Source organism: Marinovum algicola, assembly GCF_900109145.1.
GTDB classification, from domain to species: domain Bacteria; phylum Pseudomonadota; class Alphaproteobacteria; order Rhodobacterales; family Rhodobacteraceae; genus Marinovum; species Marinovum algicola.
This window is the reverse complement of the sequence record NZ_FNYY01000009.1, coordinates 1-112,041: the sequence shown is the minus strand read 5'-3', so window position 1 is coordinate 112,041 and position 112,041 is coordinate 1. Positions and strand designations below refer to the sequence as shown.

Below are 112,041 nucleotides of genomic sequence, written 5' to 3'. Positions count from 1 at the left end.
GACACATGCGAGATCAGGGGTCATTGCGGGGTCCGGTCTTGTGGCGGCACCCGAGGACCGGGTGCCGCCGGTTTCAATTCAATTGGCGGCCTGAACCCGGTCCAGCACTTCGCCCTCGATGGATTCCAGCCCGGCGGGAACTGGCGGATACCACTTGATGTTGTCGATCGCCTCCTGCGGGAAGCTGGCCTGATACTTGGCCTTCAACGCATCCTCGGCAAATTCGTCGGCGCCAGCCGAAGCGGTGAAGTTGCCCGCCGCCGCGGTGATCCTGGCCGCGATCTCGGGCTGCATGACAAAGTTGATCCAGGCATAGGCGGCCTCGTCAGCCTGCCCCTTCGCCGGCAGAACGAAGGTGTCGATCCAGCCCAGGGCACCGGAGGCAGGCGCCACGAAGGTGATGTCGGCATTGTCGTCGTTCAGTTTCCAGCCGCCGGTGTCCCAAGCCATCGAGGCGGTCACCTCGCCCGAGCGCACAAGGTTCATCAGCTCGTCGCCGCCACCCCAATAGGTTTTCACATTGGCCTTGCACTCGATCAGCTTGGCTTCGACCTTTTCCATGATCTCGGTGTACTTGGCCTCGTCGCCATAGGCGGCAAAGGGATCCTCGCCCATGGCGAAGGCAAAGCCGATCAGCGTCGGGCGCTTGAGCCGGTAAGACACCTTGCCCGCGACCGCCGGATCGCAGAGATCGGTGTAATCCTTGACCACCTCGCCGGCTTCGGCGGTGTTCATTACCAGGCCGGAGGTGCCCCAGACATGCGGCACGCCATAAACCTCATCGCCGACGGTGGTATTGGCCATGGTGGCCATCAGCATCGACTCGATGAACTGCGACTGATCGATCTTGGACATGTCGATCGGCTTGTAGATGCCGAACTCCATCTGCGGGCCCATCACCCGGTCCTGGCTGGGCTGGGCCAGGTCAAAGCCGCCGCCGCCGGTGGCGCGCAGCTTGGCGATCATTTCCTCGTTGTTGGATTTGGTCACCTCGACGGTGTGGCCGGTCTGTTCCTCGAACATCTGCACCACGTCATCGGGCGCATAGCCGCCCCAGGTCAAGAGCCGCAGGGTTTCGGCCTGGGCCGCGCCGGCCAGCCCGGCAATCAGGATGGAAGTCAGAAGGATGGTTCTGGTCATGGGTCGTCTCCTCTGTCGATTGGGCCCCGGACAGCACCGGGGCGGGATGCGGGCCTTATGGGCCTCTTTGGTATCAGTCTTGTGAAACCTTTTTGGTTTCAGAGGGTTGTGCCCGGCTTTTTGTCGCCGGGCACCGCATGTCAGAGCGCTGCCTTGAACAGCGCCGTCAGGTTTTCTTCGGTCAGCGCGATCGGGTTGCCGCCGCAGGAGGGGTCGGTGACCGCGCCCTTGACCAGCGCCGGGATCGCCTCTTCGGTGACGCCCAGATCGGAGAGCTTGCGCGGGATGTTCAGGCTGTCGTTCAGATCCTGCACGAATTCGCGGAAGCCGTCAAAGCCGCCGTCGATCCCGAGGTAGGCCGCCGCCGCGTCAAAGCGGGCGCGGATCACCTCGGCGTTGAAATCGAGCACCGCTGGCATGCAGACCGCGTTGGTGGTGCCGTGGTGGGTGTTGAACCGCGCGCCCACGGGGTGGCTCATGGCGTGGATCGCGCCCAGCCCCTTCTGGAAGGCCGTCGCCCCCATCATCGCCGCCGACATCATCTGCGCCCGTGCCTCGAGATCCTGACCATTCTGGAAGGCGCGCGGCAAGTAGTCCTTGACCAGCCGCATGCCCTCGAGCGCGATACCCTGAGACATCGGATGGTAATGCGGGCTGCTGTAGGCCTCGACGCAATGGGCAAAGGCATCGAGCCCGGTGCCGGCAGTGATGAAGCCGGGCATGCCGATTGTCAGCTCCGGGTCGCAGATCACCACCGAGGGCAGCACCTTGGGGTGAAAGATGATCTTCTTTTCGTGGGTCTCCGAATTGGTGATGACGCTGGCGCGCCCCACCTCGGAGCCGGTGCCGGCGGTGGTCGGTACCGCCACGATGGGCGCGATGGCATCGGCGTCGGCGCGGGTCCACCAGTCGCCGATATCCTCGAAATCCCACACCGGCCGGGTCTGGCCGGCCATGAAGGCCGCCATCTTGCCCAGATCCAGCCCCGAACCACCGCCAAAGGCGATCACCCCGTCGTGGCCGCCGTCGTTATAGGCCGCCACCCCGGCGGCGAGGTTTTTCTCGTTCGGGTTCGGATCGACCTCGGCAAAAAGCGCGCGGCCAAGCCCCGCCTGCTCCAGCACGTCGAGCGTGGCCGAGGTGATCGGCAGATCAGCCAGACCCCGGTCGGTGACCAGCAGGGGCCGTGTCATGCCCGCCTGCGCGCAGGCGCCGGGCAATTCCGAGATGCGGCCGGCGCCGAACTTGATGGCGGTGGGGTAAGACCAGTTTCCCGTCAGGCTCATTGGGTGACTTTCTTCAGATGGTAGGATTTCGGACGTGTAAGGTTGTGATAGCCGATCACCGACAGCCCGCCGCCGCGCCCGGTCTGCTTGCAGCCGGTCCAGCACAATCCGGGGTCGAGATAATCGGCGCGGTTCATGAACACGGTGCCGGTCGCGATCCGGTCGCCGATGGCCATTGCGCGGTCGACATCGGCCGTCCAGAGCGAGGCGGTCAGGCCGAAATGGCTGTCGTTCATCAGCGCGATGGCCTCTTCGTCGTCCTTCACGCTCATGATGCCCACCACCGGGCCAAAGCTCTCGTCCCGCATCACCCGCATGTCATGGGTGACTCCGGTCAGGATTTGCGGTGTCAGATAGGCGGCGCCGTCATCCTCGGGGAAGGTATCGATATGCGCGGTTGCACCCATCTCCACTGCCTCGGCGATCTGCGCGCGCACCTCCTTGGCAAAGCGGACATGCGCCATCGGGCCGATGGTGGTTTCCGCCTCCAGCGGGTTGCCCAGCTTGTAGCCCTTCACGATGGCCACCGCCTTTTCGACGAAGGCGTCGAAAAGGCTTTCATGCACATAGATCCGCTCGATCCCGCAGCAGCATTGGCCCGAGTTGAACATCGCCCCGTCAATCAACGTGTCCAGCGCCGCATCGAGGTCGGCGTCCTCCATGACATAGCCCGGATCCTTGCCGCCCAGTTCCAGCCCGACGCCGGTGAAGGTCCCCGCCGCGGCCTGTTCCATCGCCTGGCCGCCGCCGACCGAACCGGTGAAATTCACGAAATCGAAAGCTTTGCCGGCGATCAGCGCCGAGGTGGTGTCATGGTCGACAAAGATGTTCTGGAACACCTCTTCCGGCACGCCCGCCTCGTGGAAGGCGCGCGCCATGCGTTCGCCCACCAGCAGCGTCTGGGTGGCATGTTTCAGCATCACCGCATTGCCTGCAATCAGCGCGGGCGCGACGGTGTTGATTGCGGTCATGTAGGGATAGTTCCACGGCGCCACCACCAGCACGAGACCCAGGGGCACCCGCTTGATGTAGCGCTTGAAAGTTGCATCTTCGCCGACCTCGATGGGCGCCAGCCCCTGCTCCGCGATCTCGGCCATATGCGAGGCGCGTTCGTTGAAACCGCCGAATTCACCGCCATAGCGCACCGGGCGGCCCATCATCCGCGCCAGTTCCGGCACGATCTCGTCATTCATCTCGCCGACGCGGGCGACGCCCGCCATCACCAGGCGGGTGCGTTCCGCCAACGGGCGCGCCGCCCAGGCCGCCTGCGCGGCGCGGCCCTTGGCGGCCGCGTCCCGCGCCGCGTCAAGCGTCTGCACCGGGCGTTCGGCAAAGACCTCTCCGTCGATGGGCGAGACGCATTTCAATGTGTTGGTCATGGTATCCTCTGTCTGTCGGCCCGTTCAGGCCATCTCGAATCCGCGGGCGATCTCGTAATCGGTCACCGCGCGGTTGAAATCCTCGATCTCCACTTCGGCGGCGCGGGCGTAATGGGTCACCACGCCATCGCCAAAGGCCGCCCGCAGCATGTCGGAGGCGAGCAGCGCCTCGCGTGCGTCGCGCAGCGTGGTCGGCAATTGCGCGGCATCGGTGGCATAGGCGTCGCCGGTGAACGCCGGCTGCAACTCCAGCTTCTCCTCGATGCCCTTGAGGCCCGCGGCCAGCATCGCCGCCATGGCGGTATAGGGGTTGATGTCGGAGCCGCCGACCCGGCATTCGATCCGCACCCCCTTGGTGCCCGCGCCGCAAAGCCGGAACCCGGCAGTGCGATTGTCGATCGACCAGATGATCCGCGTGGGGGCAAAGCTGCCGACCTGGAACCGCTTGTAGCTGTTGATGTAGGGCGCAAGGAAGTACATGTAATCCTTGGCGTATTTCAGCATTCCGGCGGTGTAGCTCTTCATCAGCGGTGACATGCCGAGCCTGTCGTCAGCGTCGTAGAACGCCGGGCTGCCGTCCTGCCACAGCGACTGATGCACATGGCTGGACGAGCCCACCTTGTCAGGGGCCCATTTCGGCAGAAAGCTGACCGCGTGGCCCTGCTGGTGAGCGATCTCCTTGACCGCATGTTTGGCGATGGTGTGGTATTCGGCCGTGTCCAGCGCCGGGGCATATTTGATGTTGAGCTCTTCCTGCCCGGTCTCGGCCTCGCCCTTGGAATTCTCGATCGGCAGACCGGCGGCGTAGAGGTGATTGCGCACCGGGCGCATCACATGTTCCTCGCGGCTGGTCATCTGGATGTTGTAATCCTCATTGTAGCCCGAAAGCGTGGCGAGATCGCGGAAACCGGAGCGGCGGATCTCGTCAAAGCTCTTTTCGAACAGGAAGAATTCCAGCTCGGTCGCCATCATCGGTGTGAAACCCAGAGCCTCGGCACGGGCCACCTGTTTCTTGAGCATGGCGCGGGGAGAATGCGGCACTTCGTCGTGGCTGTGATGATCGAGCACGTCGCAGATCACCATGACCGTGGCCTCGAGCCAGGGCATCACCCGCAGCGTCGACAGGTCGGGCTTCATCACATAGTCGCCATAACCCATTTCCCAGGAGGTCGCGGCATAGCCGTCGGGTGTGGCCATCATCAGGTCGGTGGCCAGCAGATAGTTGCAGCAATGGGTCTCTTCCCAGGCGCTGTCGATGAAATGCGCGGCGTGGAACCGTTTGCCCATCAGCCGGCCCTGCATGTCGATGGTGCAGGCCAGAACGGTGTCGATCTCTCCGGCCGCGAATTTCGATTTCAGCTCTTCGAATGTCATGGGCATTCCGGTTCTTGTGTCCTGCGCGCGCCCCGGGCAAGACCCGGGGCCTCTTGGTTGAGGGGGAGGTCCCGGCGCGGGGGCCGGGACGGGGGTTGCCCGGACAGCGCCCGGGCAATGGCTCAGGTGTTGTAGCGATACGGCCGGCCGGCCTTGGCCATGTCGGCATTGTACTGCTTGAAGATCTCCACGACCTTGGCCTTGGTCTCGCTCTCCGCCGCGATCTCGTCCCAGAAGGTCTGCGCCGCGGCCTCGACCTGATCCCATTCCGCATCCGGGATGGTGGTGAGCTGCATCTTTTCGCCATGCACTCGAAGGCGCGCCTCGCCTCCCCAGTACCACCACTGGCGGTAATAATGCGACTGTTCCATGCAGGTCGCCAACAAGAGCTTCAGGTCCTCGGGCAGCTCCTCATAGCGGCCCATGTTGGCAAAGAAATGCCCGATCCAGGCGCCCGAGATATTGTTGGTCAGGAAATAGTTGGTCACATCCGCCCAGCCGACGGTGTAATCCTCGGTAATGCCCGACCAGGCGATGCCGTCAAGCTCGCCGGTCTGTACCGCGACCTCGATGTCCTCCCAGGGAAGGGTCACCGGCACCACGCCGAACTGGCTCAGGAAGCGGCCGGCGGTGGGGAAGGTGAAGACCCGCTTGCCTTGCAGGTCGGCCAGCGAATTGATCGGATCCTTGGTGGCGAAATGGCAGGGATCCCAAGAGCCGGCCGAGATGTGCTTGACGCCGACCTTGGCGTATTCTTCGGCCCAGATCTCGTTCAGCCCGTACTGGTTGAACAACACCGGCACATCCAGCGAATAGCGCGAGGCAAAGGGGAAATAGCCGCCGAAAACCGTCACTTCGGTGGGCGAGGCCATCGAGTCGTCATCCGATTGCACCGCGTCGATGGTGCCGCGCTGCATCGCGCGGAACAGCTCGCCGGTGGGCACCAGCTGATCGGCATAGAACAGCTCGATCTGCATCCGGTCGCCGGCAATGGCGTTGAAGCGGTCGATGGCGGGTTTCACCACATGCTCGGCCAGCGCGGCGCCGGCATAGGTCTGCATCCGCCAGGTGATGGTGGATTGCGCCAGCGCGGGTGCGGCCAGCGGCGCGGCGGCGACACCCACCCCGGCAGTTTGCAGGAACTTTCTTCTCGAAGTCGTCATGTCCGTTCTCCTTGTTGCAATATGTCCCCTGTCCGGGGCTTCTGGGGTTATTGTCCGTATACGAGGCCCGGCAGCCAGAGCGCGATCTGCGGAAAGATCATCACCAGCGACAACGCCAGCACCATCACCAGAGCAAAAGGGATGATCGAGCGGTAGATGTCGGTCAGGCCGATCTCGGGCGGCGCCATGGCGCGCATGAGAAAGAGGTTATAGCCAAAGGGCGGCGTCATATAGGCGATCTGGGTGGTGATCGTGTACAGCACGCCGTACCAGATCAGATCAAAGCCCAGCGCCCCCACCAGAGGCACGTAAAGCGGCGCGACGATCACCAGCATGGCGGTGTCGTCGAGGAAGGTGCCCATGACGATGAACGACAGCTGCATCAGGATCAGGATCATCCAGGGCGAGAGGCCGAGGCGTTCGGTAAACAGCGTCTCGATGGCGCGCACCGCGCCCAGCCCGTCGAAGATCGCGCCAAAGCCCAGGGCGGCCAGGATGATCCACATGAACATGCAGGAAATCGCCAGCGTCTGGCGCACCGAAGTCTCGAAGACCTCGCGGGTCATCCGCCGCTTGAGCACCGCCGCGACAAAGGCCGCCAGCGCGCCGATGGCCGAACTTTCCACCAGCGAGGTCCAGCCCCTGACAAAAGGCACCATCATCACCGCAAAGATCACCAGCGGCAGGATGCCGGCGCGCAGCAGGCGCAGCTTCTCGGCCCGGCTCACATCGCGTTCGTCCTCTGCCAGCGGCGGGCCGAGCTCGGGCTGCACCCGGCAGCGGATGTAGATGTAGACGATGAAGAGCGCAGCCATCAGCAGTCCGGGCATCACACCCGCCAGCCAGAGCTGCCCCACCGGTTGACGCGCGATCATCGCATAGAGCACCAGCACCACCGAGGGCGGCACCAGGATGCCCAGCGACGATCCGGCCTGGATCACCCCGGTCACCATGATCTTGTCGTACCCCCGGCGGAGCAGCTCCGGCAGGGCGATGGTGGCGCCGATGGCCATGCCCGCCACTGACAGCCCGTTCATCGCCGAGATCAGCACCATCAGCCCGATGGTGCCGATCGCCAGCCCGCCCCGCACCGGCCCCATCCAGACGTGGAACATCTTGTAGAGATCGTCGGCGATCTTGGATTCCGACAGGACGTAGCCCATGAAGATGAACATCGGCAGGGTCAGCAGCGGATACCATTTCATCAGCTTCATGGCCGCGGCAAAGGGCACGTCGACGCCGCCGGTCCCCCAGAGCAGGAGCCCCGCCGCCGCACCGACAAAGCCGATGGCGCCGAACACCCGCTGACCGGTCAGCAGCATCAGCATCATGCCGGAAAACATCAGGATGGCGATCATTTCATGAGACATCAGATCTCCACCCCGCGAATGCGGCCAATATCGCGGAAAAACTCGGCAAGGGTTTGCAGCAGCATCAGAAAGATACCGACGGCCAGCAAAAGCTTGACCGGCCAGAGGAACGGTCGCCAGGCGGTCGAGGAACGTTCGAGGTAGCCCAGCGTCTCGCCTGCCTGGGCAAAGCCGCCGGTAAAGAGTGCGCCAAGGAACTCGGAGAAATACTCCAGCGGCGCCATGCCGAAATAGCCCATGGCATAGGCCAGAGAACCGAGTGCGCCGTAAAGCAGGACCCCGAGGTAGAACATCAGGAACAGCACGGTAAAGGCATCGACCCAGGCCTTGGTCTTGACCGACCAGCCGCCATAGAACAGGTCCATCCGCACGTTCGATCCGAGCTGGATCGAATAGGGCCCGCCCAGGATGTAATAGCCGACCATGACAAATTGCGCCGTCTCCAGCGTCCAGAGCGACGGCAGGAAGGCGACCTTGGAGACCGACGACCAGAGCAGCACGCCGATCAGCACAAAGATCAGATACATCGCGATCCGCCCGATGAAGCGGTTCATCGCATCGACGCCGTGCACGAAAGCGGTGATCACCCTAGGCATCGGCGGCCTCCACCGGTACGGCGGCCAGCGCCGGGCGCAACATCGCCAGCAGCTCTTGGGCGATGCCTGAGATATCTCCGGGTGTGGTCAGAAGATCGTTGCGCACCTCGAGCATCACATTGGGCAGACCGCGCGCGATGCCGTGCAATTGCAGCGAATGGGTGACGCCATCCTCGGGGCCGTAGGGCATGTTGCGGTCGACCCGTCGCGTGGCGGGGGCATGGGCCAGCATCGCCTCGGCCAGCCGCGCATCGCTGTCATGCAGGATGCCGATCTCGGTCGGGCGGGCGGCGCCGAAATAGACCGGGGTGAAACTGTGCACCGTCACGATGGCGCGGGCCTCGGCATCCAGCAGCCCGGACACCGCCTCGCAGAAGGGCCGATAGACCGTTGCAATGCGCTCGGCGCGTTGCGCCGGGGTCAGATCGGCGTTACCGGGAATTTCCACCAGCTCCGAACGCGCCGGCATGGCGGCCGCGGCCTCGGGCGGGCGGTTGATGTCGTAGACCAGCCGCGACACGCGGCCAGACACCAGCGGTGCATCCAGCGCCTCGGACAAGAGCTGCGACAGCGCCAGCGCCCCCGGATCCCAGGCCGCATGGCTGTCGCGCCACTCGGGCCGCAGCCCGAGATCGCCGTACCGCGACGGGATATGCGCCGAGGCATGCTCGCAGAGCAGCAGCACAGCCCCGGCGCCTGCGGCATTTGTCACGCAAACCGTCGCTTCACAGCCGTCCTGCTGGCGCTCCGACATTGAATTCCCCCTGTTCTGAAAAAAACTTTCCACATGGCAGCGGGTTGTGTCAATATTTCTTCACAACACGCGCAGCAGATTGTTTGATTGACAGGCATCTGCCAAAGACCTGCGCAAAGCGATGCAAGGAAAGGGCCCCCCGTGAGCCAGCCCACCGCCACCGTCCGGGAATTGATCCGCGAGCATTACACCGACCTCACGCAATCCGAACGCAAGTTCGCCAATGCGCTGCTCGAGAATTACCCGGCCGCCGGGCTGGCCTCGATCACCATCGTCGCGGCACAGACCGGGGTCTCGACACCGACCATCGCGCGGATGGTCCAGAAGCTGGGGTTCAAGGGCTTTCCACAGTTTCACCAGGCGTTGCTCAAGGAATTGCAGGCCAAGGTCTCGGGCCCGACCGAGCGCCGTGCCAACTGGGCCACCGAGGCGCCGGAGTCGCATCTGCTCAACCGCTTCGCCAAGGCGGTGACCCAGAACATCCAGACCACCTTCAGCAATGTGCCCTCCGAGGCCTTCGATGCCGCCGCACAGCTGTTGGCCAATACCGATCAGACCTTGTTCATCGTCGGCGGCCGGATCACCCATGCGCTGGCCGATTACGCCTTTACCCATCTTCAGGCGGTGCGGCCCCGGGTGATTCATCTCACCTCATCCTCCGCCACCTGGCCGCACTACCTGCTCGACATGGCGCGCGGCGACACCCTCCTGATGTTCGACATCCGGCGCTATGAATCGAACCTGCTGCGGCTGGCGGAACTGGCGCGCGAACGCGGGGTCGACGTGGTGCTGATCACCGATCAATGGGCCAGTCCGGTGGCCGAGATCGCCTCGCACAGCTTCACCTGCTGGGTCGAGATCCCGTCGGCCTGGGACAGCAACGTCTCGACCCTGATGCTGCTCGAGGCGCTGATCGCCGCCGCACAGGAAGAGGCCTGGCCGCAAACCAAGGCGCGGTACGAACGGCTTGACGGGTTGTTCGAACAGACCCGCCTGTTTCGCAAGCCGGGCAGCCAGTAACCCGCCGGCCCTCGCCCGCCCCGAAGGACGGCCGGAATTCTGTCATCCGGCCGGTCTGGCAAACATTCGCTTCTGGACCCAACGATGAGCGATTCGGATATTGCCAGGCCCGGGGTCAGGGATCGCCCGCCGGGACGGCGGGCGAACGTCAGCCGGCCGCGGTGGTCCGCGACGGCAGCTCGATATTGATCTCGAGGCTCGAGACCTCCTGCCCGTTTTCCATCCGGATATCGACGCCATCATCCTCGACCGTGACATATTTCCGGATCACCGCGATGATATCGCTCTGGAGCTGCGGCAGGTAATCCGGCGAAGGCGAGCCGCCCCGGCGTTCATGCGCCAGCAGCACCTGCAAGCGGTCCTTGGCGGTCTGCGCCGAGGAGGGACGGCGGGATTTCAGGGAAAATCCGAAAAAGCTCATGCCGTGCGCCCCAGCAAGCGATGGAACAGGTTGGGCCGGCGCTCGGCCAGAACCCGCATCTCGACCTCTTCGCCGATCAGCCGCGCCACCGCATCCTCATAGGCGGCGGCGGCGTTGGACGGACCGTCAAGGATCACCGGCGTGCCGACGTTCGAGGCCCGCAGCACCGCCTTGCTTTCCGGCACGATCCCGAGCAGCGGCACGGCGAGGATTTCGAGCACATCCTCCACCGTCATCATCTCGCCGGTGTCGATGCGGGCGCTGTCATGACGGGTCAGCAGAACCTGCGCCTTGATCGGATCGGCGCCTTCGGTCTCGGCGCGCCGGGTCTGGCTGCTGAGCAGGCCCAGCACGCGGTCGCTGTCGCGCACCGAAGAGACCTCGGGGTTGGTCACCACCACCGCCTCGTCGGCGAAATACATCGCCATCTGCGCGCCGCGTTCGATGCCCGCAGGGCTGTCGCAGATGATGTAATCGAACTCGGTCTTGAGCTCGTCGAGAACCTTTTCCACGCCTTCCTTGGTCAGCGCGTCCTTGTCGCGGGTCTGCGAGGTCGGCAGGATCGACAGGGTATCGATCCGCTTGTCGCGGATCAGCGCCTGTTTCAGCCGCGCGTCGCCCTGGATGACGTTGATGAAATCGAACACCACCCGCCGCTCGCAGCCCATCGTCATGTCCAGGTTGCGCAGGCCGACGTCGAAATCGATCACCACCGTCTTGTGACCGCGCTTGGCCAGCCCGGCCGAGATCGCCGCAGCCGAGGTGGTCTTGCCCACGCCCCCCTTGCCCGAGGTGATCACGATCACCTTTCCCTTGGGCGGCTCTTCCGTGAGTTGCGTCGTCATCCGAGCGCCTCCTTCTGCAATCTGTCGTCTTTGAGGAAAATCTGAACGCCACCTTCGCCGGGCGCCGGCCCCAGGGTTTCGCTGGTCTGGTAGAGACCCGCGATGGCCACCAGCTCGGCGTCGAGGCGTTGGCAGAAGATGCGCGCCCCCGTATCGCCCTGGACACCCGCCAGGGCCCGTCCGCGCAAGGTGCCGTAGATGTGGATATTGCCACCGGCGATGACCTCGGCCCCCGAACCGACCGATCCGATGATCGTCAGGTCGCCGCGCTCGGTGATCACCATCTGCCCGGAGCGGACCGACCCGGTGATGACCTTGTTGTCAGGTGGCAACAGCCGGTCCTTGCGCCGTCCGCGGCCTGACTGTTCCGTCGGCGCCGGCGCGTCGCGGCCGTTGCTGACCGCGATCAGCGCCAGCCGTTGCAACAGCTCGGGTGCGATCCTGCCGGCATTCTGCACCCCGAACACCTTGAGATCCCGCTGTCGCAGGGCCTCCACCAGATCGCTCAGGCGGGCGGCCTCGCTCAGCCCGCGGGCCCGGTCGAGGTCGAGCACCACCGGCGCATCGGCAAAGAACTGCGGCGTGGTTTGCAGATGTTCGTCCAGCGCGTCGAAAAAGCCCTGATCGGTGACATCGGTCTCCATCCGCAGCGCCAGCGCGGTGAGAAAATGGCCCCGAACCTGGAATGGCCTGACGGTGACCGGCGCCTGGGCACGCCGATCCTGCGCGTATCCTGCTGACACGGTGGGACTGCTCCTGCTCAATTGTCGCGCGACTCGTGTCGCGCCTTTGTTCTTGGGCCGCAGTGTACCTGCCCCGGATCCGGGCAGAAAGACAGCTTTTGCCGGCAATCAGCAGAATTCCGCCCGCCGCTCGGCCAAACCCCGCCTGCGCGGGGAAACCGCCTTGTCCCGGTCGCCTGCGCCCTGGGCTGGCCGAGGCCCGACACCGGGCCCCGGCCATGTGGTCAGAGGCTGATGCCCTTGATGACGACGAAGATGCCCGCCGAAAGCAGCGCCGCCGCCGGCACGGTGATGATCCAGGCGGCCACGATCGTCATGAAATGCGACCGCCGCACCAGCTTGCGGCGGCGGCGTTCTTCCGGCGCCAGATCGGGCAGGCCGGATACCGCCTTCTTGGCCTTGCGCATTCGCCGCTCGGTGTCCCATTCGCGGAAGAACCCGACGCCAAATACGCCGCCCACCGCGATATGGGTCGAGCTGACCGGCAGCCCCAGCCAGCTTGCCACGATCACCGTGATCGCCGCCGAAAGCGCCACGCAATAGGCCCGCATCGGGTTGAGCTTGGTGATCTGGTTGCCGACCATGCGGATCAGCTTGGGCCCGAAGAGGAACAGCCCAAAGGAAATCCCCAGCGCGCCGATGACCATGACCCAGAGCGGGATTTCCACCGCCTGGGTGAAATCGCCGGTCGACGAGGCCTGCACGATGGCCGCCAGCGGGCCGACCGCATTGGCCACGTCGTTGGCGCCATGCGCAAAGCTCAACAGCGCCGCCGAGACGATCAGCGGAATGCCGAACAGCACCTTGAGCGATTTGTTGCGGTTCTCGAGATTGGCCGATTGCCGCCGGATCACCGGGATCATGATCATCCAGGCGGCGATGGCAACGCCCAGGCCGATCAGCAGCGCGCTGCCCAGCTCGATCTTGACGATTTTCTTGAGCCCCTTGACCGCCAGGTAAGAGGCAAAGGCGCCGGCCATGATGCCGACAAGCACCGGCACCCATTTTCGCGCCGCCGCGATTTTGTCGTCGCGGTAGATGATGTTGGCCTTGATGAACCACAGGAACCCGGCCGCGATCAGGCCGCCCAGCAACGGAGAGATCACCCAGCTGGCCGCGATGGCGCTCATCTGGCCCCAGCTGACCGCGCCAAAGCCCGCCGCCGCGATCCCCGCGCCCATGACGCCGCCGACCACCGAATGCGTCGTCGAGACCGGCGCGCCGATCCATGTCGCCAGGTTGACCCAGAGCGCCGAAGCCAGAAGCGCCGCCATCATCGCCGAGATGAAGGCCCCCGAGGTCGCCATGCTTTCGGGCGCGATGATGCCCTTGGCGATGGTCGATACCACGTCGCCCCCCGCCAGGAGCGCCCCGGCGCTTTCGAAGATCGCCGCGATGACGATGGCAAGCCCCATCGACATGGCATTGGCCCCGACCGCCGGCCCCATGTTGTTGGCCACGTCATTGGCGCCGATATTGAGCGCCATGTAGGCCCCGAACGCCGCCGCGATCACGACGATAAAGGTGTTGTCCGCCTGCCCAAAGATCAGCGCCGCGATCAGCGCCGCAAAGACCACGAAGATCAGCGCAAGCCCGGTGCCCATCATGGGACGGCTTACATAGGCGGTGGCCTGTTCAAGCGTCGACAGCCGGCCGAGGTCGCGGTCCAGCGTCTCCAGATGGCTCGGATCAAGATTGCTGTTGTCCGAAGTGCTGTTGTCCGACATGTGTCCTCCCGATGATTCCGGCGCAGCTACATCAAGTGATCGCCATGGGCAACAGATCACCTAGCGCGGCGGGTATCGGCCTCAAATTCGAGCAGGATTTGTCGCAGGCCCGGTTCTCTGACCCGTTCGGCGGCCTCTGCCGGATCGAGCCAGCGGCGCTCGCGCTGCCCGGCTTCGGGAAAGCTGTCCTCGAGGGCGCGGACCTCGACGGCAAAGACCAGGGTCTCGACGGTGACGGGCAGCCCGCTCGACTTGATCTTGTCATAGACATAAGAGCCGACCGGCTGCCGCGAGATCCGGCCCGGGCGCACCCCGGCTTCTTCCCAGGCCTCCACCACCGCGGCCTCGCTGGCGTTCTTGTCGCGCATCAGCCAGCCTTTGGGGATGATCCATCGGCCGGAATCGAGGCTGGTGATCAGCAGGACCTGCCGACCCTCATCCGTCGCGCGATAGCACAGCGCAGCAGTTTGCAACTGCCTGGGCCGCTGCACCATAGGGAGGGCAACGTCGGCGTAGAATTTCTTGATCAGCGCCCAAAGCCTGGTGATCAAGCCGTTGGAAATGCTCTTGTCTGGTGTCACGTCTCGCTGCTCCGCCCCTTTTTTCTTGGGCCTTTGAACCAAGCAATATAGGCGATGGCCGCCACGCTGGCAAATCCGCCGGCCCCGGCAAGGCGTTTAGAGGTGCGGCCCTCGGGCCCGGGCCGCGCCGGACCTCGCGCAATCAGAGATTGCGGCCGAGGTGTTTCGGCGCAACGCGCGCCGGCGATCAGCCCTCGGCCAGCCAGTCCGCTACCTCTTCGGCAATCGAAAGGGCGCTGGTCAGACCGGGCGATTCGATCCCGTAAAGAAGCGCATGCGGGCCGGCGAGTTGACCCGGCCCGAGCATCACGAAATCGCCATAGGCGGCCCCCGCGATCTTGGGCCGCAATCCGGCGTAATCGGGGCTGAGATCCCGCGCCTCGATCGCTGGCCAATAGCGCGCGATCGCCTCGGCAAAACCCGCTCGCCGCTCCGGGTTCACGGTGTAGTCGATGCGCGCCGGATCGGTGTCGTCTAACCATTCGGTATCGGGGCCGAACTTGCCGCGCCCGGCCAGATCGAGCGTGAAGTGAACACCCAGCCCGCCGTCGCGCGGCACCGGGTAGATCAGCCGCGAAAACGGCGCCGGCCGGCTGAGCGCAAAGTAATTGCCCTTGACCAGCGCCAGACCGGGCGGCGGCGGCAGGCCGTCGATCCGCGCGCTGAGCGCCGGGGCCCAGAGCCCGGCGCAATTCACCAGCGACCGACAGCGCAGCAGCATCGGCTCGTCGCCGCCCACCGCAAGCTCGACCGAGCCGTCGCCGCACAGCTGCCCGCCCAAGACCGGTGCCCGGGTGACAAGCTGCGCCCCATGTGCCTCTGCCTCGCCCAGCAGTGCCAACATCAGCGCGTGGCTGTCGACGATGCCGGTCGAGGGCGAAAACAACGCCGCAGACGCCCGGAGCGCTGGCTCGAGCGCTTGCAGCTCTGCCGCTCCGATCAGCCGCAGGTCGGTGACGCCGTTGCCTTGGGCATGGGCCGCGATCTGTGGCAGGCGGGCCGCCTCGTCGGTGTCGCCGGCAACAATCAGCTTGCCACAACGACGGTGGCCGACACCGCGCGCCTCGCAATAGCGATAAAGCAGGTCGCGGCCGCGCCGACAGTGCCGCGCCTTGAGCGTGCCCGGCGGGTAATAGATGCCGGCATGGATCACCTCGGAATTGCGGGCGCTGGTTTCCTCGCCCATCACCGGATTCTTTTCGAGGATCAGCACCTCGCGCCCGGCCAGCGCCAGGGCCCGCGCCACCGCGAGCCCGACGACGCCGGCCCCGACCACCACAACATCGGTATCGAAACTTTCCATGCGGTCTCAGTATCTTGCCACGATCATCCTGATCCCGGCGGGGGTGCGGCCGGCAGCCGGCTGGCCCCAGGCGATATAGATCTCCTCGCCGCTCCCGGCCATGCGCGGGAAATTGATCGACCCGGCGGCGGTGTTCAGGGCAACCGCCTGCGGCGCCGGGCATCCGTCCTCGGGGGTGACGCGGCAAAGCCGGAGGATCTCGCCCAGCCTGGTCCATTCGACCCAGGAAACCACGGCCGATCCGTCTTGCAGAAGCAGCGTATCCACCCGGCCGGCCGCCTCGCCGCCGTCGATGCGGAATGGCGCATCAAAGCTGGCGCCGCTGTCACGGGAAAAGGCCACCTTGACCGCCGGATCGCTCTGCGCCGCGGTGAACCAGGCCACGACTGCATCGCTGCCTTCCGCGTCGATCGCCGGGCCGTTCACCGGGCAACCCGAAATCTCCCAGCCGTCGGCGTGAACCAGGCGGGGTTCGCTCCAGGCCCCCGCCACCTTGCGCACCACCGAGATATCGCGCACTTCTTCGACCGTGCGGTCCCGGTATGCCACCAGAATGCTGCCGTCGCCCGCCACCGCGGCTGATGTCTGGCAGCAAGAGCAGGCGCGGGAATCGAGCAGGCTTTCCGGAGACAGGGTTCCGTCGGCATCAAGCGAGGCCGACCGCAGCTGCATCGCGCCGGTGTCCTCGGTGCCATACTCCCGGCCGTCCAGCCAGAACACCTCGAACCGGCTGTCCGAGACCGGCAGGAGCGTGACGAAGCCATGCTGGCTTTGGGTGCCATCGCGGTGCGGAACAACCGGGGCGCTCCAGGTTTCACCCTTGTCGGATGACAACGCGATGTTCACATCATAAGAAAAGGACGTCACATCGGTCTCTTTCAGCCAATGCGCGGCCATCGTGCCGTCGGGCAGCACCGCGACCGAGGCGAAATCCGACCAGTTGACGATCAGATCGCCGGCGGCGACCACCGTGGACGGCGCACTCCACCCGGCCTCATTGCCGAGCGCAACCTTCACCGCATGGCCCGCCTCGGTAGGTTCCGTCCAGCTGACAGCGACGCGCCCATCCGCAAGCGCAAAAAGCGATGGCTCGCTCGATCCCGGGCCCGCCGGCACCGGGATTTCGGCGACCGTGGCCCCAACCTGCTCCTGAGCCTGAGCGGTGAAGGCGGCGCAGAAAACCCCCAGCGCGAGCCCGGACATGCGGGTTGCGCCGCCAAATTTAAACGCGATTTTGCCCATTTCAGCCATGATCATGCAGTCCTCACATCAAGTTGGGTCGTCGTTGCGGGCGCGGGATTGCCCAAGTTGGCGGCACCGCGCGGCAGAGGTCAATTGATTTCCGGCCCTCGACGCCCCGTTCCACATCACGATATCGTCGGCCGGAGCGCGCGGTCCTCGGCCCGTATTCGAATGGCGAGGACGGCGGCATTCAGAGCCGAGAACACCAGAGCGACCCAGCCGAGCCCCAAGACCAGGGGCGCAACCGCGATCTCGGCGACCACCAGCAGGTAATTCGGATGGTTGATCCAGCGGTAGGGGCCGCGCGCCACAAGCGGCGTGTCGGTGACGATGATCCGGGTCGTCCAGCGCCCGCCCAGCGACACGAGGATCCAGAGGCGGATCGCTTGCAGCACGACGAAGACGACAAGCCAGACGGGGCGGATCGCCGCGTCATATCCGAAGGCCACCAGGCAGAGCAGCCAGCCCGTGTGCAGCGCGACGATGAGCGGGTAATGCTCCGGCGCGACCTCGCGTGCGCCCTGCGCCAGAAGCCTGGCGGTATTGCGCCGGGCCAGCGCCAGTTCGGCCAGCCTCTGGACAACGAGAAAACTCAGAAAGAGCGCCGCGCCCGGGGTCATGCCGCGTCTGCTCCGACGTGAAATGGCAGAAAGGCGGCGGTGAAGCCCGGCCCCAGCGCCGTAGCCATCATCTGTCCCTGCACCTCTTGCTTCAACACCTGCTCCAAAACGAAGAGCACGGTCGGCGCCGACATGTTGCCCGCTGCCCGCAGCACGTCCCGCTCGGCCTGCAAGGTGCCCTTTTCAAGCTGAAGCGCGCCTTCCAAGGCGTCGACGACCTTGGCCCCGCCGGGGTGGCACACAAAACGCGCGATGTCGCCGCGTTCCAATCCCGATCGGTCCAGCGCGCCCTCCATCGCCGCCTCCAGGTTTTTCTCGACAAAGCCGGGGATTTCCTGGCCGAAGACCACGCCGAGGCCGGTGTCGTCAACATCCCAACCCATGATGCCCAAGGTATCGGCCCAGGTCGTCTGTGTGCCGGCCCCGAGCGAAACCTGCCGGCCATCGGCCTTCTGCCCCGACAGGCAGGCCGCTGCCGCGCCATCTCCGAAGAGTACGGTCGCGATGATATCCGCCTTTTGCAGCCGGTCGGTCCGAAACGACAGGGTGCAGGTTTCGACCACGACCAGCAGCACCTTGTCATCGGGGCGTGCCGCGGCCAGCGACTGCGCCAGAGACAGCCCCGAAACACCGCCCGCACAGCCGAGGCCAAAGACCGGCACCCGGCGCACATCGGCGCGAAACCCCAGCCGGTCCATGGCACGTGCTTCCAGCGTCGGGGTCGCGATGCCAGTGGAAGAGACGGTCACGATGCAATCGACCTCCTCCGCCGCCCATCCGGCACGCGCCAGCGCCAGTTCCGTGCTCACGCCAAACAACGCCAATGCGCCGTCGATATAGGCGTCGTTGCGGTCCTGCCAGCCGTGATCGGCCTCGAACCAATCGATCGGAACCACCGAGTAGCGCCGATCGATGCCGGCCGTCACAAAGGTTTTCAGAAGCCGTTCGAATTGCGGATACTTGTGGCCGAGGATCTCTTGCGCCTTGGCCTGCACCAAATCCTGCGGGAGAAGATACGGCGGAAGGGCAGTGGCAAGACCGTGCAGAAAGACCGACAATAGGAAAGACCTTTGCTCAATTGAATGAAATCCATCGTTTTCAGAGAGGCTGGCGCGTTCTCCAGATCGTGGACCTAGCCCAGAGCATACGCACGGCAAGAAAATGCGGATCACAGACAATTGCGATGAGGTGAGCCGGCACAGGGCCGGCGGCCATTGATACGACCGGGCCACCGCCTGTACCGTTCGGCGGGATAGGACCGGATCGGCTGCCGCCGCCTGCTCGGATACGCAACCGGGGGAATGGGCGGAGATCGCCGTCCAAATCCGGTTTCGACAAAGGGTGCACACAATGAACCTTCACCGACGTGCTTTTTCGACCGGGTTGCTCTGTCTTCCCTTGGCCCAGGCCCTGCCGGCGCAGGCACAGTCGGCGGATGTCTGGCCGGCACAGCGCGCCTGGGACGCCTTGAATGCCGATGATATCCGCATGATCGACGTACGCGCGCGGGCGGAATGGGCCGCCACGGGTGTGGCCGCGCAGGCCTGGCCGATCAGCATGCACGAGAACCGGTTTTCCGACCGGCTCTTTGCGGCCCGCGATCTGGCCGGAGAGCGGCAGATCGCCCTGATCTGCGCGACCGGCGGGCGTTCGGGCTATATCCAGCGCAGCCTTCGCAAGGCGGGCTATACTGGCTTCATCGATGTGTCGGAAGGCATGCTCGGCTCGGATCTGGGCGCCGGCTGGATCGCCGCCGGGCTGCCGGTGGTGCCGCTGGACGACGCCCTGGCAGCCTTGCCGCCTGCCCTGCTCTGATCGGCGCGGGCTCAGGCCGTTTCCTGTTTGGGATGTAGCGTGACCTTCACGCCGACCTCGACCCGGTCGTACAGTTCCTTGATGTATTCGTTGGTCAGACGGGCGCACCCATTGGACACCGCGGTGCCGATGGTGCCTGGCTTGTTGGTGCCGTGGATGCGCAGATAGGTGTCCCGCCCCTTGTCGTCGTAGAGGTAGAGCGCGCGGGCGCCCAGCGGATTGTCGGGGCCGCCTTTCATGCCATCGCTGTACTTGGCGTATTTCTCCGGCTCCCTGCGGATCATCGCCTGCGTCGGCCTCCAGAACGGCCACTTCGCCTTGCGTGCCACGGTAAAGGTTCCGGGCGTATAAAGCCGGTCACGCCCGACGCCGACACCATAGCGGATGGCCAGACCGTCGTTCAGCATGAAGTAGAGAAAAAATTCGTCGGGCACGACATGCAGATTGCCGGCGCGCCAATCCTTGCGCCGGGTATTCACCAGCTGCGGCAGGAACTTCTCGGCCAAGGTGGGCTTGTGCGCCAGCGCCAGTCGCGGCGCGGCCAGGACGGCGAGGCTCGATATCAGGAAAATGCGTCGGTTGGAAACGGTCACGTGGGCAACTCCTTTTATTCAAGGGAATATCGGCCGGGCGCCGGAACGAATAAAATTCCCCGTGAGCGTGAGAGACAGGCCGCAGGTGTGGCGGTGCGGCCACGTTCTTTGCGCTTTCGGGGGGGTCGATCCCCGGGCCCGCGGTGCCGCTCAGCGCACCCGGACCCAGGTTGCCATGCCATCGGTCTGATGGCTCAGCATGTGGCAATGCAGCATCCATGATCCGGGGTTGTCGAGCACGCAGAGAATGTCGCGCGCGGCCCCTGCCCCCACCAGCGTCGAATCGCGGTAGGCGCCGGATGCGCCCCTGGCATCGAGTTCGTGAAAGTGATGCCCGTGCAGGTGCATGACATGCGGAAACGCCGTCGCATTGCGCAGGGTCATCCTGACCGTGGCACCGCGCCGGACATCCACCAGCGGCCGGCGCGGCAGGCCCGAGACGTCGTTCAACGCCCAGGTGCCGAAACCGTCGTGATCTCCGCCTCCGGCGCCACCCTGCATGACCAGATCGACATGGGCATCCACCGGGCCGGGGGCCGGCATGGCATTCGCGGGCAGGCCCGGGATGGCGGAACGGCGCGGCGTCCGGCTGCCTTCCATGGCGATCTCGCCCAGGGTCACGGACGTGCCGCCATAGGTATCGGTCAGCCTGACCGGGCCGGTCACATCGGCGATCACGTCGCAGCGCTGGCCGGGGGCCAGAATGATTGGTGCCAGCGGTCGCGGCGCCGGCAGCGGCATTCCGTCAAGCGCGACAATGTTCCCCGCGACGCCCGAAAGCCGAAGCTCGTAGATCCGGTCGATCGACGGATTGATGCAGCGCAGCCGCAGCCTGTCGCCCTGGCGGATGCCGTCACGCGACACAAAGGCAGTGGCGACATTGCCGATCTTGCCGGCGGTGGCGAATTGCGCCGGGTCGAAGCTGTCATCATACCGGCCCTCTTCGTCGATCATCATGTCGAAGAGCTGAACCGTGATGTCGTGATCGACCTCCGGCGGATCGCGCTCTTCGACGACGAAGGCGCCGAACAAGCCGCGGCTTACCTGATCATAGGACAGGTAATGCGAATGATACCAATAGGTTCCGGCATCCGGCAGGGCAAAGTGATAATCGTGCGACCGGCCCGGAATGACCACGTCCTGGGTCAGAACGTTCACCCCGTCCATCCGGTTGGGCACGCGCAGCCCGTGCCAATGCACAAGCGCCCCGTCATCGAGCCCGTTCTCGAGGCGGATATCAACCTGATCGCCCTGCCGCACCCTGATCTCGGGGCCGGGAATCGTTCCGTTGAAGCCCAGCATGTCGAGCCTGCGGCCCGCGATGCGCGTCGAGAGCGCGGCGGGGCGAAGCACGACCGATTGCCGCGCGGCGAGCGCAGGCCAAGGCAGGCAGGCCGCACCGAGGCCCGCCAGCAGGTTGCGACGGGTCAGCCGGGGCGCACGTCCCAGTGTCTGCACGGCGTCACTGCTGCGCGTCGCGCGCCGTCTGGACGTGCTCGGCCAGCACCTCGGCCTCTACCAGCCCGCCGACCAGCGTATCGCCGATCACGAAAGACGGGGTGCCGGTGAACCCGAGCGCCCGGGTCAGCTCCATCGAGGTCTCGATATGTTCGCTCACCTCCGGCGCCTGCATGTCCCGGCGCAACTGCTCGATATCAAGGCCGACCTCGCCGGCGATGCGGAGCACGCTGGCCTCTTCGGCCCGTCCGTTCATGCCCATCATCGCCTCGTGGAATTCCTCGTATTTGCCCTGCTCGCGCGCGGCCAGTGCGGCGCGGGCGGCAAAGACACTGCCGTCGCCGAGGATCGGCCATTCGCGATAGACCAGCCGGACGTTTTTGTCCTGTTCGATCAACGCATCCACCTGCGGCATCGCGCGGCGGCAATAGGGGCAGTTGTAATCGAAGAACTCCACCACCGTCACATCGCCGTCGGGATTGCCCAGAACCGGCGCGTTCGGATCCTGCTCGAGCTCATCCCGGATGCCCGACAGGGCCGCGGCCGCCGCCGCCGACTGGTCGCGCTGTTGCTGTTCTTCCAGAAGCCGCACCGCCTCCATGACGATGCCGGGGTTTTCGCGGATCGCCTCATAGACCAGCGCCTTGATCCGGTCCTCGTCCATCTCCTCGGCACCGGCGGCCAGGGGGGCGAGCAATGTGAGCGCGATCAAAGGCGCGAGTATATGTTTCTTCATGGCGGATCGTCTCTCCTTGCAGGACATTGGGGGCGCTCCTTCGGAGCACCCCGTTCAGGACGCGAAGGTCCGTTTCAGTGCCGGAACTGTCAGATCAGTTTGACCTGGGTTCCGATCGGCGTGCGTTCGTAGACCTCTTCGATCTGACGGTTGTAAAGGCCGATGCATCCGTTCGAAGACCGCCGGCCGATCTTGCGCGTGTCCTGGGTGCCGTGGATGCGGTAATAAGTCCAGGACAGATAGAGCGCGCGGGTGCCCAGCGGGTTGAGCGGATCGCCGCCTTCGACGACCGCCGGCCATTCCGGGTTCCGCTTGAGCATCGACGGCGTCGGCCGCCAGGTCGGGTTTTCGCGTTTCTCGACCACCGAGGTATAGCCCCGCCGCGTCAGCTCGTCGGTCAGCGGCACCGAGGTCGGATAGATCCGCATCTCGCCGTCAGCGGTCCAATGCTGGAGCACCTTGGTGTTGGTGTCGGAGAGGATGATACCCTTGCCCAGCGTATCGAAGTGATCCCGCCAGTCGTGCAATTTGAAAGACGAGATATTGCGCCGCGTCGGTGCGCTTTCGGCTTGCGCCAGAGCGAGAGAGGGCATTGCCAGCGTGGCAGTCGCACAGGCCAAAACATGGCGGCGCGACCATTTCTTTTGGGTCATGGACTTGGTGCCTCGGCTTTAGAGTTTCACGACAGGCTTATCATTCCGCAGCCGGATTGTGATGTATCATTTTGTAACCAAGGCCCGTCTTGGGCTGTTCTCCGCCGCTATCGTGCTAGGAAGCCCCATGCACCGGTATTTCTCGCTCAGCCTGCCGATCGCGATCTTTGCGCGCAACGTGGCCCTGGTGAGCCTTCTCACCCTGCTGCCGCTTCTGGCGATCTACGTCGCCTTGCAGCCCGGGTTCGCCGCCATGCTCTCGAGCGGCGGCCCTGCCCTGTCGCGTTTTCTCAGGCAGGTTGCGACAAACGGATTTCCGGTGGTCTTCATCGTCAATTTCCTGGGCTTCGTCCTCTACGCCCGGCACATCAGCCTGACGCCGCGCAAGACCGGCGGCCTTGGGTTGATCTTCACCGACATGGTGATGCGGGTGGCCGTGTTCATCCTGCTGCATGCCGTGATCTATGTCGCCTCAGCCGATTGGTTCGGCTCTTTCGGCGGCAGCAAGGGCACGGCGCTGCGGGTGGTGGCGCCGACCTTGGCGCGGTCGGCGCTTTTTGACAATATTTCCGGGGTTTACCTCTATGCCGTTCTGTTGGGCGCGCTGCCGATCTATGCCGCGGCCCTCAGCTGGGGGCAGACATCTGCCCCCAGGGCGCGGGCCTGGCTCGCCGCCGCTATCTGCTGCGGGCTTCTGGCGCTGGCGCTCACCCTCGTTGCCCGCGGATTGGTGCAGATGCAATCCGGGTGAGGCGCCCGCCACGGCCAGGCCGGTCAGCCGACGCGCAGCCGTGTCGTCATGCCGGCCACCGCATGCGACAGCATGTGGCAATGCAACAGCCAGTCGCCCGGATTGTCGGCGACAAAGGCCACTTCGCGGGTCTCGCCCCGCAAGAGCAGCGTGGTGTCGCGCAGATCGCCAAGCTGGCCGTCCTTCGTGACCTCGCGGAAATGCATGCCGTGCAGGTGCATGGCATGCGGAAAGGCGGTGTCGTTGACGATCTTCAGACGCACCGTCTCGCCGCGCGACAGCTCGGCCAGCGGCGGGCCTTCCATGGTGCCGATCGCGCCGTTGAAGGCCCAGAACTTGTTCTCTGCGACCAGGGCGTTCATCGATTGCATCTCGCCATCCAGCCGCGCCCCGCGCAGGCCGCCCATGGCGCCGCCTTCCATCCGCAAATCAAGTACCGTCGCGGCGGCGAGATCGGGCCGGGCCACCGTGTTGGGCGGCAGCGGCGCGACGGCGCCCCGTCGGGTGGCAGAGGCCTCCGAAGTAACCGGGAAGGAGGCCAGGGCAAACCCCTCGCCGCGTTCGACACTGACCAGACCCGCCGTCTCGCCCGCCTCGGCGGTCACGTCGACGATCAGGTCCGCGCGCTGTGCCGGTGCCAGCAAGAGCGCCTCTGACAGCGGGCGCGGCGTGGGCAGCGGCATGCCGTCGAGCGCGACGATCCAGCTGTCCAACCCGCTCATCTGCAACTGGAACACCCGCGCATTGGCGGCATTGATCAGCCGCAGACGCAGGCGTTCATGCCGCTTGACCGGCATGGCAAGATCATGCGCACCATTGGCGGTGACGAGATTTCCGACCTGACCGGCGTGGCTCAGATCGTGCATGTTGCCGAAACTGGCGGCAAGCTGGCCGCTGTCGGGATCGATCAGCCAGTCATCAAGCACCAGCACCTCGTCCCGGTCGATGTCCAGCGGTTCGGGCTCCTCGACGATCAGCGCACCGTAAAGCCCGCGGCCAACCTGTTCGAAAGAGCGGTCATGCGCGTGATACCAGAAGGTTCCGGCATCCGGCACCGTGAAGTCATAATCGAAGCGTTCCCCCGGAGCCACCGCACCCTGGGTCAGCCCGGCGACACCGTCCATCGCATTGTCGATGCGAATGCCGTGCCAATGGATCGAGGTGGGCTGATCGAGCCCGTTGACAAGGGTCCGCCGCACCCGCGCGCCCTGGGCGACGCGGATCTCGGTGCCGGGCGAGGCCGGTCCATAGCCCCAGAGCGTGGTCGGGCCATAGGGGTCGGGCAGCAGCTGGTGATCAAAGGCTGCGGCCCACAATTCCTCGGCCCCGGCCTGGGCAAAGGCCAGGCCCGGAAGGGCGGCACAGGCCGCACCTCCCAGCAGAATGTTCCGCCGTGTCACGTTCAACGCGGTGTCCTTTCGTGGTTCGGCAATCGTCCGATCATCCGTGATCGTCCATCAGATAGGTTGCCATTGCTTCAAGATCTTCATCGGACAGGTACTGAGTTCCATATAGGACGACTTCACCCATCGCACCGCCAAAAGCGTCACCCGACGGCGTGATCCCGGAGCGCAAGGCATATGAGAGGCTGTCGACATCCCAGCCCCGCGCCATCAGCGTTTCGGCATCGATCGCCGGCGCCTTGCCGCCGCCCGGCAGCATGTTGCTGCCCTTGAAATGCTGGCTTTCGTGATCGCGGCCGCCCAGCAGCGTCCGGCCGGTGTGACAGGCGCCGCAATGCGCCGCGCCCTCGACCAGCTCCTTGCCGCGATTCCACAGCGGATCGGCCCCCGGCACCGGCTCGGCGCGCGGCGGATCCAGATAGAGCGCGCGCCAGAACTTCATCAGTGCACGCTGATTGAAGGGGAACGGCATCTCCGGCTCGCGCGAAGGCTCGGCCACGGCGGGCACGGTCTGAAACGCGGCCCAGAGATCGGCAATGTCCTGATCGGTGAACTGCTGATAGAACGGATAGGTGAAGGCCGGGTAATAGGGGGCACCCTCCGGCGACACCCCCTGCCGAACCGCCGCCGCGAACTGCTCTATCGTCCAGTCGCCGATCCCGTGTTCCGGGTCGGTGGTGAGGTTTGGCGAGTAGATACTGCCGAAGGGAGTTTCCAGCTCGACACCGCCGGCCAGCGGTGCGCCGCCATTCTCGAAATCGGTGTGGCAGGCGATACAGCCGGACGCCCGCGCCAGATAGGCACCTCGATTGGCATCGCCTTGCAGCGCGATATCCTCGGGTGCCCGGCCGACGGGCCAGGCGGCCACCGCTGCCAGCCCCGCCGCGCCCAATGCTGCGGCGGCGACCAGCCCTCTTGTCACTTTGCGCATCTTATTTTTCCGCGCGGAACTTGGTGTGGCAGGCAGCGCAGGTCTGGCTCACCATTCGAAAGACCGCATCCGCCGGCATCTCTGCCAGCTGCGCGGGGTCAAGCTCGGCCGTCATCGGCCCGCTGCCCCCCATCATGCCGCCGCCGCCCATCATGTTGTCGCCACCCATCATGGACTGGCCGCCCATCATGGTGTCGCCGCCCATCATGCTGGCCGATGCTCCGCCCGCGGCCTTCAGCCCATTGTCCGCCGCCCGGTCCAGTCCTTCGGCGAGGGTCCCCAGCCGCACGGCCAGCGCCTCGAACTCGCTCCAGTCTTCCCAGATCCGGGGCTTGGCGACCGAGGGTGCCTCTTCGCTGCCTTCGGGGAACAGCTTGGTCATCGTCTCGCCCGAATGCTCTTTGATCGTGGCGGCAAAGTCCCGCACCCGCGCGGCATCATAGTCGACCTTGCCGCGCATGACCGGTGTGACCGCCTTGATCGCCTTGCTCATGGCCATCATGCCATCCATGCGTTCCTTCACGACGCCTGTCGCACCCGAATGGGCCAGAACGCCGCCTGCAAGTGTCACCGAAAGGACGATGCCGGTAATTCCTGTATATTTCATCTCTTGTCTCCGTTGAGTTCCAATGCGGCACTTGGGCCGCGGATGCATCAAGAGAGAGCGATAGGGACCGGTGGCTCGCGCCCGAGGGTGGCGTCGTTGAAATTCGTCGGGGCGCGATCCAGCGCCGGCAGCGGCGGCCGCTCGGGCGGTATTGTACGAAGACCAAAGACGATGTGCAGCCCGCTGGAACAGGAGGCCTCGCCATGACAATGGCCTATGCCGGTGCTGTGCGATTCGTCGGAATGGGTGTCATGCGCCAACTGCTCCGCAACCGGCGGCTGGTCGGAATGGGCGAAGTCCAGGTCAGGCAGGCTCAGCAGCGCCACGACACAGGCCGCGACAGCGAGCAGGATCAGCCGGCCGGGAATCATGCCGCGCATCGTTCAGTCGATCCCGTTCGCTTGTTGCAGTTCCCGGACATAGGCGACAATCATCATCGCGTCGCCCTGGGTCAGCCCCTCGACCGGCGGCATGTCTCCGAATCTCCAGTGATGCGCGCGCACGCCGTTCTTGGCGGCGAGAACGAAGGCCATGTCGCCGTGATGGCTGGGCTCGTAGATCTTGTGAACCAGGGGCGGTGCCACCCCGTTTTGTCCGGCGGCGTTCGTGCCGTGGCACGCGGCGCATTTCGCTTCGAAAGCCCGCTGGCCGATTTTGGCATTGTCAGAGAATTCGGCGGGCACCGTGACATCCACGATCGCCGCCCCCTCGGAGAGCTGCGCCAGATCGGGTTGGTCCATGGAATGGCCGGTCGGGCGTGCGGCATACCAAGCCAAGGCACCGAGGCCGAGAAGAGCCGCCGCCACGATCGATATCGTCAATTTCGACATGCCCGTCCTTGTTCCTGCCTGCCCTTGGTCCGGTCGTCATCGGTCTGCCACGCGCCGCCGATTGCAGCTTCCGCGTTCTCCTCCCGATCCCTGACCCAGGAACCTAGGTGAATTCGCCGGACTTGCAAACGCCCGACCGGCGTATCTTTTGTATCCGAATGTATCGTTGCCGATCTACCCCGAATACGTCGGCGAACCTTTGCCGACGCACCCGGGGTTGCGGAGACCTTGATCGCAGCTGATCCGTCCGAACGCAGCACCGATCAACTCGTCATCAGGTGGGTTCCGCGGCCTAGATCCGCGCCGCCCGGAGACGCAGCGAATTGAGCACCACCGAGATCGAGGATGCGCTCATCGCAAAGGCGGCGAACATCGGGCTGATCAGGATGCCGAAGACCGGGAAGAGCACCCCCGCGGCCACCGGCACGCCGGAGGCGTTGTAGATCAGCGCGAAGAACAGGTTCTGGCGGATGTTGCGCATCGTGGCATGGGCCAGCCGCCGGGCGCGGACGATGCCGTCCAGGTCGCCCTTGACCAGCGTGATCCCCGCGCTTTCGATGGCCACGTCCGCGCCGGTGCCCATGGCGATGCCGACATCGGCCTGCGCCAGCGCCGGGGCGTCGTTGACGCCATCCCCGGCCATCGCAACCTTGCGGCCGTCCTGTTGCAGCTCCTTGATGATCCGCGCCTTGTCTTCGGGCAAGACGTCGGCCCGGATCTCGTCGATGCCGAGACGGGCGCCGATGGCCCTGGCCGTGCGCTCGTTGTCGCCGGTGGCCATGATGACGCGAAAGCCCAGCGCGTGCAGGTCCTTGATCGCGGCGGGCGTGCTGTCCTTGACCGGATCGGCAACGCCGACAAGCCCGGCGATCTCGCCATCCAGCACCACGAACATCACGGTCTCGCCCTCGTCACGCCGGGTATTGGCCTTGGCGGTCAGCTCGCCCGCGTGGAGACCCAGATCGCGGATCATTGCCAGGTTGCCAAGCGCGACGGCCTTGCCATCCACCACGCCCCGGACCCCCTTGCCGGTAATCGCCTCGAAATCCGCGGCATCGGCCATTTTCACGTCGCGCTCTTCCGCGCCCCGGACGATGGCCTCGGCAAGCGGATGCTCTGACCCGCGTTCCAGCGACGCGGCAAGCCGCAGCACTTCGGCCTCGTCATGACCGCGTTCGGGCAAAACGGCGACAAGGCGCGGCTTGCCCTCGGTCAACGTGCCGGTCTTGTCGACGATCAGGGTATCGACCTTCTCGAAGCGCTCCAGCGCCTCGGCATTCTTGATCAGCACCCCGGCCTGGGCCCCGCGACCGGTTGCCGTCATGATCGACATCGGGGTCGCGAGACCGAGCGCACAGGGACAAGCGATGATCAGGACCGCAACCGCCGAGATCAGCGCATAGGACAGAGCCGGCGCCGGCCCCAGAACCGCCCAGGCGATGAACGACAGAACCGCGATGGCGATCACCGCCGGCACGAAATAGCCCGCCACCCGGTCGGCATATTTCTGGATCGGCGCGCGCGAACGTTGCGCGTTCGACACCATCTCGACGATCTGCGCCAGCATCGTGTCCGCGCCGACCCGCGTTGCCTCCATCACCAGGCTGCCGGTGCCATTGATCGTCGCCCCGGTCACCGCATCGCCTTCGACCTTTTCGACCGGGACCGGCTCGCCGGAAATCATGCTCTCGTCGATCGAGGAGCGGCCTTCCACGACCACGCCATCAACCGGCACCTTGTCACCGGGCCGCACCCGCAGACGGTCGCCCACAAGCACCTCCTCGAGCGGAATTTCCTCTTCTGTGCCATCCGGCCTGATCACCCGCGCGGTCTTGGCCGCCATGTCCAGCAGGGCGCGGATGGCCTTGCCGGTGCCTTCGCGGGCCCGCAACTCCATCAGCTGCCCGAGCAGCACAAGCGTCACGATCACCGCCGCCGCTTCGAAATAGACCCCGACGTGCCCTTCGGCATCGCGGAACCCCGCCGGGAAGATGTCCGGCACCAGAACCGCCACGACGCTGAAGAGCCAGGCCGCCGAAACGCCCATGGCAATCAGGGAAAACATGTTGAGGTTCATGGTGCGGAACGAATTCCAGCCCCGCACCAGGAAGGGCCAGCCGCACCACAGGACAACCGGCGTTCCGAGACCCAGCTCGATCCAGAGCGTCGTGCGTTCGCCAAAGGCCTCGCGCACGCCGGAAAAGCCGAGAAAGGGGGCCATCGTGAGAATGAGCAGCGGGATGGTCAGGACCGTGCCGACCCAGAACCGCCGGGTGAAATCCACCAGCTCCGGGTTCGGGCCCGCGTCGGCCATTGCCGCCGATTCCAGCTCGAGCCCCATGCCACAGATCGGGCAGGAGCCAGGATGCGTCTGGCGAACCTGCGGATGCATCGGACAGGTATAGACCGCGCCGTCATGATCCTCGGGAACGCTGTCATATCTGCCGTCCGCGGCGCCGCTCTGGGGGCCGTGGGCATGGTGATCGTGTCCGCCGTGGTGCGCCTCTTGACCCTCAGGCACAAGATGCATCCCGCATTTCGGGCAGTCTCCCGGATGGTCCTGCCGCACCTCCGGGTGCATCGGGCAGACGTAGGTTGTTGTCTCGGCATCGTGCGAGACTGGGTGTGCATGGTCGCTCATTCTGAAGTCCTCTTGGACAAAGACGGGGAAGGAAACAGCTAGAGCCTAGTCTTTCCAGTGACTGGAAGGTCAAGCGCGAACTTCGCGACATCGTGCAGGGCACCGCCGGCCGGCCTTCGCCCCGCTTTGCGGGGCGAGGATGTCCGTGCGGGGTCGTCTCTCGCTTGCGACCGGGCGACGTGAGAGACGGCCCCGCTTGGGTCAGTTGTCGTTCATCATGGCGTCGCCATCCATGCCCTTTTCGGCCTCCGGCTGCATCTGAGACATGTTGGAATGCATCTTTTGCATCCGTTCCATCATGTCGGCCGGTGCCGCCATCTCTTCCGCCGTCACGGCACCATCACCATCCGCGTCCAGATGCTGGAACCGGTCCACCATCATTTCCCGGATCATCGCGCTGTGCAGGGTTTCGAATTCGGCAATCGAAAGCGTGCCGTCGCCGTCACTGTCGTACTCGGCCAGCTTGGCTTGCAGCTGGCTGCGCATCTCTTCCGGCGTGACGGTGCCGTCGCCATCGGCGTCGAACATCTTCATCATGCCGCCGCCCATGGAACCCATGCCGCCCATCATGCCCCCACCCATCATCGAGCCATGCATGCGCTTCATCATGTCCATCATGCCGTCCATGCCGCCCATCATGCCGGAGCCGCCGCCCTGCATCGCTGCCGCACCGGATTTGCCGCCGGTCTTGCCGCCGTGGCCATGATCGGAACCGGCATAAGCGGCCCCGCCAAGCACGGTCGCGGCCAGAGCAAATGCAGCGAGAAGAGAATTGTGTTTCATTCGGATCACCTCATGTCAGTATTGCGATACCTGACATATGGCAGGGGTTTGTCGCGACAAAATGCCGGGGAGTCCACGGTTTTGTATCGGCGGATCACAACGGCGGTGGCGGTTACATTTCGTGACAAATATCTTCGGGAAAGCGCCCCTCACTCGTTTAAAAGAAGGTCCATGAGCGAACCACCACACATTCTTGTCGTCGACGACCACCGCGAAATCCGCGATGCCGTGACGCGCTACCTTGAACAGAACGGAATGCGGGCGACCTCTGCGCGCGACGCGGTCGACATGGACGCCAAGCTCGGCCATGGCCAGTACGATCTTATCGTTCTCGACGTCATGATGCCGGGAGAGGACGGGCTGTCGGTCTGCCGCCGGCTGTCAGCCAATGGCAATGTGCCGATCCTGCTGCTGACCGCGCTGGGAGAAGAGACCGACCGGATCGTCGGCCTGGAAATCGGCGCCGATGACTATCTTGCCAAGCCGTTCAACCCACGCGAGCTGATTGCCCGCATCAAGGCCATCCTGCGCCGCACCACCAAGGCCGAACCCTATGCCGGCGCGCTCTCGGGCAAGCGCATCGCCTTTGCCCATTGGGTCCTCGATACCGACACCCGGGCGCTGTCGAATGACGACGGCGAGCAGATCGACCTGACCAGCGCCGAATTCAAGCTACTGACCGTCCTTCTGGAACGGCCCCGGTTCGTGCTCAACCGCGATCAGCTGCTCGATCTGACGGCGGGCCGGTCGGCCTCGGTCTTTGACCGCACCATCGACAACCAGATCAGCCGCTTGCGCCGCAAGGTCGAGCGTGATCCGTCGCGCCCCCGCATCGTGACGACGGTGCGAGGCGGCGGCTATTGCCTGGCATCAGACGTCCGCGAACTGAGCTGATGCCACGCCCCTTTGACAGCCTCCGGGGGCAATTGGTTCTCTTGATCGTCGCGGCACTGGCGGCCGCCCAGACGATCAGCCTGTGGCTGTTCGTCGACGAACGTGGCCTCGCCGTGCGCGCGGCGCTGGGGTTCGAGGCCGCCGGCCGGGCAGCAAATGTGGCGCTGCTGCTCGAAGAGGCGCCGGAGTCCTTGCATCAGGCCATCCTGCGCGCGGCGAATTCGCCCCTCGTGCGGTTCGAACTCGCAGACAACCCCGACGTCGACCATGCCAGCCATGCCGATGGCGGCGCTGTCGAGGCCCGCGTGCGCGGGCTGCTTGGCGGCGCAGAACACCGGGAGATCCGGGTCGAGTTGCACGAGGTCGAGCATGGCATTCCGCCAATGCCCCATCTGGTGCCCGAGATGGCGGAAATGCACCTCGCCATGATGAAGGGCGAGCTCTCGGCCATCGAAATGCAGCTTTCGATCGCCCTGGCTGACGGCCAATGGCTGAACGTCGGAACCCGGTTCGAGCCGCCGCCGCTGCAATGGCCCTGGATTTCCATCGTCAGCTTCGGGATCACCGCGGCGATCATTCTGGTCGCGGCCTGCTGGTTCCTTCTGACCCGCCTGACCGGGCCTCTGCTGCGCGTTTCGCACGCCGCCGACCGGTTTGGGCGTGGGGAAACCGTGGATCCCCTGCCGCTGATCGGGCCAAGCGAGGTGCGCGGGCTCACGCAGACTTTCAACCGCATGCAGGAAAGGCTGACCCGGTTCGTGGCGGACCGGACCAAGCTTCTTGCGGCGCTGGGTCATGACCTGCGCTCTCCGCTGACCGCAATGCGGGTTCGGGCGGAAATGGTCGAAGAGGACGAAACCCGCGAAAGCCTTGTCGCCTCGATCGAAGAAATGCAGGAGATGGTCGGTTCCACCCTGGATTTTGCCCGTGGCATGGCCAGCGCCGAACCCTCCGAAACAGTGGAGTTGCGCAGCTATCTTGAGCAGTTGCAGGCAGACATGATCAACGGGTTCGAGCTTGACGCCGCCGACGATGCCCAGGCGCGGTTGCGCCCGCAAGCGATGCGCCGCGCGCTGCGCAACATCATCGAAAACGCGCAGCGCTATGGCGGCGGGGCCCGGGTCTCCTTTCGGACCGATCCCGGCCATGTGCGGATTCTGATTTCCGACACCGGCCCCGGCATACCGGAAAGCGAGCTTCAGCAGGTGTTCGAGCCGTTCTTCCGGCTCGAGAAATCCCGCTCTCGCGAAACCGGCGGCACCGGCCTGGGGCTGTCGATCGCGCGCACCATCATCCGGGCCCATGGCGGCGACGTGGCGCTTTCCAACCGCGCTGAAGGCGGATTGCTGGCGACGGTCACACTGCCGCTCGAAGCGGCCAACACCCCGAGCCGGGAGCCGTCGACCGCCCCCGAGCGGGGTGCCGCCCTTGCGCAAAACCGGCCGTGAGGCGCGGGCCACGGCGACGAGGGCCATGACCTGACAATCCGCCTGCGACCCGACACCCCTGTCCTGCGGCCAGGGGGGCGGGCCTTACCCGGCGCGATCGGCCCCGAGCACCATGAAACCCTCGCGACCGCCGGCACAGGCCAGCGTTGCCACCCCGTTTGCGCTGGTCCCGGTGATCTCGCATCCCGGCGGCAGATGCGCTTCGGCCCCGTTTGTGGACAGGCGCGCCGCCTCCAGGTCGAAGCAATCCGCCAGCGTCGTCGAACAGGCACCGAGACCGGCAAGCACCAGCATGCCGGCCGCGCACCGAAACATCCTCGCGCGGGGTTTATTCCGCGGCGACCCGTGCCGTGGCCCGGGGGTCTGGCGTCTCGGCCTTGGTCTCAGCATCTTCCGCCTTTCCGTGACAGGATTTTCCCATGAACCGGTGCATGACCAGATGCGCGCCGACACAGAGCACGATCGGCGCCAGGGTCGCGAGCCCCCCGGCCCCGCCCGACGCCCCGCCAGACACAAGGAAAGCCCCCAGCGGCAGCAACATCACCGCGCAGCAGGCCCACATTCCGTATTTCATGATCTTGTCGCTACCGGCCTGCCCGGCCGTCTTGTCGTTGGTGTCCATCGTTCGTCTTGTCTCCAGTGACCTGCCGAGGTGGCTAGCGGCCTCCAGCACGGGAAGGTCAATGTTGCAATCAGATACAAATTTCACTGTTTTGTCAGGGTGAACCAGCTTGACCTTCCTGCGCAGGAAGGTGCTCTACGTTGCCTCAATAGGCAAGAAACTAGGGGCGTGCATGCCATGGCAGGGCAGGCGCCATCACGGAATGATCGCATGTGCGTCGTTGCATCCGCTTACCACGGAAGCAGCGTTGCGAGACTCGGCAGGAATGGCAGAAAATCATCAAATGGGTCCATCGACGTTGACCGCGAAATGCGCGCCGAGGGCGCCCGGGCCATGACAGCCCGGCCCCGGAGAAAATCGGCCCAAGTCGAACCGATGACCGCAAGGAACCAAATTCATGACTAAATCTCTACTGGCCCTCGTGGCCTTTTTTCTGCTTGGCGGATTGGCGGTCTATCTGAACATGGGGCAATCCACGTCTCAGACCGCGGGCCATTCGATGACCCCGCCAGACACCAGCGATATCGCGGACGGCGCGCCGATCGTCGAAGTTTCGCTGCCGGCCGAGCTGTCCGCCAATGCGCAAATCGGCAAACGGGCTTTCGAAGCCAAATGCGCGGCCTGCCACGGGACAAATGCCGCCGGCCAGAACGGTATCGCGCCGCCGCTGGTGCACAAGACATACGAACCCGGGCACCATTCCGACATGGCCTTTGTCATGGCCGCGAAGAACGGCGTTCGGGCCCACCACTGGCAATTCGGCAACATGCCGCCGGTCGAAGGCCTGACCGATGCCGATGTGAAGATGATCGCGCGATACGTCCGCGAACTGCAAGCCGAGAACGGAATCTTCTAGCGGGATGCGGGGTGGGCGCTCTCCTCTGGCCATCCTGCGCACGGCACTCCTCTGTGTGCTGCTGGCGCTCGGCCTTGGGCCAGAGGTCAACGACGCCCACCCCGACGAAAGCCTGTCTTCTGCCACGGCATTCGCCGGCGCCGGCGATGCGCACGACGACGCCCCGCATTCTCTGATCGAAGAGGCCCTGGGCCATTGCCACCCGGGGCTGGATTGCGCGGTTTCGGCGATTATGGCCGAACCGGCCCTGAAAGATCATGCGACGCTCTTCGATACCAAGAAATTTCGGTCCCGTGTGGCCCTCTGGGCCGGGCTGGACCCGGGATATGACCCACCTCCTCCGCGCCCCTTCGTCTGACTGATTTGGAAAAACACCAACGGTAAGACGAAGGACAAGGAAATGAGAACCAAATTCACTATTGCCACCGTCGCGGCACTTTCGCTGGCGTCGGCTGCGCTTGCGCATACCGGCGCAAAGGGGATCGTGCGCGAAAGGATGGTCGCGATGTCGGCCATGGCTGATGCCATCAAGACCATCGCGCCGATGATGAGCGGCGCGTCCGAGTACGAGGCCGCCGCCGTGCGCGATGCCGCCGAGGCCATCGGCCGACATGCCGGCGCCTCGATGACGCGGCTTTTCCCGGCTGACAACGAAAACATGGCGTCCTACGTCAAGGCGTCCATCTGGCAAGACTGGGCCACCTTTGCCGAACTGGCCGAACGCCTTCACACCTATTCCGAAGGGCTCGCCCTGGCCGCCGAGAACGGACCGGCCGCGCCAAAACAGGGCATGGCCGACGCGGCATCGATGATGGGCGGCGGCGGCATGATGGGCGCCGGGTCGATGATGGGCACCGGAATGGCGCTGGAAGCGACGCTCGGCCGTGAAGAGCTGGCGGACATGCCGGCCAACGAGGTGTTTTCGCTGGTCAGCAACACCTGCTCGACCTGTCATACGCGGTTCCGGAAAGAGGCCAAGTGACATGAGGCAGTTTCTTATTGCAGGCATCGCCGGGCTGTCCCTTGCCGGCGCAACCACCGTGGCGGCCCTCGTGGCCTGGCCGATCGGCAGCGACCCCAGGAAAATCGAACCAGAAGGCGATGTGCAGCGCGGCGCCTATCTGGCGCGGGCCAGCGGCTGTGTCGCATGTCACACGAATTTCGAGGAAGGTGGTGCGGCGCTGGCCGGTGGCGCGCCGCTCAACACCGATTTCGGCACCTTCTATCCGCCGAACCTGACCACCGATCCCGATCACGGCCTCGGCAACTGGGACGTGGAGCAATTCGCAAAGGCCATCAGGCAGGGCATCGCCCCCGATGGAACGCCCTACTACCCGGCGTTCACCTATCCGTTCTATGCGAATTTCTCGGATCAGGATATCGCCGACCTCTGGGCGGCGTTTCAGACTGTCGCGCCGGTGGCCGAATCCACGCCCGAACACGACGTCGGCTTTCCCTTCGATCAACGATGGGGGCTCAAGCTCTGGCGGGCCGCGTTTTTCGGCGCCCCGGAAACAGCGCCGGTGGACGGCAAGAGCGCCGAATGGAACCGCGGCCGGGAGCTCGTGCGCGGCGCCGCGCATTGCGCGGCCTGCCACACCGGCCGGAACCTGGCCGGAGGGCGGGATCCGTCAGCCTTTTTCGCCGGCAACGACGCTCTTCCGGGCGGCAACAAGGCGCCCTCCATTCTTCCCGCGACCTTGGCGGAAAGGGGCTGGACCGTCGACAACCTGAGCTATGCTCTGCAAAGCGGGATCACGCCATCCGGCGACGTCTTTGGCGGCAGCATGGGCGAGGTGGTGCAGAACGGGACACGATTCCTGACCCAAGCTGATCTGCGCGCGATGGCGACCTACCTGATGGAAGGCGAGGGCCTGAAAGAAAGCGCGGTTGCCGCCTTGTCGACGCCGCAGAAAACCTACGACTAGTATGATGGGGCGCGTCAGCGCCCCACCTTTCCTGAAGAATGGGGTAATGATGAAACTGCCGGATTTGTTATTGCAGCGACGCACCTTGATCGTGCTGCTTATCGCCCTGGGCGGCGTGGGCGCCACGGTCTGGATGCGCGGCGAGCTTGCTGCGCCGACGACCGCAACCATGCCTGCCACGGTGGATATCGCGCAGGGCGAGCAGCTCTACGGCGATTTCTGCGCCGCCTGCCATGGCGCAAATCTAGAAGGCCAGCCGGACTGGCGCTCGCCCGGCCCCGATGGCACCTTGCCCGCACCGCCCCATGACGAGACCGGGCACACCTGGCATCACCCGGACAGCGTGTTGTTCGATTACACCAAGCTCGGGGGCAAGGAGGCGCTCGCGAAAGAGGGCGTCGAGTTCGATAGCGCCATGCCGAGCTTTGGCGAGCAGCTGTCGGATGCGGAAATCTGGAATATCATCGCCTACATCAAATCGACCTGGCCGGAGCGCCAGCGTACGGCCCAAGCCGAAAGAAGCGCCGCGGCGGGTCGCTGAATAGGGATAGGCCCGCGCGCGCTGCGCGGTGCCGGTTTCGAGAGCCGGGCTCGTTTCAGGCCGAAGCTTCGGCGGCCACGTCGTATCCGGCGTCGCGAATGGCCTCGGACACCGCGCGGTCGCTGAGAATCGTCTCGACCGCGACGGCCCGTGCCGCGAGATCGCAGGTGACGGTGGCGGTCGGATCGATCGCCTTGATCGCTTTTTCGATTGCCGCGGTGCAATGCCCGCAACTCATGCCTGGAACCTTGAAGTTGCTCATTACCTTCTCCTTCTGTGTTAACGTCATGTGGGTGCTTCCAGCCAGGGAAGGTCAAGATGGAAACAAAATCTTTCGAAAGTAGTTGACCTTCCAGTGAATGGAAGCCCTAGATACCTTCCCAGCAACGAAGGAGATGCCATGACACCCTCTACAAACATTCGGGTTTCGGTACAGAATATGTCCTGCGCGTCCTGCGTCGGCCGGGTAGAACGCGCGTTGGCGGCGGTGCCCGGGGTCGACGCGGTCAACGTCAATCTCGCGTCCGAGACGGCACAGGCACAGATCGATTCCGACACCCGCGTTCCCGCTGTGATCGACGCGCTGGAGCGCGCCGGCTATCCCGCCCGCACCGGCACGGTGCGCCTGAACATCGCCTCCATGTCCTGCGCCTCCTGCGTCGGGCGCGTCGACAAGGCGTTGGAAGCGGTCCCCGGCGTGCTCGACGTCAACGTCAACCTCGCGTCTGAAACCGCGACGGTCACCTATGTCGAAGGCGCCGTCGAGCTCTCCGATCTGCTCAAGGCCGCGGCCGACGCCGGATATCCGGCAGAGCCGGCCGACGCGACCACGACCGAGGATCCCGGCGCGCGCAAACAGACCGAGGCCCGCGAGATGGCCCGCCGCACCGCCTTTGCGGCGGTGCTGGCATTGCCGGTCTTCCTGCTGGAAATGGGCGCGCATATCGTGCCGGGCGTGCATGAGCTGATCGGCCGCACCATCGGCCACCAGACCAGCTGGATGATCCAGTTCGTGCTGACATCGGTGGTGCTGTTCTGGCCGGGGCGCCACTTCTATCTCAAGGGGTTCCCCGCCCTGCTGAAAGGCGCGCCGGACATGAACAGCCTGGTCGCCGTGGGCACCGGGGCCGCCTATCTCTATTCCCTGACGGCACTGTTCGCGCCCGCCCTGCTGCCGGAAACCGCACGCGCGGTCTATTTCGAAGCGGCGGCGGTGATCGTGGTGCTGATCCTTCTCGGCCGCTGGATGGAAGCGCGGGCCAAGGGCCGCACCGGTGCCGCGATCCAGAAACTGCTGGGCCTTCAGGCGCGCACCGCGCGGGTTCTGGTGGATGGTGAACCGCAGGAGATGGCTATCGAGCGTATCGTCGCCGGCGACATCCTTGTCGTTCGGCCAGGTGAGCGCATCGCCGTCGACGGCGAGGTGATCCAGGGCAGCGCCCATGTCGACGAAAGCATGATCACCGGCGAACCGGTGCCCGTGGCCAAGGCCGAGGGCGACCCGGTGACCGGCGGCACCGTCAACGGCACCGGCAGCTTCCAGTTCCGTGCCACCCGCGTCGGAGCCGATACCACCCTGGCCCAGATCATTCGCATGGTCGAACAGGCGCAGGGCGCCAAGCTGCCGATCCAGGGCATGGTGGACCGGATCACCCTGTGGTTCGTGCCGGCCGTCATGGCCCTGGCCGCGCTGACGGTGCTGGTCTGGCTGGTGGTCGGCCCCTCGCCGGCGCTGTCGTATGCGCTGGTTGCCGGGGTCTCGGTACTGATCATCGCGTGCCCTTGCGCGATGGGTCTGGCCACACCGACCTCGATCATGGTGGGCACCGGCCGGGCCGCCGAAATGGGCGTGCTGTTCCGCAAGGGCGACGCCCTGCAACAGCTGACCTCGGTCGATGTGGTGGCGCTGGACAAGACCGGCACGGTGACCGAAGGCCGCCCGGAGCTGACCGATCTGGTGCTGGCCGAAGACTTTGAGCGCGCCGACGTACTGGCGCTGGTGGCGGCGGTCGAGGCGCTGTCGGAACACCCGATTGCCGAGGCCATCGTGCGCACCGCCCAGGCCGAAGGCGCGACGCGCCATGAGGTGGAGGATTTCGCCTCGATCACTGGCTACGGCGTGCAGGCCAAGATCGCCGGGCATGATGTGCTTGTCGGAGCGGATCGCCTGATGACCCGCGAGGGGATCGACATCGGCGCCATGGCCGATGCCGAACGCCGCTTGGCGGAACAGGGCCGGACCGCGCTCTTTGCGGCGGTTGACGGCAAGGTCGCGGCGGTGATCGGCGTGGCCGACCCGGTGAAACCAGCCAGCGCTGCGGCGATCCGCGCGCTGCACGATCTCGGGCTGAAGGTCGCGATGATCACCGGCGACAAGCGCGAGACGGCCCTTGCCATCGCCCGCGAAACCGGGATCGACCACGTGATCGCCGGTGTTCTGCCCGATGGCAAGGTGGCCGCCCTGGACGAGCTGCGGCAAGGCGGCAAGCAGATTGCCTTTGTCGGCGACGGCATCAACGACGCGCCGGCGCTGGCCCATGCCGATGTCGGGATCGCGATCGGCACCGGCACCGATGTCGCCATCGAGTCGGCGGATGTGGTGCTGATGTCGGGCGACCTGCGCGGCGTGGTGAACGCCTTCGAAGTCTCCGGCCGGACCATGCGCAACATCCGACAGAACCTCTTCTGGGCCTTCGGCTACAATGTCGCGCTGATCCCGGTGGCTGCGGGCCTGCTCTATCCCGCCTTCGGCCTGCTGTTGTCGCCGGTCCTGGCCGCCGGTGCCATGGCGCTCAGCTCGGTCTTTGTGCTGACCAACGCCCTGCGGTTGCGCCGCGTACGCGCGGTGATGGACGAATCCCGCCTGCCGGGGCCTGTACAGGCCCCGACGCGCTCCCCTGCCCCCCTCGCCGCTGAATAAGGAGGAACTGACATGAATATCGGAGATGTGGCCGCCCTGTCCGGTCTGCCCGCCAAGACGATCCGCTACTATGAGGATATCGGCCTGGTGAAACCGCTGCGCAGCGCGAACGGCTATCGCTCGTTCCGCGAAAGCGATGCGCACAAGCTGGCCTTTCTGGGCCGGGCCCGCGCGCTGGGCTTTTCCATCGAAGACTGCCGCAACCTCATGGCGCTCTACGAAGACGAACATCGCGCCAGCGCCGAGGTCAAGGATATCGCGGAACACCACCTCGAACGGATCGACAGCAAGATCGCGGAACTGAAGGAGATGCGCGCCACGCTGGCGCATCTGGTGGATGCCTGCGCCGGCGATCACCGCCCGGATTGCCCGATCCTCGCCGATCTTGCCAAGGAGCAGAGCGGCGAAGACCGGCTGGAGAACACGGCGTAGCGGGGTTCGGGCATGGGCTGGGCCATTGTTCTGGCACTCATCCTCTTTGGCATGAGCGGTCTTGTCCATGTCGCGGCCATGAGCTGGGTGATGTCCGCCGCAACGCGGCGGACCTTCGCCACACCGGCGCGCCTCCTGCTTGCCCTTTACGGGCTGGGAGGCGCGCATATTCTCGAAGCCGGGCTTTACGCCATCGGCTTTTCACTGGGCGACAATCTGGGCATTGGCGGTTTCGAGCAGGAGGACGTCAATTCATTCATGGATGTCTTCTATTTTTCACTGGTCAATTATTCCTCGCTTGGATTGGGCGACATTTACCCGACCGGCCATTTCCGCTTTCTTGCCGGCGTCGAGGCGCTGAACGGCTTTCTCTTGATAAGCTGCTCGGCCTCGACCCTCTTTCTCGTGGTGACGCGAAAACCCGATTGAAACATCGCCTCTTTGGCGATTGCTGCAAAAAATCCGGAACATTCCAGCGCGGGAATGTCGTTTTCCATCTGTACTGGTATCCGTCCAAGCAGAGGAAACGAAACATGTCTTATTGGAGATTTGCCGGAATGATCGCGACATCGACGGTCGTGATGTTCATCCTGATGTATCTGAACACCTATCTGCTTTCCCATGTGTTCTGGTCCGAAACCCGGGCCTACATGGCGCTTCTGATGGGTGCGACGATGGCGATCATCATGCTCGCCTTCATGCTTTCGATGTATTCCAACAAGTCGATCAACACGGCGATTTTCGCCGGGGCCGCGCTGGCCTTTGCGGGCTCGCTCTGGCTTGTGCGCAGCCAGGTGACGGTCGGGGACACCAGCTACATGCGCGCGATGATCCCGCACCATTCGATTGCGATCATGACCTCGAGCCGGGCCGGAATTTCCGATCCGCGCGTGCGCAAGCTCGCCGACGAGATCGTTTATGCGCAGGACAAGGAGATCGCCGAGATGCGCTATCTGATCAACGAGATCGAAAACTCCGGCGATGCCCCCGAAACGCAAGACCCCGCCACGCCGAGTATCGTGAGCCTCGAGGAAGCGCTCTCGACCGCGAATGTCGCGGTGATCGACCCCGGTTTCATGACAGACGGCGAGATTGCGCAGCTTCTGCCCGGCGGCCCGGGCTGCACCTTCAACTACACCCCCGGCAGCCCGCCGGTGCTCGCTCTGGGCGAGGCCGATGGCGAAACTGCCGGATTGGTCAAGCTGAGCGACGATCTGGTCCGCATCGGGGAAACCGCGTCCGGTCTCGGCACCGAGGGCCTGACGATCCGTCTCGAAGCCGCCGAAGACGGCAGCTCGCTCGACGCCGCCGGTGCGGAACCGGTCGAAGCGACCATGGTGCTCGAACTCGACGCCGGTCTCAGCGCCGGATACCGCGGCTTCTACAGCTGTGGAGCCTGACATGAACAAGCAGACAAACCCCGCCTCGCGCACAGCGAAACTCTACCGGATGGCCATGCCGGATCACCTCTGCCCCTACGGGCTGAAATCCAAGGCTCTTCTGGAGAGAGAGGGATATGCGGTCGAGGACCACCACCTGACCACCCGCGAGGAAACCGATGCCTTCATGGAGAAACATGGCGTCGAGACCACACCCCAGACCTGGCTCGGGGATGAGCGGATCGGCGGCTACGACGATCTGCGCGTCCACTTTGGCAAGGAGACGCAGGATGCCGACGAGACCAGCTATCAGCCGGTCATCGCCATCTTCTCCGTCGCCTTCCTGATGGCGCTTGGCCTGAGCTGGGCGATGTTCGGCTCGATCCTGACGCTACGCGGCGCCGAATGGTTCATCGCGATCTCGATGTGCTTCCTTGCGGTTCAGAAACTGCAAGACGTCGAAAGCTTTTCGACGATGTTCCTGAACTACGACCTCCTCGCCCGGCGCTGGGTGCGATACGGATATATCTATCCCTTCGGCGAAGCCTTTGCCGGCATCCTCATGGTCGCCGGGGCGCTGACCTGGCTGTCGGCGCCGGTGGCGCTCTTCATCGGCACGGTCGGCGCGGTCTCCGTCTTCAAGGCGGTCTACATCGATCAACGCGAGCTGAAATGCGCCTGTGTCGGCGGCAGCAGCAACGTGCCCCTCGGGTTCGTTTCCCTGACCGAAAACCTGATGATGATCGTCATGGGGATCTGGATGCCGCTGAAGGTTCTTGTGCTCTGATCAAGGTGCGCGCAGGGCGACGGCCACCCCCTGGCCCACACCGACGCAGAGTGTGGCCAGGGCCGTCCGCGACTCCCCGCGGGCGATGGCCATGGCGGCCGTGCCAATCAGCCGCGCCCCGGTCATGCCCAGCGGATGGCCCAGCGCGATCGCCCCGCCGCGCGGATTGACGTGAGCGGCAAAGGGATCGAGACCCAGCTCACGACAGACGGCGATGGCCTGCGCTGCGAAGGCCTCGTTCAATTCGATCAGGTCGAACTCTTGCGGCGTCATGCCGAGCCGGGCGCAGAGCTTTTGCACCGCCGGCACCGGGCCGATGCCCATCACGCGCGGCGCCACACCCGCGCTTTGCGCGCCGCGATATTCGGCCAGTGGCGTCAGCCCCTGCGCCGCGACCGCCCGTTCCGACGCCAGGATCAGCGCCGCCGCGCCATCGTTGACCCCCGAGGCATTGCCGGCGGTCACGCTGCCGCCATCGCGGCAGATGGCCTTCAGCCCACCCAGCTTGTCCAGCGTGGTCTCGCGCGGGTGTTCGTCCTGCGTCACCTCGGTCATCTGGCCACGGCGTCCGGCCACCGGGACCGGCAGGATTTCCTCGGCCATACGCCCGTCGGCAATCGCACGGGCGGCGCGGGTCTGGCTGGATAGCGCCAGGCGATCCTGGTCGGCGCGGCTCACGTCAAAGGCTTCGGCCACGTTCTCGGCGGTTTCCGGCATCGACTCGGTGCCGTATTGCGTGGCGATCCGGCGATTGACGAACCGCCAGCCGATGGTCGTGTCGTGGATTTCGGCGGCGCGGGAAAAGGCGGTTTCGGGCTTCGGCATCACAAAGGGCGCGCGGCTCATGCTCTCGGCGCCGCCGGCAATCACCAGACCGGCCTCGCCTACCTGAATCTGACGCGCGCCGGCGACAACGGCATCCATGCCCGAGGCGCAGAGCCGGTTCACGGTGACCGCCGGAACGCTTTCAGGCAGGCCCGAAAGCAGCACCACCATGCGCGCGAGGTTGCGGTTGTCCTCGCCTGCCTGATTGGCGGCACCAAAGATGACCTGATCCACCGCCGCCGGGTCCAGCCCGGGGTTGCGCGCCATCAGCGCCGTGACCGGCAGGGCGGCGAGATCGTCGTTGCGCACCGTCGCCAGCGCGCCGCCGTAGCGGCCGATCGGCGTGCGGAGGTAATCGCAGATATAGACCCGCTCCATCATCCGATATGTGCCGTGGCTTCGATTTCCACCAGCGCCTCATCCTCGATCAGATCGGCGACGACCACCATCGACATGGCCGGGAAATGCTTGCCGAAGACCTCGCGATAAGCCGCGCCGACCTCGGCCTGATGGGCAAGATAGACCGATTTGTCGGTCACGAACCAGGTCAGACGCGCAACATCCGACACCTGCCCGCCCGCCGCCTCGACGATGGCCGCGATGTTTTTCAGTGCCTGCCGCATTTGGCCGACAAAGCCGCCGCCAACGAATTGCTTGGTGCCGTCCCAGCCGATCTGGCCGCCGATATGCAGCGTGCCGTCCTTGGCCAGAACGCCGTTGGCATAGCCCTTGGCGGGAAGCCAGCCTTCGGGGTGAATGATCTCATGTGTCATGGTTCGCTTCCTTCAAGGGCAGGAGTGTCTGCCGGATCTCTTCGGGCCAGGGCGCTGGTTTGCCCGCCCCGTCGACATGCACCAGCACGGCCTCAGTGGCAAAACGCAGCTCTTCGCCGCAAATCGCACGCATGTCATAGCCGAGCGAACTTCGCCCGACATGGGTGATGACCAGTCGCAGGGTCAGCCGATCACCGTGAAAACTCGGCCGCTGAAACCGGGTGCGGATTTCGGCCGTGGGCACGGCGGCCGTCTTGTGCACCTCGGCAAAGGGCCAGCCCAGCGTTTCGTCAAAGAAGGCCTCGACACAATCGTTCATCATTTCGAAGTAGCGCGGAAAGAAAACGATCCCCGCCGGGTCGCAATGGCGAAACAGCACCAGCTGCGCGATCTCGAAGGCCATGCCTCAGTCCTTCGCCCGCAACAAAAAGCGCTGGATCTTGCCTGTCGACGTCTTGGGCAGGCTGTCGACATAGCGCAGCGCCCGGGGATATTTGTAGGGCGCGATGGTGGCCTTGACGTGCTCTTGCAAGCGCGTGGTCAGCTCCTGCGAGGGCGTGACACCCGGCATCAGCACCACATGCGCCTCGACGATCATGCCGCGGGTCTCGTCCGGGGCACCGATCACGCCGCATTCGGAGACGTCGGGATGGGCCAGCAGCGCAGCCTCGACCTCGGGCCCGGCGATGTTGTAGCCGGCCGAAACGATCACGTCGTCGCTGCGGGCGGTGAAGTGGAAATAGCCCTCTTCGTCCTGCACGAAACTGTCGCCGGTGATGTTCCAGCCGTCCTGAACATATTCCGTCTGCCGCTCGCCGCGCAGATAGCGGCATCCGGTGGGGCCGCGCACGGCAAGCCGGCCCATCGTGCCGCGTGGCGCTTCGCGCCCATCCTCTTGCAGAACCCTGGCCTGATAGCCGGCGGTCGGTTTGCCGGTACAGGCCGGGCGATGATCGTCGAAGTGGTTCGAAATGAAGATATGCAGCATTTCCGTGGCCCCGATCCCGTCGAGCATCGGTTTGCCGGTCTGGGCGATCCAGGCGTCATAGACCGGCTTGGGCAATGTCTCGCCCGCCGACACCGCCGCCCGCAGGGACGACAGGTCCGCGCCCTCTTCCATCGCCTGCAACATCACGCGATAGGCCGTCGGCGCGGTGAAGGAGACGGTGGCGCGGTATTTCTGGATGATCTCGATCATGTTAGGCGGCGAGGCGGTTTCCAGCAGCGTCGCAGCGGCCCCGAAGCGCAGCGGAAAGATCGCCAGTCCGCCCAGTCCGAAGGTAAAGGCCAACGGCGGCGAGCCGACAAAGACATCCTCGGGTGTCACGCCCAGAACTTCCTTGGCGTAGCCGTCGGCGATGATCAGCAGATCGCGGTGAAAATGCATCGTCGCCTTCGGCGCGCCGGTCGAACCGGAGGTGAAGCCCAAAAGCGCCACGTCGTCCTGTGCCGTGTCGACCGCGTCGAAATGCACCGGCTTTTCCAGCGCCAGCCGGTCCAGCTCGGCCTCGTGGTTCGAGGTGCCGTCAAACCCCATGACCGACTTCAGGCTCGGACATTTTCCGGCGCAGGCCGTCATTTCCTCCATCAGCCGGGTATCGCAGAGCGCGAACTGGACCTCGGCCTTGTCGACATATTTCACCAGCTCTCCGGCGCGCAGCATCGGCATGGTGTTGACGACCACGGCCCCGGCCTTGGTCGCGGCCAGCCAGCAGGCCACCATGGCCGGATTGTTGGCCGAACGGATCAGCACCCGGTTGCCGGGCTGCACGCCAAGGTCTTCGACCAGCACATGCGCCAGGCGGTTGGTCCAGTCTGTCAGCTCCTTGTAGGTGCGCCTGCGCCCGTTGCCGATCAGGGCCGTGTGGTCGCCAAAGCCCTTGTCGACCATCGCGTCGGTCAGCTCGACGGCGGCATTCAGCCGGTCGGGATAGTCGAAACCGTCAAGCAGCAGGTCGGGCCAGTTCTCTTCGGGGGGCAGGTTGTCGCGGGCAAAGGTGTCGGTGTGGCCGGAGGGGCGGAGTGTCATGCGCGGTCTCCCTGATGGGCCGCGCGGGCGGCGCGGGCGATGATGACTTTTTGAACGTCCGAAGCGCCCTCGTAGATGCGCAGGGCGCGGATTTCGCGATAAAGCGTCTCGACCGTGGAGCCCGAGCGCACTCCCTCGCCACCAAAGATCTGCACCGCCTTGTCGATGACGATCTGGGCGTGATCGGTGGCAAAGAGCTTGGCCATCGCCGCTTCGCGGGTGATCCGTGGCGTGCCAGTGTCCTTGGCCCAGGCCGCGCGATAGACCAGAAGCGCCGCCGCATCGACGTCAAGTGCCATGTCAGCCAGATGGCCCTGCACCATTTGCAGATCAAAGAGGGGCGCGCCCTGCACGTGCCGGCTGTCGACGCGAGCAAGCGCCTCGTCCAGCGCGCGGCGGGCAAATCCCAGTGCCGCCGCCGCGACGGTCGGCCGAAACACGTCGAGCACGGACATGGCGATGCGAAACCCCTGCCCCGGCGCGCCCAGCATCGCGCTGGCGGGAATCCGGCACTCGGTGAACCGCAGGGTGGCCAGGGGATGCGGCGCGATGGTGTCGAGCCGCTCGGTGATTTCGAACCCCGGCAGATCGGCGGGGACGACAAAGGCGGAAAGCCCCTTGGCCCCCGGGGCCTCGCCGGTGCGGGCAAAGAGCGTGTAGAGATCGGCAATCCCGCCATTCGAGATCCAGGTCTTTTCGCCATTGAGGATGTAATCATCGCCCTCGCGGCGGGCCGTCATGGTGGAATTGGCGACGTCGGATCCCGAGCCCGGCTCGGTCAGGGCAAAGGCCGAAATCGCCTTGCCGGCGCGGGTTTGTGGCAGCCACCGGGATTTCTGCGCCTCGGTGCCGAAGAGCGAAATCGCACCGGTGCCCAGCCCCTGCATGGCAAAGGCGAAATCCGCCAGCCCGTCGTGGCGAGCCAGGATTTCGCGCGCGAGACAGAGATTGCGCACCTCGAGCGCGCCATCGGGGCTCGCGGTGGCCTGCAAAAGCCCCGCCGCGCCCAGATCCTGGACCAGCCGGCGACAGGCCGCATCGGTGTCACTGTGGTCGATCTCGAGCCCGGCGGCCACGGTTTCGACTTGCCTGGCCCAGTCGCGATGCGCCTCGTCCAGAAACGGCCAGGAACGGTAAGATGTGTCAGCCATCAGTCGCCCTCGAACACCGGTTTTGCCCTGGCCACGAAGGCCTCGTAGGCGCGGGTGAAATCGCGGCCCTGCATGCAGATCGCCTGGGCTTGCGCCTCCGCTTCGATCGCCTGATCCAGGCTCATGTTCCATTCCTGCGCCAGCATCGTCTTGGTCATGGAATTGGCGAATGTCGGCCCGGCGACGATGCGTTCGGCCAGTTTCACCGCCTCGCCCTCGAGCGCCTCGGCCGCGACCACGCGGTTGAAGAAGCCCCAGCGCTCGCCCTCCTCGGCGGACATGGCCCGCCCGGTGTAAAGCAGCTCTGCCGCGCGGCCCTGTCCGATGATCCGGGGCAGCATGGCGCAAGCGCCCATGTCACAGCCGGCGAGGCCGACGCGGTTGAACAGGAAGGCAGTCCTTGCCTCGGGTGTCGCCAGCCGCAGATCCGAGGCCATCGCCATGATCGCCCCGGCCCCGGCACAGACGCCATCGACGGCGGCGATGACCGGCTTGCCGCAATGCACCATCGCCTTGACCAGATCACCGGTCATCCGGGTAAAGGCCAGAAGCTCCTTCATGCTCATCCGGGTCAGCGGACCGATGATATCATGGACGTCTCCGCCGGAAGAGAAGTTTCCGCCATTGGGCAGGATCACCACGGCATGGATGTCCTCGGAATAGGCCAGCCCGCGAAACCAGTCGCGCAGCGCGGCGTAACTGTCGAAGGTGAACGGGTTCTTCCGCTCGGGCCGGTCGTGCGCGATGCGGGCAATGCCACCCGCCACCGTGCAGCGGAAATGTTCGGCCTGGGTGCCTGTCATGGTCTGGGTCCTCCCTCCGTCGATGCGCTGAGCAGGGCCAGGAGATGTTGCGCCTCGTCCTCGTCGAACCCGTCCAGCATGTCGTTGATCCAGCTTTCGTGATCGACCGCCAGCGCGGCGAATTCCGCCTTGCCCGCTTCGGTCAGCCGCGCCACCTGAGCCCGGCGGTCGCCGGGAAAGGCCACGCGGCAGGCCAGCCCATCTTCGGTCAGCCGGTCGACAACGCCGGTGACATTGCCGTTCGACACCCGCAGGAATGTCGAGAGCTCGCTCATCTTCAGCCCCTCGGGATGGCGCGCCAGCGCTGCCATCACGTCGAACCTGGGCAGCGTCGTGCCATGCTGATCACGCAGCCGGCGGCGCAACTCGGCCTCGATGCTGCCGGTCAGCTTGAGGAGCCGCAGCCAGAGGCGCAGCCGGGTTTTCGACAGCGTGTCGGTCGAAATCTTCTCGTCAAGCGTCATATCTCGCCTCCGGAAATGCTGAGCGCGTGGCCGTTGATCGCGGCGGCCCCCTCCGAGGCCAGAAAAAGCGCCGTCGCCGCCACCTCCTCGGGATCAATCAACCGCCGCATCGGGTTGCCGCCGACCAGCCGCGCGACGGCCTCGTCGCGGGGAATGTCGAAGCGTTTCATCAGCCCCTCGGTGGCGGCCTGCGCCATGTCGGTATCGACGAAACCCGGGCAGATGGCGTTGCAGGTAATGCCGCGCCGCGCCACGTCCTGCGCCACCGACCGCACCAGCCCCAGCACCCCGTGCTTGGCCGCCGCATAGGCCGGGATCGCCGCGCCGCCCTGCAAGGAGGCGGTGGAGGCGAGGGCGATCAACCGTCCGCCGACAGGCATCCCGGCCAATGCCGCCCGGAAGGTCAGGAAGGTGCCCGTAAGGTTGACGGCCAGCGTCGCGTTCCATTGTGCCAGCGTCAGGTCGGCGATCTTGGCGGGCTGGCCGCTGCCGGCATTGGCCACGACCACATCAAAGGGCCGGGCGAACAACCGGGGCATGTCGTCCTCGCAGGTGACATCGGCGGTGATCCAGTCGAACCCGCCGGCCGCAGCCGCAGCGCGCAGCGGCGCCTCGCGCCGGCCGGAAATGGTGACGCCCTCGCCGGCCGCCGCGAAGGCCCGGGCGATCGCGAGGCCGATGCCAGTGCCGCCGCCGGTGACCAGAACCCGTCTCATGCCCGCACCTGTTCGGCATCGCGGTCGGCCAGCCGCCACAACTGGTCGCGCCCGGCATGATAGGGCAAGGGCCAGTCCGGCGCGGCGCGGTCGCCGATCAGGGCAGCCTGATGCAGCGTCCAGTAGGGATCGGCCAGATGTGGCCGGCCCACCGCCACCAGATCGGCCCGACCCGCCATCAGGATCGAATTGGCGTGATCGGCCTCGTAGATATTGCCCACCGCCATGGTCGGGATGCCGGCTTCGTTGCGGATGCGGTCGCTGAACGGGGTCTGGAACATGCGGCCATAGACCGGGCGGGCCCGGTTGCTGGTCTGGCCCGCCGAAACATCGATCAGATCGGCCCCGGCCGCGCGGAAGGCACGCGCGACGGCGACGGCCTCGTCCGGCGTCACACCCTCGTCGCCCAGCCAGTCATTGGCGGAAATGCGGACCGACATCGGCTTGGTCTCGGGCCAGACCGCGCGCATCGCGGCAAAGACTTCCAGCGGATAGCGCAGGCGGTTGTCCAGCGGGCCGCCGTAGGTGTCGGTGCGCCGATTGGAGACCGGCGAAATGAAGGAGGACAAAAGATAGCCATGCGCGGCATGCAGCTCGATCATGTCAAAGCCGGCACCGTCGGCCATTTCGGCGGCGGCGACGAATTGCCCCCGGATCTCGTCCATTTCGGCCCGGGTGATCTCACGCGGGACGGGGTTGGCATCGGACCAGGGGATGGGCGAGGCGCTGACCGTCTCCCAGTTGCCGGATTTCAACGGCGCGTCCATCTCTTCCCAGCCGAGTTGGGTCGAGCCCTTGCGCCCAGAATGTCCGATCTGGCAGCAAATCCGGGCGTCGGTATATTCGTGGACAAAGCGGGTCAGCCGCCGCCAGGCTGCCGCGTGCTCGGCGGTATAGAGACCGGGGCAGCCGGGGGTGATCCGTCCCTCGGGGCTGACGCAAGTCATTTCGGTATAGACCAGCCCGGCGCCGCCCTTGGCACGTTCGCCGTAATGGGTCAGGTGCCAGTCGGTGGGACAGCCGTCTTTCGCCATGTACTGCGCCATCGGCGACACGACGACGCGGTTCTTGAGCCGCATGCCGCGCAAGGCGTAAGGCGCGAACATCGGGCTGCGCAGCGGCGTGTCCTGCGCCACCCCGGCACGGGCCAGAAACCAGCGCTCGGCACTTTCCAGCCAGGCCTTGTCGCGCGCGCGCAGGTTTTCGTGGCTGATCCGCTGCGACCGGGTCAGCATGGAATAATTGAGCTGAACCGGATCGAGATTGAAATACCGTTCGACCTCTTCGAACCATTCCAGCGAGTTGCGCGCCGCCGATTGCAGCCGCAGCACCTCGAGCCTGCGGGCATCGGTGTATTTCTCGAAGGCAGCGTCGATGGTCGGTTCGCTGTCCAGCAAGGTCGCCAACGCGATGGCGCTTTCAAGCGCCAGCTTGGTCCCCGATCCGATCGAGAAATGCGCCGTCGCCGCCGCGTCGCCCATCAGCACGACATTCTCGTGATGCCAGGTTTCGCACAGCACCCGGGGAAAGCGGATCCAGGCCGAGCCGCGAATGTGGGTGGCGTTGGTCATCAGGCTGTGGCCGCCGAGATGGCGGGCAAAGATCCTTTCGCAAACCGCAATCGACTCCTGTTGGCTCATCCGGGCGAAGCCCCAGGCCTCGAAGGTCTCGGGCGCGCATTCGACGATGAAGGTCGCGGTGTCATCGTCAAACTGATAGGCATGCGCCCAGACCCAGCCGTGCTCCGTCTCTTCAAAGATGAAGGTGAAGGCGTCTTTGAAGGTCTGGCGGGTGCCCAGCCAGACGAAATGGCACTGGCGCTCCTCGACATCGGGTTTGAAGGTGTCGGAATAGAGCGCGCGTGTCCGCGAATTCAGCCCGTCGCAGCCCACCACGATGTCATACTTGCTCCGGTAATCCTCGGCACAGGCGGCCTCTGTCTCGAAACGCAGCGCCACCCCCAAGGCGCCGGCGCGCTCCTGCAAAAGAAGCAGCAATTGCCGGCGCCCGATACCGCAGAAGCCGTGACCGGACGAGACGATCCGCTCGCCCTTGAAATGCAGCGCAATGTCATCCCAGTAGGCGAAATGCTGTTGAATGGCGGCGGCCGAAACCGGATCGTTGGCGGCGAGGTTCTGCAAGGTCTCGTCCGACAGCACCACGCCCCAGCCAAAGGTATCATCTGCCTTGTTGCGCTCGATCACCGTGATCTCGTGCGAGGGATCACGCAATTTCATCGAAATGGCGAAGTACAGGCCGGCCGGCCCTCCGCCCAGGCAGGCAATGCGCATGATCCAAGTTCCCTGGTTTGCTCGCCTGCAAGCTTAACCTGACCGAATTTTATTTCAAGCTTGAAATTTTAGGCCTAAACTAATATCAATGCGCCCGACCCGTTCGAAAGGCCGATCCATGACGGTAGAGCTGACCCACGACGGCAATCTGGCCATCGTCACCATCGACAATCCGCCGGTCAACGTCACCTCGCAGGCGGTGCGCGCGGCGCTTCTGAGCCGGATCGAAACGCTGGAGCGCGACCCGGCGGTCGCCGCCGTCGTGCTGCGCTGTGCCGGGCGGACCTTTATCGCGGGGGCGGATGCGACAGAGTTTGACGCCCCGCCCCAAGCGCCGCATCTGCCGGATGTCATTGCGGCCGTGGAAGCCTCTGACAAACCCTGGATCGCGGCGCTGCATGGCACGGTGCTGGGCGGCGGGCTGGAGGTGGCGATGGGCTGTCACATCCGCATCGCCGCCCCGGGCACCCGGCTGGGTCTGCCCGAAGTGACACTCGGGCTGATCCCGGGGGCCGGGGGCACGGTACGCCTGCCGCGTCTGGTGCCGGGCGATCTGGCGCTGCGGATGATTGCCGGGGGCAAGCCGATTACCGCACAGGACGCCTTGAGCGCCGGTCTGATCGACGCGATTGCCGGCGACGACCTGCTGCAAGCCGCCCTGACGCGCGCCCGCAAAGCCACCGGGACGGTGCCGACGCTGAGCCGGCCGGTACGGCCCTTTGACGCCGGGGCGCTCGCCGGGATCGGCGCCAGGCTTGTCGCCAAGGCACGCGGTCAGGTTTCGGTGGCCGAGGCGGTCGAGGCCGTGACGCAGGCCCTGACCGCGCCGCCGGAGGACGCGCTGCAAGCCGAGCGCGCGCGGTTCCTGCGGCTCAAGTCCAGCCCGCAATGTGCGGCGCTGCGCCATGTGTTCTTCGCCGAACGGCGCAGCCTGTCGGACCCGCGCGCCAAGGGCACGGCCCGCGAGATCGCCGAGGTCGGCGTTGTCGGCGGCGGCACGATGGGCGCCGGCATCGCCACCGCCTGTTTGCGGCGCGGGTTTCAGGTGCGGATGGTCGAACGCGACGCAGCCACCGCCGAGGCCGGCGCCAGGCGGGTGCGCGAGATGGTGGAGGAAAGCGCGCGGCGCGAAGGTCAGGATGCCGCCGCCGTCGCGGTCACGCTCGACCGTTTTGCGGCGGGCACGGAATATGCTGCGCTGGCGCAGGCCGATCTGGTGATCGAGGCGGTGTTCGAGGAGATGGCGGTCAAGAAAGCGGTGTTTGCCGAGCTTGAGGCCGCCACCCGGCCCGACGCGATCCTGGCCACCAACACATCGTATCTCGATATCGATGAACTGGCCGCGACACTCGATGATCCCTCCCGGGTGATCGGGCTGCACTTCTTTTCGCCCGCGCATGTGATGAAACTGCTCGAAATCGTCCTGCCCGATGCGGTCGCCGACACGGTGGCTGCCAGTGCGGCGGCCTTTGCCAAGCGGCTGGGCAAGATCGGCGTGTTCGCCGGGGTCTGCGAAGGCTTCATCGGCAACCGCATCATGTCGGCCTATCGCCGCGAGGCGGAGTACATCGTCGAGGACGGCGCCTGGCCCGAAGAAGTGGATGCCGCCATGCGCGATTTCGGCTTTCCGATCGGCATCTTCGAAATGCAGGACATGGCCGGGCTGGATATCGGCTGGGCGATGCGCAAACGCCGCGCCGCCACGCGCGATCCGAACGAGCGCTACGTCGCGATCGCCGACCGCATCTGCGAGGCCGGCCGCCTGGGCCGCAAGGCCGGCGCAGGCTGGTACGATTACGTCGAAGGCAGGCCGGTGCCGTCAGAGACCGTGCGCGGGATGATCGCGGCCGAGCGCGCGCGGCAGGGCCGCACGGCTGACCGCCCGGCCGACATCATGCGCCGCCTGCTGGATGCAATGCAGGCCGAAGCGCGCGCAGTGCTTGCCGATGGCACCGCGCGCCGGGCCGAGGATATCGACGTGGTGATGGTGAACGGCTACGGCTTCCCGCGCCATCGCGGCGGGCCGATGTTCCTGGCCGGACAGCCCTGACCGGCCCGTCAGGTCACCCGCGACCGGGTCTGATAGGCCGGATCCCGCCACAACCCGTCGCGGAACACCCGCTCGATCCGCCCGGCGGCAACCCGAATGTCATCGGCATCGAGATAGAGCGGCGTGAAGCCGAAACGCATTATGTCGGGCGCACGGAAATCGCCGATGACGTCGTGCGCGATCAGCGCCTGCATCGCCGGATAGCTGTTGTCAAAGGCAAAGGACACCTGCGAACCGCGCTGTTGCGGATCGCGGGGCGAGGCCAGGGTCAGATCGGGGCAGCGGGCTTCGATCTCGCGGATGAAGAGTTCGGACAATTCGATCGACGCGGCCCGGATCTCGGCCATGTCGACGCCCTCCCAGATGTTCATCGCCTCTTCAAGGATCGAAAGCTGCACGATGGGCGGCGTGCCGATGCGCAGCCTTTCGGTTGTCATGGCCGGGCGATAGTGCCGCTCCATGGCAAAGGGCGCATCATGGCCCATCCAGCCGGACAGCGCCGGTTCGACCGTCTCGATCAGGTCGGGCCGCACGTAGATGAAGGCCGGCGCGCCGGGGCCGCCGTTGAGATATTTGTAGGTACAGCCGACGGCAAATTCGGCCTCGGACGCCATCAGATCCACCGGCACCGCACCGGCACTATGCGCCAGATCCCAGATCATCACCGCCCCGGCGGCATGGGCCGCCCGGGTGAGCGCCTGCATGTCATGCATCCTGCCGGTGCGGTAATCGACTTGGGTCAGCATCACCACGGCAACCTCGTCGGTGATCGCCTCCAGCACCGCCTCGGGCGCCGGCGTGCGCAGCTCCAGCCCTTTGTCGATGGTCTCGATCAGCCCCTCCGCCATATAGAGATCGGAGGGAAAGTTGCCGCTGTCCGACAGGATGACTTTGCGGTCCAGGCGCATCTTCAACGCGGCCGCCAGCGCCTGATACACCTTGATCGACAGCGTGTCGCCGGTGGCGATCGTCCCCTCGGGCGCGCCGACCAGCCCGCCGATCCGGTCGCCCACCTGCTTGGGCAGCCCGATCCAGTCGGCGGTGTTCCAGGCCTTGATCAACTCTTGCCCCCATTCGGCGTCGATCACCTGCGCAGCGCGGGCGCGCGCCTTGCGCGGCAACGGGCCGAGCGAATTGCCATCGAGGTAGATCACCCCCTCGGGCAGGGAAAACAGCTCTTTTTTCGGCAGGTCGGTCATCACAATTCTCCGCGCAGGTGCCACAGTTCGGGAAACAGCTCGACGCTCAGCATCCGCCTCAGGTATTGCACGCCCGAAGAGCCGCCGGTGCCACGTTTGAAGCCGATGACACGTTCCACCGTAGTGACGTGATTGAACCGCCAGCGGCGGAGGTAATCTTCGAGATCGACCAGCTTTTCGGCCAGCTCATATAACGTCCAATAGGTCTCGACATCCTGATAGACCCGCTTCCAGCGCTCCTGGATTTCGGGCATGGCCGCGTGCGGCTGACGCAGTTGCGGCGCGGGCATCCCGTCGGTGCCGCCATCCAGCGTCTGGAACAACAGGCGCACCACCTCGTCATACAGGCTGGGGCGCGCGAGCTCGTCCGAGAGCATCTGGCGGACCTGCGGCACATGCTCATGCGGCGCCAGCATGTTTGCATTCCGGTTGCCTAGAATGAATTCGATCATCCGGTATTGATAGGATTGAAACCCCGAGGATGCGCCCAGCGAATCCCGGAACCGGGTGTAATCGGCCGGCGTCATGGTGCGCAGCACGTCCCAGGCGGAATTGAGCTGCTCGAAAATCCGCGTGACCCGGGCGAGCATCTTGAACATCGCCGGAAGCTGGCCGGAAAGAAGCGCCTCGCGCGCGCTCGAGAGTTCGCGGATCGCCAGCTTCATCCACAGCTCGCTGGTCTGGTGCTGGATGATGAACAGCATCTCGTCATGCGCCGGGGACAGCGGTTGTTGCAGCGACAGCAGCTCATCTATCCTCAGGTAATCGCTATATGACATCGCGTCCGAAAAGGACATCTTGGTGCCCTCGGCGCCCGGATCGTAGCTGTTATCTGTCATCACATGCCCTTCAGGCTATGGTATCCGCGCACCCGGCGTCGCATGCTGCACGGCACCCGGGACGTGCCGCAGGCGGCGGCGGGCGGGCGCGGGGCAGTGTGGCCGGATCAGAAAGTTATTTCAAGCATAAACCTTTTATGCTTGAATAAAGATCGGCAGACGAAGGGAGAGGATTTGACGATGAGCGATTTGACGGGGATCGACTGGGGCGACGCCTTTGCCAATGCCGCGCATATTCCCGAAGGCGATGACTATCCCGACAGATGGGCCGCCGCGGCGGCACGATTTCGCGAGGACGTGGCAGGCGAGTTGGACCTGCCCTACGGCGATCATCCGCGCGAAACGTATGACATCTTCCTGCCGCAACAGGCCGCCCATGGTCTGGTGGTTATCGTGCATGGCGGCTTCTGGCTGGCCTTCGACAAATCCTACTGGTCCCATCTCGCGGCAAGCGCGCTGGCGCAGGGCTGGGCCGTCGCCCTGCCCGGCTATACCCTGGCCCCCGAAGCGCGCATCAGCGAGATCACCGGCCAGATCGGGCGGGCCATCGCCGCGATGGCCGCGCGGGTGCCCGGACCGATCCGTCTGACCGGGCATTCCGCCGGCGGGCATCTCGTGACCCGCATGGTCTGCGACGACAGCCCCCTGCCCCCCGAGGTGCTGGCTCGAGTCGACCGGGTGGTTTCGATCAGCGGCGTGCATGACCTGCGTCCGCTGCAACTCAACCCGATGAACGATTCGCTCAAACTCACCCCCGAGGAGGCCGCCGCCGAAAGCCCGGCGCTGTGCCGATTGGTGCCCAACGTCGAGGTGACGGCTTGGGTCGGGGCGGCGGAGCGCCCCGAGTTCCTGCGCCAGTCGGCGCTGCTGTCCGAGGCCTGGAGCACGGCTGACGCTCCGGTGCCCCTGATCGCCGAAGCCGATCGCCACCATTTCGACGTCATCGACGGGCTGCGCGACCCTTCACACCCGCTCTGCCGCGCCTTGACCGACCTTTAGCCGGGCCAGGACCGGCAGGCCGGTCAGTCGTCGCGCAGGTCTGCCGGCAACAGGCGCTCGGGCATGTTCTGGTAACATACCGGCCGCAGGAACCGGCGGATCGCCAGGGTGCCGACCGAGGTAGCGCCAAAATTGGTAGATGCGGGATAGGGCCCGCCATGTACCATCGCATCGGCCACCTCGACCCCGGTCGGAAAGCCGTTCACAAGCACGCGCCCGGCCTTGTGTTCCAGCACCGGAACGAATTCCCGCGCCAGGTCGGTGTCGGCCTCGTCGAGCTGAAGCGTTGCGGTTAGCTGGCCTTTCAGGCTTCTGGCAACCTCGAGCATCTGCTCCGGCCCGGAAGCGGTCACGACAAGGCCCAGCGGTCCAAAGACCTCTTCGGCCAGCGCACTTTGTGCAAGCCAGTCCCGGGCGCTGACCTGGAACAGCGCCGGCCCGGCCTGTCGCCCCTCGGCGGGAGCATTGAGGATCTCCGTCACGCCGGGCCGCGATCTGACCTGCGCCGCGCCGCGCCCGAAGGCGCTTGCGATCCCCTCGGTCAGCATCGCCGAAGCGGCCACATCGGAGGCCGCGCGGGCCGCCGCCTGGGTGAAGGCCTCGAGCCCCGGCCCCTCGGCGGCGACCACGATGCCCGGCTTGGTGCAGAACTGGCCCACCCCCATGGTCAGCGATGCGGCCCAGGCCGCGCCAAGCTCGGTCGCCCGAGACGCAAGCGCCGCCGGCAGGAGAAAGACCGGGTTTACCGAGCCCAGCTCGCCAAAGAACGGGATCGGTTCGGGGCGGGCAGCGCAGAGATCGAAGAGCGCCCGGCCGCCCGCCAGCGATCCGGTGAAGCCGACCGCGCGGATCAGGGGGTGTTGGACCAGGGCGCCGCCAAGGGCATGGCTGGTTCCCTGAACAAAGGAAAAGGTGCCCGGCGGCATGCCGCTGCGCGCGACGGCCGCGGCAATGGCCTCCGCGACAATCTCGCCGGTGGCCGGATGCGCCGGATGGCCCTTGACCACAACCGGACATCCGGCGGCGAGGGCCGATGCGGTGTCCCCGCCCGCAGTCGAAAAGGCGAGCGGGAAATTCGAGGCGCCAAAGACCGCCACCGGCCCGAGGGGCCGCTGAACCATTCGCAGATCTGGCCGCGGCAAGGGCTGCCGCTCGGGCAGCGCCGGATCATGACGCCGGTCAAGATGGCGGCCCTCGCGGATATGCGCCGCAAACAGTCTGAGCTGGCCGGTGGTGCGTCCGCGCTCACCCTCCAGCCGGGCGGCAGGCAGGCCAGTCTCGGCGCAGCCAAGCCGGGTGATCTCGGCGCCGCGTCCCTCGATCTCTTCGGCGATGGCCTCGAGAAAATCCGCCCGCGCGGCGCGGGAGGTGTTGCCGTAGGTCGAAAACGCGCGTTCCGCGGCCCGCGCGGCGCGGTCCACTTCCTCTGCGCCACCCGCCGCAAAACTGAGCGCCGGCCCGGTCACCGGCTGCGAGTCAAAACTGTCGTCGGACCCGATCCAATCGCCTGCGATCAGATGCTTGCCTTTGTGTTCATAGGCCATCTTGTTGTCCTCACTTTCCCCAGCGCAGCGCGATCACGTCGCTTTCGGCCGCCAGTTGCAGCAGCCGGGCGCGCGTCCGGTCCGTCATCGGTTTGAGCGGATGGCGCACGTGATCCGAACCGATCACGCCCCCCGCCTGCATCACGGTCTTGGCCGCTCGCAGCCCGCATTGGCGGTTTTCATGGTTGATCAGCGGCAGGCAGACGCGCCATTGCGCCAGCGCGGCATCGACATTGCCGGCGCGATACTCGGTGACGATGGGCCGGATCAGTTCGGGTTGCAGCGCCGAGGTCATGGTGCCGGTGCAGCCGGCATCCAGGTCGGCCAGCAGGGTCACCGCCTCTTCGCCGTCAAACGGGCCAACGATATGCTCGCCCCCCGCCTCGATCAACGCCGCCAGCTTGTCGGCGGCAAACGGTGTTTCCATCTTGAAATAGCTGACATTCTCGATCTCTTTCGCCATCCGCACCAGCAGTGGCACCGGCAAGGTCGCGCCCGATAGTGGCGCATCCTGCACCATGATCGGAATCGAGACCGCATCCGACGCGGCGGCGAAATGCTCGAAGATCGCCGCCTCGCCCGGCACCAGACCCACACCGTGATAAGGCGGCATCATCATCAGCATCGCGGCGCCCAAGGCTTCGGCCTCGCGGGCGCGATCGACCACCACCTGAGTGCTGAAATGGCTGGTGGTGACGATCACCGGCACCCGGCCCGACACATGCTCGAGCGAGACCCGGGTCAGGGTGGCACGCTCTTCATCCGACAGAACGAATTGTTCCGAGTAATTGGCCAGGATGCAGATCGCGTCGACCCCCTGGTCGATCATGCAGTCCAGCACCCGTGTCATGCCCTCCGTGTCGATGGCCCCGTCGGCGTGAAACGGCGTCGGCGCCACGGGGAGGATTCCGGTCAATGGTTGGATCATGGGATCTCCTTGCGGATGAATCTGAAACGGGAGGATTGGCGGAACACCCTGTCGGTGCTCAATTCGATCGAGGGAAAGTCTGGGTGGTTCGGCGCATCGGGCCAGAGCTGGGGCTCCATCGCCAGACCGGCAAAGGCACCATAGGGCTTTCCGTGATGGCCCCGCGCCGGGCGCGTGTCGAGACCGGCGGCATCATAGATCTGAAGTCCCGGCGCATCGGTCTCCACCGTCATCGTCAGCCGGTCGGTTTCCAGCCACGCGACCTTGCGAAAGCCGGCGCCATTCAGGCAGAAGTTGGTGTCAAGATCGACAGCGGCCGGCAATGGCGTCGGGCTTCGCAGGTCATAGGCCGTGCCGGCGACCGGTGCGATCTCGCCGGTGGGGATCAGCGCCCGGTCGGTCGGCAGATAATGATCGGCGGCAACACACAGCCGATGCCCGGCCAGCCCCTCGCTGCCGAGACACCAATAGCCGTGAAAGGCCGGGTTGCAGAAAGTTTGCGCCGGGCTCTGACCTGTGACCTCGAGCCGCAGCGCGCCGTCCTCCTCGATCTCATAGGCCACCCGGATCGTCAGCGGCCCAGGCGGACCGCCATCACCCGGGTCGGACGCGATGCCAAGGACCACCCGATGCCGGTCCCGGCTCTCGATGCTCCAGCTGCGCTGCGACAGTCCCTGCGGACCGCCGTGCAGCGCGGTGTCGCCCTCGTTGGTCGCGAGTGTGACGATCCGGCCATCGAGCGGCGCCCGGCCGCCTGCGATGCGATTGGCAATCGGTCCGACAATGGCCCCGAAATAGCGCATCGGGCCGCGATAGGCGGCGGCGTCCTCACTGCCCAGCACCAGCGAATGGGCAAAGCCATCGAGGCGAAAGTCGGCCAGCGTGGCGCCGTAGGTCAGGATCCGCGCCCGCGACGGCCCGCGCGCAATGGTCAGGCTTTCCTCGGTCGGCGGGTCAAGCGGCATCGGTCGCACTCTCGACAAAGGGCGCCACACGTTCGCGCCGGCCAAGCGTGAAGATATCGGCCACCAGGGTCATCGGACGCAGATCGACATCGCATTGCCCCTGACGCACCAGGTCGGCCATACGCTTGTAGAGCCGCGGGTATTCCCCGGCGAGCGCCGCAGCCGCGCCCTTGACCGTGCCGTCGATCTCGAGCCTTGCACCGCCATCGGCCAGCCGGAGGCTGCCGCTTTCGGTCACCGCCACGATCTCCCAAATCTGATCGCCTTGCTGGCGCCAGTCGAAAACGGCCTCGGCCCTGGCGCCGCCGGGATGGCAAAACGCGACCCGGGCCGCAATTGGCGTCTGGCAGTTCTCGGGCACCTCCAGCACCGCCTGGGTGACATGCAGGTCTTCGGCCAGAATCTCGGTCACGATCGACAGCGCGTTGATGCCCGGGTCAAAGACACCGAGACCGCCCGGCTCCCAGAGCCAGCTCTGCCCCGGATGCCAGCGCCGCACGTCCTCTTTCCAGGTCACGGTCAGCGACGTCAGCGTCTTGTCCTCCAGCCAGGCTTTCGCCGCCCCGACCATCTCGGCCGCGCGCGAATGCCAGGTGGTGTAGAGCGTCAGCCCCGCTGCCCGCGCCGCCCGCTCGAGCGCATGGCACTCGGCCAGCGTGGCCCCGGGCGGCTTTTCCAGCATGACATGGCGCCCGGCCGCAATGGCCTGCATCGCATAGGCAAACCGCGGCACCGGGGGCAGGCAGAGCGAGACGACGCGAATGTCGGGCCGCGCCTCGAGCATGGCGCCGAGGTCGGTAAAGGCCTCCACGCCGTCAACCGCGCCCTCCCGGCTGACGGTGGCGGCGAGTTCCCAGTCGGGGCTGTCCGATATCGCGGGCACATGCTCGTCCACCGCGATCTTTCCTATGCCAACGAGGGCTATTTTCATCAGTGAGAATCCTTGCCCACGGGCGCCCCGCGGCAGCCCTTGAGGAAATCCAGGTCGGCGCCGGTATCCGCGCCTTCCACATGCGCCTGGTGCAGCCAGGCATAGCCGCTTTCGGCGCGTTCATGCGCCGGCGTCCAATCGGCCAGCCGCGCCTGCAATTCCGCCTCGGTGATGTCGAGGTGCAGGCGCCGGTTTTCGACATCGACCTCGATCATGTCGCCGCTGCGGACAACCGCCAGCGGCCCGCCCGCCGCCGCCTCGGGCGAGGTGTGCAGGATCACCGTGCCATAGGCGGTGCCGGACATGCGCGCATCGGAAATGCGGATCATGTCCTTGACGCCTTTCTTCAGCACCTTGGGCGGCAGTCCCATGTTGCCGACCTCGGCCATACCGGGATAGCCCTTGGGCCCGCAGTTCTTGAGCACCATGATGCAGGTCTCGTCGATGTCGAGCGCGTCATCGTTGATCCTGGCCTTGTAATCGTCGATGTCCTCGAAGACGACGGCGCGGCCGCGGTGCTGCATCAGATGCGGCGAGGCGGCCGAGGGTTTGAGGATCGCCCCCTTCGGCGCAAGATTGCCCTTCAGCACCGCGATCCCGCCCTTTTGCGTCAAGGCCTTGTCGAGCGGCAGGATCACGTCCTCGTTCCAGTTCTTTGCGTCCTTGACCTCGTCCCAGACCGTTCGGCCCGAAACGGTCAGCGCCGTCTTGTGCAGCTTGCCGCCCTCGGCCAGCCGTTTCAGCACCACAGGCAGACCGCCGGCATAGAAGAATTCCTCCATCAGGTATTTGCCCGAGGGTTGCAGGTTCAGGATCGTGGCAATGTCACGCCCGCACCGGTCCCAGTCGTCCAGCGTGAGATCCACGCCCACCCGGCCCGCGATGGCCAACATGTGAACGACCGTGTTGGTCGAACCACCCACCGCCCCATTGCAACGGATGGCATTTTCGAATGCCTCGCGGGTCAGGATGTCCGAGGGTTTCAGATCGTCCTTGACCATCTGCACGATGCGGCGCCCGGAAAGCTGCGCCATGACCCGACGGCGGCTGTCCACCGCAGGGATCGCCGCATTGCCCGACAGCGCCATGCCAAGCGCTTCGGCCATGCTGGCCATGCTCGACGCCGTGCCCATGGTGTTGCAGGTGCCGGAGGAGCGGGTGACGGCGGATTCCGCTTCGAGGAAGTCCTCCTGCGTCATCTCGCCGGCCTTCACCGCCTCGGAAAACCGCCAGAGGTGCGTGCCCGCGCCGACCCTTTCGCCTTGGAACCAGCCGTTCAGCATCGGCCCGCCTGTCACCACGATGGACGGCAGGTCACAGGACGCGGCCGCCATCAGAAGCGACGGCGTGGTCTTGTCGCAACCCACCATCAGCACGCAGCCGTCCATCGGCTGGCCGCGGATCTGTTCCTCGATGCTGAGGGCGGCGAGGTTGCGGAACATCATCGCGGTGGGGCGGAAGGTGTTTTCCGAGGCCGAGAATACCGGCACCTCCATCGGAAACCCGCCGGCCTCCCAGATGCCGGCCTTCACCTTTTCCGCCAGTTCGCGCAGGTGACCGTTGCACGGCGTCATGTCGGACCAGGTGTTGAGGATGCCGATCACCGGGCGGCCGTCAAAGAGATCGTCGGGATAGCCCTGATTCTTCATCCAGCCGCGATGATAGATCACGTCCTTCGTGCTGCCCTCGTACCATTCGGCAGAGCGCAGCTTGCGCGGCCATTTGGCGGGTTTGAAAGCCATGCCTCAGCCCTTCTTCTTGTTGTAGACGTCGAAGATCACGGCCGCGAGCAGCACCAGCCCCTTGATCATCTGCTGGTAATCGATGCCGATGCCCATGATCGACATGCCGTTGTTGAGAACCCCCATCAGGAAGGCGCCGACCACGGCGCCGACGATCCGGCCAACGCCGCCCGACATCGACGCCCCGCCGATAAAGACCGCCGCGATCACGTCGAGTTCCAGCGCGAACCCGGCCTTGGGGGTCGCGGTGTTCAGGCGGGCGGCAAAGACCAGTCCCGCGATGGCCGCCAGGATGCCCATGTTGACGAAGGCCAGGAAGGTCAGCCGTTCGGTCTTGATGCCCGAGAGCTTGGCCGCCTTCTCGTTGCCGCCAAGCGCATAGATGCGGCGGCCCAGCACCGTGCGTTCGGTGATGAAGGCATAGACAACGGTCAGAACGCCCATGGTCAGCAGCACATTGGGCAGGCCCCGAAAGGTCGCCAGCTTGTAGAGGATGAAGACCAGCGCCAGCGCGATGATCGCGGTGCGCACCACAAAGAAGGCGCGCGGTTCGTCCTCGATGCCGTAGGCTTTGTTGTGGGCGCGCTTGCGCAGCCCGGACCAGACCACCCAGCTTGCGGCGATGATGCCGATGGCGCAGGCAAGCACATTGAAATTGCGGGTGCCGAGGACGCCTTTCAGCGCCTCGCCGCCGGGCAGGACATCCGGCACGAAACCGGTGGCGATCACCTGGAATTCGCGCGGGAAGGGGCCGACCGACTGGCCTTCCAGAAGCCACAGCGACAAGCCGCGGAACACCAGCATCCCGGCAAGCGTCACGATGAAGCTGGGAATTTTCCAATAGGCCACCCAATAGCCCTGCGCGCCGCCGATCAGCGCCCCGACCACGACGCATGTCGCCATGGTCACGGCGATGGGCACCTCCCAGTTGACCACCATCACCGCCGCCAGCGCCCCGACAAATCCCATCACCGAACCGACCGACAGGTCGATGTGCCCGGCGACGATGACGATCAGCATCCCCAGCGCCATGATGACGATATAGCTGTTCTGCAACAGCAGGTTGGTCAGGTTGATCGGGCGCAGCAAGGTGCCGCTGGTGACCACCTGAAAAAACGCCATGATCGCGATCAGAGCAAACAGCAGCCCGTATTCGCGCAGATGCGCGGTGAGGTATTCGGCAAGTCGGCCCGAGCCGCCGGCCTTTTGGTTGGTGTCTTCGGCCATCGACATGGCAAGCCCCCTAGTTGTTCACGATGAGCGACATGATGCGCTCCTGACTGGCGTCGCTTGCGGGCATTTCGCCCACGAAGGCGCCTTCGTTCATCACGTAGATCCGGTCGCACATGCCCAGCAGTTCCGGCATCTCCGACGAGATCATCACCACGCCCTTGCCGGCGGCGGCGAGATCGTTGATCAGACCGTAAATTTCGTATTTCGCCCCGACGTCGATGCCGCGGGTCGGCTCGTCCAGGATCAGCACTTCGGGGCCGGCAAAGAGCCATTTGGACAGCACGACCTTTTGCTGGTTGCCGCCCGAGAGGTTCACCACCTTCTGGAACACACCTGGCGTGCGGATCCCCAGATCACCGCGATATTTTTCGGCCACGCGCTTTTCGGCATGTTCGTTCAGCACCGGCCCGCGCGCCACGTCCGGCAGGTTGGAGATGGTGATGTTGCGGGTGATGCTGTCGTCGAGGATCAGCCCGAGGCTCTTGCGATCCTCCGGCACATAGGCCAGCCCGGCGGCAATGGCGCGGCTGACGTCCGAGACATCCGCCGGCTGGCCGTGCATCTCGACCGTGCCCGAGATGTTCTGCCCCCAGCTCCGGCCGAAGATCGACATGGCAAGCTCGGTCCGGCCGGCCCCCATCAGGCCGGCGATGCCGACCACCTCGCCGGCGCGGACGTCAAAGCCGACGTCCTTGATCACCTGCCGGTCGTCATGCTCGGGGTGATAGACCGACCAGTCGGCAACGCGCATGATGCGTTCGCCGATCTCCGGGGTCCGCTCGGGATAGCGGTTTTCCATCGACCGGCCCACCATGTCGCGCACGATGCGGTCTTCGGTGATGCCGTCGCTGGTGTCGAAACTGCTGACCGACTGGCCGTCGCGGATCACCGTGACGCTGTCGGCCACGCGGCGCACCTCGTTCAGCTTGTGGCTGATGATGATCTGCGTCATGCCCTGCGCCTTGAGCTCGAGCATCAGGTCGAGCAGCTTCTGGCTGTCGCTCTCCGACAGGGCCGAGGTCGGCTCGTCGAGGATCAGCAGCCGCACGTCCTTGGCCAGCGCCTTGGCGATCTCGACCAGTTGCTGCTTGCCGACGCCCAGCTTTTCGACCTGCGTCGTCGGGGCATCGCGCAGGCCCACCTTGCGCAACAGCACCTCGGTCCTGCGGTTGGTGTCGCGCCAGTCGATGACACCGCCGCGGGCGTTTTCATTGCCGAGAAACAGGTTCTCGGCAATCGACAGCAGCGGCACCAGCGCCAGTTCCTGGTGGATGATGATGATGCCGCGCGCCTCGCTGTCGGCGATGTCGCGCATCTCGGTCAGGGCGCCGTCATAATGGATTTCGCCGTCGTAGCTGCCCGCCGGGTAGACGCCGGAGAGCACTTTCATCAGCGTCGACTTGCCGGCGCCGTTCTCGCCGCAGATGGCGTGAATCTCGCCGGTCTTGACCTGCAACGAGACATTGTCGAGCGCCTTGACGCCCGGAAAGGTCTTGGTGATGGAGCGCATGTCCAGCAGCATGTCCTGCATGGCGGGTGCCTCACGGGTTCGGGGAATTTCAGGCGGACCGGCCCGACGATGCAGACCGGCCCGTCAGATCAACGACAGGGAGAGAAATGCGCCGGAGCGCTTACTTGATCTGATCCAGGGTGTAATAGCCGGTGTCGATCAGCCGTTCCTGCCAGTTCTCCTCGGTGACCTTCAGCGGCTCGAGCAGATAGGACGGAACGACCTTGACGCCGTTGTCATAGGTCTCGGTGTCGTTGATCTCGGGCTCGCCGCCTTCCAGTAAGGCCTCGACCATGCCAACGGTGACGCGGGCGAGTTCGCGGGTATCCTTGAAGATCGTAGAATACTGTTCGCCCGCCAGGATCGACTTGACCGAAGGCACCTCGGCGTCCTGACCGGTGACGATCGGCATCGGCGTGTCGCCGGTGCCATAGCCCACACCTTTGAGCGAAGACAGGATGCCGATGGACAGCCCATCGTAAGGCGACAGCACGCCATGCACCTGCTTGTCGGTGTAATGCGCCGAAAGCAGATTATCCATCCGCGCCTGCGCCACCGCGCCGTCCCAACGCAGGGTGCCCACAGTGTCCATGCCCATCTGGCCCGAGACGACGTTGACCTTGCCGCTGTCGATCAGCGGTTGCAGCACCGACATCGCGCCATCGTAGAAGAAATAGGCGTTGTTGTCGTCGGGCGAGCCGCCGAACAGCTCGACATTCCAGGGCGCGACATCGGGATAGCGTTCCTTGAGCCCGGCGACGAGCGTCTCGGCCTGCTGCACGCCGACCTTGAAGTTGTCGAAGGTGGCGTAATAGCTGACATTGCCGCTGTCGCGGATCAGACGGTCATAGGCGATTACCTCGATGCCGGCGAAACTCGCGTTCTCCAGCGCGTTCGACAGGGTGGTGCCGTCAATCGCCGCGATCACCAGCGCATCGACGCCGTTGGTGATCATGTTCTCAATCTGCGCCAGCTGGTTGGGAATGTCATCTTCGGCGTATTGCAGGATGGTCTCGTAACCCGCGGCTTCGAACTGCTGCACCATCGACTCGCCGTCCGAGATCCAGCGGGCGGATGATTTTGTGGGCATGGCAATCCCGACAAGACCATCGGCATAGGCACTGGTGGCAAGAATGGTCGCCAGCGCGGTGCTGGCGAGAATGGATTTGAATGTCATTTTGTCCTCCTCTGAGGCGCCGCTCGTTGCATCGGAAGCGCCTTGGGGGCCAAAGTAACCGGGCAAAACATATCATACTAATTCGAACATTGACGACCGACATAACATATATGATATGCCTAAGTCGCATGACCTCCGCCCTGACCCAACGGATGAAACCGTCCCATCTCAAGCTGATCTGCGCCATCCGCGATCATGGCAAGTTGCAGCTTGCGGCGGATGCGGTGGGCATGTCGCAACCCGCCGCCTCGCGCATGTTGTCCGAGATCGAAACCGATGCCGGCGGGCCGCTGTTCGAACGTCTGCCGCGCGGGATGGCGCCGACGCCGATCGGCGCGGCCTTCGTGCGCCACGCCCGGGTCATCCTCGCCGAGGTGGACACGCTGACCACCGAGATCGCGCAGCTTCAGGGCGGCACCGCCGGCGCGGTGCGCGTCGGCGCGGTCACCGGGCCGGCGGTGGGCGCCCTGGTGCCCGCGCTGATGGCCGTGCGCGCCGAGATGCCGGACATCCAGCCCACCATCGAGGTGGCGCCCTCGGTGACATTGATCCGCGGGCTCGAGGAAGGCCGGTTCGATTTCGTTTTGGCGCGGGTCGGATCAGACAGCGACCTGCGGGCCTTTCAGGCCTATCCCGGCCGCACCGAAACCGTCTGCCTGGTGGCAAGCGCCGATCATCCGCTTGCAGGCCGACGGGTGGCGCTGTCAGAGACCCTGCCCTACGAGTTTGTCATTCAGGAACCGGGGTCTCCGATCCGTACCGCACTGGAAACCGCGTTTCTGGAAAACCGTCTACCGACGCCGGCGCAGGTGACAAACAGCTCTTCCTTGCTCATCGCCCTGAACATCGTCTCGGATTCCCGGGCGGTCTCGCCTCAGACCCGGGAGGTCGGGCAGCTCCTGGCCCGCATCGCCCCCGGATTGGCGATTGTCGAAACCGACGAAAACATCGTGGTGTCGAACTACCTGGTGCTGCATGTCCGCCACCGCGCCTTGTCGCCGGTCGCGCAGCGCCTGCTGAACGAGGTGCTGCGGCGGCTCTGAGCGCGGCGGGGCATAGCGCCCGCGAAACCCCCTAGCCTTTCACCCCGGCCGAGATCATCACCGCTTCGGTGACGCGCCGCTGGAAGATCAGGTAGCCGATGATCACCGGCGCGGCGGCCAGAAGCGCCAGCGCCATCATCCGGGCATAGGCCACGCCAAAGGCATCGGTGACCTGGGTAATGCCGACCGGGATGGTCATCATGTCCTCGCTGGTGACCACCAGGAACGGCCAGAAAAAATTGTTCCAGGCCGAGATGAAGGTGATGATCGCCAGCGCCGCGGTGATACCCCAGTTCAGCGGCAGGTACAGCTTGAACAGCAGCACGAACTCGCCGCCGCCGTCCAGCAGCACCGCCTCGCGCATTTCGCGCGGAATGGCGTCGAAAAACTGCTTGTAGACGATCACCACCACCGGCACGATCAATTGCGGCAGGATGATCCCCCACCAGGTATTGACCATGTCGAGATCGTTCATCAGCACGAACTGCGCCACGTAAAGCGCCGGCACCGGCACCATGAAGCTCGCCACCACCAGAAGATAGAGCGTCTGGCGCCCCGGGAACCTGAGCTGCGACAGCGCATAGGCGCACATCATGCCGGTCAGCAGGACGATGACGGTGATGATCACCGAGGTGCCCACCGAATTGAGATACCAGAGCGGCAGCTTCGAGGTCGACAGCACATCGATATAGGCCGAGAAATTCAGCTCGTCGATCAGCACGCCGGCGTCCGAGATGATCCGGTTCTCGCTGCGCAGCGAGGTGGTCAGCGCCCAGTAGAGCGGAAAGATCCAGATCGCGGCGGCGATCAGCACGATGGCGGAAAAGGCGAGGTTGCGGGCGCGTTTGGCGGTCATTTACGGGCTCCGATACGCAGCAGCTGGAATTGCAGGACCGAGACGATGACGATGATCCCGAAGAGCACCATGGCGATGGCCGAGGCATAGCCGCCGTTGTTGAGCTGAAAGGCCTCGCGGTACATCTGCATCAGCACCACATACGACTGGTTGAAGGGGCCGCCATTCGACAGCAGGTAGACCTGATCGAAAAGCTTGAGTTGAAGGATCAGTTGCAGCGTCAGCACCAGCGCGGTGATCGGCCAGAGCAGCGGCCAGGTGATCCGCCAGAAGCGCTGCCATGACGTGGCCCCATCCAGGGCCGCGGCCTCGTAGAGATCCTGGGGAATGTTGCGCAGCCCGGCGATGAGCAACAGCACGTTGAAGCCATTGGTCCACCAGATGGTGACGACGGCGATCATCGGCATCACCCAATAGGGGTTCTTGAACACCGGCACCGGTTTGCCCGTCACCGCCGCGATCAGCGGTTGCAGGATGCCGAACTGGAAATCCAGCATCCAGGTCCAGATCATGGTGACGACCGAGACCGGCAGCACATAGGGCAGGAAAAACAGCGTCAGCACCAGCGCCTGCATCCGGCCCTTCAGCTTGCTCACCGCCAGCGCGATCAGAAGCGCGATCACCGTGGTCGGCACGACGGTCAGCAGCACGAAGTAGAAGTTGTTCCAGAGCGAGGTGTAGAACAGCCGGTCGTTGAACAGCTTGACGTAGTTCGCCAGCCCGATCCAGGTGCCCTCGCCGATCAGTGGCGCATCGGTAAAGCTGAGCGCGATGACCTTGTAGGTCGGGTAGAGAAAGAAAACCGTGAAGACCAGCAGGAAGGGCGCGATCAACAGGCCTGCGGCCCGCAATTCGCGACGGCGGCGGTTTGCTTTCGACATGACGGCCTCCCTGCCTTCGGCATGTGACGCCGGGAACATGTATGTCACGTCCCCGGCCATCGTCTTCAGTTCAGCAGCGCTTGGAGCTGGGCTTTCATCTCGGCCGCGGCATCATCGGCGCTGAGGAACCCATGCACCGCAGGGGCGATCAGGTTGTCCACCGCGTCATAGATCGGCGAGGCGACGCCGGCGATCTTGGAGCGCGGATCAAAGGCCGCGTTGCCGGCCAGAGAGGCATAGGTCGCATTCGGTTGCAACGCGCCATATGCGTCGCTGTCCACCGTCGGCTTGTACGCCGGGATGTGACCGGCGCCCGCCCAGTCCAGGGAGTGCTTTTCCATCCAGCCGATCACGGTCAGAACCGCGTCGCGGGTTTCGGCGTCCATATCGGGATCATTGGGGATGGCAAAGGCGTGGCTGTCCGCCCAGGTCGCGGGCTGGTCCATCAGCTGCGGCACCTCGTTGGCGAACCAATCAAAGCCCAGAGTGTCGGCCTCAGTCTGGTCCTTGAAGGTCGGCACTTCCCAGACGCCGTTGATGTGCAGCACCGATTTGCCGCCTGAAAACAGCGCCACGGACGCCTCGTAGGCGGCCTGCTCCGGGATCAGCCCGGCAGCGCGCCAATCGGCCATGATCTTGATCGCATTGGCCGCCTTGTCGAGATTGTCACCGGCCAGCACTTCGCCATCGGTGAGCATCTCGCCGTTCTGCTGGCGCAGCAGGGTGTAGAAGACGCGCCAAGTGCCGCCGCCGCCCTCGGTCTGAAAGCTCAGCGGATCGGAAAAGCCGTTGTCCTTGGCCCAGGTCAGCAGCGCGGTCATGTCGTCGATCGAGTTCAGCCCGGTCAGGTTGCCGTCAGCGTCCAGCCATTCGGTGCCTTCCAGCGCGGTGCGGTTGTAATAGGTGACGATGGCATGGATGTCGAAAGGCACGGCCATCAGCGCGCCGTCCTCGCTCGAGGCGGCGGCGATGGAGGCCGGGAAGAAATCGCCGGTCGAAATCCCGGCGGTCTCGAGATCGGCCTCGGAGATCGGCGACAGCACGCCCTCCTCGAGCGCCAGAGGCAGGCGCGACAGGTGATAGGTCATGATGTCGGGCCCCTGCCCGACCGCCACCGAGGTGCGCACCTTGGTATAAAACGGCAGCCCCCATTCCAGCGTGGTGCCGTTGATCTGAATGTCGGGGTGTTCCTCGTTGAACTGGCCGATCAGCGCCTTCATGCGCACACCGTCGCCGCCGCCGAGGAAATCCCACCACTCGACCTCGACCTGCGCCCAAGCCGGGCCCGAAAGCCCCAAGGCCAAGGCGGTTGCCGCGGTCAGTTTCCCAATTTTTCTAATCATTTCAGTCTCCTCCTGCTGTTCTCGTGACCCTACCGAACCCGGTCACCACTCTTGTCGAATACAAAGATCCGTGCCAGCTCGGGCGTGACGGTCTGGACCGTGCCGTGCATGCCGTGGCGCGCGCCGGTCTGCTGGAAAATCACGGCTTCGCCGCCCTCCAGCGTGCCATGCTGATAGGACACGCCGCCCAGCTCTTCGGCGACGTCCACGGTGACACGCATGCCGCCCGCTGCCGTCACCATCAGATGCTCGGGCCGCATGCCCAGCACGAGGACGGTGCCTTGCTCCGGGCGATGGCGCAGCGGAATGTCAAAGCTCTGGTCGGGCTGGCCGGCCAGCTGGGCGGTAATGCCGTCCTTGGTATGGCCGGCGACCGTTGCCTCGAAAAAGTTCATCGACGGCGATCCGATAAAGCCCGCCACGAAGCGGTTCGACGGGTCGTCATAGAGATCAAGCGGCGCGCCATGTTGTTGCACGTGCCCGCCTTGCAGCACAAAGATCGTGTCGGCCAGGGTCATCGCCTCGACCTGATCATGGGTGACATAGATCATCGTCGCGCCGAGCTGCTTGTGCAGCCGCGCCAATTCGAGGCGCATCTGCACCCGCAGCTCGGCATCGAGGTTCGACAGCGGCTCGTCGAACAGGAACACATCCGGCGCCCGCACGATGGCGCGGCCGATGGCCACCCGCTGTCGCTGACCTCCGGACAATTGCGCCGGCTTCTTGTCCAGGTGGTCCGACAGTTTCAGGATGCCGGCCGCCCGGCGCACCTTTTCGTCGACCTCCACCCTGGGTCGTTTTGCCAGGCGCAGGCTGAACGCCATGTTCTCGAACACCGAGAGATGCGGGTAAAGCGCGTAAGACTGGAACACCATGGCCACGCCGCGATCTGCCGGGTCTTCGTGCGTCACATCGCGCGCGCCGATGGCGATCTGGCCGTCGCTGGTGTCCTCGAGGCCGGCAATCATCCGCAGCAGGGTAGATTTTCCGCAGCCCGAGGGGCCGACGAACACCGCGAACTGACCGCGCGGAATGTCCATGTCGACCCCCCGGATCACATCCACCGCGCCAAAGCTCTTCGTGACGTCTCTCAGATGAACTCCGGTGTCCTGCATTGCCGCTCCCCCCTTTTCCGGTTCCTCACGCATTCTGCCGTCAGCCGACCGACAATCGGATCACGCTATAAGAGAACGCGGGCAGCTCGCCGGTCACCCTGCCATCTGCAACCGCCAGCTTTTCGCCCTTGCGTGGCGTGATCCGGTCGGGCTGTGCCGCGGTATTGGCAATCCGCGCATCGGCGCTGTTGCCGCCCATCACCTGGTGATCGATCAGGCCGAGGCCATCGAAACCGTGCAGCGCAAGGTCGAGGTCCATGGTCGCGTCCGGGCTACGGTTTATGGCAAAGATGGTGATCGACCTGCCGTCGGGCGCCAGAACCGCCGCAACATCCAGGTAGTTCACGTCCTGCGCCACCCTGGCATCATATCGCGGGCCGTCCACCGCGACGTTCAGCGCCGTTCCCCGGCCATGGAGACTGGCGAATTGATAGGGGTAATAGATCGTCGTCGCCCAGGCCGGGCCACCGGTCTCTGTGCGGATCGGCGCGATGACATTCACAAGCTGCGCGATACAGGCGATCTTGACCCGATCCGAGCGGCGGATGAACTCGTTGAGCAGACCGCCGACAAAGATCGCATCTTCGAGGTTGTAATCCTCTTCCAGCAGCGCGGGCGCCTCGGGCCAGTCCCAGGACTGCCAATTCTTCGAATCCTGCGCGCGGTTGTGATACCAGACATTCCATTCATCGAAGCAGATGTAGATGTCATTCTTGGCCCGTTTCTTGGCCTTGACGTAATCGATGACGCCGCCGATCGACTGGATATACCGCCCGGTCTCCTCGATCTTGGCAAAGTAGTTCAGGCTGTCGCGGCTGTTGTTGCCGAAATACTTGTGCAGCGAGATGTAATCGACGTTCTCGTAGCATTCCTCCAGCACCTGCCGCTCCCAGTCGGGATAGGTCGGCATCTGGTCGTTCGACGAGCCGCAGACCACGGTCTCGATTCCCTTGCCGAAAGCCTTGACCGCCTTGGATGTCTCGTCGGCCAGGCGGCCGTATTCCTTGGCCTCCATGTGGCCGATCTGCCAGGGGCCGTCCATCTCGTTGCCCAGGCACCACATGTTCACGCCATAGGGTTGGTCGACCCCATGGCTGCGGCGCAGGTCGCTCCAATAGGTGCCCGAGGGATGGTTGCAATATTCGACGAAATTGCGCGCCTCCTCGATGCCGCGGGTGCCGAGATTGACCGCCAGCATCATCTCGATCTCGGCGTCGCGTGCCCATTTCGCAAACTCGTTGATGCCCACCTGGTTGGTCTCTTTCGAGCGCCAGGCGAGATCGAGCCGCACCGGGCGATCCGCTTGCGGGCCGATCCCGTCTTCCCATTTGTAGGCGGAAACGAAATTGCCACCCGGATAGCGGATTGCCGGGATCTTCAGCCCCCGCACCAGTTCGAGCACGTCCTGGCGGAAACCGTCGGCGTTGGCGGTCGGGTGATCCGGTTCATAGATGCCGGTATAGATGGCCCGGCCCATGTGCTCGATAAAAGCCGAATAGAGGCGATCGTCGATCTGCGCGATGGCAAAATCCCGGTGAATTGTTGCGCGGCTCTTCATGTCCCCTCCGGATGCAAACCTTGTGTTGAGGGGAGCCTATGCCGAGGACGGATTGCCCAACAATTTACATCTCGGACTATCGCGTTGACAGTATTGGTAACACACTAGCGGCCCAGACGGGCCTGGACCAGCGCCAGCAGACGCTGGGCCGCCGGCGACATCAATCGATCGCGCGGGCAGAGGATGTGATAGGGCTCGATCCGGATCTGCCGCACCGTCCGAAGCAGGGCCAGGTCGGCGCAAAAGGGCGGCGACAGCAGAAGATCGGCCACTTCATGAGTGACCACGGCAATGACGTCGGAGTCGCGCAGCAAGGCCATGATCGCCACCACCGAAGCGGTCTTGATCAGGTTTGCCGGCAGGTCCGTCCCCTCTTCGTGAAAGGCGATTTCCAAGGCGTGTCGGATGGGCGCGCCGCGATCCTGCATCGTCCAGGCCTGGTCGCGCAACTCGGCCAGCGTCACCTCGCCGGCCTCGGCCATGGGATGCCCGCGGCGCACCATCAACAGCACGGCTTCATCGCCGGCCGGATGGATCTCGAAGTCGCGGGAATAATCATGCGGCCCGACGCGGCTCAGGGTGAAATCGAATTCGCCGCGCTCCAGCCCCCACATCAAGCGTGAAGATGAGGATACATCCAGCGCAACATCCACCAACGGCGCCTCCGATTTCAGGTCCAGGATCGCCGGGATCGCCGCCGCAAGGGCGCCCCCGGTGACTGCTCCGACCCGCACCGAGCCACCGGTGCCTCCAAGATGAGCCGCGAAGTCCTGCGCCATCTGGTCAATGTCATGCACCAGTTTGCGGGCATGATTGACCAGCACCCGGCCTGCGGGTGTCGGCAACATGCCCTTGGGCGTGCGGGTGAACAATTCGGTGCCAAGCTGGCTTTCGATCTCGGCCAACATGCGCGAGGCCGCCGGCGTCGTCATGTTGCAGGTATCCGCCGCCAGCCGCAGCTTGCCATGCCTGGCGATTGCCGAGATCAGACGCAATTGCACCGGTCGCAGCGAGCGAAGATAGAGTGTCACGGGCCAGGTTCCTTGGGTTGCCCGCCCGAAAGCATGCGCGCCGGGCTTGCGCGAGACTCGCGCGGGCCCGGTGTGATATTCAAGCCTTTTCCGCGCGGCCGTCAGACCACCATCCCGACCGGCATCGGAAACCGGGAACACCGCGCGGCGCTTATAGTATCCCTAGTCACCAAAAACCGCCCCTCTGGGCTATCGCTCAATATGTCCGATAATTTCTTCGGATGCCTGCCAACACTGTGCTTTTCCCAGCCTGCGGCGATCCAGTAACGCCAATATCCGGTTCGTCCCTCGATGTGCAGACTGTTATGTGGCGTCGTGCGAGAATCGTTGCGCCCTATTCAGAGGACGCAGAGCCCGCCGAAATTTTGCAGTGAGCGTTACAACAGACAAAGGCAGAACGTAGCATTCTGAGGCCCCGAGAGCCGCAAAGCCGCGGATGTGGACAACCTGTGCATAACTTTAGGCATAAAATTCAATGTCTTACACTTGCGCCATTTGGTCCGTCGCCAAAATTTTCATTGCATCCGGGGAATGAAACCCTTCGAGATACAAGGCATGCGCGAACATTTTTCTTGAGTTTCAGAAGGCTACCCTGCATACCTGTAACGCGAAACAAAAGAAAAATTGCCGGCCGCGTTCCTCGAATCCAACCTCGACAGGCAAGAGGGAGTAACGCGAAACAGGCGGAACAAGACGGGCAGACCACGATGCACCCTGTGTTGCATGACAAGCTCAAGGCGGATGCTAACAGGCTTTCCGAAGCCCTTGAACACATGTCCAAGCTTTTCCTGGCTCCCAAGGAAGAGAAGACGCTTCGCAGCTTCACCACCGCCGAGGTGGGCGAATTGCTGCGCGTGAGTGACGGATATCTCCGCAAGGCGCATTTTGACGGACGCATCCCCGAGGTAGAGCAAGGCCCCGGCAACAAGCGCCTCTATACAGCCGACAACATCTTGGAAATCCGCAACATTCTGGCTCAGAGCGCGAAGGACCCCTATCAGTTCCTTCCCGGTCGGCGCCCGGGGGACAAGCTGCAAATCTGGTCGACCGTCAACTTCAAGGGCGGCTCGAGCAAGACGACGACAACAGTCACCCTGGGGATGAGACTTGCCCTGCGCGGATACCGCGTGTGCCTGGTGGATGCCGATCCGCAGGCCTCTCTCACCACCTTTTTCGGATACCAGCCCGAGATCGATTTCCGTCACGGCGGCACGCTGTACGATGCGATCCGTTACAACGACGGCGACACCTCGCGGCAACCGATCACCGACGTCTTGAAAGGCACTTATTTTCCGAATCTCGATCTTGTCCCCGGCGGGATCATGCTCTCGGAATTCGAAACCGAGACGCCGACGGCCCTGAGCCGTGGCGAACAGCCGGTTTTCTTCAACCGCATCCGCGATTCCCTGCGCCAGGTTGAGGACAATTACGATATCGTGCTGATCGACTGTCCGCCGCAACTCGGATATCTGACCATGGCGGCCGCCTGCGCATCGACATCGCTTTTGATGACCGTCATTCCCGAGCGCGTCGACCTGGCCTCGGCCAGCCAGTTCCTGACCATGGCCTCGGGCATCCTCGAAGTGCTCTATACCAATGGCGGCATCGGCGCCTATGACAATTTCGCCTATCTGTTGACCCGGTTCGACACCGCCATCAGCACGCAGCAGGATCTGGCCGAATGGATCAGGGAACTGCTGGGCGAAAGCGTCGTCAAGACACCCTTTGTCAAATCCTCCGCGGTGAGCGAAGCCGGGCTGTCGCAGAAAACGATCTTCGAGGTCGATCTCGTGGGGTCGAAGAACCGCAAGACGTATGACCGCGCGCTTGAATCCGCCATCGGCTTCTCGAACGACATCGAGGACATGATCCAATCGGCCTGGGGTCGGGGAGGCATCCATGAAACGTGATCTTCTGGCCAAGAGCCTGGCCCAGATGGGGTCGAAGCCAGCGGCTCCGGCCACGCCCGCGCCGCAACAGGAAACGACAGCCCCGCGTTCGATCAAGAGCATGTCGGATGTCCTGTCGCAGGTCTCGGCGCAATCGGCGCAAGAGGTGGATGTTGCTGAAATTGCGGATTCCGAGATCGCCGACCGGTTCGACGTGGCTGACGGGCTCGAGGATCTGATTGCGTCGATCCGCACCTCCGGCCAACAACTCCCTGCCCTGCTGCGTTATCGCCGCGGGGCCGGACCACGTTATGAGGTGGTCTACGGGCGGCGGCGCATTGCCGCCTGTCGCGCGCTTGGGATCAAGGTCAAAGCCTACATCAAGGAAATGGACCAGCGCGAGGCGCTTGTCTCGCAGGCCCTGGAAAACTCGGCCCGGCTGGAACGCAGCTTCATCGAACAGGCGATCTTTGCCACCAAGCTGGAAGAACAGGGCTTCAGCCGCAGCGACATCGGCGAGGTGCTCGCTGTCGACAAGGGGACGCTGAGCAAACTGATCGGCGTGGCGCGGGACGTGCCCGACACCATCATCTACAAGATCGGTGCCGCGCACGAGGCCGGCCGGCGCCCCTGGCTGGAATTGAGGCGCCTGGTCAAAAGCATTGGCGCCGGCTCATGTGACGCCGTCCTGCCCCTGGTCCCCGGATCGGGGACGCCTGCGGAAAGGCTGGCCGCCGCGATCGAGGCCATGCAGGACATCGAAGCCAGGGCGCAGCGCGAAGCCGCGCCGCAAAAACCGGCCAGCTCCCCTGCCCCGCTGGAGCGTCTGGATGGAACCTCGCTGGCGTTCAAGGCAAAGGGCAAACGGATCGTTGTCGAGGTGACGGCGACGGATGATCAGGGCTTTATCGGGTTTGTCGAAGGCAACCTGGAAAGGCTTTACCGAGAATGGAAGCAACGTGAAGACCAATCATAATCACGTAACACGTTGATTTCATTAATGTTGGCCATGGCCAACAGATAGGCAGAAACGAAACCGAGCAGTAAGGAGGCAGACAGCAGCGCAAAAAGAAACCCCCCGAAGGCAGTGACGCACTCCAGAGGGTCCCGATTTACTAGCACTTTATTGGTACCCCCAAAAACGAATCCCTGCAACACCGTTTTCGGTGACCGGTCGCCTTTTGCCGTCTGAAATTGCATGAATCACCAGTATGTCGCGGCACCTGATGCCGTGGCACAGGAAACCTGTGCCTTGTCCACCCCTCATGGCTTCGAGGGGATCGGCGCAATATCTACGCAACCCGACTTTCGGCCGATTACCCGACGCGCGCTCATGGCCGCGGTCAACACGGTCGGTCGGGATCTGGGCCTGCGCGCGGCGTCGATCGTCGTTCTGGACGCTCTTTTGAGCTGTCTGGCCTGCAAGAATTCCGAAACCGGGCGGGACATGGCGATCTCACCCACCACCCTGCTCACGGTCTTCGCGAGCAATGAGACACTGTGCTTTCGTGCCAAGGGCATCACCGACAGGCAGCTGCGCCGGCATCTGGAGCGGCTGGAGGCCGTCGGATTGATTGTCCGCAGGGACAGTGCAAACCGGAAGAGATTTCCGATCTACCGTGCGGGCAAAGTTGTTGCGGCCTACGGCATCGACCTCTCTCCGCTGCTGGTCCGATCCGAGGAACTTTTGCATCTTGCCGAAAAACGCCGCGAAGAGGCGCTTGAGCTGCGCGGCCTCAAGGCCCGTATCCAGACGCTGAGACGCCAATGCCTTGAACTCGATCTGGCAGAAGAGGCGCGGGCCTTTGTCGAAGGCACCCGCACCCTGATGCGACGCGCCAGTGCCACCATCGTGCAGGCCAGGTCGATCATCCAGGAGCTGACACGGCTGTTGATGCCCCCAGAGGTCAGCGCGCCGATGCAACAGGAAACCGAGGTCGAGGCCACGGGCAACGCCCTGCCGCATGGTGACGGGACACAGGCAACACCGGTTCCGACGTCCGCCAATGACGGTCAAAACGTCCGACACAAAGAGCCAACAAACTCCAATACAAAAAAATACTCCGAACCTTCGCAAGCCGAGCTATGGCCACAGCTTCGGGCTCTGGCCGCGTTCTACCCCGATCCGCCCACCTCGGAGCGTGGAGCGCAGCGGGTTCTCTATGAATTCGGCAAGATGCTGGGGGTTCAGCACAACACTTTGACCGCGGCACTAACGTCCTTGGGGTTGAGACAGACGCTGACCTTGCAGGACCGGATGGCCAGGCGTCTCTGCGACATTGCCAACCCCGACGCCTATTTGACCAGAGCCGTCCGGGATGCCCGGCAGGGGAAAGTTGGCCATGGCCAACTTTCTTGGGCAGGATGAACGCCGATCAGCTGGCGAGGCCCTGCCCTGTGCCGAAGAGATTGTCACGATGACCCTCGTTAAAGACCGGCCCAAAAATTTACCAAACCGCGCCGCACGCTGCTGCACTACGTTGATTGCAGACCCTCGCAACGGATCAATCTGGACCAAGGAACCCGACCGGAAAAATCACGGGCATGGCGTTCCTGAAATTGCTCGCATTCGCCGCGGTACAGCCCGCCAAATGGCTGTCTCTCTCGGGCGATTTTAAGGAAGTAGAAGGCCGCCAACGGGATCACCAACCTCGCGCCAACCCATTGCCCGGAACGGGCCTATGACACACACAACGCGGCGACTTGCAGGCCCCGAAATCCGCGCCATATTTCCTGCATCAAGGCGCATTCAAGGATCGGAGACAACAATGGGCTACGTAAAAACGGCAATGCTGATGGCGGCAATGACCGCGTTGTTCATGGGCGTCGGCTATCTGATCGGCGGGGCAGGCGGCGCGGTGATCGCCCTGGTGGTGGCCGCGGCGATGAATGCCTTCACATGGTGGAACTCCGACAGCATGGTGCTGCGGATGCACAATGCCCAGCCGGTGACACCGGGAGATCGGATGGGGCTGCACGCTATGGTTGCGGATTTGGCCCGAAACGCCGGGATGCCCGAGCCCAAGGTCTATCTGATCGACACGCCGCAACCCAATGCTTTTGCCACCGGGCGCAACCCCGAAAATGCGGCGGTGGCCGTGACCTCGGGCCTGCTGCGCAGCCTGACAAGAGAGGAGCTGGCCGGGGTGGTCGCACATGAGCTGGCCCACATCCGCAACTATGACACCGCGATCATGACCGTTACCGCGACCTTTGCCGGCGCGATCTCGGTGCTGGCCAATTTTGCGCTGTTCTTCGGCGGGTCGCGTGAACGCCTTGGGCTGATCGGTACGTTGCTGATGATGATGCTCGCACCGCTGGCGGCTGCGCTGGTGCAGATGGCAATCAGCCGGACACGGGAATACGCCGCCGACAAGATGGGCGCCGAGATCTGCGGCCAGCCACTCTGGTTGGCCTCGGCCCTGGAAAAAATCGCCATGGGCGCTGCCCGGATCGACAATCACGCCGCCGAGCGCAATCCCGCGACGGCGCATATGTTCATCATCAACCCGCTGCACGCACACAAACATGACAACCTGTTCGCAACCCATCCGGCGACCGAGAACCGCATCGCAGCCCTGCGGGCCTTGGCGAGCCAATCGCGGCCAGCGCCGCGGACAACCCCGCTGTCGGCCAGCAGCATCCCCAAGTCCCGGGCCCGGGGTCCGAAAGGACCGTGGACCTGACCTGGGCCGGCCTCATCGGTCGTGGGTTTCGATGGCCCCCAGAATGGTGCAATCCGACAGCTCCCCGGACCCCGGGCAGCCGGCAATGAGGTCATCAAGCAGGCTGCACATCTCCTTCAGCCTGAGAAGCTTGATCTCGATCTCCCGGCGTTTGGCGATGGCGCGGGCGCGCACCGTGGCGCAACCGGCCTCGCCATCATCTCTCAACGCCAGGAGCTCCGCTGTTTCGGCCAGGGAAAACCCCATCTCCTTGGCCTTGCAAATGAAATGCAATCGCGCAACGGTGTCGGCATCATAGTCGCGGGCGCCGCCGCCTTCGGGCCGCTTTGGCTGGGCGATAAGACCGCGGCGCTCGTAGAAGCGGATGGTTTCGACACCGACACCCGTTGCCTTTGCCGCATTACCAATCGTGAAGGGTTTCATCAGGCGCTCCTGTCACTTGTGTGGTTGACTCCGTACCATGATACGGTCTGTAGGATGGCGTGTCAGGGAAATTGCGCAAGGGAGATGGCAATGGCCACAGAACAGCATGTCCGGCACGGGGCAGGGGCATCCGGCACGGTGCACGAGATTGGCGGAGCACTGGCATGAAACGGATCTTGTCGCGCTGGGGGCTGCCCGTTGCCGGCGGTGTGGTCGCGCTTGCCATTGTTTTCTGGCTGTACCGCGATCTCGATTTCGGCCGGTTTTTGGCCGGGCTCGGCTCGGCCAACCTCGGGTGGATCGTGGTGCTGGCGGCGACTGTGCTGCTCGAGCAGGTGCTGAACGGCTGGAAATGGCGTCAGATTCTGCATGATGTGAAACCGGTGCGCACGCTGCGGCTGACCGGGGCGCTGCTGGCGGGATACGGCGCCAATGTGTTGGTGCCGCTTGGCATCAGCCCGCTGGTGCGGTCCTGGCTGGTCGCGCGGATGGAAACCTTGAAGATGGGCACCGTGCTAACCACCACCATCATCGCGCGATTTATCGATGGCGTGGTCTTTGCGCTCTTTGCCGGGGTCGTGGCGATGGCGGGCGAGGTGCCTCAGATCGCCGGCAATCTGGAGCTGGGCCTGGCGGTCGCCGGGGCACTGAATTTCGCGCTCTTCAGCGGTCTGCTTTGGGCGATGTTCCGCTTTCGCGCCCTATTTGCGCGGGAAGGGCCGCTGATTTGCCGCATCTTCGACTGGGTGGCCCTTTGGTTCCGGGCCAACGGCACCGCCTTGCGCGGATCGCTGTGCAGCGGTGTCGTCTGGCCGCGCAGCCGGCAGCACAGGCTGAACGTGCTGCTCGGCGCGGTGGCGGCAAAATTTGTCTCGGCCACGCATTTTCTCTGGGCCGGGCTGGCCATTGGCGTGGTTCTGGCACCGCTCGATTACCTCTTCCTGATGGTGTTTGGCGGCTTTTCGCTGGTGCTGTCGCGGTTCGTCCGGGTGCCGGGGGGCTTTGTCATCGGCACGGCGCTTGCGTTTCAGCTGTTGGGCGTTCCCGAAGAACAGGCGCTGTTGATGATCCTGTTCAACTGGATGGTGTCGATCATCCTGGTCGTCGGCATCGGGCTGGTCGTGTTGTGGCAATCGGGGATCGACATCCGGCAAGCCCGGATCGAGGCGGAACGGGCCAATGTCCGGGTCTGAGCCGACGACACTGCCCGATGAGAGCCGGCGGTTCTGGCGCATTGCCGGCGCAGGTGCGGCGTTTCAGGGTGGGGCGGCGGCGGTCGATTCCGCGACCGTCGTGGCGAGCCTGGTCTTTCATCTGACCGGCAGCGCCTTTGCGGTGGGTTTTGCCAGCGCGATACTGCGGCTTGGCTGGTTGCTGCCGCAACTGCTCGTCGGCTACCTGGCAGAGCGGGCCGAACGGCGGATGCCCTTTTACGTTTTTGGTGCCTACGGGCGCGCGACTTGTCTGGCGTTCATCGCGATTCTGCTCTGGTGGGGGTCGGATTGGCCGCAATTCGACTGGCCGCCGGTGCCGCTGGCTGTCGGCTTCCTCGCGCTCTGGACGGTCTATGCCTTTGTCAGCGGGGTGGTCGCGGTGCCGTATAACGACATCGTCGGTCGCTCGATCCGCTCCGAGGCCCGCAGCCGGATGCTGGCTTGGCGCTTCTTTGGCGGCGGGTTGATCGCCTTTGCCGTGGCGGGCTTTGTCGGGCTGACGATCGACGCCTTGCCGCTGCTTCTGGCCCATGCCGTGATCTTTGCGTTGGCGGCGCTGTTGATGATCCTGTCCTCGACGTTCTTTGTGGCGGCGGGGGAACCGCCGGTGCCGGCGCGCAAGGCGGGCACAGCCACGCCGACGGGTATCACCGCCTTTTTGCGCGGCGGTTGGCAGGTGCTGCAAGCCGACACCCGCTTTCGGCTGTTCCTCTATTCGCAATGGCTCGGTGGCGCGACGTTGATGGCGCTGCCGTTTTATGTCGTCGCTGCCGCCGGCAACGGCATCGGCGCGGCCGATGTCGGCATCCTGCTGGGGGCGCAAACCGCCGGGGCGCTGCTGTCGAACCCGCTCTGGGGCTGGCTCGGTGATGGCGCCGGAAAGCTGGCGATGCTGCGCATGGTCGCGATTGTCCGTATGGTGCCGCCGTTCATTGCGATATGGCTGATCTGGGCCGGGGCCGGGCTGATCGGTTTTGCCCTGCTCTTCGTTTTGATCGGGGCGATGATGAACGGCGTGACCATCGGCTATCTGGGCTATCTCATGGAGATATCGCCCGATGACCGGCGGCCGGCCTATTCCGCCTATTTCAATGCTTTGGCCGCGCCGGCAGCGCTTTTGCCGCTGCTCGGCGCCGGCTTTGTCGCGCTGATCTCGATTCAGGCGGTCTTCGGGGCGGCGATTCTGGCGGCGCTGTGGCAGATCTATCTGCTCACCCGGATTGCGCGCTTCTCGGGCGATGCCCGGCCCTGAGCCGCAAGGCGAAGGCCTCGGCTCATGCCGCTCAGAGCCCCGCCGCTCGGGTCAGGTTCACTTGAAACCTGTCGGCCTGGCGTCGAGAACCGGACCTCTCGGCCGAGGCATGGCCCTGCTGTTTCTGAACAGCCTGCGCGTCGATCTCGGCCGCGTTGGCAAGCCCGGTGCGCAGGCTGTGACCGGAGAACAGGGCAAGTCGTTCTTGCTCTGGCAAGTCCTGTCGCAGCCCGGCGTCCAGAACGGTGCGTTTGACAAGTCGCGCCACATGCTTGTCGGTCAGCCGTGCCTTCAGTGCCCGCTTGCCGTCGCGGGAGGTACGGACAAAGACCGGCCCGGTGTCGATCCTGGCAAAGTGCAGCCAGTCCTCCAGCGCCTTCACCGGGCAACTCCGCTCGGACGAACCGCGCCCCACCTCGAGTTCGCGCCAGCCGGTCCTGGCCTTGAGGGTAAGGAGCGCGCCGGCCTCCATGATCTCGATCCAGCCGCCGCCGTCGGCGGTGTCGTCCTTGCGGCGGTCGAGGCTGACGATTTCGCTTCGACGCAATCCGCCGGCAAAGCCCAGCAACAGGATCGCGCGATCCCGCAGCCCGCGCAGGTCGAAGCCCAATGTGCCCACCATGGCCAAGATATCCGCGGGCCGGATGGCCTCTTTCTGCGCCGGGGGGCGGGCGTGGCGGCGTCTGATCCCGGCCAGCACGGTGGCGATCTCCGGGTCTTGGCGGTCGAGTGCGAAGCCACGCCGCGCGTAGTTCCAGACCAGTCCGGCAAGCCGGCGCTCGATGGTGGACACCGAAAGGGGGCAGCGGGCCGCAGGGGATTGCCGGTCGTCTGCGGGCGCCGCCATTGCCGTCAGATAATCCCCGACCTGCTCGGGCGAAGGCGGCAGCGGATCGGTGCCCGTCATCCGGCACCAACGCGAGAAATGCGCCCAATCCCGGGCATAGGCTTTCAAGGTATTGTCAGAGGCCGCGCCGCGCGGGCCCGCCCCGGATGGGGCGTGCGCCGGATCGAAACTGTTCTCCGGGGCAGGGGGGCTGATGAGGCGGTTCGACATGCGCCGAAGCCTATGACCGGCCAGCCGAGAAGGCAAGGTTATTGGACGTGAAGAAGGCAAGGGCGGTTTTGACAGTCGAATATGGCGACAAGCGCCGAGATGGGCTAGCCTTGCCGGATGACCTATGCCGCCGCGACCTTCAGCAAAGAGAGTGACATGGCGCTCCGCATGCCGCCCTGGCTTGGCGCCGGGCGGGCCGAAACCTCTGAGGATCTGGCGTTTCTGTCGGGGGCGGCGCTGGCCCATTTGCATCTTGTCCTGGCACAGGGAGCCTTGCCCCTGGCACTGTTGCGCGCGCGGCTGGCCCTGCGGGCGGCCGAGAATTGCGTCGCCCATGCCGGGCGGCCCGAACGGGCGAGCGAGTTGCGCGACGTGGTAGTGTTCCTGCCGCCGGGCCATCAGCCCGGCCCCGCAGGTGAGGTCTATCTGTCCTGGCGCCGGGCCGTGGAACGCCCGCTTTCGGCCAGGGCGTTGCCCCGGGCGCTGCCCAAAACCGAACCGCCTCGGATCGCGGCCTGGCTGGATGCCGGGCAGGGGGCGCCGATCCGGCGCGCGGCCTCTGCCCTGCAAGCGGTTCTCGAGGACAGTCCGGGGGCCGAGGCCACCGCACTTCTGATTGCCGATGCGGTGCTGGCGCGGGCGCTCGGCTGGTCGCATCTCATGCCGCTTCTGTCGCTCGGCCTCAAGCGGCGCGATCTGCGCAAGACCGGTGAGGAGTTGCGGTTGGCCTGTCACCGGGCCGTGGCCGAGGCCACGCGCGAGGCGGCGCGCGAAGCCGCAGAGCTTGGCCAGCGCGCCGCCCGATTGCACGCGGTGGCGCCAAAGCTCCGGGCCAGAGGGGCGGAAGAGGCCGTTCGCCTGTTTCTGACGCGGGATGCGGTGGCGCCGACGGCGCTCACCTCGCTCCGATCAGGCCGGGCCGCCCGCCGGTTCTGCGACCGGCTGGTCGCGCTTGGTGCGGCGCGCGAGCTGACCGGGCGCGACACCTTTCGGCTCTACGGGGTCTGACCATGGCCCGAAGCGAGACCGAGCCGGATTTCGACCGTGAGCTGGAGAGCCTGCCGCCCGAGCTGCGGTGGCGCGAATGGATGCGCCGGATCGAGGCGGTGCTCTTTGCCAGCGCCGCGCCGGTGCCGGCGGATGATCTGGCGCGGGTCGTGGGGCAGGGGGCCTCGGTGGACCTTCTGATCGAGGATCTTGCGGTCGAGCTCGAAGGCCGGTCTTTCGAAATCAGCAAATCCGCCGGCGGATGGCTGCTGCGGACGCGGCCGGCCTATGCGCCGGCGGTCCGCGCGGCGGCGGATGTCGGCGGGCAGGAACTCGACCTGCGGGACTTCGATCTCGCGGTACTGGCGGCCATCGCCTACCACCAGCCAATCACCCGCGACGGGCTCAAGGAGATCTTCGGCAAGGAGATCGGCCGCGACCTGATCGGCAGGCTGCATGCCCTCGGCCTGATCGGGACGGGCCCCAGAAGCCCCCGGCGCGGCGCGCCCTATACCTTTGTCACCACCGACCGCTTTCTCGCGGCTTTCGACATGGAGGCGCTGACCGACCTGCCGGATTGGGAGCAATTGGTGGATGCCGGAATCGCGGCCGCCGGCTAGGATCAGGTGCTGTCTTGCGCCGCGAGAAACCCGGACGTCGCCGCGAAGACGTGGCGGATGACCGCCTCGGGCCCCAGCTCGGCGGTGCGGCGCGTCATCGGCACCTCCAGCGCGAGCGGCAGGTCTTGGGGCAGGGCGGAGAGGAAGCCCGCGAGGTCGATATCCCCTTCGCCCGGCAGCAGGCGCTCGGCCCGGCCGGCGTGCAAGAGCTGTTGCGTGGAATAGGGCGGCGCGACAAGCGCGTCGCAGAGATGGGCAAAGCGCAGGCGCCGCGACGGGATGTGTCGCAGATCGGCCAGGCGACTTTGCGAGCGGTCGAAATGCAGACTGTCGACGAGGATGCCGACATCGGGCGCCGCGCCCTCGACCAGCCGCAGGGCGGCCCCGAGATCGGGCACCACCGTCCAGGGAAAGAACTCCAGCGAGACGCCAAGACCGCGTGCCGCCGCAAGCTCGGAGAGCGCGCCGAGCCGGTCGGCCAGCCGGGACAGATCGGGATCATAGGGGGCGGTGATGACCTCGGAAGCGCCAAGCTCCGCCCCCGCGTCGAGGAAGGATTGCAGCCCGGCGGGGTCGGTCTCGGGCGTGAGCTTGACGAATTCGATGTCATGCACCCGCAGCCCGGTTTCGCGCAGCGCGGCGCAGGTGGCGCGCCGCATTGCCGGATCCGCCATCAGTGGGTAGCCGGGGCTGGTGTCGGTCACCGCGATCAGTCGCAGGCCGACGGCATCGAACCCGGCCTCGGCAGCGGCACGGATCAGCTCCGGCGGCGCCAGCTCGATGGCGGTCAGATGCGCGAGCGAGAGCAGCCGGCTCATGGCGCCGCCCCTGCCGCATGGCGGCCGGCGACAAAGCCGAAAGTGAGCGCCGGGCCGAGGTTGATGCCGCCCGCCGGGTAATGCCCGCCCATGACGCTGGCCATGTCGGTGCCTGCCGCATAGAGGCCGGGGATCGGGCCCGTGCCGGCGCCCAAGACCCGCGCCTGGCCATCGGTCTTCAACCCCGCAAAGGTGCCGAAGCTGCCGGGTACGACCTTGACGGCGTAGAACGGCGGGGTCTCGATCGGGGCGACGCAGGGGTTGGGCGTGACCGCCGGATCACCTTGCAGCCGCATGTAGGCCGAGCTGCCGCGTTGGAACGCCGGGTCTTCGCCGCGACGGGCGCCGGTGTTGTATCGCGCCACGGTTTCCGCCAATCCCGCGCCGTCGATGCCGCAGGCCTGCGCCAGTTCGGCCAGCGTGCCGCCGGTCTTGAGATAGCCCGCGCGCAGCCAGGGCCGGATCGGCACCGGCGCCGGGCGGACGATGCCCAGCCCGTAACGCCGCAGGAACCGCCGGTCGCAGATCAGCCAGGACATCTGTTCATCGCCGGGCGCGGTCGCGGCCTGCATCGCGGTGACGTAATCGTGGTAGCCGAGGCCCTCGTTGCAAAACCGCCGGCCGTCGGCCAGCACGCCGATCACCCCCGGTTTGCCGCGGTCGATGATATGCGGAAAGACGCCGCTGCGGCCGTCGGGCCAATTGACCCGGGAGACCGGACAATAGGCGGCTGGCGCGGCCAGCGTCATATCCTGCCGGCCGCCGGCGGCTTCGCCCAGCCGGAGGCCGTCGCCGGTGGCGGCGGGCACCGCCAGCGGCGTGTGGTGACGGTGGCAGGGATAGCTTGCCCTGCGCCGCGCGAGGTCATGCGGATAGCCGCCGCAGGCAAGTACGATCCCGCGGCGGGTGCGGATGCGGATTTCGGTGTCGCCGACGGTCAGGACGGCGCCGTGCACCCCGGAGGCATCCGAGATCACCTCGGCCAGCGCCTGCCCGGGGCGCAGGTCGACGCCGATTTCGCGCGCCGAAAGCAGGAGCCGCGCCACCAACGCATTGCCGTTGCGCAGGTCCATGCCGCGGCGATGGCGTGCCAGATCCCAGGCGTGGCGGCCCAGCCGCCGGGCGACGTGCAGGGCCGATCTCAGCGAACGGGTTGCAGTCAGGAAGGCCCGCAGGTCGGCCCCGGCCTGGATGGTCATGCCGAGGAAACTGGTTTCACGCAGCGGCGGCCGCAGCAGCGCGATGTCCGGTCCGAGCGCGCGGGCGTCGAAGGCTTGGGCGATGACAGACCGTCCGCCAAGCCCGGCGCCGGGCAGATGGCAGTAGGTGTCGGGAATGGCCGCACCGCAGTCGAAACGCAGCGCGGTCTCGGCCTCGAAAAACCCCACCATCTCCGGCGCGGCCTGCAAGAAGGCCCCGGCAAGCTCGGCGTTGAACGTCTCGCCCAGCACCGCCCGCAGGTAGCGGCGCGGCGCCTCGGGGTCTTCGGCGATGCCCTGACGCCGCGCCACCGGGTTGCCGGGTGCCCAGATCCAGCCGCCCGACCATGCGGTGGTGCCGCCAAGAACCGCGTCTTTTTCCGCCAGCACCACCTTCAGCCCGTGATGCGCCGCGGTTACCGCCGCCGCCAGCCCGGCTGCGCCAGACCCCGCCACCAGCAGGTCGCAGTCTTCGGTCCAGATGTGCTGTTTGTCGGTCATGGCCCGTCCTATCGGTTGATCCGGACCACAGCCTGCGGAGCGCACGCCTTAACGTCAAATGCTTGTTCTTGTCTCCACGTAACTCCATGTTAATCTCGGGGCGAAAGGAGGAACGATGCCCGAAATGACTCTGCGACAGATCGAGGTGATCCGCGCGGTGATGATGACCGGCACGATCAGCGGCGCGGCCCAGATGCTCAATGTCTCGGCCCCCGGCATCAGTCGCCTGGTCAAACATACCGAAGACTCGCTTGGTATCCGGCTGTTCGAGCGCAAGGCCGGGCTTTTTGTGCCTTCGGTCGAGGCCAGCGCGGTCTTCGATCAGGTGCGCGAGGTCTACAAGGGCGTCGCCAACCTGCAATCGGCGGTCGGTGCCCTGCAAAAAGGCGAGGACGTGCGGCTGGCCTTTGGTGCGGCGCCGTCGATTGCCCAGTTCATTGCCGCCCGCGTGCTGAAACGGGTGCGCCGGCGATATGCGGATCTGTTCATCGATCTGAACATTCTCAAGATCGAGGAGACCGTGGACTATCTGCTGCTGGAGCGCGGCGAATTCGTTGTGATGTCGTCGGCAGTGGAGAACGCTTCGATCGAAAACGAACAGATCGCCGAGGGGCGGTTGGTGGTGATCCTGCCCGAGGGGCATGCCCTTGCGGACAGGGCCGAGATTTCCGTGCGCGACTTGACCGACCAGCCCTTGATCGGCGTCGATCCCGCCGATCCTTATGGCGCGTTGCTCGCCCAGCCATTCAGGGATGCTGGGCTGCCGGTGAACCATGCGATGCGCGGCCGGTTTGCCCAGACGGTGGTGAGCTTGGTCCGGCACGGGTTGGGCGTGGCGGTGATCGACGAATTTTCCGTGGCCGAGGTCTATATGCCCGGTCTGGTGCGCCGTCCGCTGCGCGAGGAGGTCACCGTCAAATCCTTTGTGGTGCGCAAGAAGGGCCGGGTGCTGTCGGGCTTTGCCGAAAACGCAATAAGTCACTTTCGTCGCGAACTGGGGCGGGCGGTGGCACAAGGGCCCGAGTTTCGCCGGTCAGAATAACATTAGGTTAATCATTTCTAGATTTGAGTATTTGACGTTACGCCGCGCCATCTGTGATAGTCCGCCTGTCCCGGGCTGGGAAGTTGCCTGGCCCGACTGTTTGAAGATTTGGGAGGATACAGATGAAACGAGCCATTTGGGGCGCGCTCGGCGCGCTCGCGCTGTCGGCGACCGCAGCCGTCGCGGAATACCCGGAAAAGGAAATCCAGGGCATCATCCAATGGGGGGCCGGTGGTTCGACCGACACGGTGATGCGCTCTGTCACGCCGCATGCCGAAGAGGTTCTGGGCGGCAGTGTCGTCATGCAGAACATGACCGGCGCGGTGGGCGCGATCGCGCTGAACCATGTCGCGGGGGCTTCGGCCGACGGCTACACCCTGCTGATGGGCGCGGAAAATCCGATGCTCTACAAGATCATGGGCCTGGGTGACAAGGATTACGGCGAGTTCATTCCGATCAACATCCTGGCCCGTGGCACGCCCATTCTGGTGGCCAACAAGGATGCGCCGTTTGACGATTACGCCGGCATGATGGAACACATCAAAGCCAACCCTGGCGAGGTCCGCTTTGGTGCCACCGGCCCCGGCGGCCTTCCCTCGGTGATTACCGCGATGATCAACACCGTCGAGGGGGAACTGGATGTGATTGCCGTGCCCTATGACGGCGACGGCCCGGCGCTGACCGCGCTTCAGGGCGGGGCAATCGACGTGATGCCGGCCGTCCTTGGGGCCGCCATCGAAGGCATCCGCGCCGGCAACATGAAGCCGCTGGCGGTGTTCGACGTCGCCGCCAACGACAAGCTGCCCGGCGTGCCCGCCGTGACGGAGTTCAACGACGGCTACAGCACCTATCTGCCCTGGGGCCCGTTCTTTGGGGTCTTTGCCCCCAAGGGCACGCCGGACGATGTGGTGGCCAAGCTGTCCGACGCCTTCGCCGCCGGCGTCGAGCACCCGGATTTCGTGGCGCTGATGGAGAACCGCGGCTTTACCCTGATGGGCATTGCCGGAGACGAGGCCGAGGAATTCCTGTCGAAATGGCAGCAAGGCACCGCCTGGCTCCTGCAAGACGCGGGCCTTACCAAAGCCTCGCCCGAGGAGTTCGGCATCGCCCGTCCTGGCGAGTGATTGCCTGACCGGCGGCCCGTTCGTCCCGCGTAACCGGCGCCGCGCGTTCCATTCGATGCGCGGCGCCATTCATTTCAGCAGGCCTTCCAGGGAGGACGCCATGCAACATATCGACCCCGAACATCACGACGGCACCTCCGACGCCACGCCCGGCGGCGCTTCGGATCAGCGGCGGCCCGGAGAACTGGTCTTTGCGGGGCTGATGCTGGCGGTCAGCCTCGGCCTGTTCTGGAGCGCGTATGGCATTTCAGGCTTCGAAGCGCTCTCGGCCCCCGGTTCGGTGCCGATGGCCACGACGGTGGTGATGGTTCTGGCTTCGCTGCTGGTGCTGCTGAAAACCGCGAAACTGCCGCTTGATCGCAGCGAGACGCTGGCGCGCGACATCCTTCCGCCGGCCGTGGTGCTGTTTTCGCTGGCGCTTGCAATCTACGGCATTTTGCTGAAACCGCTGGGCTTCCTGCCGACCTCGGCGCTGTTCCTGATCCTGGCGATCAAATTCCTCGCCCGGCGCGGCTGGGTCTGGACGCTGACCGTTTCGCTTGGCAGCCTGATCGTGATCTGGCTGATCTTCCGCATCGTCTTTTCGGTGCTGATGCCCGCCGGCATCCTGCCCGAAGCCGAGTTCATCCAGTTTTTCCGCGATCTGTTCCGGGCGGAGGGGGCGCAATGAGCGCTGTGATGGACTTTCTCACCGTCTTCAGCCAGCCGCAGCTTTTGCTGCTGGTGGGGCTCGGCACCTTTGCCGGGGTTTATGTCGGCGCCATTCCGGGGCTTTCGGTCACCATGGCGGTGTCGATCCTGATCTCCTTTACCTTCTCCTGGGATGTCTATCCGGCGATCTCGTTGATGATCGGCATCTACATGGGCGGCGTCTATGGCGGCTCGCGCACCGCGATCCTGCTCAACATTCCCGGCGCACCCTCGGCCATCGCCACGGCGCTTGACGGCTATCCCATGGCGCTCAGGGGCGAGGCCGGCGAGGCCATCGGCGTGACCACCGTCATGTCCTTCATCGGCGGCTTCATCGGCATCGGCGTGCTGGCGCTGTTCGCGCCGCTGATATCGGACTTCGCGCTGACCTTCCAGCCGCGCGATTACATGCTGCTGGCGATCCTGGGTATCCTGCTGGTCGGTTCGCTGAGCCAGGGTTCCCTGGTCAAGGGCATCTTTGCCGGCGCCCTGGGCATTGCCATCGGCGCCGTCGGCCGCGACCCGCTGACCTTTGCCGAACGCTTCACCTTCGACTTCCAGATCCTCGAAGGCGGCATCTCCTTCATCGCGGTGATGATCGGCATGTTCGGCGTCTCCGAAGCGCTGGCCCAGCTGCACCATGTCGACAAGGACGCGGTGCGCCAGAAGATCTCGCGCATCGTGCCCTCGCTCTCGACGGTCAAGAAACACCTGCCGCTGTCGCTCCAGACCTCCTCGATTGGGGTGGTCATCGGCGCCCTGCCCGGCACCGGCGGCGACATTGCGGCGCTGATGGCCTATGACCACGCCAAGCGCGTCACCAAGTCGCCCGAGCGCGAATTCGGCGATGGCGCGATGGAAGGGCTTGTCGCGCCCGAAACCGCCAACAACGCCGCCGTCGGCGGCGCCTTCATCCCGATGATGACACTGGGCATTCCCGGCGACGCGGTGACCGCGATCATGATCGGCGCGCTGTTCATCCACGGGCTGAACCCCGGGCCGATGCTGATGATCGACCAGCCCGACATGTTCTGGTTCATCGTCGGCGCGCTGGTGACGGCCAATTGCTTCATGCTTCTCTTTGGCCTGACCGGGATCAAGCTTTTCACCAGGATCGTGGAGATGCCGCGCGCGGTGCTGATTCCCCTGATCATGCTGCTCAGCATCGTCGGCGCCTATGCGGTGAACAACTCGATTTCCGATGTCTACTGGATGCTCGGCTTCGGCGTATTCGGCTACTTCATGCGGCATTACGGCTATCCGCTGGGGCCGGTGATCCTCGGCGTGATCCTGTCGCGCCTGCTCGACGACAACTGGCGTCGCGCGATCATCTCGGAGCGCGAAGACCTTGGCCGCTTCTTTCATGGTATCGTGACAAGCCCGCTGTCGTTGGTGCTCTTTGCCGCGGTGATCCTGATTTTCGTCAGCCAGACCCCGCTCTGGTCCGAGGGCAAGGCCCGCGTCTTTGGCCGCAAGGGAGAACAGCAATGACCCGCAGCATCAAGCTCGGCCTGATCGGCGACAATATCGCCCGCTCCAAATCGCCGCGCCTGCACCGAACCGCGGGCAAACTGGCGGGGTTTGACGTCACCTATGACCGGCTGATCCCGAAAGACCTCGGCCAGAGCTTTGACGAGGTCTTTGACCGGGCGCAGGGCGGCGGCTATCGCGGCATCAACGTCACCTATCCCTACAAGGAAATCGTCTCCGCCAAGGTCGCGGTCTCCGATCCGCTGGTCCGTGGCATCGGCGCGGTGAACACCGTGGTCTTTGACGCAGACGGGCCGAAAGGCTTCAACACCGATTACTCCGGTTTCAAGGCGGCCTACAGATCGGTGCGCGGCGATGCCGCGCCCGGCACCGTCTGCCTGATCGGCACCGGCGGGGTGGGCAAGGCGGTGGCCTTCGGGCTGATCGCGCTGAACGCACGATCGATCCGCTGCGTCGATCTCGACCCGGCCAAGGCCGAAGGGCTGGCCACGGCCTTGCGCGCCCTCGGCTCCGACAGCCGGATCGAAACCGTCACCGGGGCCATCGCCGCCGCCGAAGGGGCGGACGGGATCATCAATTGCACGCCGTTGGGCATGGTGGGCATCGGCGGCACGCCGCTGCCGGTCGAGGCAATGGCCGGCGCCACTTGGGCCTTCGACGCGGTCTACACGCCGGCCGATACGCAGTTCCTGCAAGACGCCGAGGCTGCGGGGCTGGCGGTGATCTCGGGCTACGAGCTGTTTTTCGGACAGGGCGTCGATGCCTGGGGCATCTTTACCGGCGCCGATCTCGATCACGCCGCCCTGCGTGATGCCATTCAGGGGGACAAGGCATGAAAACCTCCATCGCCACCGTCTCGATCTCGGGCAACCTGCCGGAAAAACTCGAGGCGATTGCCGAAGCCGGCTTTGACGGGATCGAGATCTTCGAGCAGGATTTCATTGCCCATGACGGCAGCCCGCGCGAGGTGGGCGACATGATCCGTTCGATGGGGCTGGAAATCACCCTGTTTCAGCCGTTCCGCGATTTCGAAGGTCTGCCGGAGCCGCTGCGCGCCAAGGCTTTTGACCGCGCCGAACGCAAGTTCGACCTGATGCAGGAGCTGGGCACCGAACTGGTGCTGGTCTGTTCCTCCTGCCATCCGCAGGCGCTGGGTGGCATCGACCGGGCGGCGGCGGATTTCCACGAACTGGGCGAACGCGCCGCCCGGCGCGGGTTGCGTGTGGGTTATGAGGCGTTGGCCTGGGGCCGGCACGTCAACGACCACCGCGACGCCTGGGAAATCGTCCGCCGGGCCGATCATGAAAACGTCGGCATCATCCTCGACAGCTTTCATTCACTGGCCCGCCAGATCGACCCCGACACCATCCGCCGCATCCCCGGCGACCGCATCTTCTTTGTGCAACTGGCCGACGCCCCGCAAATCGAGATGGACCTGCTTTACTGGTCACGCCATTTCCGCAACATGCCGGGCGAAGGCGATCTGGCGGTCACCGACTTCATGCGCGCTGTGATGGCGACCGGCTATGCCGGCCCGATCAGCCTCGAAATCTTCAATGACCAGTTCCGCTCCGGCCCGCCGAAAACCATTGCCAAGGACGGCCATCGCTCGCTGATCGCGCTGATGGATGACGTGCGCCGGGCCGAGCCCGCGCTGGCTTTCACCTCCGCCGAAATGCCGGCCCGGTCCTCTGTCGACGGGGTGTCCTTTGTCGAGTTCGCGACCCGCGGCGCCGAGGCCGACAGGCTCGAGGCGATGCTGGAAACCTTGGGTTTCCACCAGTCGGGGCGCCATATCGCCAAGAAGCTCTCGCTCTGGACCCAGGGCGAGATCCGTATCGTGGTGAACCGCGAAACCACTGGCTATGCCAGCAGCGCCTACAACATGCACGGCACCAGCGTCTGCGACATCGGCCTCTCGGTCCCGGATGCCGCGGATGCGGTGGCGCGGGCAAGGCAGCTCGGGGCCAAACCCTTCGAACAGCCGGTCGGCCCGGGCGAGTTGCAGATTCCGGCGATCCGAGGCCTTTCGGGCAGCGTGTTGCATTTCATCGACGAGGCCAGCGGGCTGAGCGACGTCTGGTCGGTCGAATTCACCTCGTCGGGTGCGCAAGCCACGGGCGCCGGCCTCACCCGGATCGACCACCTGGCCCAGACCATGAGCTATGACGAAATGCTCAGCTGGTCGCTGTTTTACACCACGCTGTTCGAGATGGACAAATCGCCCATGGTCGATGTCGTCGATCCCGACGGGCTGGTTCGCAGCCAGGCGCTGGAAACCCGCGACGGCCGGTTCCGCATCACGCTCAACGGCGCGGAAACCCACCGCACCATGGCGGGCAATTTCCTGGCGGACAGTTTCGGCGCCTCGGTGCAGCATGTCGCGTTCTCGACCGACGATATCTTTTCCACCGCCGAAGAGCTGGCCCGACGCGGCTTTGAGCCGCTGCCGATGTCGGAGAACTATTATGCCGATCTCGCGGCGCGGTTCGACCTGCCACCGGGGATGCTCGACCGGCTCGCGGCGGCGAATATTCTCTATGACGAGGACGCCGGCGGCGCGTTTTTTCAGCTCTATTCCCGGCCCTATGCCGGCGGAATGTTCTTTGAGATCGTGGAACGGCGCGCGGGTTATGGCGGATACGGCGCCCCGAATGCGCCGTTTCGGATCGCGGCGCAAAAGCGCCTGATGCGCGGCAAGGGCGTGCCCAGCCGATAGGCGGTGCCCCGAGCCGACCCGCCGTTCCGGTCTCAGCCGGTCAGCGCGACCGGCAGTCCGCTTGCGGCCGAGTTCTTGACCGCCTCGATCACCTCGAGCGCTGCCAGCCCGTCGCGCGCCGAGACAAGCGGCGCGGCCTCGCCCCGGACGACGGCGGCGAATTGTTCGATCTGAAGGATCAGCGGATCGGTGAGGTCGAAAGGGAAGCGGGTGGCCGAAAGCGGCTCCCACCAGGATCGCGTCGCCGGGTTGCGCCACAGCGCGAGGTTGGGAAGCGACAGCGAGCCCTCGGTGCCGCCCAGCCAGTAACAATCCTCGGACGTGGCGGGGTAGGCCGGGTTTTCCCGCGCCGTCAGCTCCCAGCTCCAGGGCGCGACGGCGGTGTCGCAGACATTGACCGTACCCAGCGCGCCCGAGGCAAAGCGCAGCAGGATCACCGCGGTCTCTTCGACCTCGTTGCCGCGCACGGCGTTGGATTCCATCGCCTGCACGCTGACCACAGGCCCCACCAGGTGCAGCAGCAGATCGATGTCGTGGATCAGGTTGAGGTAGACCGGCCCGGCGCCTTTCCGGCGCCGCCAGTCGGTGGTGAAATAGCTATCGGGCTTCATGAACCAGGTGGTGCCCTGCACGCTGGCGATCTGGCCCAGACGGCCTTCGTCGATCAGCGCCTTTGCCCGGGCGATCAGCGGGTTGTGCCGCCGGTGGTGGCCAACGGCGGCGGCGACGCCTGCGGCCTCTGCGGCCGCCACGATGCGGCGCGCGCCGGGCAGGTCGGTGGCGATGGGCTTTTCCACCAGCACCGGCAGACCGGCGTCGATACAGGCGAGCGCGCCCGCCTCATGCAGCCTGTTCGGCGTGGCGAGGATCACCCCGTCGATGCCGCCGGCGGCGATCATTTCCTCAAGCGTGAGGTAACCGGGCACGCCGTGCGCCCGGGCCGCGGCCTGGCCGGCTTCGGCGGGATCGACGATGCAGGCCAGGGTCGCCGCGGCCGTCTTGTCGATCGCCTCGATGTGGCGGATGCCGATCAGACCGGCGCCGACGACGGCGAGCTTCGGGCCCTCGGTCATTATCCGGCGGCTCCGGCCAGGGAGCAGATCCGCCGCACGCCGGCGACATAGCCGTCGAGCCCCAGCCCGGCGATCACCGCGTCGGCGCGATGCGAGACATAGGAATGATGGCGAAAGGTCTCGCGCTTGTGGATCTGGCTGATGTGCACCTCCATCACCGGCGCCTCGAAGGCATTGAGCGCGTCGAGGATGGCAATCGAGGTGTGGCTGTAGGCGCCGGGGTTGATGACGATGCCGCAGGCCGCCTCGCGGGCCTGGTGAATCCAGTCGACGATCTGGCCTTCGTGGTTGGATTGCAGCGCCTTGATCTCGAAGCCCTCGGCGCAGGCCTCCTGGCACATGCGCGCCACGTCATCGAGCGTCTCGTGGCCGTAGATCTCCGGCTGGCGCTTGCCCAGAAGGTTCAGGTTGGGGCCGTTGAGCAGGTAGATGGTTTTCATCGCGTGGGTCTTTCGTGTCGGAACGGGAAGAACATGCGGGCCGGCTGGGGCCGCCTAGCCCTGATAGCCAAGCATCCGCGGCAGGAACAGCACCAGGTCGGGCACCAGGATCAGCACCAGCAGCGCCATCACCAGAACCGCAAGGAAAGGCAGCACCTCGCGGATGATCTCGGCCAGGGGGATGCGGGTGACCGCGTTGATGACGAACAACAGGATGCCATAAGGCGGGGTGATCAGCCCGACCATGCAGTTGACCACCGCGACCACGCCGAAATGCACCAGGTCGATGCCCAGTTCGCGGCAGGTCGGAATGAACAGCGGCAGGATGACCAGGATGATAGTCGTCGCATCCAGCACGCAGCCCAGCAGCAGAATCAGCAGGTTGACCCCCAGCAGGAAGGCCAGTGGCGAAATGTTCAGATCGACCATCGCCGCGGCCATCATCGAGGGGATGTTCTCGGAGGCGACGATGAAGTTCAGGATCAGCGCGCCACCGATCACCAGGCCGACGGCGGCCGAGGAGCGGGCGCTTTCGACAAGGATATGGTAGAACGCCCCGAGCGACAGCGCGCGATAGAAGACGGCGGCCAGGATCAGCGCGTAAAAGGCGGCGACGGCGGCGGCCTCTGTCGGCGTGGTGACGCCGCCATAAATGCCGTACAGCAGGATCGCCGGCATCAGCAGCGCCGGAAAGGCATTCACGGTCAGCGCCGGCAAATCCCTCACTGGCACCGGATCTTCGGTGCCGAAGTCGCGGCGGTGGGCAATGAACCAGTTCATCCCCATCAGAACGCTGCCGAGGAACAGGCCCGGCACGATGCCGCCGAGAAACAGGTAGCCGATGGATTCGTTCGAAACCAGCGCATAGAGCACCATCGGGATCGACGGCGGGATGATCGGGCCGATCACCGCAGAGGCGGCAGTGATCGCGGCGGCATAGCCGCGGGTGTAATGCCCCGACTTGACCATCATGTCGATGATCACCTTGCCGATCCCTGCTGCATCCGCCACCGCAGAGCCGGACATGCCGGAAAAGATCAGCGACGCCACCACGTTGACATGGCCCATCCCGCCCTTGAACCGGCCCACGAGCCCGACGCAGAAGCGCAGCAGCCGGTCGCTGATGGTGCCGGCGTTCATGATGTTCGCGGCGACGATGAAAAGCGGCACGGCAAGCAGGATAAAACTCTGATAAACCCCGTCCATCAGTGTCTTGCCGGCGATGCCGATGCTCTGGCCACCGAGAAAGAGATAGACCAGCGAGGCCAGCAGGATCGCATAGGCGACCGGCATGCCGATGCCCGCAAACAGGAAGAGCGAGATCAGGCAGAGCGTGAATTCGAGGCTCATGTATCGTCGGCCTTGTGGATGTCTTTGCCTTTTTCGCGGGCCAGCGCCTCGTAGTGGTGCAGGTCCTCTTCCGCACCTAGGCGCCAGGCCTTCCAGCCGCGGATCGCATAACGAACCGGCACGATCAGGAGAAAGGCGATATAGATCATGTAGATATGCAGCATACGCACATCCGCGCCGAACAGCGTCTCGAGCGTGGCGGTGCGTTTCAGCCGCAGGATGTAGAAACGGTCCCAGGTCGGGCCGATCGAGGCCAGAAGCCCGATGATGATGGCCAGCGCCGCGACGATCACGAACCATTTGCGCAGCGCCGGATTGACGCCCTGATAGAGGATATCAAACGTCACGTGGTCGCGCTCGCGCACGATGAAGGCATTGCCCCAGAACACCAGCCAGATCCACATGAGCAGGCAGAATTCCAGCGTCCAGCCAAAGTTTTCGGGGCTGAGAAAGGGCACCGCTTCGGCGACCCCGGGAACACGCGCCGAATAGCGGATGAAAATCTGGATGATGAAGGTGGCGAACATGGCGGCCATCATCATGGCCGCCATGAATTCTGTCAGGCGGGACGCCCCGTTGATCAACCTCTTCATCGCGGTTTCCCCCGAGGCGCGCTAGATCAATTGCCCAGGGCGTTGATCTTCTCGAGCAGACCCTCGGGCCAGGTCTCGGCATATTCGCTGTCGAGATACATAGTCTGCACCCGCTCGCGGAAGGCCGCGACATCGGGCTCATAAACGGCGAGGCCCTGCTCTTCGAGGAAAGAGCCCAGCTCGGCTTCCTTCTGAAGCTGGTTCTCGCGCGCGAATTCGGCGGTGGCATCGGCAGCGGCCTGCACCACCTCCTGCTGTTCCGGCGTCATGCTGTCCCAGGTCGCCTTGGAGAGCGCCAGATAATTCAGGTCGACCAGGTGCGAGGTCAGGACGATCTGGTTGGTCACCTCGTAGAATTTGGCATCCACCACCGTGGGCAGCGGATTGTCCTGGCCATCGACCGAGCCGGTGGAGAGCGCGGTATATACCTCGGTAAAGGCCATCGGCGTCGGGTTCGCGCCAAGCGCGCGGCCGAGGAACTGCCAGGCGTCGGTGCCCGGCATCCGCAGGTTCACACCGGCCAGATCCTCCGGGGTCATGACGGTCAGCTCATCCTTGGTCTGGCGCAGGTTCACCTGGCGGCGGCCGAGATACATCACGGTCAGAAGCTTGACGCCCAGCTCGTCCTCGGCCTTCTGTTTGAAGTCATCCATCAGCGGATCGTTGAACACCGCCACCTGATGCGCCGCGTCCTGATGCACATAGCCGGCGGTAAAGATCGAGAATTCGGGGAAGAACGTCGCCAGTTCCTGTGCCGAGGTGATCGACATTTCCAGATCGCCCACGGCAATGGCTTCCAGTTCGGTGCCCTGGGCAAAAAGCGTGGCGTTCCAATGCGGCTCGAAATCGGCGATCTCGCTGACCATCGGGCCGAATTTTTCCAGCAGCGCGACAGCGCGCTGATCGGTATCGGACGACACGGCGGACAGGCGCAGCTTGATCTTGTCCTGTGCGGCGGCGGGGGTAAAGGCCAATGCGGTCGCGGTGGCCAGGGCGGCCGCCATCACCGAACGGCGGGCAAATTTCGTGGTCATCAGATTCCTCCCAGTGGTGACACGAGATGCCGCTTTTTTATGCGGTCATAGTGTCAGGTCGCACATTCTTCGATTCGAATCAACGCATGAAGTCAAAAATTTCCGTTGAATAAAGAAATCTCATACGATTTTCATTTTGTATGGTGTTATGGATCGGGCGCCCAGACCGGCGGATTGGCTGCCAGGCTGTCTTCGACTCCGCCGTCGATGTGGCGCCGCAGAACCTCCTTCGCACGCGCCCCGTCGCGGTCGAGGGCCGCCTGCATAAGCTGTTGATGTTGCTCGACGGCAATCGCGCCTCGGAAGGTCAGAGCCAGCATCTGGTAGCGCAGGTAGCGATCAAAGACATTGCCATGCACCGCCATCAACGAGGCCGAGCCGCAGGCGCTGATCAGCGCCTGATGGAACTCCCAATCGTAGCGCTTCCACTCTTCGCGAGCCGAGAGATCGTTGGCCAGCATGCGTTCTTCCATGCGGTGAAGCTTGTGATGCGCGGCCACGACCTGGCCTTCCCATTCGGTATCGCCGGCGGCAAATGACAGGTCCATCGCATGAGATTCCAGCAGGATCCGCAGATCGGCGATTTCCCGCAGCTCCTGCCGCGAGACCCCGGCGACAAAAAATCCGCGCTGGCCGCTGGTTTCGATCAGCCGTTCCGACACTAGGCGGTTGAGCACTTCGCGCAGGGTCGAAACGCTTGCGTTGTAACGGGCTTTCAGCGCCTCCAGCTTCAGCTTTTCGCCGGGCTTGAGATTGCAGAACACGATGTCCCGACGCAGCGCGTCAAAGACCGTGGTAGAGATCGTCTGGTCGTCGGATGGATGTTTCATGAGGGAATTGTAGACAAGCCGCACCGTCATCGCTAGAAAAAATATCCGACGAAATGTCTAATGTCATATGAAGATCGATTTGTTGGCCCGTTCGCGGGCCGGCCCGTGATCTGGCTATCGGGAGCGGTGGAATGGTCGATATCAACGGACAGACCCGCCTCATCGCGCATCTCGGCGTGCCGACCGAGAGCTTCAAGGCGCCGATGATCTACAACCCGTGGTTCGCCCATCGCGGCATCAATGCGGCGGTCGTGCCGATGGGTTGCGATGTGGGCGATTTTCCCGACTTCCTGCGGCTGGTGTTCCGGCTGCGCAACATCGGCGGTGCGCTGGTCACCATGCCGCACAAGGTTGCCACCGTAGGCCTGCTTGATCAGGCGAGCGTTGCGGTGCGGATCTGCGGGGCCTGCAACGCGGTGCGGCGCGATGACGAAGGCCGACTTGTCGGCGACATGTTCGACGGCGAAGGTTTTGTTCGCGGCGTGCTGCGCAAGGGCCGACGGGTCGCAGGCGCGTCGGCGCTGGTGGTCGGAGCCGGCGGCGTGGGCTCTGCGATTGCCGCCTCGCTTGCGGCGGCAGGGGCGGCGCGCATCGGCCTGCATGACGTCAGTGCCGGGGCCGCCGAGGGGCTCGGGGCGCGGCTGCGGCAGCATTATCCCGCGTGCGAGATCCTGACCGGATCGAAGGATCCCGCGGGCTTTGACATCGTGGTCAACGCGACGCCGCTGGGCATGCGGCCGGGCGATCCGCTGCCGCTGAACCCGGAGCGGATCGACCCGACGACCCTGGTGGGCGAGGTGGTGATGAAGGTGCAGGAAACGCCGCTGCTGGCCGCCGCTCGTGCCAGGGGCTGCGAGACCCAGGTCGGCACCGACATGCTGTTCGAGCAGATCCCTGCCTACCTCGAATTCTTTTGCCTGCCGTCGACGACGCCGGAAGAGTTGCGGCGGCTGGCGCGGATCGAATATTGAGCGTCAGCCCGCCGGGATCACCACGGCGCGCTGACTGTTGTTGAGTGGCGTCAAAGGCGCGCGCAGACGCTCCCAGGCGGGTTCGGCGGATTTCTCTGCCAGCATCGCCTTGAGCGCCGGGATCACCGGCACCGAGACAATCCGGGTGACCTCTTCTGACAGGGCGCGGTCTTCCGTGGCGCTGTCGAAAAGCTGTTTCAGCCGCCTGGGGCAGAGGTTGGCGACGCCCGAAATCGCCCCGCCGCCGCCCAGGGCCGCCGCACGGTGCAGCAGGCGTTCGTCGCCGATCAGCACCGGAATCGTGTTGAGGCCGAGCAGGGCCTCGGCGTTGCCCCAGTCGCCGGAGCTGTCCTTGATCGCACGGATGCGCGCGGGGAAATCGGCGACCAGCCGGCCGACCAGGGCGACCGAAAGCGGGACGCCCGTGACCTGGGGGATATGATAGAGGATGTACCTCGCGCGGCTGTCGCAGCGGGCGAACAATTCGGCGTGCCAGTCGTAAAGCCCGTCATCACCGTTGCCTTTGAAGTAGAACGGCGGCAGCAGCAGGAAATTCTCGATCCCCTGCGCCAGCCCTTCCTCGACCTGCGTTGCTGCATCTTCGACCGACGGGGCACATATGCCCAGCACGATGCGCGCGCGCGGCACGGCGGAATTGGTCAGTGCGTCGATGCCGCGCAGGCGCGCCTGCCGGCCGATCGAGGCGCCTTCGCCGGTCGTGCCATAAAGCGCCACGCCGTCCGCACCCTCGGCCAACAGGGCTTCGGCGTGCCGGACAAGGAGGTCGGTATCGATGTCGCCACGCTCGGTGAACGGTGTCAGCAGTGCGGTGTAAATCCCGAATCTTTCCACGATGATCCTCCCTCCGGTCTGGCTGCCACTAGCCGTGACAACCGCAGGATAGTCAATCGCGCATCCCGCGACCGCAAAGCAGAACGGCCCGGGCAGGCCGGCGTCAGGCCACCCGCCCGGTGCTGCGGATCCCGGAGATCGCCTGGATCAGATTGTCTTCGGTGACCTCGTCAGAGGTAAAGGTCCGCATGATCCGGCCGGAATACATCGCGACGATCCGGTCGCTGACATGCAGCACCTCGGGCATTTCCGAAGAGATCACGATCACAGCATAACCCTGTGCGGCCAGATCGCGGATCAGATTGTGGATTTCGGATTTCGATCCGACATCAATGCCCCGCGTCGGCTCATCCACGATCAGGACACGCGGATGCATCGACAGCCATTTGCCGATCACGATCTTCTGCTGGTTGCCGCCAGAGAGATTGCCGACGAGCTGTTTCCAGCCCGGCGTGCGAATGTCGAGCTTGTCGCGGTACTGGTCGAAAATCGCCACCTCGGAGCCTTCGGCGACGAAGGGCCCGGCCGTGAGATCGTCGACCTGCGGCAGGGTCATGTTGTCACGGCAATTCATGCCCAGCACCAGCCCCTGGCCCTTGCGATCCTCGGGCACAAGCGAAATGCCGAGGGCGATGGCGTCGGCCGGGGAGTTGATGCGCACCTCTGCCCCATCGAGCAGAATGCTGCCGGCAGAGGGGTCGCGCAGGCCGAACAGGGTCTCGGCAATCTCGGTGCGTCCCGCGCCGACCAGCCCGTAGAACCCCACCACCTCGCCGCTGCGCACCTCGAAATCGATTTCCTGAAACAGCGGCCCGCAGGAAAGCCCGCGCACCTCAAGCGCCACGTCGCCAAGCGTGTGATGGCTGACATTGCGGCTGAGGTCGAGACTGCGGCCGATCATCAGCTGGGTGACCTCTTCCTCGGTGGTCTCGGCGGTGTCGAGCGTGCCGCGATACTGGCCGTCGCGCAGCACGCTGATCCGGTCGGTGATCTTGAAGATTTCCTCCATCCGGTGCGAGATATAGATGATGCCGACACCGGCGGATTGCAGATCGGCGATCACGTCGAACAATACCACCTTTTCCGCATCGGTGAGCGAGGCGGTGGGCTCGTCGAAGATCACCGCCTTGGCCTCGACCGTCAGGGCGCGGGCAATCTCGACCATCTGCTGGTTGGCGATCGACAGGTCACCAACCCGGGTCCGGGCGTCGAAGCTCACCTTGAGCTTTTTCAGGATCGCATCGGTGCGGGCATATAGCCGGTCCCAGTCGACCAGCCCGAAGCGCTTGCGCGGCAATTCGCCCAGATAGATGTTCTCGGCCACCGTCAGCTCTTCGGCGAGGCTCAACTCCTGGTGGATGAAGACGATGCCCTTGGCCTTGGCCTCGAGCGGGCCGGACATGACGACCGGTCGCTCGCCAACGATGATCTTGCCGGCGTCGGGCTGGTGAATGCCGCCCAGCACTTTCATCAGGGTGGATTTGCCGGCGCCGTTTTCGCCCATCAGCGCATGCACTTCGCCCGGCATGACGGAGAACGACACACCGTCGAGCGCACGCACCCCGGGAAAGGTCTTGACGATGCCTTCGAGCCGCAGGGCAGGGGTGTCATCGGTCATATCTTCAGCTCCTCTTTGCCCTTGACGTTCAGCTGCCTGTCGAGAAACAGCACCGCGATCAGGATCAGGCCGATGACGAGGTTCACCGTCGATGTATCGGCACCGATATGGGCCAGCCCCTTGCGCAGCAGCTGGATTGCCAGCACGCCGCCAAAGGTCGATACGATCGAACCCGCGCCGCCGGCCAGCTTGGTGCCGCCCAGCACCACGGCCGTGATCACCCAGAGCTCGTAGAGCTCGCCGTCATTGGGATTGACCGAGCCGCTTTCGGAATAGAACACCACCGCCGAGAGCGCCGCCAGAAAACCGATGATCATGAAGTTGATCATCATGTGCGGACCGACCCGGATACCGGCATTGACCGCCGCTTCGCGGTTGTCACCGATGGCATAGGCGTTGCGGCCGTGCACAGTGCGGTTCATCAGGAACCAGATCACCGCCGTCACGATCAGCAGAAACCAGGTGGCCGTGTGCAGCCAGAGAAACTGCGCCTCGGCGAAATCCACCAATGTCCAGTTGAGATGCGAGGTCGGCTGTTCGCCGTTGTACATGAAGACCAGCCCGCGATAGCCGAGCATCGAGCCGAGGGTGACGATGAAGGCATCGACCCCGGTTTTCCAGACGATCAGCCCGTTCAGCGCGCCCAGGGCAACCCCGGTCAGCAGTGCCAGCAGCCAGGCCACGGGGATCACCGCATCGCCGAGACCGGCAAAGACCGGCCAGCTCATCGCATCCAGAAGCACGATGGCGCAGATCGCATAGGTGGCGCCGACCGAGAGATCGATATTGCCGTTGATCATGATCACCGTCATGCCCATGGCGATGATGCCGATCGGCGCCGACTGCTTGAACAGCAGCAGCATGTTGTCGAAATCCATGAAGGCCTTTTCGCTCAGCGACAGGAACTCGCCCGCCACCGAAAAGAAGATCAGCTCGAGCACGATAAAGCCCCAGATGGCGCCGCGCTTGAGAAAGGTCGAAAGCGTTCCGGGTTGCATGGTCATCCTCCTTCAGGCGATCGGCGACAAGAGCTTGCCGCGTTTGGCCGCGACATCGAGCCAGACGGCGAGGATGATGATCACCCAGGTCACCACATACTGGACATAGAATTGCAGGCCGACCAGCAGCAGGCCGTTCTGGATGAAGCCCAGGATCAGCACGCCGATCACGGTCTTGAAGATCGTGCCCGACCCGCCCAGAAGCGATGCGCCGCCAAGGATCACCGCCGCCAGAACCTCCAGCTCCAGCCCCTGGCCGACGGTGTTCTGCGAGCCCAGCGAACGGCTGGCCTGGATCAGCCCGGCGGTGGCCACGCAGAAGGCCGACATCAGGTAGCAGGCGAAGACCACGCGCGCCCGTCGGATGCCGGAAAAGGTGGCCGCGGTGCCATTGCCGCCCACCGCATAGACCTTGCGGCCGAAGGGCGTCCGGGCCAGGATTGTTCCCAGCACGGCGGCCAGCAGCAGAAAGATCAGGATCGGCACCGGGATGCCCAGGGCCTCGCCCTGGCCGAAGACCGAAAACCAGGTTCCCGCCTTGTCGGCGATGTCCATGTTCTGGCCGCCGGAATAGGTCAGCGTCAGCCCGTGGATCGCCGAGAGCATGCCGAGGGTGACTATCAGCGAGTTGAGCTTGAGATAACCCACCAGAAAGCCGATGAAGGCGCCGAGGCAGAGGGTCATGGCGAACATCGCCGGGATTGCCAGCGTCGGGCCGAGCTTGTCGTGCAGGTCGAGCACCACGATGGTCGAGAACGACATCATCGAACCGACCGACAGGTCGAGATTGCCGCTGATGACCACGAAGGTCACCCCCAGCGCCATGACGCCGAGAATGGCCGAGGACCGGACCACGCCCAGGATATTGTCAGGGTCCAGAAAGCGCTGATTGGCCAGCGTGAACCCGATGATAAAGAGCGCAAAGGCTACCAGGATGCCCTGGCGGGCCAGAAAGCCCCCGATCTGTGTCTTGGTGACGCTTGTCATGCGGTCCTCCCCTGCGGCGCGCTCCCGGCGCCGTTCCTGTCAACCAGCCGAACGGTGGCGCCCCTGCCTGCGGAGCGCCCCGCTCAGACCAAAGTCATGCCGCCGTCGATCATCACGATCTGGCCGGTCATGTAGTCGCTGTCGCGCGAGGCCAGAAAGGTTGTCGTGCCGGTGATGTCCTCCGGCCTGGCGACGCGGCCCCGGAGGATCTCGGCGGAAAACTCCTCCATCGCCTGGCCCGGTTTCTGCGCCGCACCGATGGCCAGCAGGTCGCGGTCGACCTCTTCCCACATTTCGGTGGCCACGACGCCCGGCGCAAAGCCCGTGACGGTGATATCATGTTTCGCCAGATCGCGCGCCCCGGATTGGGTCAGCGAAACAACCCCCCATTTGCTGGCGCAATAGGGCGCGACATTGTCAAACCCCTGGCGGCTGGCGATCGAGGCGGTGTTGATGATCTTGCCCGGCGTGCCTTGGCGAATGAATTGCTTGGCCGCCTCCTGCATGCCGATCATGCAGCCCAGCCCGTTGACGCGCATGATGAAATTCCAGTTGTCCTCGGTTACTTCGAGAAAGTTCATCGGCTTGTTGACGCCGGCATTGTTGAACTTGACGTCGAGCTTTCCGAAGACGGCCACCGCCTTGTCGATCATGGCGCGCACCTGGGCGCGGTCGGCGACATCAACGGCGGCCCAGGTCACCTTGCCGCCGGTCTCGGCGGCGCGCGGCGCGTTCCGGTCGGCGACCAGTTGCACCAGATCACCGTTGATATCGGCAAAGCAGACGTCTGCGCCCTCGTCGAGCAGCGCTTCGCCGATGGCCCGGCCGATACCGCGCGCGGCGCCGGTCACGATGCAGGAACGGTTCGACACTCGGCCCATGCTCGCCTCCCTGGGGTGACAACCTTCGGTGAAAACGGGCGCGGGCCAAGGCCGCGCCCGAGGCAGACCCTGAAGGCCTCAGAACACCGGTTTGGTGTAGTCGCCCATGTTGTCCTGGGTGATCTTCGGCGTGTCGAAGTAGTTCAGGAAAGGCACCTCCTTGCCCTCGAGCACATCGACCGCGGTCTTCAGCGCGGCTTCGGCGTCGTCCACCGGCGACTGGTAGATCGACCCCCAGTATTCGCCACGCTCCATCGCCTCGTAGCCGACCGAGAAATTGGTGGCGCCGACAAAGATGATGCCGTCGCGGCCGGCAGCCTTGGCGGCATTCAGGGCGCCGACGCCCATGTTGTCGTCGCCGGAATAGACGCCGTCGATGTCATCGTATTTGACCAGGAAGGCTTCCATCACCTTCTGCGATTTCTCGCGGTTCCAGTCGCCCGGCTGGGTCTCGACCAGTGTCACGTTCGGGCAGACCTCGGGCAGGCGGTCGTCAAAACCCTTCTGGCGCTCGATGGCGGTGGTATAGCCGGGCTGGCCCGAGATCTGCACCACGCGGGCCTCGTCTTCGATGCCCATCTCCTTGAATTTGTCGCACATGATCTCGGCCGAGCGCGAGCCCTGGGTGATATTGTCGGGGCCCGAGAAGGAGGCCACGAAATCGAAACCTTCCTCTGCGATGTTGGAATTGGTCACGATCACCGGGATGCCGGCCTTGTGCGCCTTGCGGACGGCGGGGATCACCGCCTCGCCATTGGTCGGCCAGATGATGATGGCATCGACCTCCTGCTGGATCAGGTCTTCCATCTGGGCGATCTGGCGCGCGACGTCGCCGCCGGCGTCGAGCACCACGGCTTCGACGTCGGGGTTGGCCTCGGCCGCGGCAATGAACGATTTTTCGTAGGTGGTCTGGTAGCTGTCGACGCCGACGTTGTTCTGGGTGATGCCGATCTTGTAGCCGCCATGGCCGCCCGCGAACGCGGCACCGGCAAGCGCGGCAGTGGCGGCGGACGCGGCAAGAACTCTGCGAAGTGTCATTTGGGTCTCCTCCCGGGTTGTCTCGTTCACGGCCTGTGACAAGGCCAATCCCCCTCCTCCTCGGGGAATCATCATCCGGTGCGCCGGACGACTGACGACAGAGTGCGCCGTCTCCCGGTTCGGGAACTTAGCGAAAATGTCCAAAATGAGCGCCTGTGTATCCAAATTGGATAATTTCGCGATACGCTGCAACGATCAATTTGAACAATCTGCGGGAGGTGATGGCATGGGCAAATCCAGATCATCCAAATTGAGCGAAACCGCGGCCGGAAGGCCCCAGGCGACACGAAAGGGCTGGTCTCCCGAGATGAATGCAATGGGCACACATACGGACACCCGCATGCAGACCCAGCTTGCCTCCGGCGAGATGCTTCAGATTCTGTCCTATCTGGAGGATTGCAGCGACGAGCTCGACCACACCATCGAGCTCAACGCCCCGAACCCGGTGTTCCGCATGGCGCTGCATGTGATCAAGGGGCACCTGGAGGCCAAGATCGTCACGCCCACCTCGCTGATCGCCGCCGCCAATGTGCCTTATGCCACTGCCAGCCGGCGGCTGAAGGAGATGATCGATGCCGGGCTGATTGACCAGCGGCCGCGCACCAAGTCGGGCAAGAGCTTCTCGATGCATCCCAGCGACAAGATGATGGACCAATGGACCCGGATCTCGGGCCGGGTGCGCCGGCTGACCGAGACCTATTTCGGCTCCGGGGCAAAGGCCGCCGAGGACCGCGACTATTACTTTGGCGGCTCTTACATGACCGCCCGTTCGATTCCGCCGATCCAGGTACTGCCCGAGCCGTTGAAGGTGGCGGGCGGCATTCGGGTGCTCGTGCATGGCGACCCGACCTTCATGGTGATGGAAAACCTCAAACGCCAGTTCGAACAGGTGATCGGCACGCAGATTCACCAGCGCGCCTTTTCGATCGACCGGCTGCGCGAGGAAGCGTTGCGCAATGCCGAACGCAAGGCGAGCCGCTATGACATCATCGCGCTCGATCTGCCCTGGGTTGGCGAATTTGCCGACAAGTCGGTTCTGATGCCGCTGGATGACGTGATCGATGTCGCGGCCGTCGATCCGGCCGATTTTCACACCGCCGGCTGGAAGGCGGCCCATTGGGGTGGCCGGCCTTATGGTGTGCCCGCCCAGACCACGCCCGAGCTGCTGTTCTATCGCCGCGACCTCTTTGCCGAGGCCGGGCTGGAACCGCCGGGCACGACCGACCAGCTGCTCGAGGCCGCGCGGCGGATGCACGACCCGCAGAAAGGCCGCTATGGCATCGCCTGGAACGCGGCCCGGGGCACCGCGCTTGGCCATACCTTCCTGATGACCCTGGCGGATTTCGGCCAGCCCGTGCTCGATCTGCCGGAAGCTGCCGGCGGCTTTGACACCGACGGGCTGGCCGACCGCGGCTATCGCGTCACCATCGACACCGACAAGGGGCTGCTGGCGGCGGACTTCCTGATGGAGCTGCTGCGCTATTCGCCGCCCGACATTCTGTCGATGTCCTGGTACGAACGGGTGCGGCCCTTTGCGGCCGGCAAGATCGCCATGGCCTATGGCTACACCCTGCTCGCCCCCTATTTCGAGCTTGATCCCTCGTCGCCGGCCTATGGCCAGACCGGCTATCTGCCGCATCCGCACGGGCCGGGCGCCACCAACGTGGCGCCGGTGGGCGGCTATGTGATGGGCATCCCGGCCAATCTGGCCCCCGAGCGGGTGCCGGCCGCGGCCGAGGCGCTGCGCGTCTTTACCAGCCCCGAGGCGCAGAAGCTCTTTGTCCAGAACGGCAGCCGCACCAACCCGCGCTATTCCGTGGCTTCCGATGCCGAAGTGCGCCGCGCCTCGCCGATCTTCGAGGCGGTGGACGCCATGTCCTGGCGCGACGAGTTGCAATTCTGGCCGCGCCCGCCGGTGCCCGAGATCACCGGCATCATCCAGATCTGCGGCGAGGAATTCCACGACATGCTGCGCGGGCTGACCGCGCCGCGCGATGCGCTGCGCCGCGCCCAGGAGCGGGCCGAGGCGCTGATCCACACAACCGGACCAACCTGATCTGAGGAGGAGAGAGCCATGGACCCCGACCGCCTGAAAGGCAAGAACATCCTGATCACCGGCGCCGCCCGTGGCATGGGCGCGGCCAATGCCGAGGCCTTCGCCGCCCAGGGCGCCAATGTCTGCATCGCCGATCTCGACGGTGATGCGGCGCAGGAGATGGCCGATCAGATCAACGCCGCCGGAAACGGCCGGGCGATCGCCGTCAGCGCCGATGTCACCCGGCGCGCCGACAATGCCGCCGCCGTCGCCGCCACGGTCGAGGCCTTCGGGTCGATCAACGTCGGGCTCTTCAATGCTGGTCTCAACAAGCCCCGGTTCTTCATGGATATCGACGAAGACAACTGGGACATGATCATGAACGTCAACACCAAGGCAATGTGGCTTGGCATGCAGGAAACCGCCCGCCAGATGATCGCCCAGGGCCCGATGGAGGATCACCCCTACAAGATCATCAACGTCGGCTCCATCGCCTCGCGCAAGCCGCTGGTCGATGTGACGGTCTATTGCACCTCAAAATACGGCTGTCTGGCGCTGACCCATTGCGGCGCGCTGGGGCTCGCGGAGCACAAGATCACCGTCAACGGCTATGCGCCCGGCGTGGTGGTGACGCCGCTCTGGGAACAGCTCGACAAGGACCTCGTGGACATCGGCTTCAAGGAGCGCGAGGGCCAGGCCTATGACGACATCGTGCGCGACGCGCTTCAGATCAAGCGGGTGTCCTATCCCGAGGACATCACCGGCACCGCGTCCTTTCTGGCCAGCGACGACAGCGACTACATGACCGGCCAGATGATCCACATCGACGGCGGCTGGTGCATCCAGTGACGCCCTGAGCGGCGCCAGCGCCGCCGCCCTTTCCGCCACAGACCGACCATCCGGTGCGTGCCGCCACGCGCCCCAAGGAGTATTGCCATGAACCGCGCCCTGACCCCCAATGTCCTCACCCCGCAGGACCTTGACCCCAACTGGCAATGGCAAGGCCGCCTGCCTGCCCTGGGGTTTTCCTCGGTGGATTTCGAACGCCGGATCGACCACGACCGCCTGCGCCGCTACCGGCTGAGCCGCACCCGTCAGGCGCTCCAGGCCAGCGATGCCGGCTCGCTTCTGCTGTTTGACGTCAACAACATCCGCTATGTCTCGGCCACCAAGATCGGCGAATGGGAACGCGACAAGATGTGCCGTTTCTGCCTGCTGACCGGCGACGACGCGCCTTACGTCTGGGATTTCGGCTCCGCCGCAGTACACCACAAGAAGTTCTCGGACTGGCTGATCCCCGATCATTGCCGCGCCGGTGTCGTCGGCATGCGGGGCACGATCCCGCCCAGCTTCGGGTTGATGAAGAAATACGCCGAAGAGATTGCCGGGCTGATCGAGGACGCCGGCATGAAGGATATGCCGGTGGGGTTGGATTATGCCGAAACGGCGATGTTTCACGCGCTCAAGGAGGCCGGGCTCAACGTGGTCGACGGCCAGCAGATCATGCTCGGCGCCCGCGAGATCAAGAACTGGGACGAGATCCAGCTTCTGACCCAGGCAGCCAGCATGGTCGATGGCGTCTATCACATGATCTACGAAGAGCTGAAACCGGGCATCCGCGAGAATGACATCGTCGCGATGTCGAACAAGCTGCTCTACGAGATGGGATCGGACGATGTCGAGGCGATCAACGCCATTTCCGGCGAGCGTTGCAACCCGCATCCGCATAATTTCACCGACCGGCTGTTCCGCCCCGGCGATCAGGCGTTTTTCGATATCCTGCAATCCTATCAGGGCTATCGCACCTGCTATTACCGGACCTTCAATATCGGCACGTCGACGCCCGCGCAGCAGGATGCTTATGTCAAGGCGCGCGAATGGATCGACGCCTCGATCGAAGCGATCAAGCCGGGGGTGACGACCGATCAGGTGGCTCGGCTCTGGCCCAAGGCGCATGAATTCGGCTTTCCCGACGAGCTGTCGGCCTTCGGCCTGCAATTCGGTCACGGGCTGGGGCTGGCGCTGCACGAACGCCCGATCATCTCGCGCGCGGTCTCGCTC

Annotated in this window: 110 protein-coding genes and 1 pseudogene (1 of these 111 only partly in view); 37 read left to right on the top strand and 74 right to left on the bottom strand. The window is 64.9% G+C overall.

Features of this window, described 5'->3' with window-relative positions; genetic code table 11:
• From BMW90_RS13735 to BMW90_RS13695, 9 genes are all read right to left on the bottom strand, one after another.
• Positions 1-24: the start of an ABC transporter ATP-binding protein gene (locus tag BMW90_RS13735; RefSeq protein ID WP_074837109.1), read on the bottom strand. It extends 1,068 nt beyond the left edge of the window; 24 of the gene's 1,092 nt are visible here — the first part of the coding sequence; the start codon lies at positions 22-24; the stop codon falls past the left edge of the window.
• A 54-nt stretch (positions 25-78) separates the two neighbouring features.
• The gene (locus BMW90_RS13730; protein WP_074837108.1) at positions 79-1,140 is read right to left on the bottom strand and encodes an extracellular solute-binding protein; all 1,062 of its coding nucleotides are present in this window, start codon (positions 1,138-1,140) and stop codon (positions 79-81) included.
• Between the two features lie 140 nt (positions 1,141-1,280).
• A complete protein-coding gene (locus BMW90_RS13725) occupies positions 1,281-2,426 on the bottom strand; it encodes an iron-containing alcohol dehydrogenase (protein WP_074837107.1) in 1,146 nt (381 codons plus the stop codon).
• A complete protein-coding gene (locus BMW90_RS13720) occupies positions 2,423-3,805 on the bottom strand; it encodes an aldehyde dehydrogenase family protein (RefSeq protein ID WP_074837106.1) in 1,383 nt (460 codons plus the stop codon). The genes BMW90_RS13725 and BMW90_RS13720 overlap by 4 nt, the downstream gene beginning before the upstream one ends.
• 24 nt (positions 3,806-3,829) lie before the next feature.
• Positions 3,830-5,185, bottom strand: a complete 1,356-nt coding sequence (locus tag BMW90_RS13715) for a glutamine synthetase family protein (protein WP_074837105.1) — start codon at positions 5,183-5,185, stop codon at positions 3,830-3,832.
• Between the two features lie 116 nt (positions 5,186-5,301).
• Entirely contained in the window at positions 5,302-6,342 is a 1,041-nt protein-coding gene (locus BMW90_RS13710) for a TRAP transporter substrate-binding protein (protein WP_048535012.1), read from the bottom strand.
• A 47-nt stretch (positions 6,343-6,389) separates the two neighbouring features.
• Positions 6,390-7,712, bottom strand: coding sequence for a TRAP transporter large permease (locus BMW90_RS13705; protein ID WP_048535013.1), 1,323 nt, complete (start codon positions 7,710-7,712; stop codon positions 6,390-6,392).
• A complete protein-coding gene (locus BMW90_RS13700; protein ID WP_074837104.1) occupies positions 7,712-8,308 on the bottom strand; it encodes a TRAP transporter small permease subunit in 597 nt (198 codons plus the stop codon). The genes BMW90_RS13705 and BMW90_RS13700 overlap by 1 nt, the downstream gene beginning before the upstream one ends.
• Positions 8,301-9,062 carry an N-formylglutamate amidohydrolase gene (locus BMW90_RS13695; protein ID WP_074837103.1) on the bottom strand — a complete coding sequence of 254 codons (762 nt, stop codon included), beginning with the start codon at positions 9,060-9,062 and terminating at the stop codon, positions 8,301-8,303. The genes BMW90_RS13700 and BMW90_RS13695 overlap by 8 nt, the downstream gene beginning before the upstream one ends.
• 141 nt (positions 9,063-9,203) lie before the next feature.
• Here BMW90_RS13695 and BMW90_RS13690 point away from each other — a divergent pair, with 141 nt between their 5' ends.
• Positions 9,204-10,082 carry a MurR/RpiR family transcriptional regulator gene (locus BMW90_RS13690; RefSeq protein WP_048535020.1) on the top strand — a complete coding sequence of 293 codons (879 nt, stop codon included), beginning with the start codon at positions 9,204-9,206 and terminating at the stop codon, positions 10,080-10,082.
• 148 nt (positions 10,083-10,230) lie between these two features.
• Here the strand turns inward: BMW90_RS13690 and minE are convergent, their stop codons facing one another.
• From minE to BMW90_RS13645, 9 genes are all read right to left on the bottom strand, one after another.
• On the bottom strand, positions 10,231-10,503 hold the full coding sequence (minE, locus tag BMW90_RS13685) for a cell division topological specificity factor MinE (protein ID WP_048535021.1): 273 nt from the start codon (positions 10,501-10,503) through the stop codon (positions 10,231-10,233).
• Positions 10,500-11,348 carry a septum site-determining protein MinD gene (gene minD / locus BMW90_RS13680; protein WP_048535023.1) on the bottom strand — a complete coding sequence of 283 codons (849 nt, stop codon included), beginning with the start codon at positions 11,346-11,348 and terminating at the stop codon, positions 10,500-10,502. Before minD ends, minE begins: the two co-directional genes overlap by 4 nt.
• Positions 11,345-12,091, bottom strand: a complete 747-nt coding sequence (gene minC / locus BMW90_RS13675; RefSeq protein WP_074837102.1) for a septum site-determining protein MinC — start codon at positions 12,089-12,091, stop codon at positions 11,345-11,347. Before minC ends, minD begins: the two co-directional genes overlap by 4 nt.
• 224 nt (positions 12,092-12,315) lie before the next feature.
• A complete protein-coding gene (locus tag BMW90_RS13670) occupies positions 12,316-13,818 on the bottom strand; it encodes an inorganic phosphate transporter (RefSeq protein ID WP_048535027.1) in 1,503 nt (500 codons plus the stop codon).
• Positions 13,819-13,874: 56 nt separating this feature from the next.
• Positions 13,875-14,399, bottom strand: coding sequence for an NUDIX hydrolase (locus BMW90_RS13665; RefSeq protein ID WP_244526507.1), 525 nt, complete (start codon positions 14,397-14,399; stop codon positions 13,875-13,877).
• Between the two features lie 187 nt (positions 14,400-14,586).
• Positions 14,587-15,702 carry an NAD(P)/FAD-dependent oxidoreductase gene (locus BMW90_RS13660; RefSeq protein WP_074837101.1) on the bottom strand — a complete coding sequence of 372 codons (1,116 nt, stop codon included), beginning with the start codon at positions 15,700-15,702 and terminating at the stop codon, positions 14,587-14,589.
• A 6-nt stretch (positions 15,703-15,708) separates the two neighbouring features.
• On the bottom strand, positions 15,709-16,905 hold the full coding sequence (locus BMW90_RS13655; RefSeq protein ID WP_074837174.1) for a sialidase family protein: 1,197 nt from the start codon (positions 16,903-16,905) through the stop codon (positions 15,709-15,711).
• 164 nt (positions 16,906-17,069) lie between these two features.
• Positions 17,070-17,564, bottom strand: coding sequence for an isoprenylcysteine carboxyl methyltransferase family protein (locus BMW90_RS13650; RefSeq protein ID WP_074837100.1), 495 nt, complete (start codon positions 17,562-17,564; stop codon positions 17,070-17,072).
• Positions 17,561-18,559 (bottom strand): type III polyketide synthase, encoded by a 999-nt coding sequence (locus BMW90_RS13645; RefSeq protein ID WP_244526506.1) that lies wholly within the window; start codon positions 18,557-18,559, stop codon positions 17,561-17,563. The genes BMW90_RS13650 and BMW90_RS13645 overlap by 4 nt, the downstream gene beginning before the upstream one ends.
• Positions 18,560-18,914: 355 nt before the next feature.
• On the opposite strand from BMW90_RS13645, the gene BMW90_RS13640 reads away from it, so the two are divergent.
• Complete coding sequence (locus BMW90_RS13640) at positions 18,915-19,379, top strand: rhodanese-like domain-containing protein (RefSeq protein WP_074837098.1); 465 nt, start codon at positions 18,915-18,917, stop codon at positions 19,377-19,379.
• 11 nt (positions 19,380-19,390) lie between these two features.
• Here the strand turns inward: BMW90_RS13640 and BMW90_RS13635 are convergent, their stop codons facing one another.
• The 5 genes and pseudogenes from BMW90_RS13635 to BMW90_RS13620 all read right to left on the bottom strand — a co-directional run bounded on the left by BMW90_RS13635 (position 19,391) and on the right by BMW90_RS13620 (position 22,819).
• Positions 19,391-19,972 (bottom strand): L,D-transpeptidase, encoded by a 582-nt coding sequence (locus tag BMW90_RS13635; protein ID WP_139211375.1) that lies wholly within the window; start codon positions 19,970-19,972, stop codon positions 19,391-19,393.
• 150 nt (positions 19,973-20,122) lie between these two features.
• Entirely contained in the window at positions 20,123-20,926 is an 804-nt protein-coding gene (locus BMW90_RS27285; RefSeq protein ID WP_407657392.1) for a multicopper oxidase family protein, read from the bottom strand.
• 108 nt (positions 20,927-21,034) lie between these two features.
• Positions 21,035-21,274, bottom strand: a pseudogene (locus BMW90_RS27280) (multicopper oxidase domain-containing protein); the annotation flags it as partial.
• 160 nt (positions 21,275-21,434) lie between these two features.
• Positions 21,435-22,166 carry a DsbA family protein gene (locus BMW90_RS13625; RefSeq protein ID WP_048535036.1) on the bottom strand — a complete coding sequence of 244 codons (732 nt, stop codon included), beginning with the start codon at positions 22,164-22,166 and terminating at the stop codon, positions 21,435-21,437.
• A gap of 89 nt (positions 22,167-22,255) precedes the next feature.
• Positions 22,256-22,819: a L,D-transpeptidase gene (locus tag BMW90_RS13620; RefSeq protein WP_074837097.1), complete on the bottom strand. Its 564-nt coding sequence runs from the start codon at positions 22,817-22,819 to the stop codon at positions 22,256-22,258.
• Between the two features lie 127 nt (positions 22,820-22,946).
• On the opposite strand from BMW90_RS13620, the gene BMW90_RS13615 reads away from it, so the two are divergent.
• On the top strand, positions 22,947-23,570 hold the full coding sequence (locus tag BMW90_RS13615) for a hypothetical protein (RefSeq protein WP_074837171.1): 624 nt from the start codon (positions 22,947-22,949) through the stop codon (positions 23,568-23,570).
• A gap of 23 nt (positions 23,571-23,593) precedes the next feature.
• Here BMW90_RS13615 and BMW90_RS13610 read toward each other — a convergent pair whose 3' ends face one another.
• The 7 genes from BMW90_RS13610 to BMW90_RS13580 form a co-directional block, all read right to left on the bottom strand.
• Positions 23,594-24,976 carry a multicopper oxidase family protein gene (locus BMW90_RS13610; protein WP_074837096.1) on the bottom strand — a complete coding sequence of 461 codons (1,383 nt, stop codon included), beginning with the start codon at positions 24,974-24,976 and terminating at the stop codon, positions 23,594-23,596.
• A 34-nt stretch (positions 24,977-25,010) separates the two neighbouring features.
• Positions 25,011-25,904, bottom strand: coding sequence for a c-type cytochrome (locus tag BMW90_RS13605; RefSeq protein ID WP_074837095.1), 894 nt, complete (start codon positions 25,902-25,904; stop codon positions 25,011-25,013).
• A gap of 1 nt (position 25,905) precedes the next feature.
• The gene (locus tag BMW90_RS13600) at positions 25,906-26,511 is read right to left on the bottom strand and encodes a c-type cytochrome (protein WP_074837094.1); all 606 of its coding nucleotides are present in this window, start codon (positions 26,509-26,511) and stop codon (positions 25,906-25,908) included.
• A gap of 47 nt (positions 26,512-26,558) precedes the next feature.
• Positions 26,559-26,891, bottom strand: a complete 333-nt coding sequence (locus tag BMW90_RS13595) for a hypothetical protein (protein ID WP_048535047.1) — start codon at positions 26,889-26,891, stop codon at positions 26,559-26,561.
• A 3-nt stretch (positions 26,892-26,894) separates the two neighbouring features.
• Entirely contained in the window at positions 26,895-27,341 is a 447-nt protein-coding gene (locus BMW90_RS13590) for a c-type cytochrome (RefSeq protein ID WP_048535048.1), read from the bottom strand.
• A 292-nt stretch (positions 27,342-27,633) separates the two neighbouring features.
• Entirely contained in the window at positions 27,634-29,922 is a 2,289-nt protein-coding gene (locus BMW90_RS13585) for a copper-transporting P-type ATPase (protein WP_170850550.1), read from the bottom strand.
• A gap of 261 nt (positions 29,923-30,183) precedes the next feature.
• On the bottom strand, positions 30,184-30,765 hold the full coding sequence (locus tag BMW90_RS13580) for an EF-hand domain-containing protein (protein WP_170850549.1): 582 nt from the start codon (positions 30,763-30,765) through the stop codon (positions 30,184-30,186).
• Positions 30,766-30,936: 171 nt separating this feature from the next.
• Between BMW90_RS13580 and BMW90_RS13575 the strand changes: the two genes are divergently transcribed.
• Together BMW90_RS13575 and BMW90_RS13570 are read left to right on the top strand one after the other, a co-directional pair.
• On the top strand, positions 30,937-31,659 hold the full coding sequence (locus BMW90_RS13575; protein ID WP_048535052.1) for a response regulator: 723 nt from the start codon (positions 30,937-30,939) through the stop codon (positions 31,657-31,659).
• The gene (locus BMW90_RS13570) at positions 31,659-33,107 is read left to right on the top strand and encodes an ATP-binding protein (RefSeq protein ID WP_074837092.1); all 1,449 of its coding nucleotides are present in this window, start codon (positions 31,659-31,661) and stop codon (positions 33,105-33,107) included. Before BMW90_RS13575 ends, BMW90_RS13570 begins: the two co-directional genes overlap by 1 nt.
• 84 nt (positions 33,108-33,191) lie before the next feature.
• On the opposite strand, the gene BMW90_RS13565 is transcribed toward BMW90_RS13570, so the two are convergent.
• Entirely contained in the window at positions 33,192-33,401 is a 210-nt protein-coding gene (locus tag BMW90_RS13565) for a hypothetical protein (protein ID WP_074837091.1), read from the bottom strand.
• A 34-nt stretch (positions 33,402-33,435) separates the two neighbouring features.
• Positions 33,436-33,729, bottom strand: a complete 294-nt coding sequence (locus BMW90_RS13560; RefSeq protein ID WP_048535055.1) for a DUF2933 domain-containing protein — start codon at positions 33,727-33,729, stop codon at positions 33,436-33,438.
• A 397-nt stretch (positions 33,730-34,126) separates the two neighbouring features.
• On the opposite strand from BMW90_RS13560, the gene BMW90_RS13555 reads away from it, so the two are divergent.
• The 5 genes from BMW90_RS13555 to BMW90_RS13535 all read left to right on the top strand — a co-directional run bounded on the left by BMW90_RS13555 (position 34,127) and on the right by BMW90_RS13535 (position 37,054).
• Positions 34,127-34,585 carry a c-type cytochrome gene (locus BMW90_RS13555; RefSeq protein ID WP_048535056.1) on the top strand — a complete coding sequence of 153 codons (459 nt, stop codon included), beginning with the start codon at positions 34,127-34,129 and terminating at the stop codon, positions 34,583-34,585.
• A 55-nt stretch (positions 34,586-34,640) separates the two neighbouring features.
• On the top strand, positions 34,641-34,943 hold the full coding sequence (locus BMW90_RS13550) for a hypothetical protein (protein WP_139211373.1): 303 nt from the start codon (positions 34,641-34,643) through the stop codon (positions 34,941-34,943).
• 42 nt (positions 34,944-34,985) lie between these two features.
• A complete protein-coding gene (locus BMW90_RS13545) occupies positions 34,986-35,567 on the top strand; it encodes a cytochrome c (protein WP_074837089.1) in 582 nt (193 codons plus the stop codon).
• 1 nt (position 35,568) lies between these two features.
• Complete coding sequence (locus BMW90_RS13540; protein ID WP_074837088.1) at positions 35,569-36,513, top strand: c-type cytochrome; 945 nt, start codon at positions 35,569-35,571, stop codon at positions 36,511-36,513.
• A gap of 133 nt (positions 36,514-36,646) precedes the next feature.
• On the top strand, positions 36,647-37,054 hold the full coding sequence (locus BMW90_RS13535) for a c-type cytochrome (RefSeq protein WP_244526513.1): 408 nt from the start codon (positions 36,647-36,649) through the stop codon (positions 37,052-37,054).
• Between the two features lie 55 nt (positions 37,055-37,109).
• On the opposite strand, the gene BMW90_RS13530 is transcribed toward BMW90_RS13535, so the two are convergent.
• Positions 37,110-37,316, bottom strand: coding sequence for a heavy-metal-associated domain-containing protein (locus tag BMW90_RS13530; protein WP_048535061.1), 207 nt, complete (start codon positions 37,314-37,316; stop codon positions 37,110-37,112).
• Between the two features lie 138 nt (positions 37,317-37,454).
• On the opposite strand from BMW90_RS13530, the gene BMW90_RS13525 reads away from it, so the two are divergent.
• The 5 genes from BMW90_RS13525 to BMW90_RS13505 all read left to right on the top strand — a co-directional run bounded on the left by BMW90_RS13525 (position 37,455) and on the right by BMW90_RS13505 (position 42,572).
• Positions 37,455-39,974 carry a heavy metal translocating P-type ATPase gene (locus BMW90_RS13525; protein WP_074837087.1) on the top strand — a complete coding sequence of 840 codons (2,520 nt, stop codon included), beginning with the start codon at positions 37,455-37,457 and terminating at the stop codon, positions 39,972-39,974.
• A gap of 12 nt (positions 39,975-39,986) precedes the next feature.
• Positions 39,987-40,406 (top strand): Cu(I)-responsive transcriptional regulator, encoded by a 420-nt coding sequence (gene cueR / locus BMW90_RS13520; protein ID WP_048535064.1) that lies wholly within the window; start codon positions 39,987-39,989, stop codon positions 40,404-40,406.
• 12 nt (positions 40,407-40,418) lie between these two features.
• The gene (locus BMW90_RS13515; protein ID WP_048535065.1) at positions 40,419-40,835 is read left to right on the top strand and encodes an ion channel; all 417 of its coding nucleotides are present in this window, start codon (positions 40,419-40,421) and stop codon (positions 40,833-40,835) included.
• Positions 40,836-40,939: 104 nt separating this feature from the next.
• On the top strand, positions 40,940-41,806 hold the full coding sequence (locus tag BMW90_RS13510) for a DUF305 domain-containing protein (RefSeq protein ID WP_074837086.1): 867 nt from the start codon (positions 40,940-40,942) through the stop codon (positions 41,804-41,806).
• 1 nt (position 41,807) lies between these two features.
• Positions 41,808-42,572 carry a MauE/DoxX family redox-associated membrane protein gene (locus tag BMW90_RS13505; protein WP_074837085.1) on the top strand — a complete coding sequence of 255 codons (765 nt, stop codon included), beginning with the start codon at positions 41,808-41,810 and terminating at the stop codon, positions 42,570-42,572.
• Here BMW90_RS13505 and pcaF read toward each other — a convergent pair whose 3' ends face one another.
• The 9 genes from pcaF to BMW90_RS13460 are packed head-to-tail and all read right to left on the bottom strand — an operon-like array spanning position 42,573 to position 51,624.
• On the bottom strand, positions 42,573-43,775 hold the full coding sequence (gene pcaF / locus BMW90_RS13500) for a 3-oxoadipyl-CoA thiolase (protein ID WP_074837169.1): 1,203 nt from the start codon (positions 43,773-43,775) through the stop codon (positions 42,573-42,575).
• Positions 43,775-44,170 (bottom strand): RidA family protein, encoded by a 396-nt coding sequence (locus BMW90_RS13495; protein ID WP_048535073.1) that lies wholly within the window; start codon positions 44,168-44,170, stop codon positions 43,775-43,777. Before BMW90_RS13495 ends, pcaF begins: the two co-directional genes overlap by 1 nt.
• Positions 44,160-44,573: an acyl-CoA thioesterase gene (locus BMW90_RS13490; RefSeq protein WP_074837084.1), complete on the bottom strand. Its 414-nt coding sequence runs from the start codon at positions 44,571-44,573 to the stop codon at positions 44,160-44,162. Before BMW90_RS13490 ends, BMW90_RS13495 begins: the two co-directional genes overlap by 11 nt.
• Positions 44,574-44,576: 3 nt before the next feature.
• Positions 44,577-46,199 (bottom strand): AMP-binding protein, encoded by a 1,623-nt coding sequence (locus tag BMW90_RS13485; protein ID WP_074837083.1) that lies wholly within the window; start codon positions 46,197-46,199, stop codon positions 44,577-44,579.
• Positions 46,196-47,350, bottom strand: a complete 1,155-nt coding sequence (locus BMW90_RS13480; RefSeq protein ID WP_074837082.1) for an acyl-CoA dehydrogenase family protein — start codon at positions 47,348-47,350, stop codon at positions 46,196-46,198. Before BMW90_RS13480 ends, BMW90_RS13485 begins: the two co-directional genes overlap by 4 nt.
• Entirely contained in the window at positions 47,350-48,153 is an 804-nt protein-coding gene (locus tag BMW90_RS13475) for an enoyl-CoA hydratase family protein (protein WP_048535081.1), read from the bottom strand. Before BMW90_RS13475 ends, BMW90_RS13480 begins: the two co-directional genes overlap by 1 nt.
• Positions 48,150-48,617 carry a MarR family winged helix-turn-helix transcriptional regulator gene (locus BMW90_RS13470; protein ID WP_048535083.1) on the bottom strand — a complete coding sequence of 156 codons (468 nt, stop codon included), beginning with the start codon at positions 48,615-48,617 and terminating at the stop codon, positions 48,150-48,152. The genes BMW90_RS13475 and BMW90_RS13470 overlap by 4 nt, the downstream gene beginning before the upstream one ends.
• Positions 48,614-49,333 (bottom strand): SDR family NAD(P)-dependent oxidoreductase, encoded by a 720-nt coding sequence (locus BMW90_RS13465; RefSeq protein WP_074837081.1) that lies wholly within the window; start codon positions 49,331-49,333, stop codon positions 48,614-48,616. Before BMW90_RS13465 ends, BMW90_RS13470 begins: the two co-directional genes overlap by 4 nt.
• The gene (locus tag BMW90_RS13460; protein ID WP_074837080.1) at positions 49,330-51,624 is read right to left on the bottom strand and encodes a bifunctional salicylyl-CoA 5-hydroxylase/oxidoreductase; all 2,295 of its coding nucleotides are present in this window, start codon (positions 51,622-51,624) and stop codon (positions 49,330-49,332) included. The genes BMW90_RS13465 and BMW90_RS13460 overlap by 4 nt, the downstream gene beginning before the upstream one ends.
• 118 nt (positions 51,625-51,742) lie before the next feature.
• On the opposite strand from BMW90_RS13460, the gene BMW90_RS13455 reads away from it, so the two are divergent.
• Positions 51,743-53,674 carry a 3-hydroxyacyl-CoA dehydrogenase NAD-binding domain-containing protein gene (locus tag BMW90_RS13455; RefSeq protein ID WP_074837079.1) on the top strand — a complete coding sequence of 644 codons (1,932 nt, stop codon included), beginning with the start codon at positions 51,743-51,745 and terminating at the stop codon, positions 53,672-53,674.
• A gap of 8 nt (positions 53,675-53,682) precedes the next feature.
• Here the strand turns inward: BMW90_RS13455 and kynU are convergent, their stop codons facing one another.
• Positions 53,683-54,873 (bottom strand): kynureninase, encoded by a 1,191-nt coding sequence (gene kynU, locus BMW90_RS13450; RefSeq protein WP_074837078.1) that lies wholly within the window; start codon positions 54,871-54,873, stop codon positions 53,683-53,685.
• A complete protein-coding gene (locus BMW90_RS13445) occupies positions 54,873-55,712 on the bottom strand; it encodes a tryptophan 2,3-dioxygenase (RefSeq protein ID WP_074837077.1) in 840 nt (279 codons plus the stop codon). The genes kynU and BMW90_RS13445 overlap by 1 nt, the downstream gene beginning before the upstream one ends.
• A 180-nt stretch (positions 55,713-55,892) precedes the next feature.
• On the opposite strand from BMW90_RS13445, the gene BMW90_RS13440 reads away from it, so the two are divergent.
• Positions 55,893-56,711, top strand: coding sequence for an alpha/beta hydrolase (locus BMW90_RS13440; RefSeq protein ID WP_074837076.1), 819 nt, complete (start codon positions 55,893-55,895; stop codon positions 56,709-56,711).
• Positions 56,712-56,734: 23 nt separating this feature from the next.
• Here BMW90_RS13440 and BMW90_RS13435 read toward each other — a convergent pair whose 3' ends face one another.
• The 8 genes from BMW90_RS13435 to chvE form a co-directional block, all read right to left on the bottom strand.
• On the bottom strand, positions 56,735-58,255 hold the full coding sequence (locus tag BMW90_RS13435) for an aldehyde dehydrogenase (NADP(+)) (protein WP_074837075.1): 1,521 nt from the start codon (positions 58,253-58,255) through the stop codon (positions 56,735-56,737).
• Between the two features lie 10 nt (positions 58,256-58,265).
• The gene (locus BMW90_RS13430; protein ID WP_074837074.1) at positions 58,266-59,183 is read right to left on the bottom strand and encodes a dihydrodipicolinate synthase family protein; all 918 of its coding nucleotides are present in this window, start codon (positions 59,181-59,183) and stop codon (positions 58,266-58,268) included.
• A complete protein-coding gene (locus BMW90_RS13425) occupies positions 59,180-60,148 on the bottom strand; it encodes an aldose epimerase family protein (protein WP_074837073.1) in 969 nt (322 codons plus the stop codon). Before BMW90_RS13425 ends, BMW90_RS13430 begins: the two co-directional genes overlap by 4 nt.
• Positions 60,138-61,079 (bottom strand): Gfo/Idh/MocA family protein, encoded by a 942-nt coding sequence (locus tag BMW90_RS13420; protein WP_074837072.1) that lies wholly within the window; start codon positions 61,077-61,079, stop codon positions 60,138-60,140. Before BMW90_RS13420 ends, BMW90_RS13425 begins: the two co-directional genes overlap by 11 nt.
• The gene (araD, locus tag BMW90_RS13415) at positions 61,079-62,821 is read right to left on the bottom strand and encodes an L-arabinonate dehydratase (RefSeq protein WP_074837071.1); all 1,743 of its coding nucleotides are present in this window, start codon (positions 62,819-62,821) and stop codon (positions 61,079-61,081) included. The genes BMW90_RS13420 and araD overlap by 1 nt, the downstream gene beginning before the upstream one ends.
• A gap of 3 nt (positions 62,822-62,824) precedes the next feature.
• Complete coding sequence (mmsB, locus tag BMW90_RS13410; RefSeq protein WP_074837070.1) at positions 62,825-64,054, bottom strand: multiple monosaccharide ABC transporter permease; 1,230 nt, start codon at positions 64,052-64,054, stop codon at positions 62,825-62,827.
• 10 nt (positions 64,055-64,064) lie between these two features.
• Positions 64,065-65,585 carry a multiple monosaccharide ABC transporter ATP-binding protein gene (gene mmsA, locus BMW90_RS13405; RefSeq protein WP_211568875.1) on the bottom strand — a complete coding sequence of 507 codons (1,521 nt, stop codon included), beginning with the start codon at positions 65,583-65,585 and terminating at the stop codon, positions 64,065-64,067.
• Positions 65,586-65,685: 100 nt separating this feature from the next.
• Positions 65,686-66,741 (bottom strand): multiple monosaccharide ABC transporter substrate-binding protein, encoded by a 1,056-nt coding sequence (chvE, locus tag BMW90_RS13400; protein WP_074837068.1) that lies wholly within the window; start codon positions 66,739-66,741, stop codon positions 65,686-65,688.
• Positions 66,742-66,893: 152 nt separating this feature from the next.
• Here chvE and BMW90_RS13395 point away from each other — a divergent pair, with 152 nt between their 5' ends.
• Positions 66,894-67,784 (top strand): LysR family transcriptional regulator, encoded by an 891-nt coding sequence (locus BMW90_RS13395; RefSeq protein WP_244526504.1) that lies wholly within the window; start codon positions 66,894-66,896, stop codon positions 67,782-67,784.
• Positions 67,785-67,815: 31 nt separating this feature from the next.
• Here BMW90_RS13395 and BMW90_RS13390 read toward each other — a convergent pair whose 3' ends face one another.
• From BMW90_RS13390 to BMW90_RS13365, 6 genes are all read right to left on the bottom strand, one after another.
• Complete coding sequence (locus tag BMW90_RS13390; protein ID WP_074837066.1) at positions 67,816-68,640, bottom strand: carbohydrate ABC transporter permease; 825 nt, start codon at positions 68,638-68,640, stop codon at positions 67,816-67,818.
• On the bottom strand, positions 68,637-69,521 hold the full coding sequence (locus tag BMW90_RS13385) for a carbohydrate ABC transporter permease (RefSeq protein ID WP_074837168.1): 885 nt from the start codon (positions 69,519-69,521) through the stop codon (positions 68,637-68,639). The genes BMW90_RS13390 and BMW90_RS13385 overlap by 4 nt, the downstream gene beginning before the upstream one ends.
• A gap of 65 nt (positions 69,522-69,586) precedes the next feature.
• A complete protein-coding gene (locus BMW90_RS13380; protein ID WP_083416051.1) occupies positions 69,587-70,864 on the bottom strand; it encodes an extracellular solute-binding protein in 1,278 nt (425 codons plus the stop codon).
• Positions 70,865-70,893: 29 nt separating this feature from the next.
• Positions 70,894-71,979 (bottom strand): ABC transporter ATP-binding protein, encoded by a 1,086-nt coding sequence (locus BMW90_RS13375; RefSeq protein ID WP_074837065.1) that lies wholly within the window; start codon positions 71,977-71,979, stop codon positions 70,894-70,896.
• A gap of 40 nt (positions 71,980-72,019) precedes the next feature.
• The gene (arfA, locus tag BMW90_RS13370; protein ID WP_074837064.1) at positions 72,020-73,537 is read right to left on the bottom strand and encodes an arabinosylfuranosidase ArfA; all 1,518 of its coding nucleotides are present in this window, start codon (positions 73,535-73,537) and stop codon (positions 72,020-72,022) included.
• A 104-nt stretch (positions 73,538-73,641) separates the two neighbouring features.
• On the bottom strand, positions 73,642-74,568 hold the full coding sequence (locus BMW90_RS13365) for a LysR family transcriptional regulator (protein ID WP_074837063.1): 927 nt from the start codon (positions 74,566-74,568) through the stop codon (positions 73,642-73,644).
• A 572-nt stretch (positions 74,569-75,140) separates the two neighbouring features.
• On the opposite strand from BMW90_RS13365, the gene repA reads away from it, so the two are divergent.
• From repA to htpX, 5 genes are all read left to right on the top strand, one after another.
• Positions 75,141-76,478, top strand: coding sequence for a plasmid partitioning protein RepA (gene repA, locus BMW90_RS13360; RefSeq protein WP_244526503.1), 1,338 nt, complete (start codon positions 75,141-75,143; stop codon positions 76,476-76,478).
• A complete protein-coding gene (repB, locus tag BMW90_RS13355; protein ID WP_074837062.1) occupies positions 76,468-77,433 on the top strand; it encodes a plasmid partitioning protein RepB in 966 nt (321 codons plus the stop codon). The genes repA and repB overlap by 11 nt, the downstream gene beginning before the upstream one ends.
• Before the next feature lie 222 nt (positions 77,434-77,655).
• Entirely contained in the window at positions 77,656-78,825 is a 1,170-nt protein-coding gene (locus tag BMW90_RS13350) for a helix-turn-helix domain-containing protein (protein WP_074837061.1), read from the top strand.
• Positions 78,800-79,075 (top strand): hypothetical protein, encoded by a 276-nt coding sequence (locus BMW90_RS26375; protein ID WP_139211371.1) that lies wholly within the window; start codon positions 78,800-78,802, stop codon positions 79,073-79,075. Before BMW90_RS13350 ends, BMW90_RS26375 begins: the two co-directional genes overlap by 26 nt.
• 150 nt (positions 79,076-79,225) lie before the next feature.
• Positions 79,226-80,143: a zinc metalloprotease HtpX gene (htpX, locus tag BMW90_RS13345; protein ID WP_074837060.1), complete on the top strand. Its 918-nt coding sequence runs from the start codon at positions 79,226-79,228 to the stop codon at positions 80,141-80,143.
• A gap of 12 nt (positions 80,144-80,155) precedes the next feature.
• Here the strand turns inward: htpX and BMW90_RS13340 are convergent, their stop codons facing one another.
• Entirely contained in the window at positions 80,156-80,566 is a 411-nt protein-coding gene (locus tag BMW90_RS13340; protein ID WP_048534868.1) for a heavy metal-responsive transcriptional regulator, read from the bottom strand.
• A 164-nt stretch (positions 80,567-80,730) separates the two neighbouring features.
• On the opposite strand from BMW90_RS13340, the gene BMW90_RS13335 reads away from it, so the two are divergent.
• Positions 80,731-81,759: a lysylphosphatidylglycerol synthase transmembrane domain-containing protein gene (locus tag BMW90_RS13335; RefSeq protein WP_074837059.1), complete on the top strand. Its 1,029-nt coding sequence runs from the start codon at positions 80,731-80,733 to the stop codon at positions 81,757-81,759.
• Positions 81,746-83,032 (top strand): MFS transporter, encoded by a 1,287-nt coding sequence (locus BMW90_RS13330; protein WP_074837058.1) that lies wholly within the window; start codon positions 81,746-81,748, stop codon positions 83,030-83,032. Before BMW90_RS13335 ends, BMW90_RS13330 begins: the two co-directional genes overlap by 14 nt.
• A gap of 31 nt (positions 83,033-83,063) precedes the next feature.
• On the opposite strand, the gene BMW90_RS13325 is transcribed toward BMW90_RS13330, so the two are convergent.
• The gene (locus tag BMW90_RS13325) at positions 83,064-84,164 is read right to left on the bottom strand and encodes a tyrosine-type recombinase/integrase (protein ID WP_244526512.1); all 1,101 of its coding nucleotides are present in this window, start codon (positions 84,162-84,164) and stop codon (positions 83,064-83,066) included.
• Between the two features lie 42 nt (positions 84,165-84,206).
• On the opposite strand from BMW90_RS13325, the gene BMW90_RS13320 reads away from it, so the two are divergent.
• Both BMW90_RS13320 and scpB read left to right on the top strand, forming a co-directional pair.
• Complete coding sequence (locus BMW90_RS13320) at positions 84,207-85,097, top strand: DUF1403 family protein (protein WP_074837057.1); 891 nt, start codon at positions 84,207-84,209, stop codon at positions 85,095-85,097.
• Between the two features lie 2 nt (positions 85,098-85,099).
• Positions 85,100-85,696 carry an SMC-Scp complex subunit ScpB gene (gene scpB / locus BMW90_RS13315; protein ID WP_074837056.1) on the top strand — a complete coding sequence of 199 codons (597 nt, stop codon included), beginning with the start codon at positions 85,100-85,102 and terminating at the stop codon, positions 85,694-85,696.
• A gap of 2 nt (positions 85,697-85,698) precedes the next feature.
• Here scpB and BMW90_RS13310 read toward each other — a convergent pair whose 3' ends face one another.
• Together BMW90_RS13310 and BMW90_RS13305 are read right to left on the bottom strand one after the other, a co-directional pair.
• Entirely contained in the window at positions 85,699-86,514 is an 816-nt protein-coding gene (locus BMW90_RS13310; RefSeq protein WP_074837055.1) for a sugar phosphate isomerase/epimerase family protein, read from the bottom strand.
• Positions 86,511-88,214 carry an FAD-dependent oxidoreductase gene (locus tag BMW90_RS13305; protein WP_074837054.1) on the bottom strand — a complete coding sequence of 568 codons (1,704 nt, stop codon included), beginning with the start codon at positions 88,212-88,214 and terminating at the stop codon, positions 86,511-86,513. Before BMW90_RS13305 ends, BMW90_RS13310 begins: the two co-directional genes overlap by 4 nt.
• 115 nt (positions 88,215-88,329) lie before the next feature.
• Here BMW90_RS13305 and BMW90_RS13300 point away from each other — a divergent pair, with 115 nt between their 5' ends.
• From BMW90_RS13300 to BMW90_RS13275, 6 genes are all read left to right on the top strand, one after another.
• The gene (locus tag BMW90_RS13300) at positions 88,330-89,256 is read left to right on the top strand and encodes a LysR family transcriptional regulator (protein WP_048534877.1); all 927 of its coding nucleotides are present in this window, start codon (positions 88,330-88,332) and stop codon (positions 89,254-89,256) included.
• 122 nt (positions 89,257-89,378) lie between these two features.
• Positions 89,379-90,380, top strand: coding sequence for a Bug family tripartite tricarboxylate transporter substrate binding protein (locus tag BMW90_RS13295; protein ID WP_074837053.1), 1,002 nt, complete (start codon positions 89,379-89,381; stop codon positions 90,378-90,380).
• Positions 90,381-90,480: 100 nt separating this feature from the next.
• Positions 90,481-91,050 (top strand): tripartite tricarboxylate transporter TctB family protein, encoded by a 570-nt coding sequence (locus BMW90_RS13290; protein ID WP_074837052.1) that lies wholly within the window; start codon positions 90,481-90,483, stop codon positions 91,048-91,050.
• Positions 91,047-92,561: a tripartite tricarboxylate transporter permease gene (locus BMW90_RS13285; RefSeq protein ID WP_074837051.1), complete on the top strand. Its 1,515-nt coding sequence runs from the start codon at positions 91,047-91,049 to the stop codon at positions 92,559-92,561. The genes BMW90_RS13290 and BMW90_RS13285 overlap by 4 nt, the downstream gene beginning before the upstream one ends.
• The gene (locus BMW90_RS13280; protein WP_074837050.1) at positions 92,558-93,397 is read left to right on the top strand and encodes a shikimate dehydrogenase family protein; all 840 of its coding nucleotides are present in this window, start codon (positions 92,558-92,560) and stop codon (positions 93,395-93,397) included. The genes BMW90_RS13285 and BMW90_RS13280 overlap by 4 nt, the downstream gene beginning before the upstream one ends.
• Positions 93,394-95,280 carry a bifunctional sugar phosphate isomerase/epimerase/4-hydroxyphenylpyruvate dioxygenase family protein gene (locus BMW90_RS13275; RefSeq protein WP_074837049.1) on the top strand — a complete coding sequence of 629 codons (1,887 nt, stop codon included), beginning with the start codon at positions 93,394-93,396 and terminating at the stop codon, positions 95,278-95,280. Before BMW90_RS13280 ends, BMW90_RS13275 begins: the two co-directional genes overlap by 4 nt.
• Positions 95,281-95,312: 32 nt before the next feature.
• On the opposite strand, the gene BMW90_RS13270 is transcribed toward BMW90_RS13275, so the two are convergent.
• From BMW90_RS13270 to BMW90_RS13245, 6 genes are all read right to left on the bottom strand, one after another.
• Positions 95,313-96,353, bottom strand: coding sequence for a Gfo/Idh/MocA family protein (locus BMW90_RS13270; RefSeq protein ID WP_074837048.1), 1,041 nt, complete (start codon positions 96,351-96,353; stop codon positions 95,313-95,315).
• Positions 96,353-96,793 (bottom strand): type II 3-dehydroquinate dehydratase, encoded by a 441-nt coding sequence (aroQ, locus tag BMW90_RS13265; RefSeq protein ID WP_048534885.1) that lies wholly within the window; start codon positions 96,791-96,793, stop codon positions 96,353-96,355. Before aroQ ends, BMW90_RS13270 begins: the two co-directional genes overlap by 1 nt.
• Positions 96,794-96,847: 54 nt before the next feature.
• On the bottom strand, positions 96,848-98,143 hold the full coding sequence (locus tag BMW90_RS13260) for a TRAP transporter large permease (protein WP_074837047.1): 1,296 nt from the start codon (positions 98,141-98,143) through the stop codon (positions 96,848-96,850).
• Entirely contained in the window at positions 98,140-98,736 is a 597-nt protein-coding gene (locus tag BMW90_RS13255) for a TRAP transporter small permease (RefSeq protein WP_074837046.1), read from the bottom strand. The genes BMW90_RS13260 and BMW90_RS13255 overlap by 4 nt, the downstream gene beginning before the upstream one ends.
• 26 nt (positions 98,737-98,762) lie before the next feature.
• Positions 98,763-99,770, bottom strand: a complete 1,008-nt coding sequence (gene dctP, locus BMW90_RS13250; protein ID WP_048534888.1) for a TRAP transporter substrate-binding protein DctP — start codon at positions 99,768-99,770, stop codon at positions 98,763-98,765.
• A gap of 146 nt (positions 99,771-99,916) precedes the next feature.
• Positions 99,917-100,600 (bottom strand): GntR family transcriptional regulator, encoded by a 684-nt coding sequence (locus BMW90_RS13245; protein ID WP_048535118.1) that lies wholly within the window; start codon positions 100,598-100,600, stop codon positions 99,917-99,919.
• 131 nt (positions 100,601-100,731) lie between these two features.
• On the opposite strand from BMW90_RS13245, the gene BMW90_RS13240 reads away from it, so the two are divergent.
• Entirely contained in the window at positions 100,732-101,571 is an 840-nt protein-coding gene (locus BMW90_RS13240; RefSeq protein ID WP_074837045.1) for a shikimate dehydrogenase family protein, read from the top strand.
• A 3-nt stretch (positions 101,572-101,574) separates the two neighbouring features.
• Here the strand turns inward: BMW90_RS13240 and BMW90_RS13235 are convergent, their stop codons facing one another.
• The 6 genes from BMW90_RS13235 to BMW90_RS13210 form a co-directional block, all read right to left on the bottom strand.
• Positions 101,575-102,423: a dihydrodipicolinate synthase family protein gene (locus BMW90_RS13235; protein WP_170850548.1), complete on the bottom strand. Its 849-nt coding sequence runs from the start codon at positions 102,421-102,423 to the stop codon at positions 101,575-101,577.
• A 103-nt stretch (positions 102,424-102,526) separates the two neighbouring features.
• Positions 102,527-104,041 (bottom strand): sugar ABC transporter ATP-binding protein, encoded by a 1,515-nt coding sequence (locus BMW90_RS13230; protein ID WP_074837043.1) that lies wholly within the window; start codon positions 104,039-104,041, stop codon positions 102,527-102,529.
• The gene (locus BMW90_RS13225; RefSeq protein ID WP_048534893.1) at positions 104,038-105,039 is read right to left on the bottom strand and encodes an ABC transporter permease; all 1,002 of its coding nucleotides are present in this window, start codon (positions 105,037-105,039) and stop codon (positions 104,038-104,040) included. The genes BMW90_RS13230 and BMW90_RS13225 overlap by 4 nt, the downstream gene beginning before the upstream one ends.
• Before the next feature lie 12 nt (positions 105,040-105,051).
• Positions 105,052-106,026: an ABC transporter permease gene (locus BMW90_RS13220; RefSeq protein WP_048534895.1), complete on the bottom strand. Its 975-nt coding sequence runs from the start codon at positions 106,024-106,026 to the stop codon at positions 105,052-105,054.
• Positions 106,027-106,109: 83 nt separating this feature from the next.
• Positions 106,110-106,907, bottom strand: a complete 798-nt coding sequence (locus tag BMW90_RS13215; protein WP_074837042.1) for an SDR family NAD(P)-dependent oxidoreductase — start codon at positions 106,905-106,907, stop codon at positions 106,110-106,112.
• 78 nt (positions 106,908-106,985) lie between these two features.
• A complete protein-coding gene (locus BMW90_RS13210; RefSeq protein ID WP_048534898.1) occupies positions 106,986-107,945 on the bottom strand; it encodes a sugar ABC transporter substrate-binding protein in 960 nt (319 codons plus the stop codon).
• Between the two features lie 340 nt (positions 107,946-108,285).
• Between BMW90_RS13210 and BMW90_RS13205 the strand changes: the two genes are divergently transcribed.
• The 3 genes from BMW90_RS13205 to BMW90_RS13195 all read left to right on the top strand — a co-directional run.
• Positions 108,286-110,001 (top strand): extracellular solute-binding protein, encoded by a 1,716-nt coding sequence (locus tag BMW90_RS13205; RefSeq protein WP_244526501.1) that lies wholly within the window; start codon positions 108,286-108,288, stop codon positions 109,999-110,001.
• A gap of 18 nt (positions 110,002-110,019) precedes the next feature.
• Positions 110,020-110,829: an SDR family NAD(P)-dependent oxidoreductase gene (locus tag BMW90_RS13200; RefSeq protein WP_074837040.1), complete on the top strand. Its 810-nt coding sequence runs from the start codon at positions 110,020-110,022 to the stop codon at positions 110,827-110,829.
• A gap of 87 nt (positions 110,830-110,916) precedes the next feature.
• Positions 110,917-112,041: M24 family metallopeptidase (locus tag BMW90_RS13195; protein ID WP_074837039.1), on the top strand; the 1,125-nt coding region annotated here is incomplete at its 3' end.

What these genes read in the sequence shown, in the direction of transcription:
- BMW90_RS13210 (WP_048534898.1), bottom strand. Translation starts at nt 107,945, where the DNA reads ATGACACTTCGCAGAGTTCTTGCCGCGTCCGCCGCCACTGCCGCGCTT.
- BMW90_RS13330 (WP_074837058.1), top strand. Translation starts at nt 81,746, where the DNA reads ATGTCCGGGTCTGAGCCGACGACACTGCCCGATGAGAGCCGGCGGTTC.
- BMW90_RS13600 (WP_074837094.1), bottom strand. Translation starts at nt 26,511, where the DNA reads ATGAAATATACAGGAATTACCGGCATCGTCCTTTCGGTGACACTTGCA.
- BMW90_RS13655 (WP_074837174.1), bottom strand. Translation starts at nt 16,905, where the DNA reads ATGTCCGGGCTCGCGCTGGGGGTTTTCTGCGCCGCCTTCACCGCTCAG.
- BMW90_RS13660 (WP_074837101.1), bottom strand. Translation starts at nt 15,702, where the DNA reads ATGGAAAGTTTCGATACCGATGTTGTGGTGGTCGGGGCCGGCGTCGTC.
- BMW90_RS13420 (WP_074837072.1), bottom strand. Translation starts at nt 61,079, where the DNA reads ATGAAAATAGCCCTCGTTGGCATAGGAAAGATCGCGGTGGACGAGCAT.
- BMW90_RS13320 (WP_074837057.1), top strand. Translation starts at nt 84,207, where the DNA reads ATGACCTATGCCGCCGCGACCTTCAGCAAAGAGAGTGACATGGCGCTC.
- aroQ (WP_048534885.1), bottom strand. Translation starts at nt 96,793, where the DNA reads ATGAAAACCATCTACCTGCTCAACGGCCCCAACCTGAACCTTCTGGGC.
- BMW90_RS13715 (WP_074837105.1), bottom strand. Translation starts at nt 5,185, where the DNA reads ATGCCCATGACATTCGAAGAGCTGAAATCGAAATTCGCGGCCGGAGAG.
- BMW90_RS13605 (WP_074837095.1), bottom strand. Translation starts at nt 25,904, where the DNA reads ATGCGCAAAGTGACAAGAGGGCTGGTCGCCGCCGCAGCATTGGGCGCG.
- BMW90_RS13255 (WP_074837046.1), bottom strand. Translation starts at nt 98,736, where the DNA reads ATGAAGAGGTTGATCAACGGGGCGTCCCGCCTGACAGAATTCATGGCG.
- BMW90_RS13555 (WP_048535056.1), top strand. Translation starts at nt 34,127, where the DNA reads ATGACTAAATCTCTACTGGCCCTCGTGGCCTTTTTTCTGCTTGGCGGA.
- BMW90_RS13395 (WP_244526504.1), top strand. Translation starts at nt 66,894, where the DNA reads ATGAAACCGTCCCATCTCAAGCTGATCTGCGCCATCCGCGATCATGGC.
- BMW90_RS13455 (WP_074837079.1), top strand. Translation starts at nt 51,743, where the DNA reads ATGACGGTAGAGCTGACCCACGACGGCAATCTGGCCATCGTCACCATC.
- BMW90_RS13540 (WP_074837088.1), top strand. Translation starts at nt 35,569, where the DNA reads ATGAGGCAGTTTCTTATTGCAGGCATCGCCGGGCTGTCCCTTGCCGGC.
- BMW90_RS13435 (WP_074837075.1), bottom strand. Translation starts at nt 58,255, where the DNA reads ATGGCCTATGAACACAAAGGCAAGCATCTGATCGCAGGCGATTGGATC.
- BMW90_RS13385 (WP_074837168.1), bottom strand. Translation starts at nt 69,521, where the DNA reads ATGTCGAAAGCAAACCGCCGCCGTCGCGAATTGCGGGCCGCAGGCCTG.
- mmsB (WP_074837070.1), bottom strand. Translation starts at nt 64,054, where the DNA reads ATGTCGATGGCCGAAGACACCAACCAAAAGGCCGGCGGCTCGGGCCGA.
- BMW90_RS13375 (WP_074837065.1), bottom strand. Translation starts at nt 71,979, where the DNA reads ATGCAGGACACCGGAGTTCATCTGAGAGACGTCACGAAGAGCTTTGGC.
- BMW90_RS13290 (WP_074837052.1), top strand. Translation starts at nt 90,481, where the DNA reads ATGCAACATATCGACCCCGAACATCACGACGGCACCTCCGACGCCACG.
- BMW90_RS13465 (WP_074837081.1), bottom strand. Translation starts at nt 49,333, where the DNA reads ATGAGACGGGTTCTGGTCACCGGCGGCGGCACTGGCATCGGCCTCGCG.
- BMW90_RS13510 (WP_074837086.1), top strand. Translation starts at nt 40,940, where the DNA reads ATGTCTTATTGGAGATTTGCCGGAATGATCGCGACATCGACGGTCGTG.
- kynU (WP_074837078.1), bottom strand. Translation starts at nt 54,873, where the DNA reads ATGACCGACCTGCCGAAAAAAGAGCTGTTTTCCCTGCCCGAGGGGGTG.
- BMW90_RS13220 (WP_048534895.1), bottom strand. Translation starts at nt 106,026, where the DNA reads ATGACAAGCGTCACCAAGACACAGATCGGGGGCTTTCTGGCCCGCCAG.
- BMW90_RS13710 (WP_048535012.1), bottom strand. Translation starts at nt 6,342, where the DNA reads ATGACGACTTCGAGAAGAAAGTTCCTGCAAACTGCCGGGGTGGGTGTC.
- BMW90_RS26375 (WP_139211371.1), top strand. Translation starts at nt 78,800, where the DNA reads ATGGCCAACTTTCTTGGGCAGGATGAACGCCGATCAGCTGGCGAGGCC.
- BMW90_RS13425 (WP_074837073.1), bottom strand. Translation starts at nt 60,148, where the DNA reads ATGCCGCTTGACCCGCCGACCGAGGAAAGCCTGACCATTGCGCGCGGG.
- cueR (WP_048535064.1), top strand. Translation starts at nt 39,987, where the DNA reads ATGAATATCGGAGATGTGGCCGCCCTGTCCGGTCTGCCCGCCAAGACG.
- BMW90_RS13725 (WP_074837107.1), bottom strand. Translation starts at nt 2,426, where the DNA reads ATGAGCCTGACGGGAAACTGGTCTTACCCCACCGCCATCAAGTTCGGC.
- scpB (WP_074837056.1), top strand. Translation starts at nt 85,100, where the DNA reads ATGGCCCGAAGCGAGACCGAGCCGGATTTCGACCGTGAGCTGGAGAGC.
- BMW90_RS13215 (WP_074837042.1), bottom strand. Translation starts at nt 106,907, where the DNA reads ATGGGCCGAGTGTCGAACCGTTCCTGCATCGTGACCGGCGCCGCGCGC.
- BMW90_RS13470 (WP_048535083.1), bottom strand. Translation starts at nt 48,617, where the DNA reads ATGACGCTTGACGAGAAGATTTCGACCGACACGCTGTCGAAAACCCGG.
- BMW90_RS13200 (WP_074837040.1), top strand. Translation starts at nt 110,020, where the DNA reads ATGGACCCCGACCGCCTGAAAGGCAAGAACATCCTGATCACCGGCGCC.
- BMW90_RS13430 (WP_074837074.1), bottom strand. Translation starts at nt 59,183, where the DNA reads ATGATCCAACCATTGACCGGAATCCTCCCCGTGGCGCCGACGCCGTTT.
- BMW90_RS13495 (WP_048535073.1), bottom strand. Translation starts at nt 44,170, where the DNA reads ATGACACATGAGATCATTCACCCCGAAGGCTGGCTTCCCGCCAAGGGC.
- BMW90_RS13260 (WP_074837047.1), bottom strand. Translation starts at nt 98,143, where the DNA reads ATGAGCCTCGAATTCACGCTCTGCCTGATCTCGCTCTTCCTGTTTGCG.
- BMW90_RS13285 (WP_074837051.1), top strand. Translation starts at nt 91,047, where the DNA reads ATGAGCGCTGTGATGGACTTTCTCACCGTCTTCAGCCAGCCGCAGCTT.
- BMW90_RS13350 (WP_074837061.1), top strand. Translation starts at nt 77,656, where the DNA reads ATGAATCACCAGTATGTCGCGGCACCTGATGCCGTGGCACAGGAAACC.
- BMW90_RS13565 (WP_074837091.1), bottom strand. Translation starts at nt 33,401, where the DNA reads ATGCTGGTGCTTGCCGGTCTCGGTGCCTGTTCGACGACGCTGGCGGAT.
- BMW90_RS13595 (WP_048535047.1), bottom strand. Translation starts at nt 26,891, where the DNA reads ATGCGCGGCATGATTCCCGGCCGGCTGATCCTGCTCGCTGTCGCGGCC.
- araD (WP_074837071.1), bottom strand. Translation starts at nt 62,821, where the DNA reads ATGGCTTTCAAACCCGCCAAATGGCCGCGCAAGCTGCGCTCTGCCGAA.
- BMW90_RS13705 (WP_048535013.1), bottom strand. Translation starts at nt 7,712, where the DNA reads ATGTCTCATGAAATGATCGCCATCCTGATGTTTTCCGGCATGATGCTG.
- pcaF (WP_074837169.1), bottom strand. Translation starts at nt 43,775, where the DNA reads ATGGAGCGGGTCTATATCTGCGATTACCTCCGCACGCCGATCGGCCGC.
- BMW90_RS13270 (WP_074837048.1), bottom strand. Translation starts at nt 96,353, where the DNA reads ATGACCGAGGGCCCGAAGCTCGCCGTCGTCGGCGCCGGTCTGATCGGC.
- BMW90_RS13245 (WP_048535118.1), bottom strand. Translation starts at nt 100,600, where the DNA reads ATGAAACATCCATCCGACGACCAGACGATCTCTACCACGGTCTTTGAC.
- BMW90_RS13310 (WP_074837055.1), bottom strand. Translation starts at nt 86,514, where the DNA reads ATGAGCCGGCTGCTCTCGCTCGCGCATCTGACCGCCATCGAGCTGGCG.
- dctP (WP_048534888.1), bottom strand. Translation starts at nt 99,770, where the DNA reads ATGACCACGAAATTTGCCCGCCGTTCGGTGATGGCGGCCGCCCTGGCC.
- arfA (WP_074837064.1), bottom strand. Translation starts at nt 73,537, where the DNA reads ATGAAGAGCCGCGCAACAATTCACCGGGATTTTGCCATCGCGCAGATC.
- BMW90_RS13615 (WP_074837171.1), top strand. Translation starts at nt 22,947, where the DNA reads ATGCACCGGTATTTCTCGCTCAGCCTGCCGATCGCGATCTTTGCGCGC.
- BMW90_RS27285 (WP_407657392.1), bottom strand. Translation starts at nt 20,926, where the DNA reads ATGATCGACGAAGAGGGCCGGTATGATGACAGCTTCGACCCGGCGCAA.
- BMW90_RS13620 (WP_074837097.1), bottom strand. Translation starts at nt 22,819, where the DNA reads ATGACCCAAAAGAAATGGTCGCGCCGCCATGTTTTGGCCTGTGCGACT.
- BMW90_RS13670 (WP_048535027.1), bottom strand. Translation starts at nt 13,818, where the DNA reads ATGTCGGACAACAGCACTTCGGACAACAGCAATCTTGATCCGAGCCAT.
- BMW90_RS13475 (WP_048535081.1), bottom strand. Translation starts at nt 48,153, where the DNA reads ATGACAGGCACCCAGGCCGAACATTTCCGCTGCACGGTGGCGGGTGGC.
- BMW90_RS13460 (WP_074837080.1), bottom strand. Translation starts at nt 51,624, where the DNA reads ATGCGCATTGCCTGCCTGGGCGGAGGGCCGGCCGGCCTGTACTTCGCC.
- BMW90_RS13590 (WP_048535048.1), bottom strand. Translation starts at nt 27,341, where the DNA reads ATGTCGAAATTGACGATATCGATCGTGGCGGCGGCTCTTCTCGGCCTC.
- repB (WP_074837062.1), top strand. Translation starts at nt 76,468, where the DNA reads ATGAAACGTGATCTTCTGGCCAAGAGCCTGGCCCAGATGGGGTCGAAG.
- BMW90_RS13280 (WP_074837050.1), top strand. Translation starts at nt 92,558, where the DNA reads ATGACCCGCAGCATCAAGCTCGGCCTGATCGGCGACAATATCGCCCGC.
- BMW90_RS13490 (WP_074837084.1), bottom strand. Translation starts at nt 44,573, where the DNA reads ATGGCCTTCGAGATCGCGCAGCTGGTGCTGTTTCGCCATTGCGACCCG.
- BMW90_RS13570 (WP_074837092.1), top strand. Translation starts at nt 31,659, where the DNA reads ATGCCACGCCCCTTTGACAGCCTCCGGGGGCAATTGGTTCTCTTGATC.
- BMW90_RS13515 (WP_048535065.1), top strand. Translation starts at nt 40,419, where the DNA reads ATGGGCTGGGCCATTGTTCTGGCACTCATCCTCTTTGGCATGAGCGGT.
- BMW90_RS13650 (WP_074837100.1), bottom strand. Translation starts at nt 17,564, where the DNA reads ATGACCCCGGGCGCGGCGCTCTTTCTGAGTTTTCTCGTTGTCCAGAGG.
- BMW90_RS13225 (WP_048534893.1), bottom strand. Translation starts at nt 105,039, where the DNA reads ATGCAACCCGGAACGCTTTCGACCTTTCTCAAGCGCGGCGCCATCTGG.
- BMW90_RS13485 (WP_074837083.1), bottom strand. Translation starts at nt 46,199, where the DNA reads ATGACACTCCGCCCCTCCGGCCACACCGACACCTTTGCCCGCGACAAC.
- BMW90_RS13640 (WP_074837098.1), top strand. Translation starts at nt 18,915, where the DNA reads ATGAACCTTCACCGACGTGCTTTTTCGACCGGGTTGCTCTGTCTTCCC.
- mmsA (WP_211568875.1), bottom strand. Translation starts at nt 65,585, where the DNA reads ATGCAGGACATGCTGCTGGACATGCGCTCCATCACCAAGACCTTTCCG.
- BMW90_RS13230 (WP_074837043.1), bottom strand. Translation starts at nt 104,041, where the DNA reads ATGACCGATGACACCCCTGCCCTGCGGCTCGAAGGCATCGTCAAGACC.
- BMW90_RS13730 (WP_074837108.1), bottom strand. Translation starts at nt 1,140, where the DNA reads ATGACCAGAACCATCCTTCTGACTTCCATCCTGATTGCCGGGCTGGCC.
- BMW90_RS13525 (WP_074837087.1), top strand. Translation starts at nt 37,455, where the DNA reads ATGACACCCTCTACAAACATTCGGGTTTCGGTACAGAATATGTCCTGC.
- BMW90_RS13720 (WP_074837106.1), bottom strand. Translation starts at nt 3,805, where the DNA reads ATGACCAACACATTGAAATGCGTCTCGCCCATCGACGGAGAGGTCTTT.
- BMW90_RS13300 (WP_048534877.1), top strand. Translation starts at nt 88,330, where the DNA reads ATGCCCGAAATGACTCTGCGACAGATCGAGGTGATCCGCGCGGTGATG.
- BMW90_RS13380 (WP_083416051.1), bottom strand. Translation starts at nt 70,864, where the DNA reads ATGATTAGAAAAATTGGGAAACTGACCGCGGCAACCGCCTTGGCCTTG.
- BMW90_RS13340 (WP_048534868.1), bottom strand. Translation starts at nt 80,566, where the DNA reads ATGAAACCCTTCACGATTGGTAATGCGGCAAAGGCAACGGGTGTCGGT.
- BMW90_RS13545 (WP_074837089.1), top strand. Translation starts at nt 34,986, where the DNA reads ATGAGAACCAAATTCACTATTGCCACCGTCGCGGCACTTTCGCTGGCG.
- BMW90_RS13205 (WP_244526501.1), top strand. Translation starts at nt 108,286, where the DNA reads ATGCAGACCCAGCTTGCCTCCGGCGAGATGCTTCAGATTCTGTCCTAT.
- BMW90_RS13700 (WP_074837104.1), bottom strand. Translation starts at nt 8,308, where the DNA reads ATGCCTAGGGTGATCACCGCTTTCGTGCACGGCGTCGATGCGATGAAC.
- chvE (WP_074837068.1), bottom strand. Translation starts at nt 66,741, where the DNA reads ATGACATTCAAATCCATTCTCGCCAGCACCGCGCTGGCGACCATTCTT.
- minD (WP_048535023.1), bottom strand. Translation starts at nt 11,348, where the DNA reads ATGACGACGCAACTCACGGAAGAGCCGCCCAAGGGAAAGGTGATCGTG.
- BMW90_RS13695 (WP_074837103.1), bottom strand. Translation starts at nt 9,062, where the DNA reads ATGTCGGAGCGCCAGCAGGACGGCTGTGAAGCGACGGTTTGCGTGACA.
- BMW90_RS13580 (WP_170850549.1), bottom strand. Translation starts at nt 30,765, where the DNA reads ATGAAACACAATTCTCTTCTCGCTGCATTTGCTCTGGCCGCGACCGTG.
- minE (WP_048535021.1), bottom strand. Translation starts at nt 10,503, where the DNA reads ATGAGCTTTTTCGGATTTTCCCTGAAATCCCGCCGTCCCTCCTCGGCG.
- BMW90_RS13335 (WP_074837059.1), top strand. Translation starts at nt 80,731, where the DNA reads ATGAAACGGATCTTGTCGCGCTGGGGGCTGCCCGTTGCCGGCGGTGTG.
- BMW90_RS13530 (WP_048535061.1), bottom strand. Translation starts at nt 37,316, where the DNA reads ATGAGCAACTTCAAGGTTCCAGGCATGAGTTGCGGGCATTGCACCGCG.
- BMW90_RS13575 (WP_048535052.1), top strand. Translation starts at nt 30,937, where the DNA reads ATGAGCGAACCACCACACATTCTTGTCGTCGACGACCACCGCGAAATC.
- htpX (WP_074837060.1), top strand. Translation starts at nt 79,226, where the DNA reads ATGGGCTACGTAAAAACGGCAATGCTGATGGCGGCAATGACCGCGTTG.
- BMW90_RS13240 (WP_074837045.1), top strand. Translation starts at nt 100,732, where the DNA reads ATGGTCGATATCAACGGACAGACCCGCCTCATCGCGCATCTCGGCGTG.
- BMW90_RS13625 (WP_048535036.1), bottom strand. Translation starts at nt 22,166, where the DNA reads ATGAAGAAACATATACTCGCGCCTTTGATCGCGCTCACATTGCTCGCC.
- BMW90_RS13480 (WP_074837082.1), bottom strand. Translation starts at nt 47,350, where the DNA reads ATGGCTGACACATCTTACCGTTCCTGGCCGTTTCTGGACGAGGCGCAT.
- BMW90_RS13275 (WP_074837049.1), top strand. Translation starts at nt 93,394, where the DNA reads ATGAAAACCTCCATCGCCACCGTCTCGATCTCGGGCAACCTGCCGGAA.
- BMW90_RS13440 (WP_074837076.1), top strand. Translation starts at nt 55,893, where the DNA reads ATGAGCGATTTGACGGGGATCGACTGGGGCGACGCCTTTGCCAATGCC.
- BMW90_RS13390 (WP_074837066.1), bottom strand. Translation starts at nt 68,640, where the DNA reads ATGACCGCCAAACGCGCCCGCAACCTCGCCTTTTCCGCCATCGTGCTG.
- BMW90_RS13535 (WP_244526513.1), top strand. Translation starts at nt 36,647, where the DNA reads ATGCGCGGCGAGCTTGCTGCGCCGACGACCGCAACCATGCCTGCCACG.
- BMW90_RS13560 (WP_048535055.1), bottom strand. Translation starts at nt 33,729, where the DNA reads ATGGACACCAACGACAAGACGGCCGGGCAGGCCGGTAGCGACAAGATC.
- BMW90_RS13305 (WP_074837054.1), bottom strand. Translation starts at nt 88,214, where the DNA reads ATGACCGACAAACAGCACATCTGGACCGAAGACTGCGACCTGCTGGTG.
- BMW90_RS13445 (WP_074837077.1), bottom strand. Translation starts at nt 55,712, where the DNA reads ATGACAGATAACAGCTACGATCCGGGCGCCGAGGGCACCAAGATGTCC.
- BMW90_RS13505 (WP_074837085.1), top strand. Translation starts at nt 41,808, where the DNA reads ATGAACAAGCAGACAAACCCCGCCTCGCGCACAGCGAAACTCTACCGG.
- BMW90_RS13295 (WP_074837053.1), top strand. Translation starts at nt 89,379, where the DNA reads ATGAAACGAGCCATTTGGGGCGCGCTCGGCGCGCTCGCGCTGTCGGCG.
- BMW90_RS13585 (WP_170850550.1), bottom strand. Translation starts at nt 29,922, where the DNA reads ATGCACCCGGAGGTGCGGCAGGACCATCCGGGAGACTGCCCGAAATGC.